Origin of the sequence: Polynucleobacter sp. IMCC30063 (assembly GCF_021395235.1) — a bacterium.
In the GTDB taxonomy this organism is placed as follows: Bacteria; Pseudomonadota; Gammaproteobacteria; order Burkholderiales; family Burkholderiaceae; genus Polynucleobacter.
The window spans coordinates 1-115,343 of the sequence record NZ_JAJVCQ010000002.1 but is presented as its reverse complement, the minus strand read 5'-3'; the positions used below and the strand labels follow the sequence as shown (position 1 = coordinate 115,343).

The 115,343-nt window shown below is 44.4% G+C and carries 115 protein-coding genes (1 of these 115 running past the window's edge); 30 read left to right on the top strand and 85 right to left on the bottom strand.

Annotation, left to right across the window (positions count from 1 at the left end; translation table 11 throughout):
- Positions 1-39, bottom strand: partial view of a tripartite tricarboxylate transporter substrate binding protein gene (locus LZG75_RS05230; protein ID WP_233923810.1) — the start only. The gene continues 930 nt to the left of window position 1, outside the view; 39 of the gene's 969 nt are visible here — the first part of the coding sequence; the start codon lies at positions 37-39; its stop codon lies beyond the left edge, outside the window.
- A gap of 182 nt (positions 40-221) precedes the next feature.
- Here LZG75_RS05230 and LZG75_RS05225 point away from each other — a divergent pair, with 182 nt between their 5' ends.
- The gene (locus tag LZG75_RS05225; RefSeq protein ID WP_233923809.1) at positions 222-1,085 is read left to right on the top strand and encodes a TauD/TfdA family dioxygenase; all 864 of its coding nucleotides are present in this window, start codon (positions 222-224) and stop codon (positions 1,083-1,085) included.
- Positions 1,086-1,181: 96 nt separating this feature from the next.
- On the opposite strand, the gene LZG75_RS05220 is transcribed toward LZG75_RS05225, so the two are convergent.
- The 4 genes from LZG75_RS05220 to LZG75_RS05205 form a co-directional block, all read right to left on the bottom strand.
- Positions 1,182-1,904, bottom strand: coding sequence for an SDR family oxidoreductase (locus LZG75_RS05220; RefSeq protein WP_233923808.1), 723 nt, complete (start codon positions 1,902-1,904; stop codon positions 1,182-1,184).
- Between the two features lie 102 nt (positions 1,905-2,006).
- Positions 2,007-2,828 carry a TatD family hydrolase gene (locus tag LZG75_RS05215; RefSeq protein ID WP_233923807.1) on the bottom strand — a complete coding sequence of 274 codons (822 nt, stop codon included), beginning with the start codon at positions 2,826-2,828 and terminating at the stop codon, positions 2,007-2,009.
- Positions 2,815-3,501, bottom strand: coding sequence for a lipoprotein-releasing ABC transporter ATP-binding protein LolD (gene lolD / locus LZG75_RS05210; protein WP_233935948.1), 687 nt, complete (start codon positions 3,499-3,501; stop codon positions 2,815-2,817). The genes LZG75_RS05215 and lolD overlap by 14 nt, the downstream gene beginning before the upstream one ends.
- Positions 3,494-4,756, bottom strand: coding sequence for a lipoprotein-releasing ABC transporter permease subunit (locus LZG75_RS05205; protein WP_233935945.1), 1,263 nt, complete (start codon positions 4,754-4,756; stop codon positions 3,494-3,496). Before LZG75_RS05205 ends, lolD begins: the two co-directional genes overlap by 8 nt.
- Before the next feature lie 112 nt (positions 4,757-4,868).
- On the opposite strand from LZG75_RS05205, the gene LZG75_RS05200 reads away from it, so the two are divergent.
- The 4 genes from LZG75_RS05200 (at position 4,869) to lysS (ending at position 10,359) form a co-directional block, all read left to right on the top strand.
- Positions 4,869-5,897 carry a hypothetical protein gene (locus LZG75_RS05200; RefSeq protein ID WP_233935940.1) on the top strand — a complete coding sequence of 343 codons (1,029 nt, stop codon included), beginning with the start codon at positions 4,869-4,871 and terminating at the stop codon, positions 5,895-5,897.
- A complete protein-coding gene (gene recJ / locus LZG75_RS05195; protein ID WP_233935937.1) occupies positions 5,897-7,636 on the top strand; it encodes a single-stranded-DNA-specific exonuclease RecJ in 1,740 nt (579 codons plus the stop codon). The genes LZG75_RS05200 and recJ overlap by 1 nt, the downstream gene beginning before the upstream one ends.
- A gap of 40 nt (positions 7,637-7,676) precedes the next feature.
- Positions 7,677-8,781 (top strand): peptide chain release factor 2 gene (gene prfB, locus LZG75_RS05190; RefSeq protein ID WP_233923802.1). Its coding sequence is split into 2 segments (ribosomal slippage): positions 7,677-7,757 and positions 7,759-8,781, totalling 1,104 coding nucleotides; the frame shifts between segments, so codons are not numbered across the junction.
- A gap of 18 nt (positions 8,782-8,799) precedes the next feature.
- Positions 8,800-10,359 carry a lysine--tRNA ligase gene (gene lysS, locus LZG75_RS05185; RefSeq protein ID WP_233935936.1) on the top strand — a complete coding sequence of 520 codons (1,560 nt, stop codon included), beginning with the start codon at positions 8,800-8,802 and terminating at the stop codon, positions 10,357-10,359.
- A 13-nt stretch (positions 10,360-10,372) separates the two neighbouring features.
- On the opposite strand, the gene cysK is transcribed toward lysS, so the two are convergent.
- From cysK to LZG75_RS05030, 31 genes are all read right to left on the bottom strand, one after another.
- The gene (cysK, locus tag LZG75_RS05180; protein WP_233923800.1) at positions 10,373-11,350 is read right to left on the bottom strand and encodes a cysteine synthase A; all 978 of its coding nucleotides are present in this window, start codon (positions 11,348-11,350) and stop codon (positions 10,373-10,375) included.
- Between the two features lie 127 nt (positions 11,351-11,477).
- The gene (locus tag LZG75_RS05175; protein WP_233923799.1) at positions 11,478-11,954 is read right to left on the bottom strand and encodes a disulfide bond formation protein B; all 477 of its coding nucleotides are present in this window, start codon (positions 11,952-11,954) and stop codon (positions 11,478-11,480) included.
- Positions 11,955-12,032: 78 nt separating this feature from the next.
- Positions 12,033-12,935: an NAD(P)-dependent oxidoreductase gene (locus tag LZG75_RS05170; protein ID WP_233935934.1), complete on the bottom strand. Its 903-nt coding sequence runs from the start codon at positions 12,933-12,935 to the stop codon at positions 12,033-12,035.
- Positions 12,936-13,007: 72 nt separating this feature from the next.
- On the bottom strand, positions 13,008-13,961 hold the full coding sequence (locus LZG75_RS05165; RefSeq protein ID WP_233935932.1) for a tripartite tricarboxylate transporter substrate binding protein: 954 nt from the start codon (positions 13,959-13,961) through the stop codon (positions 13,008-13,010).
- Positions 13,962-14,043: 82 nt separating this feature from the next.
- Positions 14,044-14,463 carry an aconitase X swivel domain-containing protein gene (locus tag LZG75_RS05160; protein WP_233923796.1) on the bottom strand — a complete coding sequence of 140 codons (420 nt, stop codon included), beginning with the start codon at positions 14,461-14,463 and terminating at the stop codon, positions 14,044-14,046.
- Positions 14,460-15,692: an aconitase X catalytic domain-containing protein gene (locus LZG75_RS05155; RefSeq protein WP_233935930.1), complete on the bottom strand. Its 1,233-nt coding sequence runs from the start codon at positions 15,690-15,692 to the stop codon at positions 14,460-14,462. Before LZG75_RS05155 ends, LZG75_RS05160 begins: the two co-directional genes overlap by 4 nt.
- Before the next feature lie 161 nt (positions 15,693-15,853).
- On the bottom strand, positions 15,854-16,486 hold the full coding sequence (locus LZG75_RS05150; protein ID WP_233923794.1) for an MIP/aquaporin family protein: 633 nt from the start codon (positions 16,484-16,486) through the stop codon (positions 15,854-15,856).
- Positions 16,483-16,962 carry an arsenate reductase ArsC gene (locus LZG75_RS05145; protein WP_233923793.1) on the bottom strand — a complete coding sequence of 160 codons (480 nt, stop codon included), beginning with the start codon at positions 16,960-16,962 and terminating at the stop codon, positions 16,483-16,485. Before LZG75_RS05145 ends, LZG75_RS05150 begins: the two co-directional genes overlap by 4 nt.
- Positions 16,959-17,288, bottom strand: coding sequence for a helix-turn-helix transcriptional regulator (locus tag LZG75_RS05140; RefSeq protein ID WP_233935927.1), 330 nt, complete (start codon positions 17,286-17,288; stop codon positions 16,959-16,961). The genes LZG75_RS05145 and LZG75_RS05140 overlap by 4 nt, the downstream gene beginning before the upstream one ends.
- Positions 17,289-17,342: 54 nt before the next feature.
- A complete protein-coding gene (locus LZG75_RS05135) occupies positions 17,343-18,311 on the bottom strand; it encodes a tripartite tricarboxylate transporter substrate binding protein (RefSeq protein ID WP_233935919.1) in 969 nt (322 codons plus the stop codon).
- Between the two features lie 21 nt (positions 18,312-18,332).
- Entirely contained in the window at positions 18,333-19,463 is a 1,131-nt protein-coding gene (locus tag LZG75_RS05130; RefSeq protein WP_233935915.1) for an iron-containing alcohol dehydrogenase, read from the bottom strand.
- A gap of 2 nt (positions 19,464-19,465) precedes the next feature.
- Positions 19,466-20,308 (bottom strand): CoA ester lyase, encoded by an 843-nt coding sequence (locus LZG75_RS05125; protein ID WP_233935913.1) that lies wholly within the window; start codon positions 20,306-20,308, stop codon positions 19,466-19,468.
- A gap of 7 nt (positions 20,309-20,315) precedes the next feature.
- A complete protein-coding gene (locus LZG75_RS05120) occupies positions 20,316-20,984 on the bottom strand; it encodes a hypothetical protein (protein WP_233935910.1) in 669 nt (222 codons plus the stop codon).
- Between the two features lie 34 nt (positions 20,985-21,018).
- The gene (locus LZG75_RS05115) at positions 21,019-22,017 is read right to left on the bottom strand and encodes a tripartite tricarboxylate transporter substrate binding protein (protein WP_233935907.1); all 999 of its coding nucleotides are present in this window, start codon (positions 22,015-22,017) and stop codon (positions 21,019-21,021) included.
- The gene (locus tag LZG75_RS05110) at positions 22,018-22,761 is read right to left on the bottom strand and encodes a sulfite exporter TauE/SafE family protein (protein WP_233935900.1); all 744 of its coding nucleotides are present in this window, start codon (positions 22,759-22,761) and stop codon (positions 22,018-22,020) included.
- Between the two features lies 1 nt (position 22,762).
- Positions 22,763-23,512: a sulfite exporter TauE/SafE family protein gene (locus LZG75_RS05105; protein ID WP_233935898.1), complete on the bottom strand. Its 750-nt coding sequence runs from the start codon at positions 23,510-23,512 to the stop codon at positions 22,763-22,765.
- Positions 23,509-24,285: an ABC transporter ATP-binding protein gene (locus LZG75_RS05100; protein ID WP_233935896.1), complete on the bottom strand. Its 777-nt coding sequence runs from the start codon at positions 24,283-24,285 to the stop codon at positions 23,509-23,511. Before LZG75_RS05100 ends, LZG75_RS05105 begins: the two co-directional genes overlap by 4 nt.
- Before the next feature lie 29 nt (positions 24,286-24,314).
- A complete protein-coding gene (locus tag LZG75_RS05095) occupies positions 24,315-25,088 on the bottom strand; it encodes an ABC transporter permease (RefSeq protein WP_233935894.1) in 774 nt (257 codons plus the stop codon).
- Entirely contained in the window at positions 25,088-26,368 is a 1,281-nt protein-coding gene (locus tag LZG75_RS05090; RefSeq protein WP_233935892.1) for an ABC transporter substrate-binding protein, read from the bottom strand. Before LZG75_RS05090 ends, LZG75_RS05095 begins: the two co-directional genes overlap by 1 nt.
- A 154-nt stretch (positions 26,369-26,522) precedes the next feature.
- Complete coding sequence (locus LZG75_RS05085) at positions 26,523-27,674, bottom strand: acyl-CoA dehydrogenase family protein (protein WP_255698784.1); 1,152 nt, start codon at positions 27,672-27,674, stop codon at positions 26,523-26,525.
- A 9-nt stretch (positions 27,675-27,683) separates the two neighbouring features.
- Positions 27,684-28,769 (bottom strand): enoyl-CoA hydratase/isomerase family protein, encoded by a 1,086-nt coding sequence (locus LZG75_RS05080; RefSeq protein ID WP_233923781.1) that lies wholly within the window; start codon positions 28,767-28,769, stop codon positions 27,684-27,686.
- The gene (gene mmsB, locus LZG75_RS05075) at positions 28,726-29,625 is read right to left on the bottom strand and encodes a 3-hydroxyisobutyrate dehydrogenase (RefSeq protein WP_233923780.1); all 900 of its coding nucleotides are present in this window, start codon (positions 29,623-29,625) and stop codon (positions 28,726-28,728) included. Before mmsB ends, LZG75_RS05080 begins: the two co-directional genes overlap by 44 nt.
- A 155-nt stretch (positions 29,626-29,780) precedes the next feature.
- Complete coding sequence (locus LZG75_RS05070; RefSeq protein WP_233923779.1) at positions 29,781-30,776, bottom strand: NADP-dependent oxidoreductase; 996 nt, start codon at positions 30,774-30,776, stop codon at positions 29,781-29,783.
- A gap of 26 nt (positions 30,777-30,802) precedes the next feature.
- Positions 30,803-31,699 carry an alpha/beta hydrolase gene (locus LZG75_RS05065; protein ID WP_233935890.1) on the bottom strand — a complete coding sequence of 299 codons (897 nt, stop codon included), beginning with the start codon at positions 31,697-31,699 and terminating at the stop codon, positions 30,803-30,805.
- Position 31,700: 1 nt separating this feature from the next.
- Positions 31,701-32,393, bottom strand: a complete 693-nt coding sequence (locus LZG75_RS05060) for a glutathione S-transferase N-terminal domain-containing protein (protein ID WP_233923777.1) — start codon at positions 32,391-32,393, stop codon at positions 31,701-31,703.
- Positions 32,394-32,412: 19 nt separating this feature from the next.
- Positions 32,413-33,189: an ABC transporter ATP-binding protein gene (locus tag LZG75_RS05055; protein WP_233923776.1), complete on the bottom strand. Its 777-nt coding sequence runs from the start codon at positions 33,187-33,189 to the stop codon at positions 32,413-32,415.
- Positions 33,190-33,201: 12 nt separating this feature from the next.
- Positions 33,202-34,017: an ABC transporter permease gene (locus LZG75_RS05050; RefSeq protein ID WP_233923775.1), complete on the bottom strand. Its 816-nt coding sequence runs from the start codon at positions 34,015-34,017 to the stop codon at positions 33,202-33,204.
- A 73-nt stretch (positions 34,018-34,090) separates the two neighbouring features.
- Positions 34,091-35,359, bottom strand: coding sequence for an ABC transporter substrate-binding protein (locus tag LZG75_RS05045; RefSeq protein WP_233923774.1), 1,269 nt, complete (start codon positions 35,357-35,359; stop codon positions 34,091-34,093).
- 47 nt (positions 35,360-35,406) lie between these two features.
- Positions 35,407-36,294: a 3-keto-5-aminohexanoate cleavage protein gene (locus LZG75_RS05040; protein ID WP_233923773.1), complete on the bottom strand. Its 888-nt coding sequence runs from the start codon at positions 36,292-36,294 to the stop codon at positions 35,407-35,409.
- Between the two features lie 31 nt (positions 36,295-36,325).
- Entirely contained in the window at positions 36,326-37,798 is a 1,473-nt protein-coding gene (locus tag LZG75_RS05035) for a pyruvate carboxylase subunit B (RefSeq protein WP_233935888.1), read from the bottom strand.
- Complete coding sequence (locus LZG75_RS05030) at positions 37,798-38,307, bottom strand: acetyl-CoA carboxylase (RefSeq protein ID WP_233935886.1); 510 nt, start codon at positions 38,305-38,307, stop codon at positions 37,798-37,800. Before LZG75_RS05030 ends, LZG75_RS05035 begins: the two co-directional genes overlap by 1 nt.
- Positions 38,308-38,512: 205 nt before the next feature.
- Here LZG75_RS05030 and LZG75_RS05025 point away from each other — a divergent pair, with 205 nt between their 5' ends.
- From LZG75_RS05025 to LZG75_RS05010, 4 genes are read left to right on the top strand one after another with little or no spacing between them, the layout of a single operon-like run.
- Entirely contained in the window at positions 38,513-39,331 is an 819-nt protein-coding gene (locus LZG75_RS05025; RefSeq protein ID WP_233935884.1) for an IclR family transcriptional regulator, read from the top strand.
- Between the two features lie 30 nt (positions 39,332-39,361).
- Positions 39,362-40,198, top strand: a complete 837-nt coding sequence (locus LZG75_RS05020) for a 3-keto-5-aminohexanoate cleavage protein (RefSeq protein ID WP_233935882.1) — start codon at positions 39,362-39,364, stop codon at positions 40,196-40,198.
- Positions 40,195-41,820 (top strand): GMC family oxidoreductase, encoded by a 1,626-nt coding sequence (locus LZG75_RS05015; RefSeq protein ID WP_233935880.1) that lies wholly within the window; start codon positions 40,195-40,197, stop codon positions 41,818-41,820. Before LZG75_RS05020 ends, LZG75_RS05015 begins: the two co-directional genes overlap by 4 nt.
- Positions 41,821-41,828: 8 nt before the next feature.
- Complete coding sequence (locus LZG75_RS05010; protein WP_233935877.1) at positions 41,829-43,109, top strand: SulP family inorganic anion transporter; 1,281 nt, start codon at positions 41,829-41,831, stop codon at positions 43,107-43,109.
- Here LZG75_RS05010 and LZG75_RS05005 read toward each other — a convergent pair.
- The 3 genes from LZG75_RS05005 to LZG75_RS04995 are packed head-to-tail and all read right to left on the bottom strand — an operon-like array spanning position 43,102 to position 47,117.
- Positions 43,102-44,673, bottom strand: coding sequence for an AMP-binding protein (locus tag LZG75_RS05005; RefSeq protein WP_233935874.1), 1,572 nt, complete (start codon positions 44,671-44,673; stop codon positions 43,102-43,104). The two genes, LZG75_RS05010 and LZG75_RS05005, sit on opposite strands and share 8 nt — an antisense overlap.
- Positions 44,674-44,727: 54 nt before the next feature.
- Complete coding sequence (locus LZG75_RS05000; protein ID WP_233935872.1) at positions 44,728-46,134, bottom strand: aldehyde dehydrogenase family protein; 1,407 nt, start codon at positions 46,132-46,134, stop codon at positions 44,728-44,730.
- Positions 46,134-47,117: a tripartite tricarboxylate transporter substrate binding protein gene (locus LZG75_RS04995; RefSeq protein WP_233935869.1), complete on the bottom strand. Its 984-nt coding sequence runs from the start codon at positions 47,115-47,117 to the stop codon at positions 46,134-46,136. The genes LZG75_RS05000 and LZG75_RS04995 overlap by 1 nt, the downstream gene beginning before the upstream one ends.
- 206 nt (positions 47,118-47,323) lie before the next feature.
- Between LZG75_RS04995 and LZG75_RS04990 the strand changes: the two genes are divergently transcribed.
- Together LZG75_RS04990 and LZG75_RS04985 are read left to right on the top strand one after the other, a co-directional pair.
- Complete coding sequence (locus LZG75_RS04990; protein WP_233923763.1) at positions 47,324-48,124, top strand: IclR family transcriptional regulator; 801 nt, start codon at positions 47,324-47,326, stop codon at positions 48,122-48,124.
- Positions 48,124-49,038 carry a bifunctional enoyl-CoA hydratase/phosphate acetyltransferase gene (locus LZG75_RS04985; protein ID WP_233935867.1) on the top strand — a complete coding sequence of 305 codons (915 nt, stop codon included), beginning with the start codon at positions 48,124-48,126 and terminating at the stop codon, positions 49,036-49,038. Before LZG75_RS04990 ends, LZG75_RS04985 begins: the two co-directional genes overlap by 1 nt.
- A gap of 43 nt (positions 49,039-49,081) precedes the next feature.
- On the opposite strand, the gene LZG75_RS04980 is transcribed toward LZG75_RS04985, so the two are convergent.
- The 15 genes from LZG75_RS04980 to LZG75_RS04910 all read right to left on the bottom strand — a co-directional run bounded on the left by LZG75_RS04980 (position 49,082) and on the right by LZG75_RS04910 (position 63,639).
- Positions 49,082-49,675, bottom strand: a complete 594-nt coding sequence (locus LZG75_RS04980; protein WP_233935859.1) for a c-type cytochrome — start codon at positions 49,673-49,675, stop codon at positions 49,082-49,084.
- Complete coding sequence (gene soxC, locus LZG75_RS04975; RefSeq protein WP_233935855.1) at positions 49,662-50,978, bottom strand: sulfite dehydrogenase; 1,317 nt, start codon at positions 50,976-50,978, stop codon at positions 49,662-49,664. The genes LZG75_RS04980 and soxC overlap by 14 nt, the downstream gene beginning before the upstream one ends.
- 152 nt (positions 50,979-51,130) lie before the next feature.
- The gene (locus LZG75_RS04970; protein WP_233936442.1) at positions 51,131-52,204 is read right to left on the bottom strand and encodes a hypothetical protein; all 1,074 of its coding nucleotides are present in this window, start codon (positions 52,202-52,204) and stop codon (positions 51,131-51,133) included.
- 4 nt (positions 52,205-52,208) lie between these two features.
- Positions 52,209-52,967, bottom strand: a complete 759-nt coding sequence (locus LZG75_RS04965) for a sulfite exporter TauE/SafE family protein (protein WP_255698810.1) — start codon at positions 52,965-52,967, stop codon at positions 52,209-52,211.
- A 73-nt stretch (positions 52,968-53,040) separates the two neighbouring features.
- Positions 53,041-53,907 carry a 3-methyl-2-oxobutanoate hydroxymethyltransferase gene (panB, locus tag LZG75_RS04960; RefSeq protein ID WP_233923757.1) on the bottom strand — a complete coding sequence of 289 codons (867 nt, stop codon included), beginning with the start codon at positions 53,905-53,907 and terminating at the stop codon, positions 53,041-53,043.
- 45 nt (positions 53,908-53,952) lie between these two features.
- Positions 53,953-54,810: an ABC transporter ATP-binding protein gene (locus LZG75_RS04955; protein WP_233935847.1), complete on the bottom strand. Its 858-nt coding sequence runs from the start codon at positions 54,808-54,810 to the stop codon at positions 53,953-53,955.
- 30 nt (positions 54,811-54,840) lie between these two features.
- Complete coding sequence (locus LZG75_RS04950) at positions 54,841-55,659, bottom strand: ABC transporter permease (RefSeq protein ID WP_233923755.1); 819 nt, start codon at positions 55,657-55,659, stop codon at positions 54,841-54,843.
- Positions 55,660-55,662: 3 nt separating this feature from the next.
- Positions 55,663-56,514, bottom strand: coding sequence for an ABC transporter ATP-binding protein (locus LZG75_RS04945; protein WP_233923754.1), 852 nt, complete (start codon positions 56,512-56,514; stop codon positions 55,663-55,665).
- A 3-nt stretch (positions 56,515-56,517) separates the two neighbouring features.
- Entirely contained in the window at positions 56,518-57,399 is an 882-nt protein-coding gene (locus LZG75_RS04940; RefSeq protein ID WP_233935844.1) for an ABC transporter permease, read from the bottom strand.
- A 90-nt stretch (positions 57,400-57,489) separates the two neighbouring features.
- Positions 57,490-58,614, bottom strand: a complete 1,125-nt coding sequence (locus LZG75_RS04935) for an ABC transporter substrate-binding protein (RefSeq protein ID WP_233935842.1) — start codon at positions 58,612-58,614, stop codon at positions 57,490-57,492.
- Between the two features lie 158 nt (positions 58,615-58,772).
- Positions 58,773-59,081: a Rieske 2Fe-2S domain-containing protein gene (locus tag LZG75_RS04930; RefSeq protein ID WP_233923751.1), complete on the bottom strand. Its 309-nt coding sequence runs from the start codon at positions 59,079-59,081 to the stop codon at positions 58,773-58,775.
- Between the two features lie 49 nt (positions 59,082-59,130).
- Positions 59,131-60,180, bottom strand: coding sequence for a 2Fe-2S iron-sulfur cluster binding domain-containing protein (locus tag LZG75_RS04925; protein WP_233935835.1), 1,050 nt, complete (start codon positions 60,178-60,180; stop codon positions 59,131-59,133).
- A gap of 18 nt (positions 60,181-60,198) precedes the next feature.
- Complete coding sequence (locus tag LZG75_RS04920) at positions 60,199-60,657, bottom strand: methanesulfonate monooxygenase (RefSeq protein ID WP_233923749.1); 459 nt, start codon at positions 60,655-60,657, stop codon at positions 60,199-60,201.
- A 33-nt stretch (positions 60,658-60,690) separates the two neighbouring features.
- Positions 60,691-61,911 (bottom strand): aromatic ring-hydroxylating dioxygenase subunit alpha, encoded by a 1,221-nt coding sequence (locus LZG75_RS04915; RefSeq protein WP_233923748.1) that lies wholly within the window; start codon positions 61,909-61,911, stop codon positions 60,691-60,693.
- Positions 61,912-61,968: 57 nt separating this feature from the next.
- Positions 61,969-63,639 carry a formate--tetrahydrofolate ligase gene (locus tag LZG75_RS04910; protein WP_233923747.1) on the bottom strand — a complete coding sequence of 557 codons (1,671 nt, stop codon included), beginning with the start codon at positions 63,637-63,639 and terminating at the stop codon, positions 61,969-61,971.
- Between the two features lie 243 nt (positions 63,640-63,882).
- Between LZG75_RS04910 and LZG75_RS04905 the strand changes: the two genes are divergently transcribed.
- The 4 genes from LZG75_RS04905 (at position 63,883) to LZG75_RS04890 (ending at position 69,163) form a co-directional block, all read left to right on the top strand.
- The gene (locus LZG75_RS04905; protein WP_233935832.1) at positions 63,883-64,572 is read left to right on the top strand and encodes a TetR/AcrR family transcriptional regulator; all 690 of its coding nucleotides are present in this window, start codon (positions 63,883-63,885) and stop codon (positions 64,570-64,572) included.
- 102 nt (positions 64,573-64,674) lie between these two features.
- Positions 64,675-67,575 (top strand): molybdopterin oxidoreductase family protein, encoded by a 2,901-nt coding sequence (locus tag LZG75_RS04900; protein WP_255698783.1) that lies wholly within the window; start codon positions 64,675-64,677, stop codon positions 67,573-67,575.
- Entirely contained in the window at positions 67,572-68,228 is a 657-nt protein-coding gene (locus tag LZG75_RS04895) for a 4Fe-4S dicluster domain-containing protein (RefSeq protein ID WP_233924368.1), read from the top strand. Before LZG75_RS04900 ends, LZG75_RS04895 begins: the two co-directional genes overlap by 4 nt.
- Positions 68,228-69,163, top strand: a complete 936-nt coding sequence (locus LZG75_RS04890; protein WP_233924367.1) for a DmsC/YnfH family molybdoenzyme membrane anchor subunit — start codon at positions 68,228-68,230, stop codon at positions 69,161-69,163. The genes LZG75_RS04895 and LZG75_RS04890 overlap by 1 nt, the downstream gene beginning before the upstream one ends.
- A 78-nt stretch (positions 69,164-69,241) precedes the next feature.
- Here LZG75_RS04890 and LZG75_RS04885 read toward each other — a convergent pair whose 3' ends face one another.
- Together LZG75_RS04885 and xsc are read right to left on the bottom strand one after the other, a co-directional pair.
- Positions 69,242-69,523 carry an HU family DNA-binding protein gene (locus tag LZG75_RS04885; RefSeq protein ID WP_233924366.1) on the bottom strand — a complete coding sequence of 94 codons (282 nt, stop codon included), beginning with the start codon at positions 69,521-69,523 and terminating at the stop codon, positions 69,242-69,244.
- Between the two features lie 149 nt (positions 69,524-69,672).
- Positions 69,673-71,481, bottom strand: a complete 1,809-nt coding sequence (gene xsc / locus LZG75_RS04880) for a sulfoacetaldehyde acetyltransferase (protein WP_233924365.1) — start codon at positions 71,479-71,481, stop codon at positions 69,673-69,675.
- A gap of 157 nt (positions 71,482-71,638) precedes the next feature.
- Here xsc and LZG75_RS04875 point away from each other — a divergent pair, with 157 nt between their 5' ends.
- Together LZG75_RS04875 and LZG75_RS04870 are read left to right on the top strand one after the other, a co-directional pair.
- On the top strand, positions 71,639-72,619 hold the full coding sequence (locus tag LZG75_RS04875; protein ID WP_233924364.1) for an AAA family ATPase: 981 nt from the start codon (positions 71,639-71,641) through the stop codon (positions 72,617-72,619).
- A 13-nt stretch (positions 72,620-72,632) separates the two neighbouring features.
- Complete coding sequence (locus tag LZG75_RS04870) at positions 72,633-74,390, top strand: hypothetical protein (protein ID WP_233935822.1); 1,758 nt, start codon at positions 72,633-72,635, stop codon at positions 74,388-74,390.
- 3 nt (positions 74,391-74,393) lie between these two features.
- Here LZG75_RS04870 and LZG75_RS04865 read toward each other — a convergent pair whose 3' ends face one another.
- The 5 genes from LZG75_RS04865 to LZG75_RS04845 are packed head-to-tail and all read right to left on the bottom strand — an operon-like array spanning position 74,394 to position 78,594.
- Complete coding sequence (locus tag LZG75_RS04865; RefSeq protein WP_233935819.1) at positions 74,394-75,113, bottom strand: GntR family transcriptional regulator; 720 nt, start codon at positions 75,111-75,113, stop codon at positions 74,394-74,396.
- An 11-nt stretch (positions 75,114-75,124) separates the two neighbouring features.
- Positions 75,125-76,294: a UxaA family hydrolase gene (locus LZG75_RS04860; protein WP_233924385.1), complete on the bottom strand. Its 1,170-nt coding sequence runs from the start codon at positions 76,292-76,294 to the stop codon at positions 75,125-75,127.
- A 43-nt stretch (positions 76,295-76,337) separates the two neighbouring features.
- Entirely contained in the window at positions 76,338-76,619 is a 282-nt protein-coding gene (locus tag LZG75_RS04855) for a UxaA family hydrolase (RefSeq protein ID WP_304610428.1), read from the bottom strand.
- 29 nt (positions 76,620-76,648) lie between these two features.
- Complete coding sequence (locus LZG75_RS04850) at positions 76,649-77,659, bottom strand: Ldh family oxidoreductase (RefSeq protein WP_233935815.1); 1,011 nt, start codon at positions 77,657-77,659, stop codon at positions 76,649-76,651.
- Positions 77,656-78,594, bottom strand: coding sequence for a hydroxyacid dehydrogenase (locus tag LZG75_RS04845; RefSeq protein WP_233935812.1), 939 nt, complete (start codon positions 78,592-78,594; stop codon positions 77,656-77,658). The genes LZG75_RS04850 and LZG75_RS04845 overlap by 4 nt, the downstream gene beginning before the upstream one ends.
- Before the next feature lie 127 nt (positions 78,595-78,721).
- Here LZG75_RS04845 and LZG75_RS04840 point away from each other — a divergent pair, with 127 nt between their 5' ends.
- Positions 78,722-79,723, top strand: a complete 1,002-nt coding sequence (locus tag LZG75_RS04840; RefSeq protein ID WP_233924358.1) for a tripartite tricarboxylate transporter substrate binding protein — start codon at positions 78,722-78,724, stop codon at positions 79,721-79,723.
- 70 nt (positions 79,724-79,793) lie between these two features.
- On the opposite strand, the gene LZG75_RS04835 is transcribed toward LZG75_RS04840, so the two are convergent.
- The 13 genes from LZG75_RS04835 to LZG75_RS04775 all read right to left on the bottom strand — a co-directional run bounded on the left by LZG75_RS04835 (position 79,794) and on the right by LZG75_RS04775 (position 91,137).
- On the bottom strand, positions 79,794-81,524 hold the full coding sequence (locus LZG75_RS04835; protein WP_233924357.1) for an L-aspartate oxidase: 1,731 nt from the start codon (positions 81,522-81,524) through the stop codon (positions 79,794-79,796).
- Positions 81,524-82,135, bottom strand: coding sequence for a fumarate hydratase C-terminal domain-containing protein (locus LZG75_RS04830; RefSeq protein WP_233935810.1), 612 nt, complete (start codon positions 82,133-82,135; stop codon positions 81,524-81,526). Before LZG75_RS04830 ends, LZG75_RS04835 begins: the two co-directional genes overlap by 1 nt.
- 21 nt (positions 82,136-82,156) lie before the next feature.
- Entirely contained in the window at positions 82,157-83,032 is an 876-nt protein-coding gene (locus tag LZG75_RS04825; protein WP_233924355.1) for a fumarate hydratase, read from the bottom strand.
- Positions 83,033-83,038: 6 nt separating this feature from the next.
- The gene (gene sdhC, locus LZG75_RS04820; protein ID WP_233924354.1) at positions 83,039-83,401 is read right to left on the bottom strand and encodes a succinate dehydrogenase, cytochrome b556 subunit; all 363 of its coding nucleotides are present in this window, start codon (positions 83,399-83,401) and stop codon (positions 83,039-83,041) included.
- Complete coding sequence (locus tag LZG75_RS04815) at positions 83,401-83,787, bottom strand: succinate dehydrogenase (RefSeq protein WP_233924353.1); 387 nt, start codon at positions 83,785-83,787, stop codon at positions 83,401-83,403. Before LZG75_RS04815 ends, sdhC begins: the two co-directional genes overlap by 1 nt.
- Positions 83,772-84,503, bottom strand: coding sequence for a succinate dehydrogenase/fumarate reductase iron-sulfur subunit (locus LZG75_RS04810; protein WP_233935808.1), 732 nt, complete (start codon positions 84,501-84,503; stop codon positions 83,772-83,774). The genes LZG75_RS04815 and LZG75_RS04810 overlap by 16 nt, the downstream gene beginning before the upstream one ends.
- 22 nt (positions 84,504-84,525) lie before the next feature.
- On the bottom strand, positions 84,526-85,533 hold the full coding sequence (locus LZG75_RS04805) for a galactitol-1-phosphate 5-dehydrogenase (protein ID WP_233935806.1): 1,008 nt from the start codon (positions 85,531-85,533) through the stop codon (positions 84,526-84,528).
- Between the two features lie 8 nt (positions 85,534-85,541).
- A complete protein-coding gene (locus LZG75_RS04800) occupies positions 85,542-86,309 on the bottom strand; it encodes an SDR family NAD(P)-dependent oxidoreductase (RefSeq protein ID WP_233924350.1) in 768 nt (255 codons plus the stop codon).
- Entirely contained in the window at positions 86,306-87,619 is a 1,314-nt protein-coding gene (gene hisD, locus LZG75_RS04795; protein WP_233924349.1) for a histidinol dehydrogenase, read from the bottom strand. The genes LZG75_RS04800 and hisD overlap by 4 nt, the downstream gene beginning before the upstream one ends.
- Positions 87,620-87,739: 120 nt before the next feature.
- On the bottom strand, positions 87,740-88,810 hold the full coding sequence (locus tag LZG75_RS04790) for an ABC transporter substrate-binding protein (protein ID WP_233924348.1): 1,071 nt from the start codon (positions 88,808-88,810) through the stop codon (positions 87,740-87,742).
- Between the two features lie 27 nt (positions 88,811-88,837).
- Positions 88,838-89,635 carry an ABC transporter ATP-binding protein gene (locus tag LZG75_RS04785; protein ID WP_233935804.1) on the bottom strand — a complete coding sequence of 266 codons (798 nt, stop codon included), beginning with the start codon at positions 89,633-89,635 and terminating at the stop codon, positions 88,838-88,840.
- A gap of 3 nt (positions 89,636-89,638) precedes the next feature.
- On the bottom strand, positions 89,639-90,424 hold the full coding sequence (locus LZG75_RS04780; protein ID WP_233924346.1) for an ABC transporter permease: 786 nt from the start codon (positions 90,422-90,424) through the stop codon (positions 89,639-89,641).
- A complete protein-coding gene (locus tag LZG75_RS04775; RefSeq protein ID WP_233924345.1) occupies positions 90,421-91,137 on the bottom strand; it encodes an ABC transporter permease in 717 nt (238 codons plus the stop codon). The genes LZG75_RS04780 and LZG75_RS04775 overlap by 4 nt, the downstream gene beginning before the upstream one ends.
- A gap of 205 nt (positions 91,138-91,342) precedes the next feature.
- Between LZG75_RS04775 and LZG75_RS04770 the strand changes: the two genes are divergently transcribed.
- On the top strand, positions 91,343-92,380 hold the full coding sequence (locus LZG75_RS04770; protein WP_233935802.1) for a LacI family DNA-binding transcriptional regulator: 1,038 nt from the start codon (positions 91,343-91,345) through the stop codon (positions 92,378-92,380).
- On the opposite strand, the gene fdx is transcribed toward LZG75_RS04770, so the two are convergent.
- From fdx to uvrB, 8 genes are all read right to left on the bottom strand, one after another.
- Positions 92,377-92,715 (bottom strand): ISC system 2Fe-2S type ferredoxin, encoded by a 339-nt coding sequence (fdx, locus tag LZG75_RS04765; RefSeq protein ID WP_233924343.1) that lies wholly within the window; start codon positions 92,713-92,715, stop codon positions 92,377-92,379. The genes LZG75_RS04770 and fdx overlap by 4 nt on opposite strands.
- A 9-nt stretch (positions 92,716-92,724) precedes the next feature.
- Entirely contained in the window at positions 92,725-94,590 is a 1,866-nt protein-coding gene (gene hscA / locus LZG75_RS04760; RefSeq protein ID WP_233935800.1) for a Fe-S protein assembly chaperone HscA, read from the bottom strand.
- 38 nt (positions 94,591-94,628) lie between these two features.
- Complete coding sequence (gene hscB / locus LZG75_RS04755; RefSeq protein ID WP_233935798.1) at positions 94,629-95,156, bottom strand: Fe-S protein assembly co-chaperone HscB; 528 nt, start codon at positions 95,154-95,156, stop codon at positions 94,629-94,631.
- Complete coding sequence (iscA, locus tag LZG75_RS04750; protein ID WP_233924340.1) at positions 95,134-95,457, bottom strand: iron-sulfur cluster assembly protein IscA; 324 nt, start codon at positions 95,455-95,457, stop codon at positions 95,134-95,136. Before iscA ends, hscB begins: the two co-directional genes overlap by 23 nt.
- Positions 95,458-95,472: 15 nt before the next feature.
- On the bottom strand, positions 95,473-95,856 hold the full coding sequence (iscU, locus tag LZG75_RS04745; RefSeq protein ID WP_233924339.1) for a Fe-S cluster assembly scaffold IscU: 384 nt from the start codon (positions 95,854-95,856) through the stop codon (positions 95,473-95,475).
- A 13-nt stretch (positions 95,857-95,869) separates the two neighbouring features.
- The gene (locus LZG75_RS04740) at positions 95,870-97,129 is read right to left on the bottom strand and encodes an IscS subfamily cysteine desulfurase (RefSeq protein WP_233924338.1); all 1,260 of its coding nucleotides are present in this window, start codon (positions 97,127-97,129) and stop codon (positions 95,870-95,872) included.
- A 61-nt stretch (positions 97,130-97,190) separates the two neighbouring features.
- Positions 97,191-97,760, bottom strand: coding sequence for a Fe-S cluster assembly transcriptional regulator IscR (gene iscR / locus LZG75_RS04735; RefSeq protein WP_233924337.1), 570 nt, complete (start codon positions 97,758-97,760; stop codon positions 97,191-97,193).
- A 165-nt stretch (positions 97,761-97,925) separates the two neighbouring features.
- The gene (gene uvrB / locus LZG75_RS04730; RefSeq protein ID WP_233924384.1) at positions 97,926-99,998 is read right to left on the bottom strand and encodes an excinuclease ABC subunit UvrB; all 2,073 of its coding nucleotides are present in this window, start codon (positions 99,996-99,998) and stop codon (positions 97,926-97,928) included.
- A gap of 233 nt (positions 99,999-100,231) precedes the next feature.
- Here uvrB and LZG75_RS04725 point away from each other — a divergent pair, with 233 nt between their 5' ends.
- The 10 genes from LZG75_RS04725 (at position 100,232) to LZG75_RS04680 (ending at position 110,095) form a co-directional block, all read left to right on the top strand.
- A complete protein-coding gene (locus LZG75_RS04725; protein WP_233935796.1) occupies positions 100,232-101,434 on the top strand; it encodes an amino acid aminotransferase in 1,203 nt (400 codons plus the stop codon).
- Between the two features lie 28 nt (positions 101,435-101,462).
- Complete coding sequence (locus LZG75_RS04720; RefSeq protein WP_233924335.1) at positions 101,463-102,758, top strand: polyhydroxyalkanoate depolymerase; 1,296 nt, start codon at positions 101,463-101,465, stop codon at positions 102,756-102,758.
- A 21-nt stretch (positions 102,759-102,779) separates the two neighbouring features.
- Positions 102,780-103,478, top strand: a complete 699-nt coding sequence (gene rsxB, locus LZG75_RS04715; RefSeq protein ID WP_233935794.1) for an electron transport complex subunit RsxB — start codon at positions 102,780-102,782, stop codon at positions 103,476-103,478.
- Positions 103,478-104,134, top strand: coding sequence for an endonuclease III (gene nth / locus LZG75_RS04710; RefSeq protein WP_233935791.1), 657 nt, complete (start codon positions 103,478-103,480; stop codon positions 104,132-104,134). Before rsxB ends, nth begins: the two co-directional genes overlap by 1 nt.
- Positions 104,121-104,552: a DUF1841 family protein gene (locus LZG75_RS04705; RefSeq protein ID WP_233935789.1), complete on the top strand. Its 432-nt coding sequence runs from the start codon at positions 104,121-104,123 to the stop codon at positions 104,550-104,552. Before nth ends, LZG75_RS04705 begins: the two co-directional genes overlap by 14 nt.
- A 113-nt stretch (positions 104,553-104,665) precedes the next feature.
- Positions 104,666-105,646, top strand: a complete 981-nt coding sequence (locus tag LZG75_RS04700) for a TRAP transporter substrate-binding protein (RefSeq protein WP_233924331.1) — start codon at positions 104,666-104,668, stop codon at positions 105,644-105,646.
- Positions 105,564-106,229, top strand: coding sequence for a TRAP transporter small permease (locus LZG75_RS04695; RefSeq protein WP_233935787.1), 666 nt, complete (start codon positions 105,564-105,566; stop codon positions 106,227-106,229). Before LZG75_RS04700 ends, LZG75_RS04695 begins: the two co-directional genes overlap by 83 nt.
- Positions 106,226-107,536 (top strand): TRAP transporter large permease subunit, encoded by a 1,311-nt coding sequence (locus LZG75_RS04690; protein ID WP_233924329.1) that lies wholly within the window; start codon positions 106,226-106,228, stop codon positions 107,534-107,536. Before LZG75_RS04695 ends, LZG75_RS04690 begins: the two co-directional genes overlap by 4 nt.
- A gap of 37 nt (positions 107,537-107,573) precedes the next feature.
- A complete protein-coding gene (locus LZG75_RS04685; RefSeq protein ID WP_233935785.1) occupies positions 107,574-109,364 on the top strand; it encodes an urea amidolyase family protein in 1,791 nt (596 codons plus the stop codon).
- The gene (locus tag LZG75_RS04680; protein ID WP_233924327.1) at positions 109,361-110,095 is read left to right on the top strand and encodes a 5-oxoprolinase subunit PxpA; all 735 of its coding nucleotides are present in this window, start codon (positions 109,361-109,363) and stop codon (positions 110,093-110,095) included. Before LZG75_RS04685 ends, LZG75_RS04680 begins: the two co-directional genes overlap by 4 nt.
- 26 nt (positions 110,096-110,121) lie before the next feature.
- Here LZG75_RS04680 and LZG75_RS04675 read toward each other — a convergent pair whose 3' ends face one another.
- The 3 genes from LZG75_RS04675 to clpB form a co-directional block, all read right to left on the bottom strand.
- Positions 110,122-110,550 (bottom strand): HIT family protein, encoded by a 429-nt coding sequence (locus tag LZG75_RS04675; RefSeq protein ID WP_233935783.1) that lies wholly within the window; start codon positions 110,548-110,550, stop codon positions 110,122-110,124.
- Positions 110,551-110,665: 115 nt separating this feature from the next.
- Entirely contained in the window at positions 110,666-111,964 is a 1,299-nt protein-coding gene (gene aceA, locus LZG75_RS04670; protein WP_233935780.1) for an isocitrate lyase, read from the bottom strand.
- 248 nt (positions 111,965-112,212) lie between these two features.
- On the bottom strand, positions 112,213-114,822 hold the full coding sequence (clpB, locus tag LZG75_RS04665; protein ID WP_233924324.1) for an ATP-dependent chaperone ClpB: 2,610 nt from the start codon (positions 114,820-114,822) through the stop codon (positions 112,213-112,215).
- A 74-nt stretch (positions 114,823-114,896) separates the two neighbouring features.
- Here clpB and LZG75_RS04660 point away from each other — a divergent pair, with 74 nt between their 5' ends.
- Positions 114,897-115,157 carry a GIY-YIG nuclease family protein gene (locus tag LZG75_RS04660; RefSeq protein ID WP_233924323.1) on the top strand — a complete coding sequence of 87 codons (261 nt, stop codon included), beginning with the start codon at positions 114,897-114,899 and terminating at the stop codon, positions 115,155-115,157.
- Positions 115,158-115,343: the final 186 nt, after the last annotated feature.

The following is a 115,343-nucleotide window of genomic DNA, read 5'->3' as shown; positions in this document are numbered from 1 at the left end:
AAGCAGGCCAATACAGAGTGTACGCATAGTGATGAACATTAAAAAATTCTCCTCGAAGACGGTGCGCGGTCTTGAATTTTCTAGACCCGTTTAACTGCATTGACAGCTTGCCGCAGAATAGTTAAGCTAATCCTAATACTATAATTGTTATAATAATTGAAAACAATTTTTTCAACAAACGCCCCGTTCCAACGGGGTGCTAAGTTCGTGGAGGCGTAAGCATGCAGATTCGGCCAATATCCCCGCTATTTGGGGCCGAGATTGTCGAGGTGGACTTGTCCGGCAAGCTCGACGACGCAACTTTTTCTGCCATCGAAGCGGCCTACAGCAAGTATTCCGTGCTGCTGTTCCGTGACCAGAAGATGACGGACGAGCAGCACGTCGATTTCAGCCGCCGCCTTGGAGAGCTCGAGGTGCACGTACTCAGGGAATTCTCCAAGCCAGAGCACCCAGAGGTATATGTGCTCTCCAACATCGTCGAGAACGGCAAGCCCATCGGTATTAAGGACGCCGGCAGTTACTGGCACACCGACTTGTCCTATACCAAGTCGCCAAGCCGCGGTTCTATCCTTTATGCGATCGAAGTACCGCACGCCGCGGACGGCACGCCGCTTGGCGACACCGAGTTTGCCAGTACTGCCGCCGCCTATGACAGCTTGTTGGAGGAAATGAAGACAAAGCTTCAGAGCCTCAAAGCAGTGCACCGTTTCTGGGATCGTTATATCAGCTCGCGCAAGGCGGCGGGCAGCGAAGTAGTGATCAGCGACGAGCGCAGGGCCGGACTTCCCGACGTAATCCAGCCGGTGATTCGCACCCATTCGGTGACCGGGCGCAAAAGCATCTACGTTAACGAAGGTTTCACCGTCAGCATCGTCGGTATGTCAGACAGCGAGTCGCGTGCGCTACTGGAAGAGCTGTATGCGCATTGCACGCAAGCCAAATTTCGCTACCGCCACAAATGGCGAGTCGGCGATGTCGTGATGTGGGACAACTGTACGACCGTTCACCGGCTAAACGTCGACTTCGCGCTGCCGCAACGCCGACTGATGCAGCGGACCACGCTAGTGGGGAGCGAAGTCCAGTAGCCAGCAGCGCTCCTCTAGGCGATAGTCTCACTCGAAATGCAATAGTAATACTTAAAAATGATGCTTTTTCAGTCTCAGAATAGCCGCAGGGCCTCTTTAAAATTGTTGCTGAGAAATGCTGGCGCCACCACAAACAAAAATCGTTTGGCCAGTTGTATATGAAGCGCTCTTTGATAAAAAGTAAATCACTGCAGAAGCTATCTCGCGCGGATCTCCAAGTCGATTCATAGGAATGGAATCCATTATTGAGTTTCTTCCAGGAGATCCTATTGGATTATTTCGATTAAACATCTCTGTTTCAGTCGACCCTGGAGCAACACAATTTACTGTGATAGATGAGGGGGCAAGTTCAATAGCCCAAGATTTCGTGAAACCCACTAGGCCTGCTTTAGCTGCAGCATAAACACTGCTATTTTTTTTACCAAGCATTGATCTACTGGAAATATTGACTATTCTGCCCTGACCTAGGGCTAGCATCGAGGGTAATACTGCCTGAGTCAATTCCAAAGCTACGGTTAAATTAAGATCAATTATCTTTTGATAATTTTGCGCAGAAATTTCGGGCAATCCCTGCAACTGATTGAACCCAATGTTATTCACTAAACGGTCAATCGGAAAAGAAGTGGTAATTTCTTTGTAAATTTGATTTCTAGATGAAATATCCGAAAGATCAGCTAAAAATAATTGCCCCTTAAAGGTGGGGTCTGGATTTCGAGCAATCCCTATGACTGATTGACCTTGCTCAATTAGTAAATCAGAAATTGCCCTACCGATTCCACTAGTTGCCCCCGTAATCAAGGCGAATGACTGATGCCCCATTATTGAAGTTTTGGGCTGATAATAGTGATTTTATTCATGGACGGTGGATGATCTTAGTGATCATTGTAAATATAATACATGATGCAGCGATTAACCCAAAAATCAATTAATCCTTTTTTCTAGTGCAGGCGCCCAGCGCGGCAATGCTTCAGCAGCATTTTGCCAAACCGCTTGAGCAAATTCGGCGGGCTCTAAATTACGTAGCTCTGCTAGTTCCTTGGCAATACGCGGCAAAAAAGCCGGTTCGTTATCATGAATCCCCTCTTCTCTTAACCATGCTGGTGGTATATCTGGGGCATCGGTTTCAATCACTATCGTACTAATAGGTAAATCACTCACTAAGCGTCGAATTTGCAATGCGCGTGGATAAGTCGCTGCACCACCAAAGCCTAACTTAAAGCCTAGCTCTAAAAACTGTTCAGCTTGTTGAAAGCTGCCATTAAAAGCATGGGCAATACCACCAGTAATTTTTCTTTGACGTAGTGCTTTCAAAATAGCATCTTGCGAGCGGCGCACATGCATGATCACAGGCAAATTCATTTGCTGCGCTAAATCGAGTTGCGCCTCAAAGAAAAAAGCTTGGCGCTTGGGATCAAGACCTTCGACAAAATAATCTAGGCCAATTTCCCCAATCCCCACAAAGCGAGGATCATCCAGCGCTTTTTCTACAGCAGTTGCCAATACTTTGAGATCGGTATCTTTCGCACGCCCTATATATAAAGGGTGGATTCCTAAGGTATAGACGAGTCCAGGAATAACTTCTGCGTACTGATGCGCTAACTCACGCACCTGCGCAAAATCAGCTACCTCTACTGCAGGAACAAGAATGGCACTTACTGAATTTTTTGCTGCCGCCTCAACTACTAAAGGCAGACGCGCTGCAAACTCAGGTGCGTCTAAATGACAATGACTATCGAGCCACATAGGGCTGCAAGATACCGTGATCTAAACGCAAAATACGATCGCACCGTTTAGCGCGCAGTGGATCATGGGTAACGATAACAAAAGCAGTATTTTGCTCGCGCGCAACATCAAGCATTAAATCAAACACAGCATCGGCTGTTTCGGTATCTAAATTCCCAGTCGGTTCATCAGCTAAAACACAAGCGGGGTTACCAACTAAAGCGCGAGCAACCGCAACGCGTTGGCGCTCACCGCCAGATAATTCACCTGGGGTATGGCGCTCGCGGGCCTTTAAACCGACTGCTTGTAAGAGTGCGCGGGCCCGATCAAGCGACTCTTCTTTAGAAAGGCCACGAATCCGTAATGGCAAAGCAACATTTTCAAGGGCGGTAAATTCATCCAGCAGATGATGAAATTGATAAATAAAACCTAAACTGCGGTTACGCAGGCGATCTAACTTTTCTGTTGAGAGCTGATTGATATTCTCACCAACTAGATTTACTTCACCCGCACTAGGCGTATCTAAGCCGCCCAATAAATGGAGTAAGGTACTTTTACCCGAACCAGAAGAGCCCACAATCGCGACTTTCTCAGCGGCATTCACTGCTAAATCAACATCCTTTAACACCTCTACAGCCGTTGGTCCCTTGCCGTAGGTTTTAGCTAGACCCTTTGCTGTAATAATTTTATTCATAGCGCAAAGCCTCAGCGGGTTGCACTTTAGCAGCGCGTCTACTGGGGTAGAGGGTTGCCAAAATCGATAAGCCAAAGGACATTAAACCGACAGTTAAGACATCACTTAAACGCACATCTGAAGGTAGCTCGCTAATGAAATACACGTCGCGCGGTAAGAAGCGTACCCGAAAGACGGCTTCAATGGCCGGTACGATCACATCGATATTAAGCGCAATTAATAAGCCTAAGCCTACTCCCGCTAAAGATCCCATTAAACCAATCGCTAAGCCTTGAATTAGAAAAATGCGCTGAATTAAACCAGGACTTGCGCCCATGGTGCGCATGATGGCAATATCAGCCTGCTTTTGATTAACCGTCATCACTAATGTAGAAACTAAATTAAAGGTTGCTACGGCAATTATCAACGTGAGAATAATGAACATCATTTTCTTTTCGGTTTGCACTGCTGCAAACCAATTGCGATTCGAGCGAGACCAATCCGTAACCCAAAGCGCCTGAGGCAAGAGTGCTGAGAGTTGTTGGGCAATTTCGGGAGCCCGTTGCATGTCATCGACCTTCACGCGTAGGCCCGAGGGATTATTTAATCGCAGCAAAGCTGCGGCATCTTGCCAATGTAGAATCGCTAAGGAACTATCGTATTCATAATGGCCGCTATCAACAATGCCCACCACTTGCAAGGAGCGCATGCGCGGCATTACACCTGCGGGTGTTAAGTCGCCTTCGGGCACAATTAAATTCACCCGATCACCCATCCGAGCACCGAGCATATTAGCTAACTCTGCACCAAGCACCACACCAAAAGAGCCTGCTTGTAAGTTATTAATACTGCCGGCAACAAATTGCTTGGGTATATCGCTTACTTGACCTTCTTCAGCAGGTAAAACCCCGCGTAAGGCTACACCGCGCATCGTGCCGCCACGACTCAGTAAACCTTGGGATGTCACCATCGGTGCTACTCCAACCACATGGGCTTGGGTCGCAACTTTTTTAGCCAAAGACTGCCAGTCACCCATGCTGTCAGCAGTCGTAATTTCAATATGGGATAAGACCGAAAGCATGCGATCACGCACGTCTTTTTGAAAACCATTCATTACTGATAAAACGACAATCAGCGACGCCACCCCTAAAGCAATACCCGCAGTGGAAATGGCCGAAATAAACGATAAAAATCCATCTTGCTTACCTACGGCCTTGCGGCGCTTAGAGCGGGTATAGCGTAAGCCAATTTCTAGCTCAATGGGAAGTGTCTTCATACCCTCAGTTTAGTGAATTCAGGCTAAGACTATGCAGGAATTACTAAATGCCCCATAAAATCAAGGAAATGATCCAATTACCAGCCACCGCGAAGCCACTGTTAGTAAGCCCTTGAGCCCCTCCTTTGAAACCCCCTTGCGGCGCTTTACCCTCATGCTAGCAGGGGAAGATGCGGTATCTGAGACAGCTTTACCGCCTCTTGGCTTACCGCACGAGCGTTTTTTACTGGCTTATCAGCATCCTAATCACGCTTTGCCACTCGCCCCAATTCTGATGTTGGGACTTGGTGTGCCATTAGAGCAAGTAAAAAATGGGGTCTTTGCTTGCCTCCAAGCAATTCATTTGCATGCGACCCGCGATCATTTAATCCTCACTAACCCAGCCCTATTAGCGCTAAGTCCGACTGATGCTACGGCATTATTTTCTGCCGCCAAACCCTTGTTAGAAGAAGATTTTGGTAATACGCCATTTTTCCCGCACCATACATATTGGTTTGTAAAGCTGGGCTTAGCTGCGGCAGATTTTGCAACACTCAATACCCATAGTACCGATCAGGCTCATGGCCGCAATATCGACTGGTGGTCGCCGCGCGACACTACTTCTGAAGGTGTGGCTAAGCGCTGGCGCAAACTGCAAAATGAAATTCAAATGCTCTGGCATATTGATTCCACAAACGATGCGCGCGAAGAACAAGGTTTACCTCGGGTCAATTCTATTTGGCTCAGTGGCATTGGCGCCTTAGCTGATATTTACGCACCACCCGAAATTGAAGGGGCAACTACACTCATTGGTGATCATCTCTTACTCGCAGGTTTGGCGCAGTATTTAAATAAACCGTATATGCATGAGATTGATGGCTTAGCGCGTGATTTTGCAAAGCCCAATAATCCACTTGTTGGGGCGTTTGCCTGGCTTAATAAACCCGCTGAGATTTGGCCTCAGTTATGTGCAGCTTTACTTGCCGGACACTTAGACGAGATCACCATTATCGATTTTCCAACTGCCGCGCCACGCGAGCGCCTCTATACCCGTAGTAATTTACTTTCCAATAAAGGACTTCTGTCAATATTACAGCCCCTTTTATTTTGGCGATCGCCTGCCCTACCAAGCTGGGAAGACTTTATGGAGAAAAACCCCTAATGCGTTTTATTCCCCGCCCTTTTTCTGAGCGCTCTGTAAATTGGTTAGCGCAAAGTGGTGTGCATCCGCTAATCGCAAAACTCTATGCAGCGCGCGGTATTGAAAATCCGCATCTACTGTCACTCGATTTAAAAGAATTGATTGCGCCAAAGGAATTAAAGAATTGCCTCAGCACTGCTTCGATATTGGCCGATATTTTGTTACAAAAGCGCCCTATTCTCGTTGTTGCTGATTACGATTGCGATGGCGCTACGGCTTGTGCTGTTGCTCTACGCGGTTTGAAAATGTTAAGTCCCGCATCACCAGTCAGTTTTTTAGTGCCCAATCGCTTTACGATGGGTTATGGACTTACCCCAGAGGTAGTGGAACTGGCTGCCCAACAAATTCCGCGTCCCGAGTTTTTAATTACAGTCGATAACGGTATCGCTAGTGAAGCTGGCGTTAATCGCGCGCGTGAGCTAGGAATGGAAGTCATCATTACCGATCACCATTTGCCAGCCGCACAAGTACCTAAAGCCTTGGCAATTGTGAATCCGAATCAAACTGGCTGTCCTTTCCCCAGTAAGGCTCTTGCCGGGGTAGGTGTGATGTTTTATCTTTTAATTGCCCTACGTGCAGAGCTACGTGCACGCGATCACTTTACCCAAGCCAATCAACCCAAAATTGAGAACCTACTCGATTTAGTTGCCCTAGGCACAGTGGCAGATGTCGCCCAACTCGATCGTAACAACCGCATCTTAGTAGCCAATGGTTTACGTCGGATGCAAAATGGCAATTGCCAACTGGGTATCACTGCTCTTTTTAATGCCGCAGCGCGCGATCCCCTGAAAGCGAGTGCTTTTGATTTAGGCTTTGCACTTGGTCCCAGGCTGAATGCCGCTGGCCGCTTAGCCGATATGACGCTAGGAATTCGCCTCTTACTCACCGATGATCCCGTAGAAGCGCAAACGATTGCTAATGAACTAGACCGTATTAACCGCGAGCGCCGCGTGATTGAAAGTGGCATGCAAGAAACCGCTCTCGCCAATTTAGCCAAGCAAGAACTACAACACGACTTTGCCACTCGTTCAAGTATTTGTTTATGGAATGAAGCTTGGCATCAAGGTGTCGTAGGCATTGTCGCTTCACGCCTTAAAGAACGTTTTAATCGACCGGCAATTGTGTTTGCGCCTGCTGAAAACGACGAGTTACGCGGCTCGGGAAGATCGCTAACGGGTTTTCATTTACGCGATGCCCTCGATTTAGTCTCTAAGCGAGAACCTGGCTTAATTCTAAAATTTGGCGGCCATGCCATGGCTGCAGGACTCACAATTAAAAGTGCAGATTTTGCGCTCTTTGATCAAACCTTTCAAACAGTTGCCGGCGAATTACTCTCTGCAGATTTGCTAGAAAAGCGTTGTATGCATGATGGCGCGCTTTTAAGCGCTGAATTAACGCCCGAAATTGGTGATTTATTAGCCAGTGAAATTTGGGGACAAGGCTTTCCTCAGCCGATCTTTTATGGCGAGTTTGAGGTATTACAACAAAGCCTCATGAAAGAAAAGCATCTGCGCTTACAGTTACGCACTATCGAAAGTGGATCGGGTACGCAAACTAGCAAACCCGTTACTGGAGTTTGGTTTAATCAAACCCAAACCCTACCCGCTAAGGTTAAGCTAGCTTATCGACTCGTAACTGATCGGTATCAAGGGCAAGCCCGAGTACAGCTCATGATCGAGGCTTACGACCTCAGCTCATAAACACCTCAGCTCCTTTTGCCGCTGCCCTTATAATCAAGTCATGGAAGCTGAACAACTTAATCTGATTAGTAATACCCTCAACGATTTGCTGGCTCGCGAGCAAGCGCTTCGGGGGTATCTTTGACTTCGACGTCAAATCACGTCGCCTAACTGAAGTTAATCAAATTCTTGAAGATCCCAAAATTTGGGACGATCAAAAGCAAGCCCAAGCACTGGGTAAAGAAAAGAAAATGCTCGAAGGGGTAGTACTCACCCTAACGCAACTCAATCACAATATTATTGGCGCGCAAGAATTATTTGAATTGGCCCGCGATGAAAATGAAGATGAAACCTTAATTGCGCTTGAGCAGGATATTAAAGCCTACGGCACGATCATTGCTGATCTTGAATTTCGCCGGATGTTTCATAATGAAATGGATCCGTGCAGCTGCTTTATTGATATTCAAGCTGGTGCAGGTGGTACTGAAGCCTGCGATTGGGCCAGCATGCTCTACCGTCAATACTTAAAATATTGCGAACGCAAAGGCTATAAAACTGAAATTCTAGAAGAGTCTGATGGTGATGTCGCTGGTATTAAAAGTGCCACTATTAAAGTTGATGGTGAATACGCCTATGGGCACTTACGTTCTGAAACCGGCGTGCATCGTTTAGTGCGCAAATCCCCTTTTGATTCCTCAAATGGTCGCCATACCTCTTTCGCTAGTATTTATGTTTATCCCGAAATTGATGACTCGATTGAAATTGATATTAACCCCGCAGATATTCGTACCGACACCTATCGGGCTTCGGGAGCGGGTGGGCAACATATTAATAAAACCGATTCGGCGGTCCGCCTAACGCACATGCCAACAGGAATCGTGGTGCAATGCCAAAATGACCGCAGCCAACACCGCAACCGGGCTGAGGCCATGAGCATGCTCAAATCCAGGCTGTACGAACATGAAATGCAAAAACGTCGGGTCGAGCAAGATAAACTAGAGGCTACCAAAACCGATGTGGGCTGGGGTCATCAAATACGCTCTTATGTACTAGACCAAAGCCGCATTAAAGACCTACGTACTAATGTTGAAATTTCCAATACACAAAAGGTATTAGATGGCGATCTCGATGCCTTTATTGAAGCCAGCCTCAAGCAAGGTGTTTAACTAAATTACTGTGCTCTTATGAACGATAAAGACCTCAAAATTAACTCGGCCCCAGCCTCCCCTGAAGTGCTAGATGAAAATCACATCATTGCCGAGCGTCGAGAAAAACTCAGTAAGCTACGCGAATCTGGCGTTGCCTTTCCCAATGATTTTGTACCAAGCCACTTATCTGCTGACTTGCATCAACATTATGATGCCATCAGCAAAGAAGATTTAGCTTCCCAAGCAATTTCTGTCAAAGTCGCTGGCCGTATGGTGTTAAAGCGCGTCATGGGTAAAGCCAGTTTTGCCACCATTCAAGATCGTAGCGGGCAGATTCAGTTTTATATTACCGATGATCACCTTGGGGCGGATAAACACAACGCCTTTAAACACTGGGATTTAGGCGACTTTATCGCTGCTGAAGGCATTCTCTTTAAAACAAATAAAGGCGAGCTTTCAGTCGAGTGTAAAAATTTGCGGCTCCTCACTAAATCTCTGCGCCCCCTGCCCGATAAATTTCATGGGCTCGCAGATCAAGAACTGAAATACCGTCAACGTTATGTCGACTTAATTGTGACCCCTGAAAGTCGAAATACTTTTTTAGCGCGCAGCAAAGTTATTGCTTCAATTCGCCAGCAGATGATTGATGCGAGTTTTATGGAAGTAGAAACTCCCATGTTGCACTCCATTCCTGGTGGCGCCACGGCAAAACCATTTATAACGCATCACAATGCGCTTGATATGCAAATGTTTTTACGTATTGCGCCTGAACTCTACTTAAAGCGCTTAGTGGTGGGTGGCTTTGAACGGGTTTTCGAAATTAATCGTAATTTTCGTAATGAAGGAGTAAGCCCGCGTCATAACCCTGAATTTACGATGATGGAATTCTACGCTGCGTATACCGACTATCTGTGGCTCATGGATTTCACTGAAAACCTGATTCGAGTTGCTGCGATCCACGCACAGGGTACTGCAGTGCTTAGCCACCAAGGCCGTGAACTCGATTTAAGTAAGCCATTTCAACGCCTCAGTATTACTGCGGCAATCTTAAAATATGCGCCCTTAGCGAATAAAAATTATGTTGCTAATCAGCTAGAAGACGCTGATTTTATTCGTGCTGAATTGAAAAAAGGCGGCATCGATCCAAACGGTCCTGCCTTAAAAAATGCTGGTCTAGGTGGCTTGCAATTAGCCTTATTTGAGCTCGTAGCAGAAGAGCATCTCTGGGAGCCCACCTATATCATCGACTACCCAATTGAGGTGAGCCCACTCGCCAGAGAATCAGATACCCGCCCAGGCATTACCGAACGCTTTGAGTTATTTATTACGGGCCGTGAAATTGCTAATGGCTTCTCTGAGCTAAATGATGCTGAAGATCAAGCTGAGCGTTTTCGTAAACAAGTCGCAGAAAAAGAAGCTGGCAATGAAGAGGCCATGTACTTTGACCACGACTTCATTCGCGCCCTTGAATATGGCATGCCCCCCACCGGTGGATGCGGTATTGGGATCGATCGTCTAGTGATGCTACTGACTGATTCTCCGAATATTCGTGACGTGATCCTCTTTCCCCACTTACGAAGAGAAGAAGAAAATTAACCGCTCCTAAAGCTTAAGCAGCAGCCAAGCCTTTTTCATCGAATACGCCCTCAAATAAAGCTGAGCTTAAATAACGCTCGGCTGTATCGGGCAATACCACCACAATCGTTTTGCCCGCATACTCTGGCAGCTTTGCTAAACGCACAGCTGCAGCCGCCGCCGCTCCACAAGAAATGCCAACTAGAATTCCTTCTTCTTTAGCTATGCGGCGCGCCATGGCAATAGCTTCTTCATTAGTTACTTGCTCTACACGATCGACCAGCGATAAATCTAAATTTTCAGGAATAAAGCCCGCGCCAATTCCTTGAATTTTATGGGGGCCTGGCTTTATTTCCTCGCCATTCAGTTTCTGGGTAATGACTGGGCTAGCAGTTGGCTCTACTGCTACGGTCTCGATTGCTTTGCCTTGGGTTTTTTTAATGTAGCGGCTGACCCCAGTTAAGGTACCGCCTGTGCCAACACCAGAGACAAAAACATCAATCTTGCCATTGGTATCAGCCCAAATTTCTGGGCCAGTTGTAGCCTCATGAATAGCAGGATTGGATGGATTACTAAATTGCTGCAATAAAACATATTTATTGGGGTCAGACGCCACAATTTCGCTGGCCTTTGCTATAGCGCCATTCATCCCTTTAGCGCCTTCAGTTAATACCAATTTGGCGCCTAGGGCAGTTAATAGTTTTCTCCGCTCAAGACTCATCGTCTCGGGCATCGTTAAGGTGAGTGGAATGCCTCGTGCAGCCGCAACAAACGCTAATGCAATACCAGTATTACCGCTAGTAGGCTCAACTAATTCTTTGCCAGGTCCTAAGATGCCACGCTTCTCAGCGTCATTAATCATCGCTACCCCAATGCGGCACTTCACTGAATAGGCAGGATTACGCCCCTCAATCTTTGCAAGTACAGTCGCTTTGGCGCCATCAGTAACCCGATTTAAGCGTACCAAGGGGGTGCCACCAATGGTTTCTGAGTTATCCGCAAAATAGGTCATTGAAATTCCTTAACATTCTTAAAATAAGAGGAATCATGATTGTATTCACATTCAGGCCTTAAAACTACCTTAGGCTAAGATGAAGTTGCTATTAGCTAAGTACTAAAAGTTAGAAGTAAGTTGTAGTTTATTTCTTTTTGAACAGGGTGATTAAGAGCACGCTGGTTAAAATGACAAACCAAATTAAAGACCAAACCGGTACTGCTAACCCAAAGATCAAGGGCAATTGCGCTGTGCAAAATCCATCGGCCTTAAAAAGCCAAGGCAAGCCATTGACGATCTGAAATTGATTAATCCAGGTTTCTAGCGGATCAATCCCGCAGGACACCTCAGGGTGATACAAAATCCATACGTGCCGACTTGCAACACCTAGACCAAAAATACTTGAGAGCAAAGCGAGGGCCTGAAACCAACGCGCAAAATAGGCAAAGCTAGCGGCCATAAAGCACATAATTGCAATCCCCAAAAAGCCAACTCGCTGCAAAATACATAAGGGGCACGGTGCATAGAAAACGCCTTGATAGCCCACTTGCTGCAAAAAGATTGCCACAATGATCAGCAAAAAAGAGACGATGGAAATATAAAGGTACTGATTAGGCTTCATAAACTAATTTTAAAGCAAACTACATTACGAGGGATTGCCCCATTCCTCAAAATGGTGCTAATCAGTTGAAATACCCCATTATTTCGATGTAGTTGGAGTGTTGCATATATCCTCTAACAGCAGCAGCATCGCCGTACAGTCTTGCTGTGCTCTACCCCACGGTTTTGCTAAGGAAAATAGCTCGCGAGAAACACCGCCCAAAAAGAGCGGCACCCCTGCAGACTTGGCAAGCTCAATTGCCAAACTAATGTCTTTCAAACCAAGCGCTAATGGGAAGTCTGGCGTAATATCACCTGCTAAAACTTTTTTCGGAAAATTCACATTAATTTGGCCCCTACCAGCAACCGTATTTTGCAAAACCTTAACTGTCGTGTCGCGATCGAGGCCAAGCTTGCTAGCAAACATGAGTGTTTCAGCAGTTAGCACCATGCTAACCATACTCATATAGTTATTGATCAGCTTTAATTTAATCGCGTTACCAACTGGGCCGATATGCATAATATCTTTGCCAAAATTTTCTAATAAAGGTCTAACCTCATTCAAGATTGCTTCATCTGCACCAACCAAAACCAATAAGTCACCTTGAGCAGCGTCTGTCGGAGTACGCCCCATTGGCACGTCAATGGCTCTTAATCCCAGCGCCTCAAGCCGTTCGACTGTTTTCATAAAACGGGTCGCATTACCAGTGCTCATTTCGATTAAGAGCGCATTTTTAGGCATACTTGTCGCAGCTCCATTCGCACCGAATAGCGCCTCATCAATAAAATCAGAGTCGGGTAGCATCGTAAATACATAACTCACATTCTGCGCAGCATCGGCTGGAGAATTGGCCATTCGGCAATTTTTATAGGCCTTAAATTCAGCCATTGCCTGAGGATTAATGTCGTAAACTGCTAATTCATGGCCAGCCTTAGCAAGTCGCAAAGCCATTGGGCGCCCCATCACTCCCAGACCAATAAAGGCAATTTTTTTAATTTCCATTACAGCCTCAAAGAAAATTACACATCATAAAGTTCATAACCACTCATGGTGTCTCATGAATGTGTTGCTTTATTAGTCTGGCTTAGCCCCAGAATCCTTAATTAATTTGCTGTATTTTTGCGCCTCAGCATTCACAAATACTGCAAACTCTTTGGGAATTAGTGGTGCAGGAACTGCGCCTTGCGCTGATAAGAGATCATAAAAATTTTTCTCTGCCGCAATTACACCAATATCAGCAGCAATCTTTTCGACAATCTGACTATTTGTTCCCTTAGGAACAAAAATGCCCTGCCAATTTTCAATATTAAAACCTGGAAAGCCTGATTCTGAAACAGTAGGCACTTGTGGTAACAATGGTGATCGCTTAAGGGTCGTGACCGCTAATGGTCGCAATTTTCCAGCAATGATATGCGGTAATGCTGGTGGAATACCGGCAAAAAATAAGTCGACCTGACCACCTAACAAATCGGTAATTGCTGGAGCTCCACCTTTATAGGGAATATGCGTCATCGATATGCCGGCCATTAATTGAAAAAGTTCACCCGCTAGATGTTGTGGTCCGCCACTTCCAGAAGAGGCGTAATTGACTTTACTGCCTTGGGTTTTAATCATTTGAAGTAATTCAGGCATATTTTTTACTGCTGACTTGCTATTCACCACTAAAACTAAAGGTGATGAGGCAACGCGAGCTACCGGAATAAAATCTCGACTGGGATCAAACGGCATCTGGGCATATAAATACGGGTTGATGGTGATTTCAGCAGGCGAAGCTAGGAGCAAGGTATAGCCATCAGCTGGAGCTTTAGCGACTAAGTCTGCGCCAATATTCCCACCTGCTCCAGGCTTGTTTTCTACAATCACTTGTTGCTTCCATAGTTGACTAAGCCTTACCGCTAGGGCTCTACCAACAACATCGGTTGCGCCGCCAGGCGGAAACGGGACAATAATCTTAACGGATTTATCTGGATAAGAGGTCTGAGCAGGAGCAGCAGTTCCATAGCTAGCAACTAAAATCAAAAGTGGCAATAAAAATTTGAATTTAATCCGCATATTATTTTCGCACTTCTTTAGATGTTAAAAAATGTCAGGCTATTAAGAATAACTTCACTTAATTATCTGCCCCATTAATCACTTCAAGCATTTTTTTGCTGGGGTCAACCCGTAAAATTTGTCCGCTCTGTAAGGCCTGAGTAATGTCTTCAGTAAAACCGCTCAGCATGCTGATATCGCCCTGCGCTGCGCCCTGCACTAAGATTGGATTTACAGAATTAAAAATAATGGCCAATGGGGCAATATTGCGTGACTTCATTTCATACAACATCCAAGCACTTGCAACACCGCCTTTAGCAGTATCGAGCACTAAAATTTTATCCTTATACGATTTACCAAATAGCTTATGACTGGGTCTAGAGAAGGTGCCATTAATTCGGTCTAGATCGTAGCGCGCCGAGAAACCATCGCTGGCACATAAACACTCGCCCTCAACAATATTGCCTAAGGCATGCTTGGCATAATAAATTGCACTCATGATAATTTTCCTGTCTCAGCTGCTCTTACACACTCTTCCATTGAAGCCAACATCGGAATGTATCCATACCCACCTAATATATTGACCATTTTTGCGCTATTGGTAGCAAGCCGCTTCCAGCCATTAGCGGTGGCAATTTCTCTGGCATACGATTGATAAAAGCACATCCCAGAAAATACGGTACCACCAGCATCTTCAATGGTTTTAGTAAGCCCCATGCGGTCTGAATCCGCTTTGACCTGCGGGCTAGTCACTGCAAGTAAAGGAATTTTAAATTGCTTGCCTGCACACAAATCAGCTACTGAACGCATTTCAATTAAGCTTAACTGTGGCGCTGAAAAAACGACTACGTCCACGTCATCAGTTACTCGATACGAGCTTTGCAAAGCCATCACATCTGAGTAAGCAATCTTGTTTGGCGATAGTTGATCAATTCCTAAATCTTGTGGTCTCAGTGCTTCAGGGGTAATCTCAGCAATATGAAATAGTGCTGTAGAACCAAAACTGGCCATCGCCGCCCCAAAGTGCTTGAGGCTATCTGAAGTGGGTACTACACTCACCCCTTCCAAAATGGGTACAGCCCAGTAATTGCCTGTTTGCTTACCAATATAAGCACCTAAAGCACCCCATTCATTTAATGAGCTTGGCATCCAGTCAATAGAAAAGCGTTGCGATGGCCGACGATAGGAATCCAGGTGATATCCATAACGCGGTGTTCTCCCCGTTAAGCCCGCTGATAATGCCGATGGACCGCCCTCAAAATTGGAGCGTGCACCACAAATTGAATTTGAATAAATGACAACACCCGTATCACCAAAAGCGACATGCTCACCATAAATCGGCGCCATGATGGTTTGGTAATTTATGCAGGTATCAGTCATCGATACGCCCATCTTGACAAAGGCGGCGATAGCACGCCGCTCGAGATCGAGCATTTTCTCGGTTTGACCTAATTGCTTGGCTTTAGTAAAGTCTGTGCCCCGTGGGTCGGTAATCGTCGGAATGCTAACCACCCGATCTTTAGAAGAGTTCTTCGCTAAGCCCTCAAGCCAAACTACCCCAGCCTCGCCAAGACTTTCTGTGTCGGCCATAATGTGCGCCTGCGCTACCTCAACAAAATCTTCAGCCTCAAAAAAATCACCGACTTTAATTTGATGCTGTATTGCCATTTGCTTTACTGGCCCAAATTCACCAGCTAGCATGGCTTGTTCTTTTTGGTTTAATTTCATTATTGTTATAGCCTTAAAAGAATAATTACAAACACTAGAAGCGCTTTTAACCCCGCAAGGTATATACCCTTAATTTATAACAGTATAAATTAATCTTTAAGGGGATCGAAGTAATTTGCCAAAGCCAGGGCTAAACAAAAAACTGAATGAAATCAAAGGGATTAACGTTTTAAGAATAGCGCTAGTAGAACTACTGCGACAATTTGAGCAGCAATAAAGCCTAAGGTATCGGCTGGAGCGATCCCGACAAAGGTGTTGGTTAGGCTTCTTGCTACTGTTACCGCTGGGTTAGCAAAGAAAGTGGAGGAAGTAAACCAATAGCCTGCAGTCACTGTTAGAGCAACTAACATGGGAATGCGGTCCTTCGCACTTCGATCGCCAAGATAAATGACGCTAAGTAAAACTAGGGTTGAAAAAAATTCACTAGCCCACATACCTAGGCCGGTTCTGACTTTGCTGGATTCTTGCAAAATAGGTAAGCTAAAGATGAAATGGGTAAACCAAATTCCGGCAATCGCACCAGTAAATTGGCAAACCCAATAGGCAAGCATTTTGCTTCTGTTGATATGACCTAATTTCCAGAACATTAAACTCACAACCGGATTAAAGTGCGCTCCTGATATTGGTCCAAGCAAGGTAATTAAGACATATAAGCCTGCTCCTGTGGCAATGCTATTACCTAGTAAAGCCACGGCATCATTACCACCACCCAGAGCTTCACCCATAATTCCAGAGCCGGCAATGATGGCTAATAGTAAAGCTGTGCCAATAAATTCGCTTGCGTAAGTTTTCATGCTTGAGTGTGAATTGCCTTCAAACTGATCGAATCAAGTTTCTCTAAAGGCATAGCAGCCATTATGTCTAAGCGCCTTTTAAGGCCATTCTTCACGTCATTAAATGCTTTACGCTTTTCTAGATCTGTACCCTGCACTTGAGATGGATCAGGAAAGCCCCAGTGCGCAGTAGCTGGCTGCCCTGGCCAAAATGGACAAACCTCACCAGCAGCGTTATCGCAAACGGTAATCACAAAATCCATCTTGGGGGCATCAGGCCCACCGTAGACATCCCAACTTTTCGATTTCAATAAAGTCCGATCCATTCCCAATTCTTCAGCAATGTCTGCAGCGATTGGGTTTACGCTGGTACCCGGTGTAGAGCCTGCAGAAAACCCTCTAAATTTCCCACTGGGATGCGTAGAGGCTAATGCCTCTCCAATTATCGAGCGGGCTGAATTATGGGTACATAAAAAAAGGATGTTGTATGGCTTCATTTACAGGCTACTTTTTTATTTACTCTTTTAATAGCGCACGTCTTGCCACTGCAGCAATTTTCCAAAAGAAATTCGCTTAGATCCGTTACTAAGGCGACATTAGGTCGATAAATTAAATTGCGACTTTGACGCTCAACCACTAATAGACTTGCCTGCACCAATTCCTTTAAGTGAAAACTTAAAGTTGCATTAGGAATGCCCAATTTTTCAATCATTTGCGTGGGCGTTAAGCCAATATCACCCCTTTGCACAATTAGGCGAAAGATATTGAGACGACTTTCTTGCCCTAGGGCGACAAATGCCTGGATAGCTTCACTATTTTTCATATTTCCATAATAATGGAAATTTATTACAGACGTATGACAGACAGCGTTTTTGGCTTACTCAGGCTTAATACCAGCATCTTTAATCGTTTTAGCCCATTTCAGCGCTTCATTCTTTTGAAAAGCACCAAAAGCTTCAGGGGTCATTGGTTTAAATTTAGCGCCCTCAGTTTCTAAACGCTTTTGCACTGCAGGCTGTTGCATGATTTTAATAATCTCCGCATTGAGCTTATTAATAATGGGTTTTGGTGTACCTGCTGGGGCAAAAATGCCAATCCAGTTACTGACATCAAACCCAGGTACTGTTTCAGCCACTGTGGGCACCTCGGGTAGTGAGCTGGCTCTGCTACTACCGATCACTGCTAAAGCCTTTAATTTATCGGTCTTAACATAAGGCAAAACTGTGGGCATCGTTGCAAACATAACTTGGGTTTGGCCGCCAATTAAATCAGTAATTGCAGGGGCATTACCTTTGTATGGAATATGCGTCATATCCACTTTTGCTAAGGACTTAAATAATTCGCCAGCCAAATGGCTTGTTGTTCCCATGCCGCCAGAGCCATAAGAAACTTGGCCTGGACGCGCTTTAACATAAGCAATTAATTCAGTGACATTTTTAACTGGAATTGTGGGATTAACAACCAATAAGCCTTCAGCATCTAAAACATAAGCAACGGGCTCAAAATCTTTTAGCGGGTCATAGGGCATATTTTTTATGAGGTATGGGTTTACCGCATGACTACCGATATTACCCATTACCAAGGTATATCCATCGGCTGGTGCTTTTGCCACAAAGTCTGCACCAATATTGCCGCCGCCGCCTGTTTTATTTTCAACCACGACCGGCTGACCCAAAGACTCGCTTAATCCCTGGCCAACTACACGAGAAAAAGTATCCGCAATTCCCCCTGTAGCAAATGGCGAAATAATCTTAATGGGTTTATTGGGATAAGGCTGGCTTTGAGCGCTTACATTAGCAATGAAAGCGATAAAAATAATAAATACGCGGATAAATAAAAATTTCATGATTGTTAACCCTTTAATCAATTAATTTAACGCTTCTTCAAATAGCATCTCAAAATCTTTTTTATTTAGCGGACGTGGATTCGATGCGCTTGAATGATCTTTCAAGGCACCCTCCACCATTGCAGGAATTATCTCGCGCGTTACCCCCATTGCACTTAACGATTTAGGTAGATTGAGTTTTTGATTTAAATTCTCAATAAATCGATCCAGTGAAGTGCCATTAGGTACACCCATAGCTATCTTTAACTCTGCAAATTTTTCCGTGCAATACGATTCATTAAAGCGTAATACTGCGGGCAGAATTACCGCATTTAAGGTGCCATGATGAAGTACCGGCGACTTAATACCACCCAATGGATGCGACATCGAATGAACTGCGCCAAGTCCTTTTTGAAACGTTAGGCCACCTTGCAGTGAAGCCATCATCATGTTCCATCTAGCCTCACGATTTGAACCATCTTTAGATGCTATCTCGACCCATGCGGTAGCTCGTTTAGCTCCATCAATTGCAATGGCATCAGCCGGCGGGTTAACGCGCGGAGAAAGATACGTTTCTATGCAATGAGTCAACGCGTCCATACCCGTTGCCGCAGTAAGACTGGGAGGCAATCCCAGTGTCAACTCGGGATCACAAAGCGCTATTTTAGGAATAAGATGGGGGCTGATAAAACCTAATTTACGACCGTCGCGAAGAGAAATTAACGCTGCCCGCCCTACTTCGCTACCCGTGCCGGCAGTTGTGGGTACTGCAATTACCGGTACAACTTTAGCGCTGATCTTTTCAAGGCCGCCCAAAATGACTGCATACTGCTCAATGGGTCCTGGGTGGGTAGCCAATAAGGCCACACCCTTAGCCAGATCAATTGATGAACCACCACCAATAGCAATGATCCCATCACATTTTTCTGCTAAATAAACTTGGACTGCTTCCTCGACTGCTTCTTCGGTAGGATTTTGTGGCGTCTTAGCAAATAAAATGGGATTAAATTGGCTAAGTAATTCTTGAATATCGCCCACTATTGCGGTTTTACTAAGAAATGGGTCTGTGACTAGCAGTGGCTTGCTAATTCCTAAACTGCTTAGTAAGCTGGCAAGCGTCTTAATCGCTCCGTAATCAAACTCGATACGAGTTAAATATTGAATCGTTGCCATAACTAAAAAAGTTGCCTTAGTTTTTTAATCATTGGCAGCTCAATTAATTTACCTTCGTAAACAATGGGCCTACTGGGATCTTTTGCAAACATTGCCAGTATTTTTTCTGCCCGCTCGATTTCTGCTGCGCTAGGAGAAAATGCCCGCTTAATCGTGCTTACCTGACTGCCATGCTTAGTCACCATCCCCATCAAGCCTAACGCTTTAGATCTCAAGCAATAGTTATATAGCTTTTCTTGGTCTGCAGATGCATCTACAAATGACGCAGGAGAATCAAATACTAAAATACCTCCTAAGGCAGCGGCATGTACCACCTTAGAGCGGCTATAGAGCAATGGCTCCCAATCCATCTCACAACCAATGGCCGTTGAAAGATCAAATCCGCCAAAATATAGTCCTTTTAACTTTGGATGTGCGCAAGCAATAAGTGAGGCATGCTCTAAGCCCTTTGCTGTTTCGATGATTCCAAATAAATTCAGTGGAGAATTTTTTTCCTCTAAAAAATGACCAACCTGGATTAACTCTTCTACTGATTCAAGTTTAGGAATTAATAAGGTAGAAATAAAGGCTGGTTGATTGACTAACATCGCTAAATCACTTTGCCCATCTGCTGAATCAAGTGAATTCATTCGCACGATATATTGCACTGACTTTGTCGGTTTATAGGTTTGTAAAAATTGTTTAAGTGCTAATCGGCCATCCTGTTTTCGGTCTAATGGTACCGAATCTTCTAAGTCGATACAAACAATATCAGCAGCACATTCAGCTTCATTATTTAATTCACTCAGGCGCAATCCACCCCAAAATAAAGAAGCTCGATGATTTTTCTTTAAATTATCGGGCATTGCAGGCTTATTTTTTTAACATATTGTCGTAATTGACTTTTAGATGCGCCTCTACGGGATCAGCACCCGCGCGAATTTCAGCAATGACACGATCTTCAGTAGCCTTCACTTTTTGGGCAAAAGCGAGCACTTCTGCAATGTGCTCCATGGGCACAACCACAGTTCCATTTTCATCTGCCAAGATAAAGTCACCAGGTCGTACTGGTACACCAGCTAGCATAACTGGTATGCCATAACCCGCACAAGAAGAGCGCCCACGAACAGATTGTTGTGCAATACCTTTGGCATAAACAGGCATGCCATAAATTTTGTATTCGTCAACATCACGTACTACGCCATCAGTGACACAGCCAACTAAACCATTATGTTTAGCAGTTGCTCCGGCAACACCACCAAAGGAATTAACAAAGGGATTTTCTGACGCATCGACTACCAAAACTGAGCCTGCTCCACCAAGAACAATTGCTTTTAGCGTACCGATAACGGTTGATTCTTCTGCCTGTCCAAATGGAAGATACTTCAAAGTAGCCGCTGGACCAGCAACTTTTGCGCATGGGTAAATTGGCAATATGCCTTGGGGGGCACCATTAATTCCAAGCCGATCTAAGGCATCAGAAACATTTGAAGCTGATACATTTAAATATTGACTTATTAACTTTGAATCTACAGTAGCCACTTAAATTCCCCCTTAAAAATGATAATGATATTAATCAATCTAACGTCGCACCCGAATCACGTACTGCCCGCGCCCACTTGCTTAGTTCCTTCGCCTGAAAATCAGCAAATGGTTCACTAAAATCGGTATTTGGCACCACGCCTAAATTACCTAGCTTTTCTTTATAGGTTGCTGAAGCGGCAATCTTCTCAGTATCGGCCTTGAGCAGGGTATAAACATTCTTGGGTAATTTTGCTGGTGCAAATACACCCCACCATGCGATCGATTCAAACTGGGGATAGCCCTGCTCTGCTACTGTTGGAATGGCTGGTAGCACTGGCGAGCGTACTTTACTGGTTACCGCTAGGGCGCGCAATTTACCCGAAACAATGTGGGGTAAAACTGATTGAATTGGGTCAAAAACCAAATCAATTTGACCACCTAACAAATCGGTAACGGCTGGAGCACTACCTTTATAGGGGATATGTTTTAAGTTTGCCTTGGTAGTAGATTCAAATAAAGCTGCAGTTAAATGCCCAGGGGTACCATTGCCCGCCGTGCCAAACTGCAGCGATTCTGGTTTTTGCTTGGCTTGTTTAATTAAATCATCTAAAGTTTTAATCGAACTATTGGCATTAACGGCAATCACAATCGGCGCACTAGCAACTAATGCAATCGGGGTGAAATCTTTAATAGCATCATAGGATAATTTTTTATACAAACTAGGATTAATCGCGTGGGTGCCAACTGTACCCATAAAAAGCGTGTAACCATCTGGCGCAGCACGGGCCACAAAATCTGCGCCAATCGTGCCGCCAGCACCACCTTTATTGTCGATAATCACCTGCTGCTTGAGCTCATCTCCTAGTAACTGCGCGAGCGGCCTAGCGACAATATCAGTTGGTCCGCCAGGGGGAAATGGCACAATTAAGCGCAGTGGTTTATCAGGAAAATTTTGCGCAAATACCGCGCTACTGATACTGCTAGTGAGGCCAATAATGATAAGAAATAGGCCTAATTGAATGCTCTTAGAAGAAAGATAATTTCTCAACATTTAAAACACCTCTCTAAATAGTAAACCACAGCCTGATAATAATAAGATCAAACCATATATTAACTTTAATGTACTTAATTGAATACCGATATGTGCCCGAGTGCCTGCCCAAACGCCGATAGCCATAAAGGGAATTAAAAATAAGGCTAATAATGCAACGTCGGCCTTAAGAAGTAAGCCAGTAATAATCATTAACGCTAAACGCAAAAATACCAATGAAAAAATAATTGCCGTCATGGTCGCTCTTAACCGCGCAGCATCATGAATGCGCATAGCCAAATACGAGGCATAAATGGGTCCGCCAGTGGCAAATAAGGCGGTAAAAATACCCCCACTTACCCCAAAGGGAATAGACCAAAACTGCGAAATCGTCTTATCTATGGCGGAATTTCGGCCCACCAAAATACGAATTCCATTCAAGCCAGCAAAAATTCCTAAGGTAATTAGCAAGGGGCTCTTAGGGGCATCTAATAATAAAGTAACACCAATTGCCATTCCTACTAAGGTAAAAGGAGCTAACCAATATAGCTCCTTAAAACTTGCTTGCTTAAATGACTTTTTACCCTGATAAAAAGAGGCACATAAATCTAAAACTACAATTAGCGGCACTACGGTTTGCAAAGGATATAGCTGGACTAATAATGGCACCGAGACAATTGAGGAACCAAAACCAGTAATACCAAAAATGAAATAGGCCAATGAAACGATCGCCGCAGCTGCTACTAAGGTAAGGATGATTTCCAATTTATATTAATGCACTGATAGCTAAATTAAAAATTGCATTCGCAACTAAAAGATAAAGACAGATTTTTTTAATCTTCGCTTGGCTAATGAGGTGCTCCTGATCAATACGGTGGGCTATATAAAAACCTAGCAAGAATGCAGGCAGACCCACTAAAAGTAAAGGGAGCCAAGTTAAATCGCTACCAATTAAGCTGGCAGTAATAATGGCAAATAGCGCCATACCTGAAGTCACTTGCGATAGTAGTGCGCGGGCGCGAGTGAACTCTAGCGTACTCGCATTTAAATATAGTGCAACTACCGGCCCACCAATACCGCATGACCCCAACAAGAGGCCAGCGCCCGAACCTACTAAGTTATCCTTGATCTTCGATAAGTTAACCTGCACATGGGGTTGTAATAATAAATAAAGCGCAAAGAATAGTACTGCGGAGCTAGCCCCAATCTTTAGCAGTTGCACTGAAAATTGCGTGCTCACTAAAATGCCAATCGGCAGGAAAATAGCTGCGCCTAAAAGTAAGCGATACATACGGGGGCGATCCTCCTTAGCAACTCGCCAATTTCGAGCTAACCAGACGCCGCCAAGAAGCTCGATGAACATCACCACAGGAATGAGTACTGCCAAGGGCAAAAAGCCCATTAGTAAAGGTGACATCACCATCGCGCCCCCAAAACCACTTAAGCGCCGAAATAATCCCCCTAAGGTAGCGGAAATTGCTAACAGGGCGATTGCAAACCAATCAAATGAATTCAACTAACATCACTTAAATCATGCTCATCAGAAATTAAGTCACGAATTTGCTTGCGCACTTCGAGATAGCTAGGGGTATCTTCTACCATGCGTCTGGGTTCTGGCACGCGAATAACTTTTTTAACACGGCCAGGCCTACGTGTCATGACGATAATCACATCTGATAAATTAATTGACTCTTCAATACTATGTGTTACTAGTACAACGGTTTTACTTTCTTCAGCCAAAATGCGAATCATCTCTTGTTGCATCATCGCCCTATTCTGGGCATCTAATGCTGCAAAAGGCTCATCCATCAACAATACCGTAGGATCAACTGCTAAGGCACGAGCAATCGATACCCGTTGTCGCATACCACCTGATAACTGATGGGGGTAGCTTTCAATAAAGGCACTAAGACCCACTAGAGCGGCAAAATGCTCGACATCTTTTTTGATTGTTGCCGCATCAATGCCCTTAATGCTAAGGCCAAACGCAATATTGTCACGCACAGTAAGCCAAGGAAATAAAGCATAGTCTTGAAAAACCATCGAACGATCTGCGCCGGGCTCTTTTACTTCTTTACCTGCGCATTCGATTCGACCGGCAGTAGGCACCTCAAAACCAGCAATTAAATTCAGGAGGGTTGTTTTGCCACAGCCGCTATGACCCAAGATCGAGACGAACTCGTTTTTATTCACCTCTAATGAGACATCTTCCAAGGCCTGAACCGCTTGGCCTTGACCATTTAGTGCGGGGTAAATTTTACTAAGGTGTTCTACTTTTAAAGCTGACATTAATTTAATTACTATCCATTAAGAAAACATTACGCATTTAAAGCACGTGACCATGGCATAAACTTTTTAGCGGCATAACGAATGAGCCGATCTAGTGTCAAGCCAATGAGACCAATCGCCAGCATGCCATCTAAAATATAGTCGGTACGCAACACTGTTCGCGCATCATTAATTAAAAAACCAAGGCCAGAATTAGCGCCAACTAGTTCAGCGGCAACCAAAGCCATCCAACCCACTCCAAGGCCAATACGGATACCAGTGACAATTTGCGGCAAGGCGGCACGTAATACCACCCGCGTGATTACATTCCATCCACGTGCACCCAAACACCGAGCTGCGCGGATTAAATTAGGTTCGATATTCTTCACAGCATCAATGGTATTTAATAGAATCGGGAAGAAAATACCTAAGAAAATAATGAATTGGTTTTGGGTATTGCCCACACCAAACCATAAAATACTCAACGGAATCCACGCAATGGGCGGAATGGGTCGCAAAATTTCAATAATGGGATCAACCTGTTCATTCACCCACTTAAAGCACCCCATCACAATACCTAGCGGAATGGCTACGCTGGCATAACAAAAAGCAATAAATTCACGCGCTAAGCTATCACGGATGTGTTTCCATAATTCACCAGAAAAACCCAATTCAATTGCGCCATTTAATACTCCAGACGGCGGTGGTAAAAGTGTGGCCTGGGTTTTATCCAAGATATACCGGCTGGCAAACTCCCAGCCAGCCAGTAATATCAAGAGCAGAATTAAACGCCGTAACTGCTTAACTGAATGAAAAAAAGGCATTATTTTTTGTATACCTTGCCATCAAACGACCAGTCTTTAGTTAAATCACCTTTTTCTGGGAATGGTTGCGGCTTAGTCGTATTAAGTGAAGTCATATAGGTTGGATACGGTGTTTTATCCATTGGCGTACTCCAATTAGCTGGCAAGAACGAAGGTTGCTTAGGAATACTCCAACCTAACTTAGAAAACGTTTTATCCATAAAGCGAGTATCTACAGCGCGCGCAAAATCGACTCCGGTGAGCTTATTTTGAATTCGTTTGCTTTCATAAAGCCAGTTATAAATTGGCTCATTGGCACGACCCCAAAATAACGGAATTGGGTATATATAGGTTGGCTTATATAACAGGTTATAAGCACTCACTTGTTGACGCAAAATTTCTGTAGAGTAATTCTTCAAATTAGGATCTTCTTGCATTGCCGTGACTGCAGCATCCGGATTTTTACGAATCCATAGAGTAGCTTCAGCAATAGCGTCAGTAAAAGCCTGTACTACGTCGGGTGCGTTATCAATCATTTCTTGACGCGCATAGAAAGTACCCTCGTAAATATTGTAAGGGAAGCTATCGCTAACGATGCGCGCATTTTTACGCTCCTGTACCATAATCGTTGGCGTTGGGTCCCAAGGAACTACGGCATCGATACCCTTAGGCATTGCCATTTGTTCGCCGGGAGGCATATTTTTCAAAATAATATCTTTACCCACTTCAAGGCCATTGGCCTTAGCGGCTGCCTGAATATAAAATTCAGCTGAGGATCCAGTCACGATGCCAATAGTTGCAGGCGGATTAGAGCCTTTAAAGTCTTTAATCGTTTTGATTTTTGAATCAGTTGGAACTAACATGGCGTGCAACAAATTCACATTAATTACGGCAATCGTTTTAACGGGAATATTTTTATCTACTAAAGTGGTGAAGGGAAAATTACCGCCATTACCAAATTGAAAACGACCTGAAATAATCACTTCATTAATCGCTGGGCCTGAAGGGAAAGCTTGCCACTTCGCCTCTACCCCACGCTTGGCTAATAAGCCTTTTTTATCCATGACTAAGTTAATCGTATTTTGACCAGACCAAGGCGGCTGAAACGCGACCTGAATTGGCCACCAGCCTTTTTCTTTAAGCCAGGCAATCGATTTAGGGGAGATTTTTTCATCCGTCCCTTCTGGCCAGCCATAATCATTAAATTGGGTGGTTTGTGCGGCAGCTGGCAAAGCTAAGCCGGCTACCATGGCAATGGCTAAAGCACTAAATACTCTACGAGAAATCGTTAAAGCTGTCATAGCTGTCTCCTGTCGTCATTTTTATAAAATACTGCTTTTGATAATAAAGTCTACCCTTATTCTATCAACTTTAGAGGCTATATTCCATTAAGACTCCCTTCCCTCAAACTCGATCCCAATTTAGCAGACTGCATAGTTCGTCATATATTTTTAGCTAAAAATTCTCATTTTTTAGGGCTCTAGCAATGACTAATCGCTGAATTTCACTAGTTCCTTCATAAATCTGGGTAATGCGAGCATCCCTATAAAATCGCTCTACAGGGTAATCCTGGAGGTATCCATATCCTCCATAAATTTGTATTGCCTTAGAGCAAACAAATTCCGCCATTTCTGAGGCAAATAATTTAGCCTGAGAAGCCTCAGATAAGCAAACTTTGCCAGCCTCTTTCATACTGGCGGCTTTTAATATTAATAGTCGAGCGGCATTAATTTGTGTTTGCATATCAGCTAAATAATTACCAATAGTTTGGAGCTCAATAATTGGAGCGCCAAATTGAATGCGCTCTTTAGAATATTTCAGGGCAGATTCAAATGCAGCACGCGCTATACCTAGCGCCTGTGCAGCAATTCCAATTCGACCACCCTCTAGATTTGATAAAGCAATTGCAAGACCTTTACCGCGCGGCCCTAGTAAATTACTCTCTGGAATTATGCAGTCATCTAAAGTAATTGAACAAGTATCCGATCCTCTAATTCCCAGTTTATTTTCAATTCTATTAACAATGAATCCAGGTGAAACAGTAGGAACAAGAAAAGCTGAAAGTCCTTTTTTTCCAAGCTCTTGGTCAGTAACAGCAAATATGATTGCTAACTTTGCACGCTTACCGTTGCTTACAAACTGCTTATGGCCATTAAGTACCCAATGACCATTCTTTAAAACTGCTGTGGTTTTTAAATTATGTGCTTCTGATCCTGCCTGAGGTTCCGTTAAACAAAAACAAGCAATTACTCTTCCAGTTGAAAGCTCAGTTAACCATTCTTGTTTTTGAGAAAAAGTACCAAACTGCATTAACGGCCCACAACCAACTGAATTATGAATACTCATTATCCCGCCAACTGAACCATCCCCAAATGAAATTTCTTCAATTGCTAGGGCGTAAGAAATAAAATCTAAGTTTGCCCCACCCCACTCCTCTGGGACCAAAACACCCATCAATCCAAGTTTTCCCATTTGCATTAATACTGATTCATCAACCCATCCCTCATGATCCCATCGAGCACTATGAGGCATTAATTCATTACGAGCAAAATTACGCGCCATATCTCGCACCATAATTTGCTCAGGAGAAAACTCTAAAAATCCCAAAAAATATCCTTAAAAAATCGACGGTAAAAGGGCTTGAAGGCGTGTACTTGTTAACTCATCAATTCGATACTTCCATTGTGGAGAGTTATCCTTATGAATAATTAACGCTCTGATACCCTCAAGAAGGTCGCCCACATCAATCCATCGCTCTACAAGGGCGATTTCCATCGCAAAACACTCATGAAGCGATAGGCCTCTTCCTAAGTGAATGGTCTGTAAAGCGCCCACTAAGGATAATGGTGAACGTTTACTCATTATATTAAGCGTATCTTCAGCCCATTTTTTATAGTCAGCATTCTTCGTCATTTTGAGCGAATGAGCGATGTCCTGAACAGTTGACAATGAAAAAATTGAGTCAATCAAATGTCTCTGTTTTGAGAGTGATGGTGAAATGGCCTTTTTTCTTCCGCCAAGCTGGGTAAGTAACTGGCTAATTGTCTTTTCATCAAATGTGTCAGAGGTAAGCAAACCCAGTCCTTGAAGAAAAATATTGAGTTGGTTTGATGGAAGATACCAATCGGCTAACTTAGCATATAAAGCATCTTCTGCCTTAATAGTGATCCCTGTTACACCAAGATAGCTGCCAATAAAACCAGGGCAACGTGATAAGAAATAGCTTGCGCCAACATCTGGAAAGTAACCAATCGATGTTTCAGGCATCGCAAGATTTGATCGCTCAGTCACAATCCTAAAATCTGCGCCCTGAACAATCCCCATTCCTCCTCCAATGACATAGCCATCCATTATTGCAATATAAGGCTTTGGGAATTGGTAAATATACTCATCAAGAAGAAATTCTTCTTTAAAAAATTTCATATGCTGATTAAAACCATTACTGATACTTTCATGTAAACATAGAATATCGCCTCCTGCACAGAACGCTTTTTCACCGGCCCCCTTTATAACTACAGCGAAAATAGTATCGTCATGCTCCCAAAGATCTAAGGTTTTGTGCATGCACCTAACCATATCTAAATTTAAGCTATTTAAGGCAGCTGGGCGATTAAGTGTAATTAAGCCAAGGTGATTTATTTTCTCAATAATTAAATCTTTAATCATTTTTTTTAAAAAGATTAATAATTGCGGAAAAATCAAAACTGCCGTTGCCCTGAGTGTTAAATGCCTGGTAAAGTTGCTGCGCTAAACCTCCCATAGGAACAGGTAGTTTTACTAACTTTGCAGCCTCAGTAGCCAAACTCAAATCCTTAAGCATTAGATCTGCGCCAAAGCCGCCACTATAACCTCTTGAAGCGGGGGTATTTTCCAACACACCAGGATATGGGTTATAGGTATCAGAACTCCAACATCTTCCACTTGAAGAATTAATAATCCCAGCTAAAACTTGAGGATCCATGCCCAAAGAAACCCCTAAGTTCATTGCTTCAGCTGTGCCAATCATAGAAATTGCAAGTAACATATTATTGGCAACTTTAGCAACCTGACCGTTGCCAGAATCGCCACAGTAAACGATATTTTTCCCCATAGCTTGAAAGAGGTATGACATCTGATTAAAAAGACTCAGTTCCCCGCCCACCATAAATGTAAGGGAGCCAGCTTCTGCACCCCCTGTTCCTCCAGAAACTGGTGCGTCTAACATTAGCGCACCTTTATCTGTTGCTCTTTTAGAAACTTCACGCGAACTCATAGGGTCAATCGTGGAAGAATCAATCAATATCAATCCATTTACATCCTGTGACAAAACTCCACTTTCATCAAGATATACCGACTTAACTTCTTTGGAAGTAGGAAGCATAGTGATAATAATTTCAACCTTTGAAGAGATCAAAGAAAATAATGAAGTGGCAATCGTAACCTTATCCTTATTGGCTTGAGCTAATTTATTCATATTAGCCTCAACCACGTCATACACCACCAAATCATGTCCCGCTTTGACTAAATTACGCGCCATAGGTGCACCCATATTACCAAGTCCGATAAATCCAATTTTCATAAAATTGCTAACTTTTAAAGTTGAACTAATAATTTATTGAATATTTTTAAAAAAATATTTTAGGCGCAAACTGATCCAGTATTTTTAACCTTCAATCAAAACTAGCGATCCTCAGCAAGGGAAAATTACCGCGAGTGAGAACTACAGCAGATTACTCACGTAAGCCTAACTAGTTGCTTACCCAAATTTGCACCTTGAAGCATGCCAATAAAAGCCTCGGGAGCGCTATCTAAGCCATTTGCGACAGTTTCATAATATTTTAATTTATCTGCAAAGAGTAATTGAGATAATTCACTAACTGCATTATCCCAGTCTGCCATATGATCAAAAACAATAAAGCCCTGCAGCCTTACTCGATTAACTAAAATATTTCTGATATTTAAGTATCTATATGCCTCAATAGCACTAGACTGAGCTACTAATCCACACAGTGCAATGCGCGCAAATGGGTTAACCAAGCTTAATACCTCATCAAATATTTGCGCTCCAACATTTTCAAAACAAACATCTATGCCATTTGGACAGGCTATTTCGAGATCTTCATGTAGATTATTGGCCTTGTAGTCAACACATGCATCAAAACCCAGCTCCTCAACTACGTGCAGACATTTTTTTTTGCCTCCTGCAATACCAACAACTCGACAACCAATCAGTTTTGCAATTTGACCAACAGTACTTCCAACCGCCCCGGCTGCTGCAGATACGATTAAAGTTTCTCCAGGCTTAGGAAAACATATTTTATTGACCCCAATCCAAGCAGTAACCCCAGGCATTCCCAAAACTCCTAAATAAGCTGAAAGAGATATTTGAGAGTCAGGAATTTTACGTAATGCATCGCCCTTCGAGGTTGCATAAAGTTGCCACCCGAGCGTACCTACAACTTTATCACCGACTTTAAAATCAGGGTGTAATGATTCAACCACTTCTCCTACCGTTGCTCCAACCATTACTTCACCAATTTCTACAGGATTTACATAAGATTTTGCATTTGATATTCTGCCTCGCATATAGGGATCTAAAGAGAGCCAAAGATTGCGGACTAATACTTCCCCCGCGTTAGGGTTGGTGACTTTCGCTGCAAATAATTCGAAATCACTAGGCTTTGGAATTCCTACTGGCCTATTCTTTAAGAGAATTTGTAGATTTTTCATTTTAGTTATAAATTTTTTAAATAATGCTAAGTTAGTTTAAAAGTTGAACTAAGCCATAGTAAAGTTTCTGCCATTACGGAATCAAATGCTGGACCTGAATAAACATCATAGTGATCCTTGCCCTCTAAAATAATCAGCTTCTTAGGCTCAAGTGCAGCATCATATAAAGCCTGCATTTCGTAGGGCGGAGCTACCTGGTCATTAGAGCAAGAGATTAAAAGTAATGGCCTAGGAGAAACCTTAGCTACAACCCACTCAGCTTTAAAAATAATGGTTTCATCCACAAACTCTAAAGGAATTTCATCGCGATTTACTCCCCCAGCTTTACGTGCTGCTTGAGACTTAGCTTGAGATGCGGCGTCAAGAAAAAGTATCCGGCCACGATCGACAAAACTTGATTTTCCAGTTCTTGCGCGTTGCAAACGATCCTCTCTAGAATCTTGCATTAGTTGCTGCCATTTATCAGCTGGCCAAACACTTTCCAACCAACGCTCCCCATCTCCAACCCCAACAACGCCAACTACTACTTTTACTCGCTGATCAATTGATGCAGTCCAAATGGCTGTTGAGCAACCAAAACTCCAGCCAAAAAGGCCAATATGAGACTGGTTAATATTTGGCTCTGCACAGAGAATGGTTAAGGCCGCCTGAACATCTGCTACACGACCATGGGGATCTAACCGGCGCACTGGCCCATCACTTTCGCCCCAACCTTTGTAATCAAAGCATAAAACTGCATAACCTGCATTGACAAGACGTTTTGCTGCATCTGGGACATATAAATGCTTCATGCCATTGTATCCATGGCACATGACAACCCCTGGTCTCCCTTCCGGTGGTGGAGCATCAGAAGGTAAATATAAGTCGGCAGCTAAGCGAACCCCCTCACTAAAAAAATGTCGTGACTCACAAATTAAACCCATATCACATCTCCTTCGAATAAATAGTTGGGGAATTTCTTGCCAATCCGCCATATAAATCAAGGATTTTTTCTAACCAAATATAAATTGGATCAGTGGGCTCAAAAAATTGGAGTGAAGAAACAAATCTTGCCATTAGCAAGGGAGACGCAGCAATAAAATCTTGATAGTCCGGAGCATTTCCACCTAAAAATGGTTGTTCTTGCAAAATAAGTCGAATAGGTTGCAGAAGCTCTTGCAACAATAAGATACCTTGCTCAGCTGGAATTTTAATTAATTCAAGTGAATTACCAAATCGAGCCTCCCGTGACGTTCTAAAATAATCCCTATCCCCCGCATCAATACAATTAAAAATATCTAAAATTACCATTTTTAGAATCAAGGGTTGTACTGAGAGTTGTATATAGTAATTGAGAAATTTAGATTTATTTCCTAAAAGTAAATTACTTTTGGTTGGATAAAATTTATCTAAATAGCAGGCAATGTCCCAGCTATCAACAATTACTTTTTCATTGTCAACTAAAACTGGTAATAGCTTTTGCCCTGAAAATGAAATTCTATTTTTTTCTACGAACCGAATAGGTATTGATTCAAATTTTAGACCCTTAAATGCTAAAGCAAGCTTTACTCGCCAGCAAAATGGACTAAACCGCACTTCAGAATTGGCTGCAGCTAAATCATAAATTTGAATAGTCACTTTTTAAGCTAGCTTATAACTAATTTTTTAATGAAGCGTTTAAGTTACCAGCGCTTTGTACATATTTTTGAATTTGTGCTTTTAATTCAACAAATCCCGGTTCCGTATTTATGCGTTTTCTATCTAGCGTATTAGAAATTTCATTATGTATGGTACCGGGTGAACCAGCCATAATAATAATTTTATCGGCCATAGTTACAGCCTCATCAACGCTATGGGTTACAAAAAGTACTGTTTTCCGTTCTTTTTCCCAAATATTTAATAATTCTTGCTGCAAATTTTCTCTAGTGTATGCATCCAATGCACCAAAGGGTTCATCCATCAATAAAATATCTGGTTGCATTGCAAGTGCGCGAGCAATCGCTACTCGCTGTTTCATTCCTCCAGATAGTTCAGAAGGATAGCTATCAACAAATTTCTCAAGCCCGACAAGTGCTACATAATATTTTGCATGTTCATAGCGTTTTGCTCGCCCCATGCCTTTCATCTCAAGTCCAAATGAAATATTATCCAATACAGATAACCATGGGAAAAGTGCAAATTCTTGAAAAACCATGATCCTACTCGGACTTGGTCCATTAATTTTTTGACCATGAGCAATAACTTGACCGCTTGTAGGCTCTTCAAAACCGGCAATGATATTTAATAAAGTTGATTTTCCTCCGCCGCTAGGTCCCAAAATACAAACGAATTCGTTCTCATTAATAGTAAATGAGGTGTTAGAAATTGCGTGAACTTTTTTTTTATTTTTTGTAATAAAAGTCTTACTAATATTATCAACAACTAGCGCATTCATTTAATGAATCCTTTACTCGCTTGAGCCGTGATACCAGGTTAAAAAAGGGCGGGCAGCCATTCTCAAAACAAAATCCATCGCGATCCCCATAATTCCAATCATGATCATGCCCATAAAAATGATGTCAGTTCGAAGAAAATTACGCGCATCTTGAATCATGAAACCCAGTCCAGATGTTGCGGCAACCAATTCAGCTGCAACTAAAACCATCCAAGCCACCCCCAAACCTACTCTTAAGCCATTAAAAATGGCTGGCATTGCTGAACGCAGTACAACTTTAAAAAGTAATTTAGCCGGCGGTGCACCAAGGTTACGGGCAGCACGAATTAAGATTGGATCAATACCCTTTACCCCATGGATAGTGCTAAGTAAAACTGGGAAAAATGTGCCAATAATAATGATAAATAAATTTTGTGTAAGTCCAATACCAAACCAAAGAATACTAATTGGTATCCATGCTATTGGTGGTATTGGTCTAAGTAATTCAATAATTTTTTCAACATAGCGATTAAAACGGGGCCACCAACCAATTGCAACTCCCAAAGGCACTGCGGTTATCATCACAAAACCCCATGCCATCAGAACACGTTTTGAGCTAGCCAAAACGTGTTCTAACAACTCTCCGGATTGTGCTGTAGTAGCTGCTGCCAAGAGAACCTTGGATGGAGGAGAAACTAAAATCGACAGCTGAGGATTTAATTGAGGAACTAAGAATTGCGCAATTAGCTCCCATATGCCAATTAAGATTAAAATAATAATAAATCCTGCATAGCGCCTCTCTAAATCATTCCAATTAAATCCCTGCTCAGATTTATCCTCTAGCTCCATGCCGTACGCCTCCACTATTATTTTGCTAGCTTAATTGAAAATACTTATTTGACTTAACTCTCATATTTTGTTTTTAGGATGGCTTAAAATTTCGGCCATTAAAGTACCACGGACTTGTTAAATCTCCTTTATCTGGAAATAATTGAGGCTCTGTCATATTATCTTCATTGGGATAGCTTGGATATGGCAATTGTCCTACCTTACCAGTCCAATTTGCAGGGATCCATGGTGGTCTTTGCGGCACTTTCCAGCCCAGTTTTTGCATGGTCCGATCGGCAAAACGTGTATCAAAATATTCCTTGTACATATCAGCGGTTACCAATGTTTTTAACCGACCTGATTTAGCTAGCCATGCTGAAACCCTAGAATTCTCGGCAGCCCAAAAATCGGTATAAGGATAAAACCAGGTAGGTTTGTAACTGTTATTAACAACACGTGTAAGTAAAGCAATTAATTCAGGCGTAAAACTTTTATACATTGGGTCTTTTTCGGTTATGGCATTTGCATCTTTTTCATCATAACGAGAATATAGAATTCCTTCTACATAAGCATCTACAAAAGCTTGAGCTACATCTGGGGCCTTATCAATAATTTCCTTAATCATCCAAACATTACCTTGGTAAAAATTGTAAGGAAAAATAGTGTCAATTTCACGGGCATTTTTTCTAACTTTAGTTTGCGTCCAAGTATATGGAGCCCATTGAACCACTCCGGCCAACCCTTCAGGCATTAAAAGCAAGTCTGGTGGGGTTAAGCTTTTTAGAATAACGTCCTTGCCAACCTCAAGGCCATTAGTCTTTAAGGCCTCTTGAAAATAAAATTCGGCAGATGATCCAGCTACGATTCCAAATGCAAGGGGTTTGTTTGGCGCCTGTTTGATATCAGCTAGGGACTTTAAGGGAGAATTTAGGGGCACCATAGTTGAATGCTTAAGCACAGGTGCCGCAATAGCCAAACACCTTACCTGAGCATTGTTAGCTATTAAACTTGTAAAGGGTAGATTCCCCTCTATACCCCCCTGGATTCGGCCAGCTGCTGCTGCTTCATTAATGGCAGGTCCACTTAAAAAAGAAATGACCTCAACTTCTAAGCCACGGGACTTAAAAAACCCTTTAGGACCTGCAACAGGGAGAGATGTAAATCCCGGTTGACTACCAATTTTAATAGGCCACCAGCCCTTCTCTTTTAAAAAAGCAATCGAACTTGCAGAGACCATTTCATAAGGCTGAGGCATTCCCCATTCGGTAAACTTTTTTTGCTGCTGTGCTACAGCAAGCATTGGATTAATAGTTAACCCTAAACCACCAACTCCAACTGCTGCAATAAAGTTGCGTCTTTTCATTTTATCTCCAATATTTTAATTTAGTTATGTTGTTTGGTTACTCCAATTCAATACATCTCCATCATCTCGCGCGCTTCTTGAGGTGTAGCAATCTCTCTTCCCAGCTCACGCGCTATTCGAACTGCTCTCTCAACCATTTGGGCATTACTAACGGCTAATGTTCCAGGAGAGTAATAGACGTTATCTTCAAATCCAACTCGAATATTTCCACCCATTGCTAAAACCATCGTTGATAGTGGTACTTGATATTTTCCAATGCACACCACTTGCCATGTAGCGCCATCTGGGAGGTTTTCAATCATAGCCATCAAATTTTGCGGCGAAGCGGGAATACCGCCATCAATTCCCATTACTAAACTGAAATGCATTGGCCCTCTTATTACTCCTAAATCTCTTAACTTGAGCATATTTGTAATATGACTAATATCATAAACTTCCAACTCGTTATGAATTTTTCGCTCATTACATCCTTTGATAAAGATAGTGTTCCACCATTTAGAATTGTCGAATAAAAACTCCGTATTTTTATGTTGAAAATGAAACGTTCCTGCATTCACAGTCAACATATCTGGGCGCGGAACAAGATCTAATAATGCCATTCTCTGATCTTGCGTAAATCCTTCAGCTGGTCTATGTAGGCCATTAATATAGCGGACACCAATTCCATTTCCCACTTGTGTAATCATTCCCTTACAGCGAGAATTAATTCCACTAAGTACTTCTCCATAAATTGCTGGATCTGCGGAAGTGAGTCCATTTTTATCTCGCACATGTAAATGCGCTATTGAGGCACCTGCATTAAATGAGTCGTGCATGGCTTGCACGATATCCTGAGGTTGCTCTGGTAAAGCAGGATTGGACTCCCTTCCATGAAGACCGCCCGTTGTTGCAACAGTGATGATGACCTTTTTTAGATCGGTTAAATTTGGCTTCATTTTGACCCTCTTTTTGGTTATTAAAAGAAATTTAAACTGAAAAACTTAAATCTACATTTCCAAATCGCGTTTTAACTCTTGAAAAATTCTTACCCTGTATTAGATACTTTATGAGCTCAGAAAAGGGCTGCAACTGCTTACCCTGCTTGAGAGCAATTAAGGTGCCATCGTGCAAACCTAAAGCTAAATTAGGGGTGTAGAAGGCATGCAGGCACAGTTGCTCACGCGAAACTGACTTACCCCACTGCTTTCTTAAGTCACTTAAAGCGGGTTTAATGAAATCACCCGGTCGCTGACTCGGGTCATACTCCACCCCAGCGCGTTCCATTACTTCTGCGCTTGCCTGACCTGCTAATTTTCCGTAATGTCCACGCAAGTAGAGCTTCACTTCATCAGGAATTGTTTTATAGCGTTCACCCTGCATCACATTGAGAACAGCCTGAGTGACAATATACTGGGCAAAAGGGCTTACCAAAATGGGATAGCCCAGATCTTTTCTCACTTGCGCAGTTTCTTCTAAAATTTCTTGTTCACGATGGGCGATGCCAAGAGTGGCTAACTGCGCCCGCAGATTAGAGATCATGCCGCCTGGTATTTGGTGTTCGTATAGTGCTGGGTCATACGCGAGCTTTTCACCCCGGGGCAAACTATCGCGAGTACAAATCCAATCAAAATAGTCATCAACCTCTTGCAAGGCAGATCGATTCATTTTGGGTGCCCTACCGAGGCGCCCTGCACTAGCCAACACTTCAGTTACCGAGGGTAATGAGGCGCCGTTGGCTAAGCAATTCGTGGCAACGTAACCATAGCTAAAGCCAGCTTTAATTGCCTCTTCATACACTAAGGGGGCTAAACCCGATTGACAATGGGAATGCAATTTCAAGGGAATACCCTTGGCTACAGCAAATAGTGCCGGAAATAAAGTAGCACCACGCTCTGGCGTTAATAATCCCGTAGGATCTTTAACAGAAATAAAATCAACTTTTAAGTCAACTAGCTCTTTAGCCCGCGCCACAAAATAAGCATCATCATGAACTGGGCTTAATGCATAAGTGAGCATCGCATTAATCAGCATGCCATTTTTTTTACCTGAGGCAATCGAAGAAGTAATGTTTCGGTTATCGTTGAGCGCATCATAAACGGTTAAGACATTCACGCCAGATTCTGCTAATAAAGCAATATTCAGATCGACTACATCATCAGGAAATAATTCAAAGGTGTAAATACTTTGTCCACGCGTCAATGCATCAGTAGGCGTTTCTAGTTCGCGACTGAGAAATGCCATGCGTTTCCAGGGGTCTTCACGCAAGAAACGTACCATCACATCAAACACGGCGCCACCCAAAATATTGATATAGCCGTAACCTGCACGGTCGATATTATCTAGGGCCGGGTACATTTGGGCTGTAGTCATGCGCGTTGACCATAGGCATTGATGCGCATCGCGCAGTGTGACATCAATCATTTGGAATGGCGCAAGTTGACTAAGTAGTTTTTTTGCCATCACAACTCGATTACCATTAAAACTTGACCTGCTTCAATCGTTTCGCCATCAGCTACAAAGATATCGATAATTTTTCCAGCGTGTTCAGCTGAAATCGTATTAAGTAACTTCATCACTTCCACAATACACACGGGAGTATCGGGGCTTACCTTTGAGCCAATCTCGACAAAAGGCGGTGAAGTAGGATTGGGTCGGCGGTAAAAAGTTCCCACCATTGGGCTTAAGACTTCGAAAAGACCCGCTTGACTCTTTGGCTTAATAGCTTCCACAGCCTTAATAGCTTCTATAGCTTTAGGGACAGTAGTTTGAGTTACCCCTCCTAGATTTGTGCTGGAGCTCACTTCAGGAGAGCGCTTATTTCCCACTTCGATTTCTATTTCAAATTCTGGTGTTTTATAAGAAAAGGTATTGAAATGACCGGCATCTTTGATAAGGCCAATCACTTCTTTCACTTGTTGCATTGAAATTGTGCCAACCTGCACAGTAGGCTCAGTTTGAGCAATAGACAAAGAACCGGGCTTAGGAATTATCTTTGAGCTTGGCTTAACCCTAGTTAGGGCTCGGTGTCCGTCCTTTGTAGCGGGTATCTTTTTACGAGTCAAAGTTACAATCCCTTAATTAGGTCTTTATTAAATGGAATATAAAGTATCATCAGATGAAATGCTTTAAGGGTAAATACCTAAATATGCCCCATAAAACCATTAATAGCTAAAAATGAAGAAATTAATTGCTGTAACTTCTAAAAATTCAGCGGATCTTACTGCTCTCACCATCCTTGAGGGAAGCAAATCCAGTATGGCTGAGAAAGTATTGCTCATCTTGGAGGTCATTGCTAACTCGGAATTTCCGCTCACACTTGAAAATATTTCTTCGAGCATTGGCTTAGCAAAGCCGACCGCTTTTCGTCTTTTAAATACCCTGGTAGCACAAGGTTTTGTTGAGCGCGACCCGAATGGGCGTCGCTTCCAGCCGAGCGCCAAATTTCGTTTAATGGGTATTAATCTACTCTCTGGTGACTCAATTCGCTCTCAACGGGTTGCGGTAATGAAACGTCTAGTTGAAACTATTGGCGAAACATGTAACTTTAATATTTTGGACGGTAATGAAGTTCTTTACTTAGATCGGATTGAAACCGCTGCGCCTATACGTTTACATATTGACTCTGGCATGCGAGTTCCACTTCACTGCACTGCAAGTGGTAAATTATTTCTTTCATATATGAATGAAACACAAATCAAGCGAATTGTTGGCTTGGAGCCATTTGATTATTACACCCCTAAGACCATGACTAGCTATAGCGACTTAATACCTGTAATAAAAAAAATAAGTGAGCAAGGTTATTCAATTGATGAGTGTGAATACTTAGAAGGTTCTATTTGTGTTGCTGTGCCTGTTCGTGACCAAAAAAATAAAGTATATGCGGCACTTGTTGCCCATGGGCCCACGCCCCGCTTTACCTTAAAACTCGCCGAGCAATCAGTGGCGATTTTGCAAGCCGCAGCCGCGGAATTAGAAAATAGCCTTACCCAATAAATTATCACAAGCCAATTTTTCGGAGCCTACATGAATCAACCCGTCATTATTACCGTTGCTATTACTGGCGCAGTACCACGCAAAAAAGATTGCGCAGGTTTACCTGTTACACCACCTGAGCAAATCGAAGAAACGCAGAAAGCTTATGAGGCTGGAGCATCTTTAGTGCATATTCATGTGCGCAATCCCGATGAAAGCCCGAGCTCTAACCCAGACCTATACGCTGCAGTACAAGAGGGTGTAAAAAAATATTGTCCCGAGATGATCGTGCAATTTTCTACCGGCGGGCGCGGTCGTGATCAAACTGCGCGGGGTGCGATGCTCTTTCATCGACCCGATATGGCTTCCTTAGCAACCGGCTCAACGAACTTTCCAGTAGGTATTTACGAAAATCCGACTGATTTTGTTGAGGGGTTGGCGAGCGAGATGTTGAAATATGAAATTAAACCGGAAATTGAAATATTTGATTTAGCGATGCTCTACAACGCTGCGAATTTAGTTAAAAAAGGTCTGCTTAACTCACCGCCTCATGTGCAATTTGTCATGGGAGTTCCGAATGCAATGCCGGTACGGCGCTCTATTTTAGAATTTTTAATAAAAGAACTAAAAGATGTGATGCCCACTGCCACTTGGACAGCAGCGGGTATTGGTAAACATCAATTAACGGTTAATGAATGGGCGCTAGAGCTGGGAGGCCATGTACGAACGGGCTTAGAAGATAATCTACGCTACGATGAAACCCGGGTTGCTAAAGATAATGCGGAACTAGTTGCGCGGGTCGCAAAAATGGCGCGCGATCGCGGTCGCCCTGTAGCAAGCGGCAAGCAAGCGCGTGAAATGTTAGGCTTAAGGCCTATCGCCGTATGACTGAAGCTACTTCCTTAACGAACCACCAGTTTGATTACATCATTATTGGCGGTGGATCTGCAGGTTGTGTTCTAGCTAATCGACTATCTGCTAATCCGCAGAATCGCGTCTGCTTACTTGAAGCCGGTCCAGAAGATAGCTTGCCTTGGATTCATTTGCCAATTGGCTACGGCAAGACCATGTGGGACGCCAGGGTTAATTGGAAATTTAATACTGCGCCTGAACCGGGCATGAATAACCGAGAAATTTATTGGCCAAGAGGCAAATGTCTTGGAGGCTCGAGTTCAATTAATGGTTTAATTTTTATTCGCGGGCAAAAGGAAGATTACGACCAATGGCGTGACTTAGGTAATGTCGGTTGGGGCTGGGATGACGTACTGCCCTACTTTAAAAAAGCTGAGGGAAATGATCGCCTAGGTGAACCACTGCACTCACAACAAGGGCCATTAAAGGCTTCGTCGATTCCCAAAAAACATCCCTTGGTGGAAGCCTTTAAGCTGGCTGCTAATGCCCTCGGCGTTCCTACTACCGAGGACTTTAACAATCTCACGCAAGAAGGTGTTGGCTACTACCAGCTATCAACCCATAAGGGTTTGCGCTGTAGCACTGCAGTCGCTTATTTGCGCCCTGCGCGTAAGCGCTCGAATCTAACGGTGCTTACCAACAGCCAGGCCACACGGATTTTATTTACAGGTCGCAAAGCCAGTGGGGTTGAACTTTTCCGCCAAGGTAAAAAAATCACGCTACAAGCGAATAAAGAAGTGCTCTTATGCGCAGGCGCAATTCAAAGCCCGCAACTATTGCAGCTCTCTGGTATTGGTCCAGCGAAGTTGCTGCAAGAATTGAGTATCCCGCTGGTTCAAGATTTACCAGGCGTGGGAGAAAATTTACAAGACCATTTGCAATACCGTTTAATTTATGAATTAAATCAACCCATCTCGACCAATGATCAGCTACGTTCGATCTTCGGTAAAGTAAAAATGGGCTTAGATTGGTTACTGTTTCGAGGTGGCCCGCTGTCGATAGGCATTAACCAAGGTGGTTTATTTACTAAAGTTATGCCCACCTCAAGTAGACCGGATATTCAATTTCATTTAGGCACGCTCTCGGCAGATATGGCTGGAGGACAAGTTCACCCTTTTTCCGGTTTTACGATGTCGGTTTGTCAGTTACGCCCAGAGTCACGAGGATATGTACACATTCAATCGGCTGACCCACTCATACCGCCACGCATCTTTGCCAACTATTTAGACACCCAATATGATCGTGATATTAGTATTGCCGCCGTCAACTTTGCTCGTAGCATTACGCAGACCCAACCGCTGAGTAATTTAATTTCCCGCGAAGTGAAGCCCAATAATCCGCAAAGCAATGAAGAAATTTTGGCGTTTTGTCGCGAAACTGGCGCAACTATTTTTCATCCCTCTGGAACCTGCAAAATGGGTACTGCTGATGATTCGATGGCGGTAGTCGATGCTGATTTACGGGTTCGCGGCGTTACTGGTTTACGGGTCATCGATTGTTCTATCATGCCACGACTAGTTTCGGGCAATACCAACTGGCCCGTAGTGATGATTGCTGAAAAAGCGGCTGATATAATTAATTATCAATCGCTAATTTAAATTCATCCATGCCTCAACTGCCCTTTTCACGCTGGCTACCGGAATACAAAACCCCTGGCACTATACGCGCTGATTTACTAGCAGGTCTAACTGGTGCAGTAGTCGTTTTGCCGCAAGGTATTGCTTTTGCCATGTTGGCTGGTATGCCACCCCAATATGGTCTTTATGCCGCGATGGTACCTTGTTTAATTGCTGCCCTATTTGGCTCAAGTCGCCTCATGGTTACGGGACCAGCAAATGCCATCTCCCTAACAACCATGGCCTTAATGGCCCCCCTCGCTACCCCAGAGTCGGCAGAATACGTTGGCTTAGTACTCACCCTGAGTTTTTTAATTGGCCTTATTCAAATTACATTAGGATTTGGCGGTGTGGGTAAATGGGTAGAAAAAGTGCCTCACTCTGTAATTGTGGGCTTTACTGTAGGCGCTGCCATCCTGATTATGAATAGTCAAATTGGCACTGTTACAGGTTTTGCTATTCCGCGGGGCATTAGCCCGCATGAAACCCTGCATGAGCTCTATTTAGCCCTCATGCAAAACCCTTGGCATCCCGCAGTGCTTGGTTTAGTGATTGCAACAATTTTAATTATTATTGTCTGGCGTCCACTCAATCGCTGGTTCCCTGGCATGCTAGTGGCGGTAATTATTGGCAGCCTTATTGCCCTCTATATCGAAAGCCTCTACCCCGAGCTCGCCCCTTTTAAGCGCGTGAGTAGCATTCCAGGAGCTTTTCCAGCTATATCCTTTCCGCAGTTAGAGATGAATACCCTGAATCAATTATTTGGTCCAACCTTAATCATGGCTTTATTAGCCTCTACTGAGGCCATGGCCATCGCCCGGGCGATTGCGCTAAAAACAAAAGACACCTTTAATGCCAATCAAGAATTTATTGGTCAAGGCTTAGCCAATATCGCCGGATCGTTTTTTTCGGCTTACCCCGCAAGTGGCTCATTTAATCGCACTGGCGTGAATTTATCTGCTGGTGCAAAAACACCCTTATCAGCTATTAGTGCGGCACTTTTTTTAATGGTTATTTTGGCCTTTGTTGGTCCGCTCGCTAAATATCTCCCTTATCCTGTTATTGGCGCCTTATTACTAGTCGTCGCTTGGAATTTAATTGATCCTAAAGAGATTCGTAAAGAATTTCGTCATGGGGCAAAAGAGTGGCTACCTATGGTCATTACATTTATTGGAACCATTACAATTTCACTAGAATGGGCAATTCTGGCGGGTATTTTTACTTCGCTACTCTCTCACCATTTATTTAAAGCCAAAACTCACCCTAAGTAGAACTGGCTACACCGGGCAAATCGAGTAACTTTAAGCGCTGAATTTTTCCTGAGGCGCCACGCGGTAACTCATTAACAAAAAGAATCACCTTAGGTGTGCGCAGTTTGCCTAAGTGCTCCAAACAAAAATTGCGCATTTCAATCTCTGTGCAATGAGCATCAGGACGCAAAACAAGGCAAGCCAAAATTTCTTGGCCATAGTTCGCATCAGGTATTCCGACTGCAGCCGCATCGAGAACGGCAGGATGTTTTAACAGGGCCTCATCGATTTCGCGTGGCGCAATATTTTCGCCGCCCTTTATAATTAACTCCTTCAAACGGCCAGTAATAAAATAAAAACCATCATCATCTCGCAGGCCTAAGTCGCCCGTTTTTAACCAGCCATCAGTAGCAAAAGCTTTTGCTGTTTCAGCTTCGCCATGGAAATAAGCTTGCATTACATTTGCGCCGCGTAAACAGACCTCACCAATTTGCTTATTAGCTAATTCAATTCCAGCGGGATCAACAACTTTAGCTTCAACCCCGCAAGGTAAGCCAGGGCTGCCGTAACGGCGAGGACCATCTTGCGGATTGCAAAATACCATCGAGGCTGATTCAGTCATGCCCATCCCCTCAATCACAGGAATGCCAAATAGACTTTCGAATTCGCGGTGATGCTCGGGTGGCAGCGGTGCTGAAGCCGAACGCCCAAAACGGATTCGTTTTAATTGCGCCGCTAAATGAGTATCCACTCCATTTGCTTTAGCTGCATTAATTAAATAAGCAATAATGGTTGGCACCATGTTTATCCAAGTACACCGATACTTGATAGCTACCTGCCACCAGTTACTCACCGAAAATTGATGTGGCGCAACAATGGCACCCCCTGAAAAGAAGGGGGAAATTGTTGCAATCACTTGCCCATTAATGTGATAAATCGGTAAAGAACTTAAAACAGTATCTGCTGGAGTAAGCCCATGCCACTCGCTTACGGTCTTGGCAGCATAGAGAACATTAGCGTGGCTTAGAAGCACACCCTTAGGCGTGCCAGTTGTGCCAGAGGTATACATTAATAAAGCGGGATCACGAGCCCTGAGCTGTGGCAAAACTCCCGCTGCTGAACTCATAAATGGGCCCTGAACCGCATCAGGGTCTAATTCAACTAGCTTAAATTTAGCTTGAATTTTTTTTAATGCATTCCATAAATGGGCTTTATTCTCAGGCGCATAAAACAATATTTCAATTTCACTGTGCTCAAACACCCAAGCAAGTTGATCTATTGGTGCCAATAAATTCATTGGCACGACAACGCGACCAGTCGCCATCGTCGCCAGAAAAACACTCGCTGTTTGGCGACCGTTATGCATAAATAAACCCACATGCCCGTGCGCACTAATACCTTGCTCATCAAACCAGGTAAAAAGATGTTGCGCCTTTTGAGCTAACTCACCATAGGTTAGCACAGCATCAGTTTCGGGAGCATATAAAAAGGGATGTTCTGCTTGCTGTTGATGCCAGTACGTCATTACGTCGCCAATGGTCAAACACGAGCTTGGCGGTAAGGTTGAATTCATGTGATCTAACATAATGATTAAGTCAAATCTAAATAATTAAATAGATTTAATTGGAAAGAAACACAATTAAGAACGTGAAAATTTGCTGAAATAATTCTCCAGCAAAGCTTCAACTGTCGGCACAATTTCAGGTATGGGCCTAACTACGCGAGAAATATTCAAATAATGACGATAATTCAGATTATCCGAAAAATTATTGCCGCCCCAAGTGCCGCAGCCCATAGATAAGGAAAAGGGCAAGCCATTATCAAAACTGCCGCCCGTGGCGATCGCATGGGCTTGATTCACAATAACTCGAGCAACAGGCAATTCATTAGCTAACTCGGCAGCGCGTTGATCCATTATTGGGCCCTGCAATTGAGTATGCAAACCCACCGAATGCCCAGAGCCCTGATACGCATAAACTTTGGCAACCATTGCTTTAGCAGCCGCAAAATCAGCAACCTGCCAAACTGTTAGTACCGGACTTAATTTTTCCCCAGAAAATGGGGCATTCGCACCAGCGCTGTCTTCTTCTACCATTAAAAAACGGGCCGTCTTAGCAAGTGGATTTTTTAATCCTGCTCGCTCAGCAATAAACTCTGCCGTTTGTGCAGTGAGCGTGGCGGTTAATTTACCGTTCTGAAACATCACTTCTTGTAAACGTTGTTTGTCGTCTGCATCAAGCATCACGCCACCTGCAAGCTCGAGAGCTTGGATAGCTTTAGCATAAACGGGCGCACAAATTACCACGCCATTTTCACTCGAGCAACTGGTGGCGTTATCAAATGTTTTTGATTGAACAATTCGTTTAGCTGACGCGGTTAAATCGGCTAATTCGTCAATGATGACTACGACATTACCAGCGCCAACGCCAAAGGCGGGTGTTCCCGAGGTATAAGCCGCTCGAATATTCGCTTGTGAACCTGTCGCCACCACTAAGTCAGCCAAGCGCATTAATTCATAGGTGGCATCTTTGGTGATGGGGCTTGGCAATACTTGTACTAAATCACGTGGCGCCTTCACTAAATCGAGCTGCTGATGCACAAATTCTAATAGACGTACGCAAGTCGTTTGGCCCTTAGGGGATGGTGCAACAATAATCGCGTTGCGACACTTTAAGGCATTCAGAATTTTATTAATCGGGGTAGCTCCAGGATTAGTCGAAGGGGTGATTGCCGCAACCACTCCGACTGGTCTGGCGTACTCCGATAATCCTGTAGCCGCATCCTCGGCAATTAAACCAACGGTCTTCGCATGCTGTAAATCACGCATCAAACCCAAAGTTTTCCGATAATTTTTCTTAAATTTATCTGCTACATTGCCAAGTCCTGTATCGAACACAGCTAACTCTGCCAACTCTTGGTTGCGTTTCGGCTCCAAAATAGCCCACGCCACAGCCTCGACGACTAAATCTACTTCACTTTGAGTTAGTTGCTCAAAGGACTTTTGTGCCACACGGGCACGCGCAACTAAATTTTCTACTGGTGACATTATTCCGCCTTAATGCTCGACTCTTTAGTGACCTTACTCCATTTAGCTAGTTCAGCTTTCACAATCGCTCCTAGTTGCGCGGGTGTGCTGCCCACAGCTTCAGCGCCCTGCGCGATTAATTTTTCTTTCGTACTCGATTGCGCTAAGACCTTGACTACCGCGTTATATAGCGCATCGACACTACCTTGAGGTGTGCCCACGGGCACAAACATAGCGTACCAAGAGTCAACCTCAAAATCTTTAAAACCCGACTCGGCCATGGTTGGCACATCGGGAAAAATCACTGAGCGTTTAGTGGTTGATACCGCTAAAGCACGCAATTTTCCGGCCTTAATATATTGGGTTGCAGCAGGTATTGAAACCCATAACAAGGGTACTTGTCCTGCCATCACATCAGTAACCGCTGGGCCGCCGCCACGATATGGAATATGGGTCATCTTCACATTCGCTGCTGTTGCCATCATCGCGCCTGCTAAATGCCCTGGTGAGCCGTTGCCGACAGATGCAAACGCAATCGTATCGGGCTTAAGGCGAGCTAACTCGATGGCTTCTTTAACAGTCTTTGCCGGAAAATCAGGATTAGCAACTAAGATTTGCGGCAAGGAAGCCACCAAAGATACAGGCAAGAAATCTTTCTCGGTATTAAAGGCAAGCTTGGGGTAAATAGCCGGGTTAATCGTGTGCGAGGATAAAGTAAATAATACGGTGTAGCCATCCGCTGGTGACTTAGCAACCGCGTCAGTACCAATCGAGCCCCCTGCGCCGCCGCGATTATCAATAATAATTTGCTGACCCAAAGCCTGACTCAAGGGCTCTTGCACAATACGCGCAATGACATCAGTTCCACCTCCAGGCGGGTAAGGCACAACAAATTTAATTGACTTCGTGGGCCATGCTTGGGCCCAAGCTCCCGCAGAAAAAATCAACCCAAAACTAGATATAAATAGGGTAATTAGTAACTTGGTAATAAATGATTTTGACATCTTGATTCCTTTATCTTCTTGTACCCGTTTTTTTATCATAAATAAGGTCGTTTAAGGTCGCACAGACCAAAGCCTATAGAATAACTAATCTTACTCAACGGAACAAGTTGTTTCGTATAAGTGCAAATACTGGTATTTTATGGGTTAATTAGTGAAACGTTCAATTAAAATCAACAAATTCACCCATTTCCTGAGATTGATTAGTCATGTTTGAAACGACCCTGACAGACCTAGTGGAGGGCATTAAAAAAGACCCCGCCAATGAAAATTCGTCCATGCTGAAGGGCGTGGTTATTTTGGAGGCACTAGCCACCCTTTCTCAACCGGCTACTTTGGCGCAACTGATGCAAATTACCGCCATGCCAAAGGCATCTTTGCACCGCACCTTAGCCATCTTTGAAGAAGCTGGCTTAGTCTCACGAGAACCTGGGGGGAAAACCTATGCCCCTGGCGAACGCCTCGCTAAATTAGCTATTGCTACGATTACGCACGATAGTGTGGCCGCAATTCGCCATAGCGTATTGAGAAAATTAGTCGCTGAAGTTGGCGAAACCTGCAACCTTGCGGTATTGCGTAGAGGTGAGTTATTTTATTTAGACCGCGTTGAGGCTGATTGGCCACTGCGCTTACATTTACCTCCCGGTACAGTGCTCCCTCCACATTGCAGTGCAAGCGGTAAATTACTGCTTGCCTTTAAAGTCGCCGAGGAGCGCCGCCAACTATTACAAAATATTCCACTACAACCTTTTACCCATCGCACGATTACCGATCGCACGCTTTTAGAGTCTGAATTAGAGCGCATTGTGACGACGGGTTATGCGGTCGATAATGAAGAATATGTGATTGGCGTATCTTGTGTTGCTGTACCCGTATACGACAGTAACCAAGACGTGGTTGCTGCAATTGCCATTCACGCAGCCACAGCTAGGCTGCCACTAAATCAAGCGATGGAATATATTCCGCAACTACAAGAGGCGGCTCAACGCGTCTCACAAACCCTGAGCTAATGAGTCGCTTTACCTATCCGCGCTTGCAGCAGCTCATTGCTTCTGCCAAAAGTCATTTGCCGCTGGGCGTGGTTTATCCCTTAAGCTTGCCAGCCCTTGAAACTGTGCGTGAGCTTCTCGCGCATCAACTATGCCTTCCCACTTTACTTGGCCCCGCACAGCGCATCACTTCATTGGCTAAAGAGGTGGGTTTAGATTTAACCCATATTCGTCTCATTGACACCCCCGACAATCCTATTGCCGCAGCACAATTAGCAGTACAAATGGTCAAGCAAGGAGAATTTGCTGCGCTGATGAAAGGCTCACAACATACCGAAGATTTAATGGGTCCCATCGTTGATCGTGACGGCTTACGTACCAAACGGCGTACCAGCCATCTTTTTCTTTTTGAGATGGCTAGCTACCCTAAATTACTGGGTATCAGCGATTGCGTCGTCAATATCGCGCCGAATGTAGCGCAAAAGCAGCAAATTTTATTGAGTAGCCTAGAGGCGCTCGACCGCCTGGGAATTCATCAGGCTAAAGTTGCAATCATTGCGGCCACTGAAGTTGTCAACCCTGCCATGCCAGCAACCCTGGATGCAAAATCCATTGTCGATGCCCATCAAATTACACCCATTTATCCTGGTGCAGTCATTGAAGGTCCACTTGGCTTTGATAATGCGCTCTCTGCCCTTTCCGCCAAAACCAAAGGAATTGAATCCATTGTGGCGGGAGAACCTGATCTCTTATTGGTGCCGGATTTACAGGTCGGCAATATTTTGTATAAGGCCTTAATTTATATGGCGGGCGCCGAATGTGCTGGCGTTATTCTGGGTGCACAAGTACCGATTATTTTGACCTCGCGCGCTGACTCTGTATTTTCTCGAGTGGCGTCTACCGCTCTGGCGCTGCGCTTAACCGCACAGCCATAAAAAAATCGCCCGCAGGCGATTTTTCATTTCCCGCATCAAGACTTCATGGCTTGCAGTTGGTCATGCAACGCACTGCATTGGTATCAGGCCGATCATCAACCATAAAGCCATCGCGATTAGGCATCTTTACTGCTGCCAAAGTCTTGCTATTCATTTCATCTGTTTTACCCACTAAGCCATTTAAATTCAGGATATAGGCTGACAGTGCATATACTTCATCATTCGTTAAGGTCTGTGGCTTATCCATCGGCATTGCTCGCCGCACGTAATCAAATAAGATCGGTGCATAGGGATACATACTGCCTGGAGTTAGAACGCGTGCATTGGTCTTAAACGAACCAATACCACCAACCATCGGGCCAAATACTGGGCCGCCCTTAGCATCAGGTCCGTGGCACGAAGCGCACTTGGCGTTATACACTTTTTCCCCCACTACAGCATTCCCTTGTCCGGCTGGCAACCCCTGACCATCTTGGGTACGAATATCAATATTCCAAGCCTGCAGATCTTTCTCTGCAATAGGCTTACCAAAAGCAGCCCCAGAGGTATTTTTAGGCGCCGTATTTTGCGCTGTTGAACAAGCCGCCAATAAAGTTAAGCCTGCTGTAATTATTATTATTTTTTTAACCAATGCCATTTGTCACCTCCCCATTTGCGCTGACATTCCATGGGAAAATGCCATTGTGATGTTGTACAAAGCCTGTAATTGCACGTACCTTTTTTATATCATCAACAGTCGGCTGCACATATCCAGTGCTATCAACCGCGCGGCTAGCAATAACCGCAGGGCCACCCTGCCAATTCCAGTTGAAGTTAAATCGCGTTAGGCACTTATCAATTACGGGCTCTTCCAAGCGAGCTTGTTGCCAATTTTTACCACCATCAACTGAAACGTCAACCGCAGCAATCTTGCCCTTACCAGACCAAGCAAAGCCGGTAATTTCGTTATATCCCGGCTTAATCTTCATACTTCCCGATGGGTTAGTGATGACTGATTTAGCTTCCATCTCAAAACTAAACTTACGCCATTTGCCATCTGGCATTGGATCGGTATAGCGAGCAGTTTCGCCGCGCACATGCCAAGGCTCTGTGCCCGCTTTAATACGGCGCAGCCATTTAATGCTGACGTTACCTTCCCAACCCGGAATCATTAAGCGCAAAGGAAATCCATTTTCACTGCGCAGCATTTCGCCATTCATGGCATAAGCCAACATGGCCTCATCAATAATGCGATCTAGGGGCAAACTACGCAAGTGGCCTGAAGCATCGGCTCCCTCTGCCACAATCCAAGTAGCCTTGGGATCAATGCCAGCCTCATCGAGCACCCACGAAAGCGGTACGCCAGTCCATTGCGCGCAAGAGAGTAAACCATGAGTTTGTTGAACTGTTTTCGAAGCGGGCTTAAGCCAATCGGTTAAGCCATTACCGGAACACTCCATAAAATAAAATTTGGTCACAGTTGGATAACGCATTAAATCAGACATGGTTAATACCAGTGGCTTGCTCACCATGCCATGTACCACTAATTTATGGGTATCTGGATTAATATCAGGCACCCCATTGTGGTGACGCTCGTAAAATAATCCGTTAGGAGTGACAATGCCTGGCGTAGATTGCAGTGGCGTCATACTCCAGTCCGACAAGGTTTGCTTATTAACCAAAACATCGGAGCGACGCCGAATCACATTCGCTTCATATTTCGATGGCATACCGTAAGCAGCTACTAAGGGTGCGCCCATAGTTTGATTGGAGGCAGGTATGGGTAATGGGTCTGCCAAGACTGCAGTGCTGGCCATTCCTAGGGTTCCTGCTCCCCCAGCCAGCGCAACCGTTTGGCGTAAAAATGATCGTCGTGTAACTTCCTGCGACATTGAGGTAGAGGCTTGGAGTTCTTTTTGCGAAGCCGCCACTATGGCCTGCATCTTTTCCGATTCTTTCAATCTACGCTCCTCTTTAATTTTATTTAAATACACTTATTTGTGTAGATTAGGATAGCCCGATTAGGCTTATTTATACATAGATAAATCCCTTAAGTATTTACCCTTATCTATCAAACGATAAAGAAATAGATAAATTAGCTGAAGGGCTTATTTTAGGTCTTTGCACACAGGCCAGAAAAGGGTAATTTTTCTATATAAACAGGGCCTAAATTGCTGCCCCCAGGGAGCACTGCAACATGGCGTGCTTGAGGGTTCAGGGGCCCATCTACTAAGACTGCTTGAGAGCTAAAACCGAGCCCAATTTCATATCCCAATTGAGGGGAAAAAGCGTGACTAGTCAGCTCGATTTTTTGACCTAAATCACGGTCGAAATTTACCTCACTATTTATCGCCTTAGCGCTCTGCGGAAAATGCAAACCCACGAGTTTGGTTTGCAAGCCTGCTGCCCCACTCTCGCTTGCGGCGCCAAATAATTTTCCGAGGGCTGCAAGTGTGCGTGGCTTAGTTAATTCATTGCTAAATAAAATAAAGCCCGCTTCAATACGCAAGATATTAGCGGCTAGAAAACCACATTCTAAGGCAGGTAAAGTAGCTATAGCCTGTAATTGCTGCCACAGAGTAATAGCCTCTGCGCGAGGCACTAATAACTCATAACCTAGTTCACCGGTATACCCTAGACGCGCAATCAATAACGAGGGGTAGCGAAGTGGCCGATTAAAAGCAAAATATTGTGGTAAATCACTAGCCTTAAGCCCCAAAACAGTCTCCAATAAGGCGCTACTATGCCGTCCTTGCACGGCAATGACTTGATATTGTTCTGAAATTTCTAGCAAGCGCAAATTGCTATAAGGTCTTGCGGCAGCCAACAAAAAAGACAAAATGGCACTGCCGGTAATTAAATAAAAATGTTCAGGGCCCAGTCGCCAAACAGTGGCATCTAACCAAACTTCACCATTTTCATTTAACAACATGCTGTAGGCAATTTTACCAATCGCCAATTTCTCGCAATCACGGTTTTGAATTAGCTTAAGCAAGGCAAGAGCATCACTACCCACTAACTCAACTGTACTCATAAAAGAAAAATCAAAAATACCAACTGATCTTCTTACTGCCCAGTATTCTTGCTCAACCGATGAAAATTCAGCTGGCAAAAGAAGACTAGGGCCGAGTGCCAATAAAGGAATTTTTCGCTGCGCAAAATAATCACTTAGCGCTGATGACTGCATCACACTAAACCAAGGAGTTGACTGTCATATAAATGCCTACCAAAATACATAACCAAGCTGCCACCTTCTTTAAGCGATCAACGCGAACACGATGAGCAATGATGACGCCAATCCAGATTCCAATTAATTCAAACGGCAAGATAAAGGCGACAATTTTAAAATCAACCGCACTATTAAGAATGTTCGCCACCGATCCTGAGCTTGAACCAATAATCTGAATCACTTGGGCAATACCAATAATCAGCAGCGGACTAAATTTTAAGACTAGCATCAAGGGTACAAAAAATAGTGGGCCGCCAGCCCCAGAAAGACCTGAACCAAATCCGGCAATTAAACCAACTAGTATTAGTACAACTGTTTTTTTAATTGTCAATACCTGAGAAGCCGAGTTGCCTGTAAGGTCTGATGAAATGGGTGCCGTTAATGCCCAGACACCGGCCGCAATAACCAACAAACCAATAATGCCAATTAGTAAATGATCGCCTGTAATAGCATTCACTTCGGCACCCAAATAACTAGCTATTAATGTACCGAGGCACACTGGTACCGACATCCGCCAATTAATTGAACCCCGTCTTTGAAATAAATAAGTACCTAAAGCGCCGGTAAAGATAAAGGTGATAAGCGCTGAAGCGCTAGCCTGATGAATATCTAAGCCAGCAAATGCAATTAGGGCTGGAATCAAAAGTACCCCACCCACACCCACCGCACCAATAAATGTTCCCGCCAATAATGCAGTTGTGGCTAATAAAAATAATCCCAGTTCGATCTCCTTAAATAAATAGAGGGCCTTACAGCCCTCTATTTATAGCATCTCAAAATTCTGAGTAAAACGCTTACCAATTAACCAGTTTTTTAAATTTATCCAACTCTTCTGGACTCATAAAAACGGTATGCTCTTTACCGGGATATTGACGAGTTTTAACGTCATGCATATATTCGGTATAGCCTTTTTCTAAAATAGGCACTAAATCACAATAAATTTTAGAATGGCGTGGTACATGCTTTTCATATAGATGGAATAAATCAGAACCAATAATATGCACGCCGTCCGAGGTGCTTCCGGAACCCAGACTAATGACTGGCACATCTAACGTTTCAGCCAAATACTGACTTACTTCTGAAGTACAAACTTCCGTCATGATTGAGAAGCAACCGGCGTCGACGAATGCCTGTGCATCTTCAACCAATTCCTTAGCGCGTTGTGCTGTTTTACCTTGGGCAACGAAACCGCCTAATTGAGGCATTCTCATTGGGCAAATACCGATATGGCCTTGCACAGGGATACCAGCTTTAATAATTGCTTCAATATTGCGGGCGTGATGAATATTGCCTTCGCACTTCATCACTTCGGCACCAGCTTTTGCAACATATTGAGCAGCATTATCAACAGCCTGTTGCTCGGAAAGATGAAAACTCATGTAGGGCATATCAACCATGCGTAAACCATATTGCGAGCCACGCTTTACTGCTTGAGCCATAAACATGACTTCTTCAAATGACACTGAAGTGGTTGATTCATGGCCAAATAGCACCATGCCACCAGTATCACTAACACAAAGAATATCAATACCTAAACGATCGGCAATGATGGCATTCTCATAGTCATAAACTGCAAGCTGAACGATCGGCTCTTTATTCTTTTTCTTCGCATTCAACATCGGAATGGTCATTTTTTTTCTTTTTACTGGTGTATCAGACATTTCTAAATCTCCTCATTAACATAAATTACAAACCACACTATAAAATTAAGACGCAAGCGGCTCAACCCGTTTTGAATAGGCGTCAATAAAATCTGCAGCCGCCTTACTTCCACTCTTAAATGATTTCATTGCCTCAGTATGCAAAATCTTTAAGGCTTCCATTTTTATTTCATTTGCACGGTCTAGCTCAAATAAGCTTTTTAGCCTTCTAGGCCTAGGAATATCAACCTCGATAACGTGCGCTACTTGAGTAGGAATATTTGTCATAATGATTAAGCGATCAGCCAAAAAAATTGCCTCATCAATATCAGTGGTCACAAAAAAATTAGTATGTCGATTTTCTTCATACAAATTTGCATAGTATTCCCACATTAACTCTTTACTCATTTCATCTAAACCACGAAATGGTTCGTCGAGCACCATCACCTCGGGTAAATTAACCAAAGCCCGCGCTAATTCACAACGCCTTTGCATGCCACCCGATAATTGATTTGGAAATTTTGCTTTAAATTGACTTAAGCCTACTTTATTTAACAAAAAGCCGGCCAAATCGCGCGATTCTTTGGTATTTTCACCCCGCGCAATCGGACCAAACATAATATTATCTGCGGTAGTTTGCCAAGGAAATAAAGCCGATTCTTGAAATACCACTAAGCGATCTTTGCCTGGCCCAGTAATCGACTTGCCATCTATAGTTAAAGCGCCGCTAGTTGGTTTTTCAAAGCCCGCTAACAAACGAATTAGGGTACTTTTACCGCATCCTGAAGGGCCAATCATGACCGTTAACTTTCCAGACTCAATAGTGAGCGAGCAATCTTTAATCACTTCTTTAAGGCTGTCACCGTAGCCATAAGATTTACTCACTGACTTGAGCACAATTTCGCCTGTAGCTTTATTTTTCATATTGATATTTGTCATAGCGTTAGCACCGAATTACCTGCGAGTCCATTTTGAGAAATGATCACCTAAGACGCGAATCAGTGAGCTTGATAAATATCCCGCAATACCAATCGAAATCATTCCCACTACAATTTGTTGGTACGAGCCCCCTAAATAAGAGTCCCAAATAAAGAAGCCAAGCCCACCGCCCTTACCACCGCCGTCTGAACCGCCGCCAGAAATCATTTCAGCTGCAACTACTACTTCCCAGGTAATACCCATTCCCACTGAAGCACCAACCGCAATGGAGGGTACCGTAGCTGGCAAGACAATCCGTTTAAAAATATCCCATTGTGATGAACCCATTGAGCGGGCAGCCTGGAAAAAACGCTGGTCAATCGATTGCGCTCCACCAAGCACATTAATCACAATCGTATAAAAGGCGCCTAAAAAGGTGACGAATGCAATTGACATTTCGGCAGTGGGCCAGAAAATAATCGCTGCAGGCACCCATGCCAAAGGTGGTATGGGACGTAATACCTCAAAAGTTGGAAACATGATTCCATAGGCCGTCCGATTAATCGCTAACAATAATCCGAAAGGAATACCGAGAATCATGGCCATTAAGAAACCGGTGAAGACGCGTTTAGAACTTAAGTACCAACTCGTCCAATAGCCGCTATCGGTAAGCAATGGAATCCAGGCTGTAATAACAGCAGAGGGAGCGGGAATTTTGCCAATCCACGGCACTTGAAAACCGAACCAGCCCATTGAACGTGAACAGGTTTCCCAAAACAACAGAAAGACAATGATTGCAATCGTGGCTCGACGGGAAGAGCGATTAAAAAAGAATTTTTGCACTGAGCGAATCATCAACTAGCCCTCCCTTTCGCCAGCAGCGAATGATTTTTTCGCCTCTTCATGCACTAAATCACTAGTCTCTTCCATTAAATCTCTAAAGCGTTGATCGGTTACTACGCTATAACTTCTTGGATACGGAATATCAACGGTTAATACCTTTTTTGGCTTACAAGGGCGACTTGTCATAATCGCTACTTTATTACCCAAAAATAAAGCCTCTTGTAAATCATGAGTAATAAAAAATATAGTAACTTTATTTTTATAATAAATATCTAACAGAGCTTCATGCATTACCGATTTTGTTAATGAATCTAGCGCGCGATAGGGTTCATCTAACAACAACACACTCGGGTCGTTCATTAACGCGCGCACTATTTCAACGCGGCGCCGAACGCCTGAGGAAAGCTCACCAGGAAAATTATTTTCAGTACCCGAGAGCCCTGCATCAGCCATCATCGAAAAGGCTTTTTCTTTAATTTCTTTGATACCCATTTTGCCGGCCATTACAGGCCCAAACATCATGTTATCCAGCACATTTTTCCAGGGAAATAAAGCGCCGTTTTGAAAGACTACGATGCGATCAGAGCCGGGTGTTGCTTGGGGCTTACCGGGGCCACAGAGAAGTTTTCCATCCAGCGTAATGCTGCCACTATTAATACTATGAAAGCCTGCTATCGCATTCAATAGAGTAGTTTTACCGCAACCTGATGGGCCAACAATCATGCAAATTTCACCAGCTGCGATTTCCAGCGAGCAATGATCGACTGCCATCACTGCAGCACCTTCAGGATCATAAATTTTGACGACGTTATCAATTGAAATTTGACCACGACCCATATGTTGGCTTGTTTTTACAGATTCATTCATTGCTTAATTTCCAGATAGCGCTAACTCACGCATACGCCATTGCATCAATCGCTTACCAACCGCACGCACCATTGCGCTCGTTAAGTAACCGATAAACCCTAAAGTCACCATCCCAATAATGATGGTTGGATAACGTACATTGGTATATGAAGTATTAATAATGTAGCCAAGTCCAAACTGCCCCGAGACCATTTCAGCTGCCACTAGAGAAAACCAACAAACGCCAATCGAAATTTGTAAGCCCGTAAAAATAAACGGCGTAGCCCCTGGAATCACCACATTTAAAAAGACTTGGTAGTCCTTAGCACCTAAACACTTTGCAGCTCTGAAATAAGACTCATCAATCGATTCGACACCGAGCATGGTATTTAGGGCGGTCACAAAAAATGAAGCTAGAAAAGCCAAGAAAATGACTGGCGCCTCTAGGCTAGTAAACATAATGATGGCCAGTGGCACCCAAGCTAAGATCGGTATGGGTCGCAACATTTCAAACACCGGAAAGACATATTCCCTAAATTTCGTCGACCAACCTAAGAAAAGCCCAAGCGGCACACCTAAAATTGTCGCCAACGCAAAAGCAATGAAAACACGCAGGCAACTGGCAAGAATATGTTGATAGTATTCGCCGACAAAAATAGAAATGCCATAAGTGGGATTGGGGCTGAGTATCTCGGTAACAACGGTGCGCAAAGCTGGCATTTGTGCAAAACGTGGTAACCGCCAAACCTCAACGGATAAGTGCCAAAAACCTAAAAAAATAATGAAACCTACCAGCATCAAAAAAAGGCGTGGGCTTAAAATTTTCGCCAACAACGAGCCTTCGCGAATTTCGAAATTCAGCCGCTGCTGCTTTACTGTTGGATTTGAATCATTTGAATTCGTCATGAAATAGCAATAATCGGTAAACTAAAAATCATTTGATAAATTAATACTCGAAAAAAACCCCCTTTAATTACAAAGGGGGTCGCATAAAAATTAAATTGGTGCCGGATTAATTACTGCTACATCACCAATTGGCGCTTTTAAATTTCTCGCCTTCAAAGCTTCGTCAGCAAACTTGGAAACGATCGCATCACTGCGTAATTCAGAAACATTAATTGCCTTCATATCTTTTAAAAACGTTGTGGCCCCCGTAAGTAGTGAGCGAACATCAGGAGTAAAGGTAAATGGCAAATTAAAACGTACTTTACTACCCAGTTGATCTGGGCTTTGACCATACACCGATTTAGAAATAGATGAACGGGTAAAGCCAGTAAGTTGGGCCATAGCAATATCAATTACCTCTTTAGCATTTTTCTCATCAGCCAAAAAGAGTTGCGCATCTAGCTCAGCGTTCAACCAAGCTTGGGCAACGTCAGGCCTAGCTTTAATTAAATCGTCACGCATGGTTAAAAAACCGCCGTCGCTTAAGCCAACCGTAAAACCCGAGGCAACCCGCTTCGCCAAACCTTCTTCAACTAATTTAGAGGCGGTTGGCTCCCAAATTGCAGCGCCATCAATTTTTTTCGCTCTAAAGTTACTGGTAATTACTTCAATATTTTGGTTCAGGTAATTTTCAGGTTTAACATTTTCTTTTTTGAAAGCATCTTGCACAAACCTGTCGGTACAAGAGCCCTTCGGTGAGGCCATAATTTTACCGTTTAACCATTGAAAGGCATCTTTGGGCGTTTTAAAATCTGGCGCATCAGGCCTTACTAAAACAATATTGCACATATCCTTGCCCATACCCAACACACCAACAAGACGAATATCGGCAACCTCTGGCTTGGTAGTGGAAACAATCGCAGGCATATCGCCAACGTAACCAATTTGTTGTTTACCCGCCAACATATTATTTACAATAATAGCGCCCTGCAAGCCGACTTGAAACTCAACTGTGGAGCCTTTGGGTAAATATTTTTCGTAAAACTTTTTACCGCGCATAATCACGCCCGACCAAGCCTCTGTGTAATAGGGTTGATAGCCCACCACTAAATTAACTGGCGAGCCCACTTTTCCATAATCAATTGTTTGGGCTAAACCAGGCGAAATACAGCCAGCACTTACAAGCCCAGCCAACAAATATTTCAAGCTATATTTTTTAATTGATGCAAATTTCATTCGTGTCTCCCAATTTATTACCCAGTTTGATTAACTGGTCGTTATTTAAATTCCTATAAATAAGCCTACCATTGGAAAATATAGGAATTTATAAAATTCTGAATCGGTGTTATCCCTTAGTTCTGCAAGAGTTCTTTTAAATACGTAAAAATAGGTGATTATGCGGCGTCTAGCAAGTGAATTTCATCATTAATTTGCTCAATTGGCTTTGTAACTAAAGGCCCTTCAGCCAAGCCCTGCGGCTCGCCAGAAACAATGTCCCACTGCCACAAGTGCTCATGACAAGTTAAAACCTTACCGTCATAAAGGGCTTCCGCAAGGCAAACTTCTTGGTGTGGGCAATAGCCGTTGTAGCCATAGTAGCCATCATCTGAATTGGCAATCAGTAATTTGCCATCAGCAACATCAAAAACCTTAAATCCATCTTGCGGAATATCCGATTTTTTACAGATAAAAGTTGAAGCCATGCTATTTCCAATAAATGTAGAGAATTATTTTCATAAAATTTGACAGATATTAACCAAATTTGTCGTATAAAATTTCTGTTGCTGGTATGCGCGCTTTTAATAACAGCATTCTTAGGGCACCATCTACTAAGGGAGGCGGTCCTGCCAAATAGGCTCTTGTTTTGGGGGTAAATTGTCCTTCCATCACGCGCATGGCCACTTCATGTACAAAACCCTGATCGAAGGTTAGCAGTGGGTTTGCTGCGATTAATGCAGCGCTCGCAGGGCCATCTGAAAAGGCTACCAAGACCTTTAGAGCGCCTTTTGACTGCTCGACAAATTGTCTTAGCTCGCTGACAAAAAATAAATCGGCGGGAGTGCGGACACCAAAAAATACATCAGCACGATTACGCAGGTATGCCCCAGAGGCGATGAAGGCTGCCAAAATCGACATCATTCCAGCCATGCCAGTCCCGCCTGCTATACAGACTAAATCTCGATCTAACTCACCCTCGTAAACTGCTTTGCCAATGGGGCCAAATAAATTAGCCTTCAGCCCAATTACATTTTCTTGCTCAAATAAGTAATCAGATAAGAGTCCTTGGGGTTTCTTTTTAATGACAAAATCTAGCGTATCCGTGAATTTGGCCTGATTGGTCATTGACCATGCTCTTCCACCTTGTATCCCTGCAAACTCTAAGACCATAAATTGCCCTGGCATAAAAGAGATTGGCTGTGAAAGTTTTACCGAAAAAGTCATTACGCCTGGGGCAACCGTAGCCGCAGCATAAATTTCACCGGTTAACCATTGTGGCCTTTGGTCGACTGCCTTAAGCGGCTTTAATTTTGAACGAACCTCGATTTTTAAATCAGTTGAGGCCGCACACTGGCATAATAAAAAATCATCCGTCGATTTCAGCAGAGCACGTGCCGGAGCTTCAGCCCATAACCAACTAAATTCTCCAGAAATGCGCTTGACCTTACAAGTACCACAGGTTCCTGTCGCACACTCATAGGGCACATCCGCGCCCTCTTTTAACCCAGAATATAAAAGGCGGCTGCTCGCTTTAGACTCATAAACTTGGGTAGTTTCGCCCGCGCCGATTAATTCAACTTTCATCGTGGTACTTATCAAGCCTTAAAAAGGAATATGGTGACCAAAGCCAAACATGCGGGTCTCCATCTTAATTTCACGACTCAGTAATTTAAATTCTTTGTTGGCTTCAGTAATCTTGTCATACACCTTAGCCACCGCAAATAATTCGGTTGCACCCCCATCTAGGGTGGTTCTAAAAACTTCTAGAAAAGTGACTGCATCCCACTCATGGGCGCCTGCTTTACTGACTAAGTACACATTCCCTAAGCGAGAGAGGCGTGAGTGATCGCTATTATGTTTTGGTAGGTTATCAAATAACAACTTGAGAGAATCGCGCGACTCCTCTAGCCAAATCATCTCTTTACGTATTTCAGGGCTATAAGCCGTAATTTTGTAGTGGTACTGAGGATCACATAAGGCTATAAAACCGGCAAAATTCAAATCGTCTAAAGTCAAAAAACTTTTATAAATAAGCTCTGAAATTTGTATACGATCATCCATTATTACTCTCTCAAAAATAAAGCAGTCTGTAAGTTAAGCAACTTCTTTCACAGCATTTAACTTGTTATCGCCAAGCGGATTAAAAGCGGGCCGTTGCATTTTTTTGCTCCACTCTGCATAAAAATGACGCATACCAACTTCATCATGAATCGTCGAATTTTCCTCGCGACCATGAATCACCCACTTGCTATCAGTCCCATCGCGCATCGCTCTGCCTTGACCATGAACGCCAAGCAAATCTTCATGCAGATTACGGCCAAATGGACCCCAAATGACATTGTGATCATGAATACGTTCAGCACGCTGCTCTGGAGTATCGCTTTTCGGTGCAAGACCCCTAAATTCAATAATCAATTTATTAGGGCCGAGTGGAATAGCGGTATCCATGCGTAAAACCGACGTGCGTAAATTAAATGTCATCCCAGGAAAGATATCAATCAAGATCCAGCCCCCTGGCGCAAGCCCAGGCCAACCTACAGCACGTTCTTTGCTACCTTTGGTATAGGCGTCATACTTTACTTCCATTGAACCTACCGTTGCGTGACCATTGGGATAACCGGTATATTTGCGATCAAAATAACCAGGCTGCATCATGCCTGTAGCTTTATTGAAGTAGTGCATGTAATCGTGATAAAACTCACTGTTAGTGTCGTGCCACAATTTATAGTTCGTATCGACGATAGCCTTGTGGTAGTGGAATACTTCTAATGGCATCGATAAATTATCATCCAGCATATTCATCGAATCGCCGATATATTCTTTTAGTGTTGGCGCTTGATCATCAACGTTAACCCAAACGAAGCCACCGTAACCAATTTCAGTTCTAACTTCTCTCAAGCCAGCATTTTCACAGGTATAACGATCTTGGTAGCCCTGTGTGCCACGTGAAATTTCTATACACTTACCTTTGGTATCAAACATCCAAGCATGGAAAATACAAGTGATGCGCTTCGCATTGCCCACCGGATCGTACAACAACGTGTTGCCACGGTGTGGGCAAATATTGTAAAAAGAGCGGACCTGCATATCTTCACCGCGCACAATAATTAAGGGCGCTCCGCCTGGATGGCTAAAGGTACGATAATCGAAAGCATTAACTAACTCGCTCTCATGGCAAGCAATAATCCAGCTTTTGTTAAAGATTTTTTCTTGCTCTTCTTTAAATAAACCTTCATCGGTGTAAATGCGGCTGTCGACAAAATGTGAGTTCGGAAAACTTGGGGTTTGCAGCCATTCGGCAGAATTACGAGACATATTTCGCTCCCTAATTAAAATAAATTGATTGAAGTTACGCTGATAAAAGATTGCTGATTAAAAAAGGCCTGTTACTTTGCCGTCAATATAGTCAATTTTTTCTGCCGAAGGTACCTTAGGTAAACCAGGCATGGTCATGATGTCACCACAAACCATGACGATAAATTCAGCGCCAGCAGCCAAGCGAACTTCACGCACAGTAATGGTGTGTCCCTCTGGAGCGCCACGTAATTTTGCATCGGTTGAAAAAGAACTTTGAGTTTTGGCTACACATACTGGGTAATGCCCATAACCCTGCTCCTGCAGACTGGCAATTTGCGCACGGACTTTTGAATCCGCATTTACTTCCCCAGCACGGTAAACCCGTTTTGCGATTTTATTAATTTTTTCCCAAAGCGTATCTTCTTCTTCGTAAACAAACTGCATTTTTTTATCAGATTCGCAAAGGTCAACAACAATCTTGGCTAGATCTGCCGCACCTTTACCGCCATGGGCCCAATGCGAAGCCACTACTACTTTTGCTCCAAAACGATCCATCCGCTTACGAATCAAATCGATTTCTGCATCGGTATCACTCAAGAATTGATTGATCGAAACAACGCAGGGTAAGTTATAGACCTGAGTAATGTTTTCAACGTGACGCTCCAAATTGACCAAACCCTTATCTAAGGCAATTAAGTCTTCTTTAGTTAAATTGGCAACATCAACTCCACCGTGATACTTCATCGCGCGCACTGTTACTACGATCACGACAGCCGCAGGACGCAAACCTGACTTACGGCATTTAATATCAATAAACTTTTCAGCGCCCAAGTCCGCACCAAACCCTGCTTCTGTCACTACATAATCCGCTAACTTCAATGCGGCTTGAGTGGCAATAACTGAATTACAACCATGGGCAATATTGGCAAAGGGGCCACCATGAACAAAGGCTGGATTATTTTCTAAGGTTTGCACCAAATTAGGTGCCAGCGCATCTTTAAGCAATACCGTCATGGCACCATGCGCATTCAGATCTTTTGCTAAAACGGGCTTTAAATCGCGGGTATAGCCAACCACAATTTTTGACAAACGCTCTTTTAAATCCTCGATTGACGTGGCCAAACAGAAAATTGCCATGATCTCTGAGGCAACCACAATATCAAAGCCATCTTCACGGGGGTAGCCATTACCAGGGCCTCCCAAGCCAGCAGTAATGGAGCGTAGAGCGCGGTCATTCATATCCACTACCCGCTTCCATTGAATACGACGCACATCAATACCCAAGGTATTGCCATGATAAATATGGTTATCAATTAAAGCCGCTAGCAAGTTATTAGCCAAGGCAATCGCCGAAAAATCGCCCGTGAAATGCAAATTAATATCTTCCATGGGCACGATTTGGGCGTAGCCTCCCCCGGCTGCCCCGCCCTTTACGCCAAACACTGGGCCAAGAGAGGGTTCACGCAAACAAATCATGGCTTTTTTGCCGATATGGTTCAGCGCATCGCCCAAGCCAACCGTAGTGGTGGTTTTACCTTCGCCTGCGGGGGTTGGACTAATTGCTGTTACTAAGATAAGTTTGCCGTCTTTTTTGTTTTTTAAGGTATCTAAATAAGCTAATGAGACCTTGGCCTTGTAATGCCCAAATGGCTCTAGCGAGTCTTCAGGAATGCCTAAGCGCTCCTTGGCAATTCCGGCGATCTTTTTCATGGTCGCTTTTTGAGCTATTTCGATATCACTTGGCATTTGAACCTCTGTAAAATTAACGGTTATCTGAAGACGGCCTAAAGCTTAATTAATCTATTGATAATTAGAACTATACAACATTAATGCAAAAATTTCACAGTATTTATCAACGATTAATTAGGGAAACTACTTAGACGACCTGCAACGCTAAGGGGCATCCAAGTAAATACAATAGCTTATCAAGCTTTTTACGATTTTTGGGTATTTCAATATTGCAGCATTTACTAGGTTTTATAACACCATATGCCCCTTAAAGTTGCTAAACGCAAACCAGCCAAAAAGGCGCCACAAAAATCGCGCATCAGAATGGCGCCGAGTCAGCGGCGCGAGCTCATTTTGGCGGGGGCTATCGATTACTTTGCTGAACTAGGCTTTACTGGCAAAACTAGGGAACTGTCTGAGCGCCTAGGCATTACCCAGCCCCTACTCTACCGCTACTTCCCTTCAAAACAGGTCTTGATGGAAGAAGTGTTCGAAATCATCTTCTTAGACTCTTGGCAAAAAGAGTGGGATGCGTTACTAGAAAACCAAACTATTCCCCTAAAAAAGCGCCTCGTAACCTTTTATCAACAATATTTTGAGGATAGCTTCTCGCGCCGGTGGATTCGGGTGTATTTATATTCAGGTTTAGCGGGCACTGGCATGAATCAGAAATACCTCAAGATGATTCGTCAACGGCTGATTGATCCAGTTTGCATGGCCTTAAGAGCCCTCTGCGGTGATGATAAAAGCTGGGGGCCAATCTCCGATGATGAGCGAGAATTTGTTTGGGTCTTACATGGTAGTTTCTTTGCTTATGCTACCCGTAAATATATTTTTAACCACGAGACTAAAATTAATTTTGAAGGCTACTTAACCCGATCAATTGAAAATTTCCTTGATGGCGCTAAAGCGAATTATCCTAAGTTACGCTTAGTTAAAGCCTCTAGCTAGCTTTTTTAACGCATTTATTGCCCGACTTTTTTTAAAGCCACATTCTTCGCCAATTTTGTGTATCCTACCTCTTAGATTTTAATTTATCAAAAGCTAAACAATATGTTCAAACTCTTTTCCAGTGCCCCCGTTCACGATCCCATTGGTCAGCAACAGCCAATCGATGAAATTAAGAAAACCACTTGCTATATGTGCGCCTGCCGTTGCGGCATTCGCGCCCACCTGCGCGAGGGCGAACTCGTCTACATCGATGGTAATCCTGATCACCCCTTAAACAAGGGCGTGATCTGCGCCAAGGGCTCAGCAGGAATCATGAAGCAAAAATCACCTGCTCGCATTACTCAGCCCCTCTTACGTAAAGCCGGTAGTGCTAGGGGTGAAGGTGCTTTTGAACCGATTAGTTGGGAGCAAGTATTTGAAATCTTAAGCGAGCGCTTAGCAAAAATTCGTGCTTCCGATCCAAAGAAATTTGCTCTGTTTACTGGCCGCGATCAGATGCAAGCCTTAACCGGTTTGTTTGCGCGTCAATTTGGTACGCCAAATTATGCCGCCCATGGTGGCTTTTGTTCTGTCAATATGGCTGCAGGCATGATCTACACCATCGGTGGTAGCTTTTGGGAATTTGGTGGTCCTGATTTAGATCGAGCTAAATTATTTATTATGATTGGTACCGCTGAAGATCATCACAGCAACCCGATGAAAATTGCTTTATCCAAATTTAAGCGTGCCGGCGGCCGCTTTATTTCTATTAATCCAGTGCGCACAGGTTACTCAGCAATTGCCGATGAATGGATACCCATTAAACCTGGTACGGATGGCGCCTTATTTATGGCGTTGATGCATGAGCTCATTCGTGAGGAGAAGTTCGATGCCCCATTTTTGCAGCGCTATAGTAATTCAGGGCAATTGGTTTGTTTAGATTCTGGCCCAGAAGAGGGGCTATTTTTGTATGATCCCGATAGCGAGCAAATTAACCTGGATCTACCGCACAATAAATATGTGTGGGATGAAAAAACCAATAGTGCTCGTCCTTGCTTTGAGGCTGGAGTATCGCCTGCCCTCAGCGGTGAATACATCATGGGCGCAGGCCCTCATGCCGGTAAAAAAGTTGCGCCTGCATTTGAGTTACTGCGTCGTCAAGTTGCTGATACCACGCCAGAGTGGGCTGCCTCGATTACGGGTATTGCGGCTGAGCGGATTCGGCAGCTCGCTAAAGAAATGGCGCATGCCGCTTTCGAACAAGCCTTCGAGTTACCGATTCAGTGGACTGACGTATGGGGTGTTGAGCACGATAAAGTGATTGGCCGCCCTGTTGCATTTCATGCAATGCGCGGTCTTTCGGCTCATTCAAATGGTTTTCAAACGACCCGGGGGCTAGCCGTCTTAATGTCATTGCTAGGCACCATCGATCGCCCAGGTGGCTTTCGCCATAAGGCGCCCTATCCAAGACAGGTACCGCCCAATGTCAAACCACCCTCTTCTGAGGCTGATGTCAAACCTAATACCCCGCTTGGTAAAGCGCCGCTTGGTTGGCCCACTCAACCTGAAGACCTCGCGCTGGATAATAATGAGCAACCCCTACGCATAGATAAGGCCTATTCTTGGGAGCACCCCTTAGCAGCACATGGCTTAATGCACAACGTGATTACCAATGCAGTTAAAGGTGATCCCTACACCATCGATACGCTGATGATTTTCATGGCTAATATGTCGTGGAATTCCACCATGAATACCATGCAAGTGCGTGAGTTATTAAATTCGAAAAATGCTGATGGTGAATTTAAAATTCCTTTCTTAGTGGTGTGTGATGCCTTCCAGTCGGAGATGGTTGATTTTGCAGATCTAGTTTTGCCCGATACAACTTATTTAGAGCGTCACGACGTGATGAGCATGCTCGATCGTCCGATCTCGGAATTTGATGGGCCTGTAGATTCAGTCCGTATTCCGGTATTGGCGCCGATGGGAGAATGCAAGCCCTTTCAAGAGGTGCTTGTTGAATTGGCTTCCCGCCTGAAATTACCTGCGTTTACAACCGCAGATGGCCAACGTAAATTTACTGGCTATACCGATTTCATTACCCGCTTTGAAACCGCGCCTGATTCTGGCATTGGATTTTTAGCGGGCTGGCGCGGCAAAGAAGGAGATAAAAGTTTGCGCGGCGAGCCGAATGCAAATCAATGGCAACAATACGCCGATAACAATTGTGTATTTCAATATCACATGCCCGAAGAACATCATTACATGCGCAATTGGAATCGTAGCTACCTCGATTTTGCTAAAGCCAATGCGATCCGGCAAAAAAATGATCCGATTATGATTGCGGTGTATTCCGATATCTTGCAAAAATTTCGTTTAGCAGCGCAAGGTAAGCGCCCAGGTCGCAAACCCCCCGAGCATCTAAAAAAACGGATTGAAAAATATTTTGATCCCTTACCATTTTGGTATCCCCCACTCGAAGAAGAAGTGACGGACTTAGCGACTTTTAATTTAAACGCAATTACCCAACGGCCCATGGCGATGTATCACTCTTGGGATTCCCAAAATGCATGGCTGAGGCAAATTCATAGCCATAATTATTTATTTGTGAATACCAAGACGGCTACCGATCAAGGCATTGCTGATGGCGCCTGGATTTGGATTGAATCGCAATGGGGCAAAGTGAAATGCATGGCACGCCATTCCGAAGCAGTTGACCCAGGCACAGTTTGGACTTGGAATGCGATTGGCAAAGCAGAGTCGGCTTGGAGCTTAGCTGCTAATGCCGACGAGTCAAAAAAAGGGTTCCTACTGAACCATCTTATTACCGAAGAATTGGCCTTAGGCGGCTTTACTGTCAGCAATTCCGATCCCATTACAGGTCAAGCAGGTTGGTATGACGTGCGGGTCAAATTAGCTTTAGCCGATGCTAGTGAACCTGCAGAAACTTGGCCACAAGTGAAAGCCTTCACAGTACCTGGTATGCCCTTAGGTAAGAATGCAAAAAATGCTGGGGAGTTTCAATGAAAACCAATAAACAACTTGCCCTCGTCATCGATTTAAATGTTTGCGTTGGTTGTCATGCTTGCGTTACCTCTTGCAAGGAGTGGAATACCCAAGGCTCAGCTGGTCCGTTAACCGATTTGCATGCATACGGTGAAAATCCGACTGGCACTTTTTTTAACCGCGTACAAACCTATGAAGCGGGTTCATTTCCAAAAATGGAAACCGTGCATTTTCCTAAGTCGTGTTTGCATTGTGAAGATCCCCCTTGTGTGCCTGTATGCCCTACTGGGGCAAGTTATAAACGGGCTGAAGATGGCATTGTTTTAGTTGATTACGATAAATGCATTGGCTGTAAATATTGTGCTTGGGCCTGCCCATATGGCGCACGCGAGCTCGACGAAGAACGTCAGGTAATGACTAAATGTACTTTATGCGTTGATCGCATCTATAGCAAAACTTTGCCCGAAAGTGAACGTAAACCTGCCTGTGTATTAGCCTGCCCCACCAGTGCGCGTATTTTTGGTGACGTGCATGATCCCCTATCAGAAGCCAGTATCGCCATTAAAGAACGCGGTGGATATTCGCTAATGCCCGAATGGGAAACACAACCAGCCAATCAATATTTACCCCGCTCAATTATGGACACCATTCAAGCTGTAATGGATGAAAACTAATGCAACCTAATTTTTCTCTCATTTTTTTTACTACCTTAGCGGGAATGGCTCAAGGTTTAATTATTTCTATTGCCCTTATCAATTTGCGCACTGTAATATTGCCGAGTGAATTTCTTGCTTGGCTTGCTTTGCCAGTAGCCTTAGCACTACTATTGATTAGCTTACTAGCCTCATTTTTTCACTTGGGTCACCCCGAGCGCGCTTGGCGGGCTATGCTAATGTGGCGTACTTCATGGCTTTCTCGTGAGGTGCTAGTTTTACCCTTATTCATTGCCGTTACCGGCTTAGCTTGGCTCTTTACAATTAACCAGCAACAACCAACTTGGTTATGGCTTGCTCTAATTATTCTGGCTATTGCTTTGTGGGTTTGTACTGCACAAATTTATCAATGCATTCGCTTTATTCAAGAGTGGGCCAGCCCCCTAACCTTGGTTAATTTCATGGCGCTAGGCCTCACATCGGGCTGGCTCTTATTCGCCAGCTTAATTGCTATTTGGCCCTCTGTCATTCCAGCAATCGAGCCATCACTTCTAGCGGGCTTTGGTTTCATTTTACTTTTCGCCTGTCTCAACATTAAGTTATGGATTTGGCGCCGGAATCAACGCCTAAAGCCTATTTCGAATTTAAATTCTGCTACAGGAATTAAAAATCCTCAACTTCGGCAAACTTCCATGGGCTTAATGGGTGGCAGCTTTAATACCCGCGAATTTTTTCATCAGCAAAGTAATTTAGTAATCAGTAATTTACGAAAAATTATTTTCTTTAATGCCTACTTTGTCCCGATGATCGCCTTAGCATATGCTATTTCCGCACAAAGCTATAGCTGGATCATGGTCGCTTTTATCATTCACTGTAGCGGTTTAATTGCGGAGCGTTGGATGTTTTTTGCTGAAGCAAACCATCCGCAAAATTTATATTATCAACGGGTTTCATAAAAATAATTAACGCTGTCATTAAAACAAAGCTTAAAAAAACCGCCAGCAGATGGCGGTTTTTTTATTAAGAATTTAAATTTACTTACGCTTATTAACCGCATCTTTAAATGCTTTACCTGCTGAAAATTTGGCGGTCTTCGCAGCGGGAATCTTAATTTCTGCACCAGTAGCAGGGTTACGCCCTAGTCGAGCCGCTCTTTTACCCGATTTAAAGGTGCCAAAACCAATCAGTTGCACTACGCCACCTTTAGTAACCGCTTTAATAATATTGTCGATAACCGAACTTAGAACACGGTCGGCAGATGCTTTAGATAATTCGGCATCTGCGGCAATTTTTTCCACTAATTCTGATTTATTCAATTGAAACTCCTTTATTTAATTTATGGCGCGCTGAAACAGTAAATATCGTATCACTAGCTAGGGTTATTAACCCTAGGGAATATCCCTAGGCGATAACTCTCTAGAAAGCTTAGCTTTTAAGGGCTAAGCCTGCATCGATCCCGCTAAACTTACACGTAATCTTGGTATTTTTCCAATAAACGGACCGGTTTTGATAAAGCATCGCGACGGAATGGATCACCTAATTCACGGGTGCACATAATTTCTATTACGCAGGTTTTGCCTTCCTTCATTTGCATCTCAATTGCTTGCTTTAGGGCCGGCCCTACTTGATCTAAGCGATCGACCACAATACCTTCGGCGCCCATCGACTTAGCGATTTCAGCAAAACTGGGGCTCTCCAACTCACCCGCAACAAAACGCCGATTATAGAAATCGACTTGATTTTTCTTTTCAGCTCCCCACTGGCGATTATGAAAGACGATTGCTGTTACAGGTATGTTGTGCCTAACCGCTGTTAAGATTTCGACCATACTCATCGCCCAGGCACCATCGCCAGCATAGGCAATTGCGGGGCGATTGGGCGCAGCAGTTTTGGCGCCCATAATAGTTGGCAGAGCGTAGCCGCAGTTACCAAAACTCATTGGCGCGAAAAAACTGCGTGGCTTTTCAAAGCGTAAATAGCTGTTGGCAACCGAATTAATATTACCAATATCGGTTGAAACCATCACATCTGCGGGCATTGCTTTCTCTAATTCACGCAGTACCTCACGTGGATGTAAATATTCCCCACCCAGCGGTGTCTTTTCTTTTTTCTGCTCTTCAATCATGTCAAGGCTAAAGGCATCTTTTTCATGAGTCCATGCGTCTAATTCTTTTTCCCACGCAGCCTTTTCGGCCGCAATGATTTTCGCCCGCTCTGCTTTATTGGCATCAGCTACTAAGGTTTTCTTTTCTAAACGCTTACTTAAGGCAATCGCTGCCGCTTTGGCATCGCCACAAATACCTACGGAAATTTTCTTCACTAAACCCAGCATCTTATTGTCTGCATCGATCTGAATAATCTTGGCATGCTTGGGCCAGTAATCCATGCCATGCTGGGGCAAAGTGCCAAAGGGGCCCAAGCGTGAACCTAAAGCCACCACCACATCAGCCTGAGAAATTAATTTCATCGCCGCCTTAGAACCTTGATATCCCAAAGGACCACACCACAGCGGATGACTAGCAGGAAAGGAGTCATTGTGTAAATAGCTATTCACCACCGGCGCACCAAGGCGCTCAGCTAAGGCTTTACATTCTTCAACGCCATCGGCCATAACCACACCACCACCCGAAATAATCACGGGAAACTTGGCATTTGCTAAAAGCTCGGCGGCAGCATCTAAGCTAGTCTCTCCACCGGGCCCACGATCTAAGCGATTGGGCTGAGGAATCTCGACTTCAATTTCACCATAAAAATAATCACGGGGAATGTTGAGTTGAGTTGGCCCCATTTCCGACATGGCCCGATCAAAACAGCGCCCAGTAAATTCAGCCATCCGCTTGGGATTATTCACATGCCCTTGATATTTGGTGAACTCTTCAAACATCGGTAATTGGTTCGCTTCCTGAAAGCCACCTAAGCCCATTCCCATCGTGCCGGTCTCAGGGGTAATAATCACTACTGGGCTGTGTGCCCAATAAGCTGCTGCAATTGCAGTAACGCAATTACTAATGCCTGGGCCATTTTGACCAATGACTACCCCATGCCTGCCGCTGACTCGCGCATAGCCATCTGCCATATGCGCAGCACCCTGCTCATGCACTACCGGAATTAAACGAATACCTGCAGGCGCAAAGATATCCATCGCATCCATAAATGCCGAGCCCATAATGCCAAAAATATCCTTGACATCATTGGCAGCCAGCGTCTCGACAAAGGCCTCTGAGGGCGTCATTTTGTGGGGGCCACTACTTAAATTGGGCATATTTTTAGACATGGGGATGATTTCCTATTCGATTAAATGGAACAATTTGTTCTATAATTTGCATAATAATCAGGGATTTTAGCTTAAGTCAAGCGATTAAACCATTATATGGAATATATTGGAGTAGAAATTTGGATCGATTCGATGATGGTCTTTTGGAGAAGGAAGCATGTCCAGCCCCAGTGTTTTAGCAGATTTAAGTCTACTGCAACCCGATCGGCAAGTGGAAGCAAAAGAGGCCTTTCCTGAATGCGCATTGCGGGCTAATTTTGTCGTCCCCGCTTTCAGTCAGCCGAATGAATTCGTGCCCCCAATTGATCCAGCCTACTGCCTGAATGCAGACGTCACACTGGCGGTGCTGGCGGGATTTGCTTTTAATCGGCGGGTTTTATTGCAGGGGATGCATGGCACGGGGAAATCAACCCATATTGAACAAATTGCTGCGCGACTCAATTGGCCTTGTTTACGAATTAATCTCGATGGCCAAATTAGCCGCATGGATTTAATTGGCAAAGATGTGATTGCTCTCCGTGAGGGTAAACAAGTAACCGAGTTTCAGGAGGGCTTAATCCCTTGGTCCTTACAGCGCCCTATGGCGTTGGTGCTAGATGAATACGATGCGGGGCAGCCCGAGGTTATGTTTGTAATTCAGCGCATGTTAGAGCGCGAAGGGCGGCTGACTTTATTAGATCAAAATCGGGTCATTGCACCCCACCCCGCGTTTCGTATTTTTGCGACGAGCAATACTGTTGGCTTAGGTAATTGGAATGGCTTATATCATGGCACGCAATTGCTCAACCATGGCCAAATGGACCGCTGGGATATTGTTGCTGCACTCAATTATCTTTCGCCTGATCAAGAGGCTAAAATTGTCTTAGCTCGCGTACCAGAAATGGCTTCTCACCCCATGCAAAATGTAGTCGACTCAATGGTGCACCTAGCAAGTCTCACGCGTAACGGTTTTGCGGCAGGCGATTTATCAACCCTCATGTCTACCCGTACATTAATTACGTGGGCTGAAAATTGGCGCATTTTTAACGATTTGTCGATGGCTTTTCGTTTAGCATTTTTGAATAAATGCGCTGCTGAAGAACAATCTCTAGTAGCCGAGTACTATCAACGTTGTTTTGATGCTGAGTTACACAGTTAAATAAATTTAAATTGTGCAAAATCAATCGCATCATGATTTTCAGCGCCAAGACCAATTCGCGGCAGTTATCCGCTCCTTATCTGGCGATTTAAGTACAGAAATACGTAATTGGCAGCTGTATCAAGCCGCCAAACCTTTTGGCCAGTTAGCGCCCCATCTGCTCTTAGAGCATCAGCAGCCATCGTGGTTTCAGGCGCGCGGCATACTCGATGGAATTGCCTTGCGTTTACGGTATTCCGATCATGCTTTACATCGGTCCCTGAGCCCAGAAGATCAATTGGGATCTTTTATTTTCGAAGTTTTAGAACAAATACGGGTAGAAAGTATTTGTCCTAATTACTTAGTTGGCAGTAAAAAAAATTTACGTCAACAATTTATTGCTTGGCTTACCCAATGGATGACATCGGGCCAAGCTGAAGGCAGCATTGGCTTACTCTTACTGGCTATTTTTAGTATGGTCTGGATGCGGCTGAATAATCAAGAGTTACCGCAACTGATGCAAGATACGGTAGAGGCAACCCGTGCCGGCTTATCTACAGATACTGGCCCCATTCTTAAACAACTTAAAGCCTGTCGAACCCAACAGGAAGCTTATGCAGAGCAGGCCCTCTTATTAGTAGCTATGGTCTGCACGCTCGTACGTAACGAATATCAAAGTCAACCTAGCTTGCGGTCAAAACGCAAACAGGCCAATACGACTGCTTTATTAATTGATTGGCTACCACCGCAGGAAACTAACACTAGCATCACCGAGAAACCGCATACTAGCAGTAGTAAACAAGCCCAATTCAGAGAAACTCAGGCAATACTCAATCAGTATCACATTTATAACTCTGCTTATGATCTTGAAATAAAGGCAGAAACTGCGGTGCGGATAGAGCAATTACACAGTTATCGCGCTGAAATAGATCAGTGTATTCAGGCTTGGCAAATTCCTTGGGGGAAATTTATGCGGATCTACACTGCCCTCCTAGCTCAGCCCCAATTGAGTCAGTGGCAAAATACAGCCAATGAAGGATTGCTCGATCGTCGCCATCTCATTCGCGTCATTTCTTCACCTTTGCAAGCGCCCATCCAAAAGCAACAGATTACAAAACCGCTGGCGCGCACTCAAATTACCTTTCTATTGGATTGCTCAGGCTCAATGAAAGCACAGCGTCTCGCACTGGCTAGTTTTATCGATGTCATGGTGCGAATACTAGAGTCTGCCGGTGTAGCTACAGAAGTCTTAGGCTATAGCACACTGGCCTGGCAAGGTGGCAGGCCTTTTAAAGAATGGCAAAAAGCAGGCTCTGGCGCAAACCCAGGGCGCCTCAATGAACGTGCGCATTGGATTTTTAAAGATCATCAAACCAGTTGGCGTAAGGCCCGTTTAGGCATGGCCGCCCTATTAAAGCCCGACCTCTATCGCGAGAGCTTAGATGGCGAAGCTTTGCTCTGGGCTACAAATCGCATAGCTAAGAGCGGCTCAGCTATTCACGATAAAAAAATAATTCTGCTATCAGATGGTTGTCCAATGGATCGCGCAACCCAGCAGGCTAACGGTGAAGCATTTTTGCTCGACCACTTACTTCATGTCTTGGCGTGGACCCAGCAAACAAAAATTCAAGTCTGGGGCTGTGGTATCGGTGAAGAAATGCGTAGCGCATTTAAACAACGCTTAAGTTGGGAACTTCATACAAGCAAAGACAGTCAGCTCCCTGCAGCTGCGCTAGTCGTTACTGCAATTAGTAATTGGGCTCAAGAGTTAGCAGATCAAACTAAACGGTAGACCCTAAACTACTAGCTCATTAAAGTATTCATGCTGCGTGGTATTTACGGTTGAAATACGCCACTCAATCGGCTCATCTTGTAAATTAAAAGCGACTCGACGAATCGTAATTACAGGCGATTGGGGTTTTAACTCTAGCCAACTTGCAAATTGCTTGCCTGCTAACCCAGCCCTTAAGCGTTCACGCGTGCGCGCTACCGACTGGCCATACTTCACTTGGTATAACTGATAAATACTGCCTTGGCGATTTTCAAAGATCGTTCGGGTTAAATTTTTAAAGCGTTTTTTATCAAGCGTAATTTGATCAATCATCACGCACTGCTCTTCTAGGTAAAGTCGATTGACAATACGCCAAACGGGTGATCCCTCTTTAATGTCCAGCTTCATTGCCTCCTCACGACTTGCTAAGGCGCTATTTAATGAGGCCAGCTCAACGCGCGGAGTAATTTTTTTATCGGCATCATGCCGCACAACATGAAAGAAGTAATACAGCTGACGCTTCGAGTCATGCTCGGCCTGAAAAGTACCCTTCCCTTGCCGCCGAATAACAATTCCTTCGGCTACTAACTCATCGACTGCCTTGCGTAATGTTCCAATCGAAACATCAAACTCTTGAGACAAATCTTTTTCTGCCGGCAAGGCCTGCCCAATAGGAAAACGGCCCCTGACCAAATCAGCGGTGATTTTTTGCTTCACCTCTTGATAGGCGGTCAGGGACTTCATACCGTTATAGCTTAAGCAGATTCATACAAACGCGTCATCACAAATTCACGGTGACCTAAAATTTCTGCTGCCGTTAATTCGCCATTAGCTGTACGCATTAAAGCATCTAATAATTTATCACCCGCAGAATCTAAGGTTTCTTCACGCCGCAATATTCCCGACACATCAACATCAATATGCTCTGACATGGTACGTACTGTCATTGGATTAGCGCAAAGTTTAATCACCGGTAGAATTGGATTACCAATTACATTACCTTGGCCAGTAGGAAACAAGTGGGCTGCAAAACCAGAAGCGGCACATAAAGTGACCATTTCGGCAGCGGCTGAAGAAGAGTCCATAAAATGCAAGCCCTTCATTGCTGGAACTTCAGCTTTATCCAATACGCCATCTACAATGCATTTCTTACCGATTTTCTGAATATTGCCTAAGGCTTTTTCTTCAATCGTGGTTAAGCCGCCAGCAATATTGCCTTTGGTTGGTTGTGAATCCGATAAATCGCTGGTTTTATTCCGCTCAATCACATCTTGATAGCGATCGAACATAGCGCGAAATTGTTTTTTAACTTCTGGTGTGCGGCAACGTGCCTCAACCAAGTGCTCACCACCAGTTAATTCAGTAGTTTCACCAAACACAAGCGTTGAGCCAATTTCATATAATTTATCGAAAGCATTGCCTACTGCTGGGTTTGAAGCGCAACCTGAAGTGGTATCAGATTCGCCGCATTTGGTTGAAACCCATAACTCCGATAATGGCGCTGAGACACGCTGTTGCTTAGAAGCATGCTTCATCATCGCATAGGCGGCTTTACTCGCACTAGCAATGGTAGCCGTATCGCCATTACGCTCGATCCAAAACCCTTCAACTGGTTTGCCCGATTTTTTAATACCCTCAACTACTTTGCCAGTCCATTGGGGCTCGATACCAATTACCACCACGCCTGCTACATTCGGATTACAGCCTGCGCCAATTAGGGTACGGAAATGCAATTCCAAATCGGCACCAAACTGCAAGCGACCATAAGGATGGGGAATGGCAATCGTCCCTTTAATATTGTTAGCCACCGCTTCGCAGGCAGCATTCGACAAATCATCCAAAGGCAGGATGATGACATGATTACGAATACCCATGCGGCCATTTTCACGACGATAACCCATGAAACTTGCGTCTTTTAAATTCATCATTTTTTATCTCTTTCTTTTACTCTGATCAGGCGTTTATCAATTACCAGCGCTTGGTCTTTACATTTTGAACATGGGTATGCTCGCCTTTTTTAATCGGCGCAACCACCTTACCAATATCAACCCCATATTTAATAATGGTGTCACCGGTCTTTAAATCTTGGAGGGCAATTTTGTGCCCAATAGGAATATCGCTCTCAGATTTAATTGTGACAGTGCTGTCCCCATCCATCACCCAACCAGTTAAGTCGGTACCTGCTTTAACACCCTCAACCACCACTACGCCAACGACGTCTCCTGGCTCATGCACGACGAAATGTATCATCAACTTCTCCTTTAAAAATCATTTAATTATTAAATCTTCCACGACTGCTGAATGCCAGCCTGAATTTCCTCCAGTAAAGCATCGGGTACTTCGGTTCCAACTAAAAATGCTGCTGCACGTAAATTAAAACGGCGCTGCCCTGGCAAGCGCACGGCACGATCTTGTGCTACTTGCGCAAGAAAATTGTTCATGCGGCTTTGAAAAATACCTTTGCCAGAAAGGCCGGGATCAATCGTAATCAGTAGCTGACCAAGGCGCGGACGATTGCCTTTAGCGTTAAAAAAGGAATCAGCCTCGTATGAAAATTGACTGCCAGATAAGCCAACTACTAGTAACTCAATGACAAGTGCTAATAAAGCGCCTTTGTCTCCACCTAAAGGCACCATTAAACCTTGTAAACCAGCCTGCGGATCCGTCGTTGGCTTGCCATCAGCAGTGAGCGCCCAACCTGCGGGTATCGCTTCGCCTTTTTTGGCTGCAAGCAGCAATTTACCCCGCGCCACTGCTGAGAGCGACATATCGATGACCAATGGATTGCTGTTGAGTACAGGAAAAGCAGCGGCCAAGGGATTAGTACCAAAAATGGCCTTACTTCCACCAGCCATCGGCATCGCTGCAGGGGTGTTGCCAAATAATAATGAAATATAACCAGCTCGTGCCGCAGCCTCGGTGTAATGCCCTGCCACGCCAAAATGATGGCTATTTGTTACAGCAACTATACCAATACCAAAGTTTGCAGCCAAGTTAACCGATAGGTCAGTGGCAAAGCGTAAGGCAGGAAAAGCTAAGCCATCGCGTGCATCAACTAAAGCTGCCGCCGATTTGAACATTTGTACTCGGGGACTTGCCTTGAGTGCAATCCGCCCACTCTTCGCATGCCCCGCATATTGCGCTACGCGCGCTAGGCCATGGGACGCTAGACCATCGGCTTCAGCTAGAGCTAAAAATTGCGCAGTTTCATATGCTGATTTAGCATCAATCCCCGCCGCTTGCAAACCTGAAGAGGCTAAATCAACGATTTGCTGAAAAGTAAGTTTCATATCGCCGAAGACCGAAAAAATTGGTTAACTTCTGTAGCAATCAATTGGCTCACCCGCTCATTACTTTCCACTGTCACTCCAGCAATATGCGGGCTTAAAATGAGATTTTCTAGGCCGGAAAAATGGCTTAAATTTTTGGCAGGCTCGCCCTCAAAGACATCGAGCGCAGCGCCGCCTAATTTTCCTGAGCGCAAATGTTCGGCCAAAGCGAGTTCATCGACAATACCGCCGCGCGCAGTATTAATGAGTAAAGCGCCTTGCTTCATCAAGCCCAAGGTTGCATGAGAAAACAAATTTTTGGTAGCGGGCAAAAGTGGTAAATGCAAACTAATGACATCACTACTAGCAAGCAAATCATTCAGGGGCAACAAAGGGATAGCCTGCTGCCCAATTTCAACCGCAGCCCCCGTTAACATCGGATCGTACGCCACACATTGCAAGCCAAAGGCATGCGCCTTATGAAATACCACCCTACCAATACTGCCAAATCCCACAATACCTAGCGTTTTGCCTGCCAATTCGTGGCAAATAGAAAAACGTGGCCGCGGCCACTTCCCTGCAAGGGTTTGCTCGGTAGCTGGTAAAAAACCACGACCCAAAGCAATAGCTGCCCCCAGCACGTATTCAGCAACCGATTCAGCATTTGCTCCAGTTGCAGGTATGACCTTGATATTGCGCGCAGCGCAAGCAGGTAAATCAATGTTTTCTAGACCCACCCCTAAGCGCCCTACCACCTTTAAGTTTGGTGCAGCAGCTAATAATTCAGCATTCACTTGAGTCAGATTACGCACAATTAATCCCTCAACATGCTGCAGTGAAGCAATTAAAGTAGCGGGCTGTTGATAGCTCTCCGGCTCGTAATGGACTTGATGGTGGGTTTTCAGGGCTGCCAAGGCTTGGCTAGAAATAAACTCGGAGATAAAAATAATTGACATATCTAAATCATATAGATGATTTAGATCACTTGCAATACCTAAGGATATAGTTCATAGTTACTGCAAGTGCTAAAAAGTAAGAAAATTAAAAAGTATCAATATAATTTATCCTCTTGGAGACATCAAAATGCTGTTAAATCAACTACTTAGCAAACTTCGTACACAGCTTGCTTTTATCTTTACGCTGTTTGGCGGAATTTTTTTACTCAGCTATGGGCCTTTAGGCCAAGCGCAAAGTTGGCCCGATAAGCCGATCAAGTTAATTATTCCATTCGCCCCAGGGGGAACGACAGATATTTTGGGTAGGGCTTTGGCGCAACAACTCTCCATCGTCCTGAAACAAAATGTCATTATTGAGAATCGGGCTGGCGCGGGCGGTAATATTGGCGCTGAAGCAGCAGCAAAAGCTCCGGCCGATGGCTATACCCTGATTTTGGCTTCAGGCAGCATGATGACTGTTAATCCATTTTTATATAAAAAAATGCCAGTTGACTATGCGAAAGACTTAACTTACATCACGACGGTTGCTGGCGGCCCCATGGTCTTGGCCGTCAATCCCAAATTACCAGTCAATAATGTCAAAGAATTAATTGCGCTAGCTAAAACGAAGAACTTAAATTTTGGTTCAGCAGGAATTGGCAGCCAAGTACATATGGCAGGTGAAAATTTTATTTATGCTGCCGGCATTCCTGCTACGCATATTCCTTACAAGGGTGAAGCGTTAGCAATGAACGACCTCATTGCTGGGCAAATTGATTTTATGCTGGGAAATTTTCCAGCAACCAATGGTTTTGTTAAATCCGGACAAGTTAAAGCATTTGGTGTCACTAGCAAAGCGCGCATGAAACAATTGCCTAATGTGCCTACCGTTGCAGAGGCTGGTGTACCTGGATTTGAAAATAATGGTTGGTTTGCCTTAGCTGCACCCATGGGCACACCGAATGTAATTCTTGAAAAGATTTACAACGCCACCGGCAAGGCCCTAGAGTCTGAAGCAATGCAGGCTAGCCTAGAGCAAAATGGTTATGTTGGTTTTCTAACTAAGCCAAAAGAACTTGAGGCGCTAATTAAGGCCGAGTCGGCTACTTGGGATAAGGTAATTAAAGCCCGCAATATTCAGGCGCAATAATTTTGATTAACCCTTTCAGCTAAGCTGATTCATTTATTTGTATAAAGCTTAGCTGAATTACGCCTCTAAATTAAGCTTCTAATAAGATAGTTTCGCCAGGTTGAACACGCGTAAACATTACCTGGCGATTTTCAATATTGAGTTGGCCCTGGCGTAGATTAACTACAGTGTAATAAGAGCCTGCTAAATCACCCGCTTCTGGGAAGTCTTCACGATAATGCGAGCCTCGGGAATTTTCACGAGCGATCGCAGCTTCATTAATAGTGCGACTCACTAAAATTAAATTGCGTAAATTTAGCCAATCTTGCCAAGTCAAATTGAACTCGCGAGAATCGTTACCTACCCCAATGTCATTTAATTCTGCAGCTAATTGATCTAATCGCGTACGCGCCTGCAATAGACTTTCTTTGCTGCGCGAAATACCCACATCATTCCACATACAATCTGCCAAGGCATCGCGCACTGATTCAATATTGCCCTGTACTGGCCTTAAAGGGGCTTCGTGTTCTTTCATACTGGTGATTACTGCATTCATATCGCAAGGTAATAATGATTTACCCAGTACATATTGCGCCATCGTCTCGCCAGCAATACCGCCAAAGACAGTGGAATTAGCCACCCCATTGCCGCCCAAGCGATTGGCACCGTGAACACCGCCAGTATCTTCACCTGCCGCAAATAAGCCTGGCAAAGCAGTGCTGCAATCGGCGTTAAAGACTAAACCGCCCATCATGTAATGTGCAGTTGGTACGACCTCAACTAAGTCACCCGCTAAATCAAAACCACTATCAGCGCAACGCTCTACCATGCCTTTAAATAGTTTGCGTACATTCTCCGGCCCTAAGTGGCTCATTTGTATATAGACCCCGCCGTGCGGAGTGGCGCGCCCTGAACGAATTTCAGTATTAATGGCCCGTGACACAATATCCCGCGTGGCCCGTTCATTGCGAGAGTCGTAATTACTCATAAAGCGCTCTTGCTTGCCATTTAACAAATATCCGCCTGCGCCTCTTAAACCTTCTTCTAAGACCGTCCCCGTCATTCGTGTTCCTGGGCCAGCTAACAAGCCGGTAGGATGAAATTGCACCATTTCCATATCGCGCAATTCAAGGCCAGCACGTAATGCCATAGCTAAACCATCGCAACTCTTGTCACCAGAAGGTGTGTGGTATTTATACATAGTAGGACCGCCACCAGTGGCTAACAAAACTGCCTTCGCGCGCACCAAGATAAATTCACCAGTACGCATATCGAGCATCAATACACCCGCTAACGATGTCCCATCGGCACTACGAATTAACTCGATAGCCCGATATTCTTCGAGGCGGTGAATGCCGCGCTGCCACACCTGCTCAGCTAAACGATTAATAATTTCAATACCCGTTAAGTCACCTTTATGTACCGTACGATCAAAAGTTTGGCCAGCAAAGGCTTTTTGATGAATCGTCCCGTCGGGGTTGCGATCAAAGAAACATCCCAGCTCATTTTCTAACTCATGAATACGTTCAACCGCAGTACTGACTAAAGTCCACGCTAAATCTTGGTCTGAGAGCCATTTACCACCCTCGATCGTATCCATAAAATGCCGCTCTACCGAATCACCTTCGGCTAGCGCAACGTTATAGCCGCCTTGAACCATGCGGGTACAGCCGGATTTTCCCAATAAGCCCTTCACGGCAATCGTAATTTGTAAATTCGGATTTGCTTGATGGGCATGCAAAGCGGCAAATAAACCAGCACCACCTGACCCTAAGATGAGAATATCGGTTTCAATTATTTTCAATGGAAGAGTGGCATTCATCAAGAATCAATTCCCAAACTTTTCAATACTGCTAGCTTATTAATATTTACTTCGCTTTGAACATTTTGATAGATGCTGCCACCATAACTATCCATCGCAACTAATAAAGGGCCAAAATCACGAATCTTAAAGCGCCACAAGGACTCAGGATTTAAGTCATCAAGATCGACATCTTCAATTTGCTCAATCCAGGTCGTTTCTAGCGCAGCGGTGCCCCCAATAATGGCAAGATAAACGCCGCCAAATTCAATAAAGGCTTTTGCTGAGCTTTCACGCAAACCGCCTTTCCCAATGATGATGCGCACGCCATTTTCTGCCATTAATGGTTGGGTGAAGCGCTCCATCCGATCTGAAGTTGTGGTGCCAATGCAAACAGGTTCATAGCCTACGGGAAACTCTGTGCTAACTGCTACCTTACGAACATTGGGTGCAGTATGAATAACTGCATGACCATGTAAATCAAAACGGGTTTTTCGGCCCCGATCAAATAAATGAATTTGCGTAGCATCGCGAATACCGAAGAGCGTATTTTGCAGCGTCACCGTATCATTAATTCGTAGCTGACGAATCGCGGTTTCACTAACGGGAGTAGCTAGTTCGTAATGGGCCATTATAAACTAACCTGCGAGTGTTTAATACCCATATACAAGACCAGCTGGCGTAAAAGTAGCCCGCGCACGACGGGCTGAATGACATTGCATATTTACAGCTACAGGATTCATCGTAATATGGGTTGCAGCTACTTCAACCTGCACTGCAAATGCCGTCGCATCCCCCCCTAAGCCTTGCGGTCCAACTCCCAAATGATTCACCGCAGCGCTTAATTCAGTTTCCAATAAAGCGCCGTCAGTATCACTACAGGCTGTTCCCAATGGCCGAGTCGCAGCTTTTTTTGCCAATGCTACACATTGGTCTGAAGTTCCACCAACCCCTACACCCACAATGGTTGGTGGGCAAGTTTTACCACCAGCGGCTACCACACACTCGATCACAAACGCTTTAACACCTTTCATGCCCTCAGCTGGAATCGCCATTTTCAAGAAGGAATTATTTTCTGACCCGCTTCCCTTGGGAATCATTTCAATCACCAATTTTTCCGCATCCGCCATAAAATCAAGATGAATTGCTGGCATTTCAATACCGCAAGAGGTATGGTTGTTTTTACGAGTGATTGGATGAACCACTGAAGATCGCAGTGGATATTCACGGGTGGCACGTTCACAACCTTGTCGAATTGCCGCTTTTAAAGCCATGCCATCAACCTGTACGTTACTGCCAATCTTCACATTATAGATTGGTAAACCGGTATCTTGACAGAGCAAATTATCGTCGCGCTCGGCAATTTGAATATTGGTAACCATCGTTTGTAAAACGACTTGTGCGCGGGCATCGGTCTCGATCGCTTTTAGTTGTGCTATGCCCTGCTTAATATCATCGGGCAGCATCTTGAGCGCGCGAATATATAGCTGCTTACAGGCTTCTTCAACTTCCTTAAGATCAACTTGCATAAAAGACTATTCGCTTCCAAGATATAAAAATAATAAGCCACAGGCGATCGCCAAAATAATGCCCAACTGAATAGAGCCTTTACGTAAGCCCCGCCAGGGACCAAACTCAATCATTAATAAACGAATACCGCCAGTTAAATGTAAAGTTAAAAACATCACTAAAATCCATTCGCCAATTTTAAAGATAGGCATCTCTGTCAGACGTAAATATTGCTCAAGACCAGCCTGGCCTCGCAAGGACTGAGATAAAACAAAAAAATGGAGAGGAATAAACAAAGCTAAAGCTAAGCCAGATAAGCGATGTAATAAATACGCCCAATACGAAAGATGCGTTTTAGAGCGGAAGGAAACAACTGGCCGACTTTGCATTAGCTTGCGCCTCCTACTGCCAAACCCCATACTGCTGCGCTACCTAAAACAAGAATTAATCCGGCTAATAACCAAGCAAAAAAAATACTCCATTTCGACTGCGGAAAATGTTCTTGCAGAATATTAGCTAGACCAATGGGCGCATGAATAAAGCATGCTAAAACGAAAATTTCATAAAAGATGGCGAACAACCAGTTCCCTTGAGTGCGCCCTAAAATTTCACCTGCCGTAAGACCGCCTCGAATAGCATAAAAAATAATCGCTAGGTGAATTGCAACGCAGATACCTAAAACCATCGCGCTAATACGTTGCAGGTACCAGAGCTTAGCTTGCCTTACCCCGCCAGCTATCGATAACTCCTTACTTAAGTTTAGAGCTTGCCCCACTGGCTTCCCTTCATCGCCGCACGGCCAACTAATTTCTTTAAGCCAGCAATGCCAGCAGTAGGCTCTAGGGCCTTCGGGCAGCGCTCTGAACATTCTCCTTGGGTATGGCAGACATGACAACCCGCATCCCCAGCTACCGCTCTTAAGCGCTCGAGCTGCGAAGTATCACGCACATCATTGACTAATGTCCAAGCCCGATTCAATGCTGCAGGCCCTAAATAGGCTGGACGCAAGGCAACCACATCGCAAGAGGCGTAACATACTCCACAGCCAATACATTCAATACCGGCATTCGCTAACTGGCGCTCAGGGGAATCAGGTACCACAGTCGCAAAATCATCAAAACGGGTTTTATTACCTTTAAAAAATCCGCGCGCATCAGTCCATTTAGTAAAAAACTCGCGCATATCGGTAGCAAGGTCTTTAATCACTGGCAAGTTATTGAGGGGGGCAATTTCTAGGCTATCGCCATCGACGATATGCGAGACATGGGTACGACAGGTCCAACGCGCTTTACCGTTAACTGTCATAGCACACGAACCACACATTCCTACTCGACAAGCAAAGCGATAGCTCAATGTAGGATCGAGTTTACGTTGAATATAGGTAACCACATCCAAAACGGTTTGATTGGGGTTACGCGGCACTAAATACTCGACAAATTCGCCAGTTTCAGCACCACGCCAAACTTTAACTTTCAAGGCTTGCTCAGACATAAAGCAGATTATCGCAAATTAATTACAAAAATGGTTTAAGCAATACCTTTGCAGCGGCAGTTTTACCGGCATGAAGGTCAGCAAAGGCTTGGGGGCCCTCTTGTAAACCCCGTTTTTCTAGCCAACTAAGGTCGCCAAACACCCCATCATGGAGGAATTGCACCGTGGCCTGTAAATCAACGGTGGAATAGGTATAGGTTCCTAGTAAAGTAATTTCTGCGAGCGTGAGTTTACGCATATCGATTTCACTAGCCCAATCTTGTAGACCGACATGCATGACCACTCCACCTGGCTTCACACTGGCAAGAGCCAACTTGCGTGTTGCTGCACTACCAACACAGTCCATCACAAAATGATAATAATTTTCTTGCGCTGGTACTTCGAGTGGATTAAAAGTATTGCATGCCACTTGTTTAGTAATTGAGGCTCTGCGCAAAGCATTCACTTCAGCTAAATCTAAATGCAACACACCATCATGTTTTAGAAGCAGTGCTACTAACATCCCAATAGCACCACCACCGATAATCAGTACGCGCCCCTCTTGAATCGGTCGCTGTAAGGCCTTCACCGATAAATTGATAGCATGTACTGCCGTTGCAGCTGGTTCAGTTAACGCTGCCGCATCAATATTCATATCCACCGGCAAAGAAATTAAAGAGCTTGCGGGAATACTCATAAATTCAGCAAACGCGCCCGGTCTGGTCATACCCACCATCGTACGATTGGCGCATAAATTATTTCTGCCCTGCAAGCAATATTCACAAGTGCCACAGGTAATCAGGGGATTTCCTGTTACGCGTTTTCCCACAGGAAAAGCGGCAGCAAGACTCTCGACTACCGTTCCAGCAAATTCATGGCCCATCACTAATCCAGGATTTCGCCGCGGGTCGTGGCCATGAAAGGCATGCATATCACTGCCACAAATCCCAACAGATTCAATTTTTAATACCACTTCATGCGGCACTAATTCTGGATAAGGGCGCTCTAGAAATTGAATTTCATTTGGCTGGGTATAAACCAAGGCTTTCATGGGAAATCCTAACTTGAGGTATAGCCACCATCGAGCATGATGGTTTGACCAGTTAAATAGGCAGAAGCATCGCTAGCAAGAAAAATGGCTAGGCCATATAAATCTTCTAATTTGCCATTTCTACCGACTGCAGTGCGGCTAGCGTGTAATTGGACTAATTCAGGATTAGCAAATACAGGTGCGGTTAAGGCTGTCGGAAAGAATCCTGGGCCTATGGCATTGCAAGTAATGCCATGCTTAGACCATTCTTGCGCAATGGCACGCGTTAATTGCAAAATACCACCCTTAGCAGCGCCATAGGGAGCGCTATTTGGAAATGCCCGATAGCTTTGCAAGGAAGCAATATTAATAATACGGCCCCAATGTTGCGCTTTCATACTTGGAGCAAAAGCTTGAGTGAGAAAAAATGGTGCCGAAAGCTGGAGATGAATTTGTCTTTCCCAGGTAGATGCTGAAACCTGCTCAAAAGATTCCCGTAAATTAATGCCAGCTGCATTCACCACAATATCAACTGTTGGATGTTGAGCCAAAACTGTACGACCTAATTTTTCAGCAGCAGCAATGGTTTCTAAATCGGCCACATAATATGAGGCCTTAATACCCGCTTGAGTTAATTTAGCGACCGCCTCAACTAATAATGACTCGCGCCGCGCTACCAAGATCACTTCTGCGCCCGCTAGGCCAAATGCTTGCGCCATTGCCTCACCAATTCCACTGCTACCACCAGTAATCAGCGCAGTACGATTTTTTAAAGAAAAGAGATCGAGGGGATTCATAATTCGACAGGCACCCCTAAATCATGTTGTTCGCCCGGAAAATATTTCGCCAAGCGGTCATCGGCTGTTCTGGCATGGGCTTCCATGCCTTCTAAGCGACTAATACGTGCAGTTACTAAGGCCATCTCTTTACTTGCGGCACGTGTCATTGTTTGCCAAGTCAAGGTTTTCATAAACTTATGTACCGACAAGCCACCCGAATATCGTGCCGCTCCTTTCGTCGGTAAAACATGATTGGGGCCGCTCGTTTTATCGCCGAAAGCAACCGTCGTTTCTTCACCAAGAAAAAGCGATCCATAGCAAGTTAAATGCTCTAGCCACCAATCAAGCTCTTGAGCGTGCACCTCAAGGTGTTCACTCGCATAGCGATCAGAGATGGAAACCATCTCATCTTTAGAGTCACACAAAATGACTTCACCGTAATCGCGCCATGCGCAAGATGCCGCATCTTTAGCAATGGGAGGCAAGGTATTAATCATTTGTGGCACCAACTCCATGACCTGCTTGGCTAAGACCGCTGAAGTGGTAAAAAGCCAAGCGGGTGACTCATGTCCATGTTCTGCTTGACCAACCAGATCACTCGCAACAATGTTTGGATCCGCAGTTTCGTCGGCAATGATGGCGATCTCCGATGGCCCTGCAAACACGTCAATTCCGACTTTGCCAAACAAAGCGCGTTTGGCTTCCGCCACAAATTTATTGCCAGGTCCCACCACTACATCTGCCGGCTTTCCAGTAAAAAGTCCAAAGGCTAATGAGGCAATGGCCTGCACACCGCCCAAAGTCATGATGACATCAGCACCAGCGGCTTTAAATGCATACAAGACATAGGGATGAATTCCGCCGCCACGAAATGGACTCGAACACGCAATAATATTTTTAACTCCCGCCGCCTTTGCAGTCGCTACAGTCATATAAGCTGAGGCAATATGAGCGTAACGTCCAGCAGGCGCATAGCAACCAACTACATTTACTGGCATTACCTTTTGGCCGGCAGTAACACCTGGATGTAATTGGGTTGAAAAATCTTGAATACTTTTTCTTTGGGCCACGGCAAAATCATGCACCTGCTTCACCGCAAAGTCGATGTCGCGCTTAACCTCAGCAGGCACAGTCTGAATAATGGCCGCAATGGCCGCTTCACTCATTACAATCTCACCAGTCCAATGATCTAGCTTCTCTGCATACTCTCTTACCGCCGCTTCGCCCTCCCGCTCAATGCGCGTCAGCATGGCATGAGCCACTTCTTGAGCTGTGGATGTTTCGGTCTCTGGAGTTTTGCTCGCTTTTTTTAAAAACTGGATTGCCATTTCTAAACCCTTAAAAATCAATATAAGACTAATCTCAAAACTAGGGCAAACAACACCCTAGCTTCAAAATTAGCAAATTCAGCGTTTCACCATATTGATCTGGTGAAGATAAAAGATAAATTATTTCGCGTTATTGGCAAACTCACGTAATTTTTTATCTGCATTAACCATCTTCATATACTCATCGGTTATGTATTCACTAGCAGGCGGAACTGCTTGAATTGCACCAGTGGCAAGCATGAAAGCGCCAATTGCTGTGAACCAATCATCCATTAATGAAGGCCCTTTAGCACGATCCATCACCTTAAGCTCACCAGCCAGATCAAAAGTCGGACGTGTATCAAATTCTTTACGCATCGAGGCTTCCGAAATTGTTACACCGCCCTGCTCATAAAATTTCTTCATCAAAGCAATGGCTTGAGGTTTATTGGCATTCATCCATTTCCAAGTGTGCAAATATACTGCTAAAAATTTTGCAACCATTTGGGGATTTTCTTTAGCGTAATCGCCGCGTGCAATTAAAGCCCCGGGAACCACTACGCCCCCCTCTTTACCGCTACAAAGAACTTTACCGCCAGCCTTTTCTTCTAGGGTATAAATATTTGGTGCCCATAAGCCGCCAAATTCAGCATTTCCAGAAGACATGGCAGAAATAATTTCCGCCTGACCCATATTCTTAATAGTGACATCAGTTTTACTTAAGCCGTATTTCTTTAAGCAAGATTGCACCGCATAGTCACCGGTGGAGTTACCAGTTAAGACAATTGCTTGACCCTTAAGTGCTTGCTGGGGATTTTTTGCAAAAGCCTCAGCCCCTTTAGCGGTTGCTACTAACGCATTACCCGCAGACTCATCATTCGAGATACCAATGGTTTTAATGCCGAAGCGAACAAAGCCAAGGACAGCTGGAACGGATCCTGTAGCGCCAACATCCCACGATTTCGATGCCGAAGCAGCAATTTGCGGAACACCAGCTGGAAAGGTACTAAATTCGGGCTTAAGGCCCATTTCTGCCCACCAATTTTTTTCGCTGGCAATATAAAAAGGTAAGGCCCAATAAACCGCAGGCTGATAACTCACTTTAATTTCAGTTAGTTTTGGTGTCTGCGCTTGCGATAAGGTACTCACCGTCAGCAAGGTGCTCCCAATAATGCTCACTGTAAAGCCTAATGCAATTTTCTTCAACTTCATTTTGTCTTCCTCCGTTTACTTTTTAAATTAATGATCACTGCCTAAATTATGTTCCCGCAACAACCTCCAAATCGAACTACGTAATTTCACAAAAGAGGGTAAATCCATCACATCTTCAATCCGTGAATGACTATCCCAATTTTCAGCATCACGTATCGATTTAATGTCGATAATCTCTCGAATTAATCCTGGATGCCTTGACATAACAACGACCCGGTCAGCCAAATATACTGCTTCCTCAACCGCATGAGTAATAAATAAAACCGTTTTGGGATTTTTACGGGCCAGCCGAATTAATTCTTCTTGCATCACTACCCGGGTCTGTGCATCTAACGCCCCGAAAGGCTCATCCATCAACAATACCTCAGGATTTAAAACATAGGCTCGGGCAATGGCGACTCGCTGTTGCATGCCACCAGATAATTGATGTGGATAAGCGAGCTCATAGCCATCTAGGCCCATTAATTTAATTGCATCAGCAGTTCTGATGACTCTTTCGGCTGAATCGACGCCATTTGCTCTAAGGCCAAATTGAATATTTTCTGCTACTGTTTTCCAAGGAAATAATGCAAATTGCTGAAACACCACAGCGCGATCTGGTCCAGGGCCTTTTACTTCCTTGCCTCCTACCAAGACTTTGCCTTTAGTAGGCATATCCAGTCCCGCTACCATGCGCAAACAGGTGGTCTTACCGCAACCAGACGGTCCCACTATGGCAACAAACTCTTTATCGGCTACGGTTAAATTAATTCCACCAACGGCTAATACTTCTTTACCGCTTTGCTTGAAACTGCGTTGGGTGTCTTCAAAAACAATATTTGCCATAACTCAAATCTCTTGGTAACGGGTCGAAAATTTTTCAGCCTGACGTAACAAAATATCAATCACCAGACCTACTAAACCAATCGCAATCATGCCACTCATCACAATATCGGTACGAATATTCGATTGGCCATTGACCATCATGTAGCCTACGCCACTAGAGGCGACAATTAACTCAGCGCCTACCATTGCCTGCCAGCCCGTTCCCGTCGAAATACGTAAACCAGCCACAATCGCTGGAATGGCTGCAGGAAAAAGGACCTGCGTCATCAGTCTAATTTTGCCCGAGCCCAACATTCGGGCTGCTTCAATATATTTTGGCTCAACATAGAGGGCGCCGCGATATGTATTAATTAAGACCGGTGGGAATGCGCCCATAAAAATAATTAGGATCGGTCCACCTATACCAGTTCCAAACCATAAAGCAGCAAATGGGATCCAGGCAATCGGTGCAACGAAGCGGATGCTTTCAAAAAATGGCGTAATGATGCGATCAGCCCATTTAGACAGCGCCATTAATAAACCCAGTGGAATGCCAATCGCCACCGCTAATAAAAAACCATATAAAAACCGCTTAAAACTAGAAACAATATGGGTTAAAAGTGTGTAGCCAGAAAAGGGCTCATGAAGTAGCTTAATAAAAGTCAGTAAAACCTCATGAGGGGCAGGCAAAAATTGCCGAGGAGTTACATTGGCTGCCACTACTCCATACCAAAAACCAAAAAAACAGAGCAGGCCGACAATGGTATAAAACCACCACTCGCCTCGCCCTAGGTACTGAGTCATTTTCATACGGGCTTCCAAGGCATCGCCCACCGCTCTGCTTTAGCTAAGATCAGGGTCATTAACCAGCCACATAGTGCCACAGTAAACATGCCTACTAAGATCATGCCCGGATAAATATCTTGCGCAGCTTGGTGCAAAATCGAACCCAGACCAAAAGTGGCGCCAATTAATTCAGCAGCTACTAAGGTTGTCCAGGAGGCTTGCAACGATAAGCGCAGTCCTGTAAAAATCATGGGGAGCGCCCCTGGTAATATCACTTCGCGGTAATAGGTTAATTGCTTGATGCCTAACATTGCGGCTGCTTCACGCTGCGGCACCTCAATTGAGCGAACCCCAGTATAGGTATTAATCACTGCAGGAATAAAAGCGGCAATAAAAATCACCATTATTTTGGCCGCATCGCCTAAGCCTAACCAAACAATTGCCAAAGGAATCCAAGCCAATGGCGGGACGGGTCGTAGAGTTAAAAAAATCGGATTGACGAAAGCTTCAATGCGCTTATTAGCTCCCATCAAAATCCCCAACAAAACACCTAAAGATGATGACACTAAAAAACCTAAGGTTACCAAGAGGACACTCTGCAATATATGCTGATAAAGCAAGCCATCGCCATACCCCTTAAAGGTAATAATATTTAAAGAGTTCCAAGTTTCAGTGGGCGATGGAAAACGAAACGGCGCGATCAAGCCAGACCATTCAGTCAAAGCGAACCAAGCCACTAAGACACCCGCTATAAATAAAATAGGCCTAAGCAACTTTTTATAAATTTTGCCAACCCCCAAAAACAGAAAAATAGAAAATAAATGTAAGCGCTTTCATTTTAAGCATAAAAATGCTATAAATTAGCTCTATTCCTTAATAAATTACTTAGTATTTTCCCTAATACTCGTTTTCACTTGTACTTTCTAATAGCGTACGTCTGGCATGAAAAAACTGGCTAAGTCGATCACCATAAACCATGTGGCTAAAGCTGCGGGGGTCTCTACCGCAACTATTTCGCGTGCCTTAAATCAGCCCGAAGCTGTACGTCCAGCGCTGAAAGAACATATAGAAAAAACAATTAAAAAACTAGGCTATATACCCAATGCAAGCGCCCGCTCTTTAATGTTGCGCCGCTCAGGCACGATTGGCATGATCGTTCCAACTTTAGATAATGCAATTTTTGCCCAAGGTCTAGCTGCCTTCCAAGAACAACTGCTAGAGTCGCACTACCAGTTACTAGTGGCGAGCAGCAACTACGACCCTTATATTGAAGCCAATCAAATTAATAATTTATTGCTACGTGGTGTTGAAGGCATGGCTTTTTTTGGCATTAGTCAGCAACTCGAAACACTGCGGCTATTACAAAATCGGGGGGTGCCCTATATTCATATTGGCGCTTTAAAGGCGCCAATTTCAGGATTTTGTTCGGGCTTTGATAATCAGCAAGCGATTCAACTCGGTATCCAGCATTTATTGGACTTAGGACATATCAAATTTGGCATGATAGCGGGAATTACCGCAAATAATGATCGCGCCCGCGATCGCGTAAAAGGGAGCATCAGTCTTTTAAAGAAAAATAAAATTGATTTATTGCCTAGCTTAATTATTGAATGCCCGTACACCATTGAAGCAGCACGCGATGCATTAAAGCAATTGCTACGGATTGAGCCAAAATTGACTGCCATTATTTGTGGTAACGACGTTTTAGCCCTCGGCGCCTTACTAGAGGCAAGTAAACAAGGGATCGCTGTCCCTAAAAAATTATCTATCATGGGCTTTGATGATCTCGAGCTTTCGTGTCACCTCATGCCCAGCCTAACCACTATGCATGTAAATGCAAATTCAATGTGGCGAGAAGCAGCAAAGCATTTAGTTGCACAAATTAATGGCGTTCATGGCCTACCAAAAGAAATTAAAACGCCAGTTAACTTAGTCATTCGTGAATCGACTGGCAAAAGCCCAAAAAGCTATAAAAATTAGTGGTTTTCTTTAGCGTGATTAATAGAGTATTTAGGTATCTCAATCACTAAATCTTTTTGCCCCACAATGGCCTGACACGATAAACGGGACTGACTACTTAAACCCCACGCCCGATCTAACATATCGTCTTCATTATCATCAGGTGGATTCAAGCTATCAAGACCTTCACGTACGATCACATGGCATGTAGTACAAGCACAAACCATGTCACAAGCATGCTCAATTTCTACGCCGTTTTCCAATAGCGCTTCACAAATACTCGTACCAGGAACAGTTTCGATCACTGTACCAGCTGGGCAATATTCACTATGCGGTAAAACCACAATTTGCGTCATCGCGACCTTTTAAATTTCAGTAACATTTTTGCCTTTAAGGGCTTTTTGAATGCTCGCATTCATTCGCTTTTCTGCGAAGCCATCACTAGCCTTTGCTGCTCGATCAATGGCTTTACGCAAAATATCGCTATTCAGCTCTTGGCTTGCTGTTATTTTTAAGAGTTGCAATTCCACTTCCAGAGCAGCTCGCTCAGTCGAAGATAATAAATCCCCATCGCTTATCAGCGCAGCTTCAATTGCCTCAAACAGGCGTTGCGCACTAACCTGCTCTTCACGTAAAGCGCGGGCTTGAACGTCAATTTTGGCTGAAGAAAAGCCATCTTGTAGCATCCGCGTAATTTCACTGTCTGTTAGACCATATGAGGGTTTGATATCAATCGCCGCATGAGCGCCTGAGCCCTGCTCAACCGCCCTCACAGCTAAAAGACCGTCGGCATCAACCTGAAAGGTTACCCGAATACGTGCTGCCCCCGCGACCATCGGCGGAATGCCACGCAATTCAAAGCGACCTAAGGAGCGGCAATCTTGCACCAAATCACGCTCACCCTGGACGATATGTAAAGATAGGGCAGTTTGACCATCTTTAAAAGTTGTAAAGTCTTGGGCGCGCGCAACGGGTATTGGCGTATTACGGGGAATAATTTTCTCTACTAAGCCCCCCATGGTTTCAATCCCTAAAGATAAGGGAATGACATCCAACAATAACCATTCGTTATTTTTCGTTTGATTGCCTGCTAATAAATCCGCTTGCATCGCAGCACCTAGCGCTACGACTTGATCTGGATTTAAATTATTTAATGGCGCGGTACCAAATAGCTCGCCCACGGCGCGTTGCACATTGGGCATCCTAGTGGCTCCACCTACCATGACCACGCCTTTAACTTCATCTACTTTTAAGCAAGCGTCACGCAATGCTTTGCGTACAGCAACTAAGGTTTTACTCACTAAATTTTGGGTCATTTCAAAAAATTGGGCTTGGCTCACACCCACATTTACCACCGCGCCATCACTTAAGCTCAGATGTACTCTGGTTAGAGCCGCATGACTCAAATGCTCTTTTGCTGCTTTACAAGCCAATAAGAGTGCCCGTTGATCATGCAAAGATAATGGTGGTAATTTAGCCTGTTCAATAACCCAACAAAATAAGCGCTGATCAAAATCATCTCCACCCAAGGCGGTATCACCACCAGTCGAAAGCACCTCAAAGACTCCTTTACTCATGCGCAAAATCGAGATGTCAAAAGTACCGCCACCTAAATCGTAGACCGCATAAACACCTTCCGCACCATTATCTAAACCATAAGCAATCGCTGCTGCAGTAGGCTCATTCAGTAAGCGCAACACCTCAAGCCCAGCCAATTTAGCGGCATCCTTGGTAGCTTGGCGTTGTGCCTCGTCAAAATAGGCGGGTACCGTAATGACAGCACCCACAATGGGCTCAGCAACAGAATCTTCTGCTAATTGCCGTAACCTTGCCAAAATTTCTGCCGATACTTCAATCGGGCTTTTATCACCTGCAATGGTTCTCAACTTGAGCATGCCAGGTTGATCGACAAAGTCGTAAGGAGCATTTTCTAAATGAGCTATATCAGTCAAACCTCGCCCCATATAGCGCTTAACCGACACGATGGTATTTTTAGGATCTGTAATCAAGTGCTCTAAGGCCTCGAAACCCGCTTGAGTTTGCCCATTCGGCAAATAACGCACAACTGATGGCAATAATTCACGCCCTTGTGCATCGACTAAAATTTGTGGCAAAGCATTTCGCACCAAAGCCACTAAGGAATTAGTAGTACCCAAATCGATGCCAATGGCAATGCGCCGCTGATGCGGTGCAAGCGACATCCCAGGTTCAGCGATTTGTAAAAGTGCCATAATTGATTGTCAATAGACTGAATTAAAAATATGCTCGCTTATGCTAAATCAGCAGTTGCATCATCGAGCTCGGTGGCAAATTTATCGATAAATAATAATCCACGCAATAGCTCAGCTGCGCGTACAAAATTACCTGCCCGATCAATTGCCTCAGTAAGCTCAGCGATCGTGTCTTGATACGATAAACGCACTTCTTGACTCAAAATAGCTAATGCAGCTAAATTGTCTTCGTGCTCTTCTAAATTTTCTCGCCAAGCAATTTGTTGTAATAAAAAAGCTGCTGGCATTGCGGTATTGGTTTCAAGCTGAGCATTTACTCCATGTAATTCGCATAAGTAAAGTCCCCGCTGAATTGGATTTTTTAAAGTTTGATATGCCGTATTGGCTAAGGTGGCTAACTGCATGGCAAGCCGTTGCTCACTTTCGGTACCGCGGGCATGCCGATCAGGGTGAACCTCTTTTTGCACAGCTAAATAGGCGCGATCAAGCTCAGCCACATTCACTTGGAATTGCGGATTTAGCCCAAAAAACTGGAAGTAATCTTCAGACGCGGAAAGATTCGCCACAACCACACTCGTCTTTTACGTTTGGATTTTGGAACTTAAACCCCTCGTTCAAACCCTCACGCACAAAATCAAGCTGGGTACCATCGATATAAGCCAAACTCTTCGGATCTACAAATACCTTCACGCCATTCGATTCAAACATCTGATCTTCTGGCGCTGCTTCGTCTACGTACTCCAACTCATAAGCCAAACCCGAACAACCCGTAGTACGCACACCTAAACGCAAGCCGCAGCCTTTACCGCGCTTTTCAATATTATGAGCGACGTGAGCTGCTGCTTTTTCAGTGAGAGTGATTGCCATTTACTTTTACCTTGCTTATGCGGGATGTTTATCTTTGTAATCTTTAACAGCCGCTTTAATCGCATCTTCAGCTAAGATCGAGCAATGAATTTTAACGGGAGGTAAAGCCAATTCTTCAGCAATCAAGGAATTTTTAATTTCAAGCGCTTGGTCTAAAGTCTTTCCCTTAACCCATTCGGTTACCAAAGATGAAGAGGCGATAGCCGAGCCACAGCCATAAGTCTTAAACTTCGCATCTTCGATGATGCCCTGCTTATTTACACGAATTTGTAGCTTCATCACATCGCCGCATGCTGGCGCGCCAACCATCCCTGTGCCCACTTGATCATCGCCCTTGGTAAACGAGCCCACATTGCGTGGATTTTCATAATGATCAATTACTTTATCGCTATATGCCATGATATTTCCTTTATTAGTGAGCAGCCCATTGAATGGTGCTGATATCAATACCGTCTTTAAACATTTCCCATAAGGGCGAAAGCTCGCGTAAACGGGCAATTTTTTCTTTCACTAATTGAATCGTGAAATCAACTTCTTCTGCAGTGGTAAAACGACCAATCGTAAAACGTATTGAGCTATGGGCTAATTCATCATTACGACCAAGAGCACGTAAGACATAGGAAGGCTCAAGCGAAGCTGAAGTACAAGCTGAGCCCGAAGAAATGGCAATATCTTTTAAGGCCATCAACATCGATTCCCCTTCAACATAATTAAAGCTAATATTTAAATTATGGGCAACTCGTTGATCCATATCGCCATTCACATACACTTCCTCAATATCTTTCAGCCCTGCTAATAAACGATCGCGTAAAGCCCGAATGCGTTTATTTTCTGCCACCATTTCAATACGCGCAATTCGAAAGGCCTCGCCCATGCCTACAATTTGATGCACGGGTAAAGTGCCAGAGCGCATGCCACGCTCGTGTCCACCGCCATGAATTTGTGCCTCGATTCGCACGCGGGGCTTACGCCGCACAAATAAGGCTCCCATTCCTTTAGGTCCATAGGTTTTATGGGCTGAGAAACTCATTAAATCAACCTTTAATTTCTCTAGATCAATTTCAACCTTACCAGTTGCCTGTGCCGCATCGACATGCAAAATAATGCCGCGTGAACGCGTTAAGTCGCCAATGCGGGGAATGTCTTGCACCACCCCAATTTCATTATTAACAAACATCACCGAAACCAAAATCGTATCAGGACGCATGGCTGCTTCTAATTGGGCAAAATCAATTAACCCGCTGGGCAGAACATCTAAATAGGTAACATCAAAGCCTTCGCGCTCAAGCTCACGGCAGGTATCTAAAGTGGCCTTATGCTCCGTTTTCACCGTAATGATGTGCTTGCCTTTTTCTTGATAGAAATGGGCTGCACCTTTTAGGGCTAAGTTAATACTTTCGGTTGCGCCACTAGTCCAGACAATTTCACGCGGATCGGCATGAACCAACTTAGCTACCTCAGCACGCGCCTCTTCAACCGCCTCTTCAGCAGCCCATCCAAATGCATGGCTACGCGACGCGGCATTCCCAAATTGCTCCCGCAAATAGGGCAGCATCTTGTCAACCACACGGGGATCAATCGGCGTAGTTGCTGAGTAATCCATATAGACTGGGAAGTGCTTTGGACTAAACAAAGAAACGGGTTGTAAAACTCGACTTTCTGGGGCATTCATGGCGTTTATATGTTCTAAAAATAGTATGCGTTAGATAAATTGAATGTGAGTTATGGGTTTATTAATTTTGTCCTGCTAAATTAAAAACGGAATTCACAATATGTCGCTTGGGGGCAACCTCGGTTTTAAGTGCTTGCGCAGGAGCTAGCTTGGTGGGCTTAGTCACGTTAAGCTTGATTTTCTTATCACGCAAATCGTGCAAGACAACTCCGCGACCTTCTTGTTGCTGCATCAGATCACGCAAGCTAACCGAATTCAGGTACTCAACCATTTTGGCATTCAGGTTAGTCCATAGATCGTGCGTCATGCAACGGCCCAGATGGTCCTCTTCATTATGGCAATTGCCCTTGCCACCGCATTGCGTTGCATCTAGAGGCTCATCAACTGCAACAATAATATCGGCGACACTAATTTGTTCGGCCTTCAGCGCCAAGGTATAGCCGCCACCGGGTCCACGCGTACTTTCAACAATGTTGAAGCGACGCAACTTACCAAATAGTTGCTCTAAATAAGAAAGCGAAATTTTCTGTCGTTGACTGATGCCAGCCAAAGTCACAGGGCCGTGCGCTTCACGCAAAGCCAAATCAATCATCGCGGTTACTGCAAAACGACCTTTAGTTGTAAGTCTCATAAATCACCTATGTTGTGGGTTGCTATGGACAGCTCATAGCCGGACGGATAATATCCGACTAATCCACTCAAGTTTAGCAGATACCCGACTAATTTGCTCAAGCTTTGCCTTCTCACTGAAAGGGTTATTTTACTAGGGCGTTCTTACTAAGACAGGGCTAGAGAGTTAAAGCCTATCATGAGAAAAGGCGCCAAAGGCCATTTCTTTCACTTTAGTTAAGCGATCGCGGGTGGCGGCGGCCTTTTCAAACTCTAGATTTTTGGCTTCTGCATTCATTTGCTTCTCTAAGCTCTTGATTTCTAAGGATAATTGCTTTTCACTCAAGCTTTCATAGCGGGCTCGCTCTTCCGCGACCAAATATTCACTACGCTTTTCACTCACGTCATAAACCCCATCAATAATATCTTTAATGCGCTTGCTCACGCCCTTGGGTTCAATCCCATGAAGGGCATTAAAGGCCACCTGCTTTTCACGGCGACGATTGGTTTCGCCAATAGCTCGACGCATCGAATCGGTCATTTTGTCGGCGTACAAAATGGCCTTTCCCCGAATATTGCGGGCTGCTCGGCCAATTGTTTGTATCAAGCTACGCTCAGAACGCAAAAAACCTTCTTTATCGGCATCCAAAATGGCTACCAATGACACCTCAGGAATGTCTAAGCCTTCGCGTAATAAATTAATCCCCACCAACACATCAAAAGCTCCTAAGCGCAAATCACGAATAATTTCTACCCGCTCTACCGTATCAATATCCGAATGCACATACCGCACCTTGACCCCGTTATCCCCCAAATAATCGGTTAACTGCTCAGCCATGCGCTTCGTTAATACCGTAACTAAAACTCGCTCGCCGACTTTAACGCGCGCCGAAATTTGCATTAATAAATCATCTACTTGTGTGCTAGCTGGTAAAACTTCTATCTCGGGATCAACCAATCCTGTTGGTCTAGCAACCTGCTCAACCACTTGTCCAGTTTTGCCTTTTTCGTAATCAGCTGGGGTTGCCGAAACAAAAATGGCTTGCCGCATCTTGGTTTCAAACTCAGGAAATTTCAACGGTCGGTTATCTAGCGCTGAAGGCAAACGAAAGCCAAACTCCACTAAAGTTTGTTTGCGTGAGCGATCACCGTTATACATACCATTAAATTGGCCAATAAGTACATGGCTCTCATCTAAAAACATGAGTGCATCAGGCGGCAAATAATCTACCAAGGTAGGTGGGGCTTCGCCCGGGGCAGCGCCAGATAGATGGCGCGAATAGTTTTCAATACCTTTGCAAAATCCCAACTCGCTTAGCATTTCTAAGTCAAAACGCGTGCGCTGCTCAAGTCTTTGGGTCTCAACCAACTTACCTGCCTGCACAAATTCTTCAAGACGCTCACGTAGCTCGACTTTAATTGTCTCAATGGCTTTCAAAATAGTCGCTCGCGGCGTCACATAATGAGAACTTGGATAAACCGTAAAGCGCGGAATTTTTTGCTTTATGCGCCCGGTTAAAGGGTCAAAAAACTGCAAGCTTTCAACCACATCATCAAAGAGCTCAATGCGCACGGCTAGTTCATTATGTTCGGCCGGGAAGATATCAATCGTGTCGCCACGGACCCGAAATACGCCCCGCTGAAAATCCACCTCATTACGCTCATACTGCATCGCAATTAAGCGGGTGACGATATCGCGTTGACTCATTTTGTCGCCAGGCCGCAAAGTCATGACCATGCTGTGATAATCGCCTGGGTTACCAATGCCATAAATTGCCGAGACTGTTGCCACAATGATGACATCACGTCGCTCTAATAAACTCTTGGTTGCCGACAAACGCATCTGCTCAATATGTTCATTTATTGAAGAATCTTTTTCAATAAATAAATCACGCTGGGGAACATAGGCTTCAGGCTGGTAGTAATCGTAATAACTAACAAAGTATTCCACCGCGTTGCGGGGGAAAAATTCGCGGAATTCACTATACAGTTGCGCCGCTAAGGTTTTATTGGGTGCAAACACAATGGCTGGGCGCCCCATTCTGGCAATGACATTGGCCATCGTAAAAGTTTTACCCGAACCAGTAACGCCCAATAAGGTTTGAAATGACAAGCCATCCTCGATACCACTCACGAGCGCCTCAATTGCTTGAGGCTGATCGCCGGCAGGAGGAAAAGGTTGATACAACTGATAGGGAGAATTGGGGAAAGTCACAAACTTGGCGGGATCTAGCTCATGGCTGGCATCGACAAATGCCATACTTTTGCCTTTTTCCAGCAACAAGGCGCTCTCAGGCTCTGGCTTGGCTAATTTAGGCGGTTTAGGGAACTTGGGGGGCATCTCAGCTATCATTTCATTTGTGAAGCGTTTCAACACAAATTTTGCACAAACGGTGATTTTGCCGTTTTTATTTCAATTTGGGCGAAATGCTTTGAAAACTTGTTTTTGTTGCCCCCTTACCCAGAGCCCTTAACCCGAACTATAGCGATCCAATGACCCTGTTTTCCTCTGTTGAGTTAGCCCCAAAAGACCCTGTTTTTGGCACAACCGAAGCCTATACGGCCGATAAAAATCCCACTAAAGTCAATTTAGGCGTCGGTGTTTACTACACTGATGAGGGGAAAGTACCTGTCCTTAAAGCAGTCGTTGAGGCAGAAGCCACTCACGTAGCCAAACGCACCCCCCGGAGTTATGTTCCTATCGAGGGTCCGCTAGCTTACAACTCCGAAGTGCAAAAATTACTCTTTGGCGCAGATTCCCCTCTCCTTAAAGAAGGTCGAGTGGTCACCGCAGCATGTTTAGGCGGTACGGGCGCCCTCCGAGTGGGAGCTGAATTTATTAAGCGTTTAGAACCCAACGTACCAGCGGCAATTAGTGCCCCGACTTGGGAAAATCATCGCGGTATTTTTGAGTCGGCTAACTTTAAAGTGCTGGAGTACACCTACTTCGATAGCAAAACCCGTGGTGTTGATTTTGCCGGCATGGTGCAATCCCTTGAATCTTTCCCACCACGCACTGCAGTCGTCTTGCATGCCTGCTGTCATAACCCTACTGGTGCCGATCTGACGCTTGAGCAGTGGCAACAACTGGTCACCATTTTTAAAACACGAGACTTAATTCCATTTTTAGATATTGCCTATCAGGGTTTTGCAGCCAGCATCGAAGAAGATGGGCTGGCGGTACGATTATTTGCTGATTCAGGCATGTCATTTTTTGTATCGAGTTCCTTTTCAAAATCATTTTCCTTGTATGGCGAACGAGTTGGAGCAATCTCAATCGTCACCCAAAGTCGCGATGAAGCGGCACGCGTACTCTCCCAACTAAAACGGGTCATTCGGACGAATTATTCAAACCCGCCAACCCATGGTGGCGCAGTCGTTGCGACCATTTTAAGCTCACCAGAGTTAAGAAAAATGTGGGAAGATGAGCTGGCGGAAATGCGTCTGCGCATCAAGGCCATGCGTACTCAACTTGTTACCAAACTCAAGGCAGCTGGAGTAAAACAAAACTTTGATTTCATTCAAACGCAACGGGGTATGTTCTCGTACTCAGGGCTTACCCCTGAACAAGTTCATCGCCTGCAAGTAGAAGATAGTATTTATGCTTTATCCACTGGCCGTATTTGCGTCGCCGCCCTCAATACAAAAAATATTGACAAAGTAGCGCAAGCCATTGCTAAAGTTTTAGCAGCCTAAGCCTTAATATTAGTCGCCAGGAGGCCCTATGCTCTATCAAATGTACGAATTTCAAAAAGCGCTTTTACTACCGATGAGCTCTTGGGCCAAAGCGGCCGCCGATACTTTCATGAATGTATCGAACCCCTTATCAAAAATCCCTGGATCTGAACGTTTAGCAGCCAGCTATGAATTGCTTTATCGACTTGGTAAAGAATATAAAAAGCCCGAATTTGGTATCCGCTCCGTGCATGCTTATGGTAGCGAAGTGGTCATTCATGAAGTCACTAAAGTTGCTAAACCATTTTGCAAATTAATTCAATTCAAACGCTATTCAGATGATGCGCAAGTAATTAATCAGATGAAGCATGATCCGACGATTTTATTGGTTGCACCGCTATCGGGCCATCACTCCACCCTTTTACGTGACACCGTGCGTACTTTATTGCAAGATCACCAGGTCTTTATCACCGACTGGGTCGATGCTCGCCAAGTTCCCTTGAGTGAAGGGGAGTTTGGTTTAGATGACTATGTTCATTACATCCAAGACTTTATGCGTGATATTGGCGTTGCAAACCTACACGTCATTTCAGTTTGCCAACCAACCGTACCCACCTTAGCAGCAGTTGCTTTAATGGCTTCTCAAGGTGAGCCATTGCCGCTGTCAATGATTATGATGGGCGGACCAATTGATGCACGTAAATCGCCTACCGCGGTGAACTCATTGGCTGATAAAAAATCGTATGAATGGTTTAAGAGTCATGTCATATATAAAGTACCCCCACCCAATCCGGGGGTTGGACGTAGTGTCTATCCTGGTTTCCTACAGCACTCTGGCTTTATTGCGATGAATCCACAGAATCATCTGCAATCCCATTGGGATTACTTCCAAAATTTGGTGCGTGGTGACGAATTAGATGCTAAGCAACACATTCATTTCTATGATGAATATAACGCGGTCTTAGATATGGATGCCAAGTATTACCTCGACACAATTAAGACAGTTTTTCAAGACTTTGCTTTACCTAATGGGACGTGGGAAGTGGCCGGAAAACGCGTTAAGCCAGAAGACATTAAAACTACAGCCCTTCTCACGATTGAGGGCGAGTTAGATGACATATCTGGAAGCGGCCAAACTCGAGCAGCACATAAATTATGTAAAGGCATTCCACTGGAGCAAAAAGATCACTATGAAGTATCGGGGGCGGGTCATTATGGTATTTTTTCTGGCCGCCGTTGGCGCGAAAAAGTCTATCCACGCATCCAAGCCTTTATTCGAGCACATGAAGATACCCGTCGTACGACACCTCCACGTGCTAGCAAAGCGCCTGCTAAATTGGCTTAACTTGCCCTCCCTTGTCTCACTATGAATGCAGTGGAGTTGGCAGCGCTTTTAGAAAACGCCTTGCCACAAACCCAATGCACTAAATGCAGTTATCCAAATTGTCGTGGCTATGCAGAAGCGATGTCTACAGGGGCTGCTCCCCCCAATCAATGCCCGCCAGGGGGTGCTGAAGGTATTACTCGCTTAACTCGTATTTTAGAAATCAATCTTCCTCAAGCCCACTTTCCGCAGCTCGAACTAAATCCAGTCAATGGCAAAGAACGTCCGCGTGCCGTGGCATACATTCATCCCGAACAATGTATTGGCTGTACCTTATGCATTCAAGCCTGTCCTGTCGATGCGATTGTTGGCGCATCAAAACAAATGCACGTGGTACTTACCGAATGGTGTACTGGCTGTGATTTATGCATTCCACCTTGCCCAGTCGATTGCATCAGCATGGTAGACGTGACTGGCGAAAGGACAGGTTGGGACGCCTGGTCACAACCCCTCGCTGATTTAGCCCACAGCCGCTATTACCAAAGGGAAACACGCTTAGACCGCGAGCAAAAAGATAATCAAGTGCGCCTCAGCTTAAAGGCGCAAGCAAAGTTGGCTGAATTAGATTTAACTAAGGCACAGTCTAGCGCTGAGCTCACTGAAATTGAACGTAAACGCGCCATCATTGCTGCTGCTATTGCACGTGCCCAAGAACAAACGAAGGCCGCTGGCAACCCATGATGAATCGAACGCAACGCGAAACATTTTTTCAGCAATTAAAAAACAACAATCCACATCCAGAAACTGAGCTTGAATATAGCTCGCCTTTTGAACTGCTTGTAGCCGTATTGTTGTCAGCACAGGCTACTGATATTTCCGTTAATAAAGGTACACGCCAACTCTTTAAGGTCGCTAATACACCCCAAGCCATACTAGCCTTGGGTGAGGCCGGCGTTCAGCCCTACATACAACATATCGGCTTATTTCGCACTAAAGAAAAACACTTGCAAGCGACCTGCCAACTACTGCTTGATCGGCATGCTGGGGAAGTGCCACGTGTTCGCGCAGATCTTGAAGCTTTACCTGGGGTGGGTAGAAAAACGGCTAATGTCATTCTCAATACGGCGTTTGGCGAACCCACTATTGCAGTTGATACCCATATTTTTCGAGTCTCGAATCGTACTGGCTTAGCTCCTGGCAAAGATGTGCAAGCCGTTGAACAACAATTACTCAAGCGTGTACCAAAAGAATTTTTACGCGATGCGCATCACTGGCTCATTCTGCATGGTCGTTATATTTGTAAAGCCCGTAATCCCGATTGCGCGCATTGTCTGGTAGAGCCACTCTGCCAATATCCCCATAAAACGAGTCAAGGAAAAATCCGTGGCGCTCTTTAATCCAAGCCGAGAAGAAGTACGGCGCTTCTTTTGCGAAACGTGGCAAAAACAAACTCAAAGCCAAATCTTGACGCCCTTGGAGACGCTGGCTACTCAATGGATTGCACAACATCCTGAATACCACTCCCTCTTGAGTAATACAGAAGCAGCACTCCAGAAAGACTACACACCTGAAGGTGGGGTTACTAATCCTTTTTTGCATCTTTCCATGCATTTATCGATTAGCGAGCAAATTTCCATCGATCAGCCGCCAGGGATTCGCGACATTCAACAACGCTTAGTGCAAAAATTGGGCTCAGAACATGAAGCCCAACACCAAATCATGGAGTGCCTTGGTCAAGTGATGTGGGAGGCCCAGCGTCTTGGTGGAAACCCTGATGCGCAAGCATATTCATTAGCCTTGCAGCGCTTACTTTAAACAATTTCTCGCAAACCCTAATTTGGTGCACTTCATTTAGCCAAATGGCTCAGTGAAAATGTTACTATTTTGAATCGCGGCTTAATATAGGCGCCCTAGAGGAGACTTTAATCATGAAATCGTTGCAATGGTTTTTTAAAATTAGCTTAGCAGCATTACTTATTGCGCCGTTGGGCTTAACCCAAGCGCAAACTAAATGGGATTTAGCTAGCGCTTACCCAGTGAGTAATTTCCACACCCAAAATTTACAAGCATTAGCAGCTGATATTGAAAAAGCGACTAATGGCAAACTCAAAATTGTGGTTCATCCTAACGGCTCACTCTTTCCTGCCAATGGCATCAAGCGCGCAGTTCAAACGGGTCAAGCGCAGATGGGTGAAGTTCTCATTTCTTCTTTAGCAAATGAAAATCCCATTTTTGGAGTCGACTCCATTCCGTTTTTAGCGACAAGTTATAAAGAGGCAGCCAAGCTTTGGGCTTTATCAAAAGAACCTACTGAAAAAGCTTTACAAAAACAAGGTATCAAAGTTCTTTATGCAGTTCCTTGGCCACCCCAAGGTCTTTACTCTAAAAATCCTATCACTACGGGTGCTGATCTCAAAGGCTTAAAATGGCGCGCCTATAACCCTGCTACTTCAAAGATCGCTGAATTAGTCGGTGCCCAACCCATTACTGTGCAAGTTGCAGATTTAGCCCAAGCATTAGCAACAGGTACCGTCAATGCCATGATGACTTCTGGCGCAACGGGCGTGGATATTAAGGTTTGGGAAAGCTTAAAGTATTACTATGAAGTAGATGCATGGCTGCCAAACAATATCCTTATGGTTAATCAAAAAGATTTTGATTCTTTAGATAAACCCACTCAAGCGATTCTGGTTAAATTAAGTGCAGAGGCACAAAAACGGGGCTGGGATGTATCAGAAAAGAAGAATAAGAGCGATAAAGAAATCTTGGCTAAAAATGGCATGATCGTTGGTCCACCCTCTCCTGCACTCAAAAATGATTTAGATCGTGTTGGTCGCATTATGGTGGCCGAATGGATTAGAGCTGCAGGCGAAGAAGGGCAAAAAATTATTACTGCCTTTAAAAAATAATGCGCCCAAGCCAACCCAATTGAGTATGACGGAGACTAGACGAACTCGATTGGGTCGCTTACTTGATGTCATTATTAACGGAGCCGCCATACTGGCGGCTTTGTGTATTTTGACCGTTGGCGCATTAATGATGGCGATGTCACTATCACGTGAATTTGGTATCAATTTACGTGGCGCCGATGATCTGATCGCTTGGCTCTGTGCTGCCTCAGCCTTTCTCATTTTGGCGCAAACCTTTCAGCATGGCGGTATTGTGCGTGTCGAAATTATGTTGAATCGCCTTAACCCCTTGTGGCGTTGGCGTATGGAGTGGATCTCGTTGCTCTTCTTATTAGGATTTTGTCTTTTTGCGCTCAGCGCATTTACTTTATTTACGTATCAAAGCTGGGCATTTGACGATGTCTCACAAGGTCAAATTGTGGTGCCTTTGTGGATCCCGCAAATTTTTGTCGCAATCGGTAGTCTTATTTTTACACTTGCCGTAATAGATGAGCTAATCCGCGTTCTCCGACATCAGAAACCACGTTATCAAGCGCTCCAAGAAGAGCGTTTAGCAGCTGGTGATTTTGGAGAAACCTTGTGAGCATTGTCACTATCGCGCTTTTGCTGTTGGTGCTGATGACCGTGTTATTGATGATGGGTATTTGGATTCCGGCTGGCGTAGCCATTACCGCCTGGATTGGTTTGGGGCTTTTTTCCAACAAAGACACCATGATTAATTTAGCCAATGCTTGGTGGAATTCGAGCTCCTCCTATACTCTGGCCGCTTTACCCTTATTTGTATGGATGGGCGAAATTTTATTTCGCACCAAGCTCTCAGAGCAAATGTTCACTGGTTTGGCGCCTTGGCTTAATTGGCTACCTGGCAGACTTATGCATGTGAATATTTTAGGCTGCGGTATTTTTGGCTCAGTCTCAGGCTCATCTGCAGCAACATGCGCCACGATTGCTAAATCGGCCTTACCTGAATTAACCAAGCGCGGATATGACCCAAAAATTACTTTGGGCTCATTATCCTGTGCGGGCACACTCGGTATTTTGATTCCACCCTCAATCATCATGGTGGTCTATGCTGTCGCAGCCGATCAATCCATCATCCGAATTTTTTTAGCGGGCTTTATTCCTGCGGCGATTTTGATGCTTTTGTTCTCTGGCTACATTGTCGTTTGGGCACTGCTCAACCCGACTAAAACACCAAAGGCTGAAAAATATTCTCTGCGCCAACGCATCCATTCAATTGGTCAGCTGTTGCCGTGTACAGCACTAATTGTTTTCATTACTTGGGTCATGTTAAAGGGCTACGCAACAGCCACAGAAGCTGCAGCCTACGGAGTCGTTGGCTCGCTAATTTTAGCTGCGCTGGGTAAAAGCCTCACCTGGAAAAACTTTTGGGAGAGCCTTTTGTCGGCAACCCGCTTAACCGCAATGATTATGTTTGTGTTGGGTGCAACCTCATTTTTATCGATCGTCATGAGTTATACCGGCATCCCACGCGGCCTAGCTGAATGGGTGGCGAGCTTACATTTAAGTCCTTGGGCGCTGATTGCAGTATTAACTGTGATTTATATTTTATTGGGCACTGCGCTGGATGGCATTTCAATGATTGCACTGACTACAGTAACGGTATTACCAATGGTGCAACTTGCTGGCTTTGATTTAGTCTGGTTTGGGATTTTTATTGTGCTCTTAGTGGAAATTGCCGAAGTAACCCCACCAGTCGGTTTTAATCTTTTTGTGCTGCAAAGTATGACAGGCAAAGATAGTAACTATATTGCTAAGGTATCCTTTCCTTTTTTCATGATGATGGTCATTGCAGTGGGCTTAATTACGATTTGGCCTGAATTGGTTACTTGGTTGCCAGATCAAGTGATGCAAAAAGAAATAAAGTAGCGCAATTAGCCACTAATTTTTTTCCTGAGTTTAGATAATGGTCTCGGTAAATAAAAACCAAGTCAATCATACTGCTGCATCGATTCCCTATTTTAATCTGGGAGATAGCTGTCTTTTGCTGGATTGTTCACAGACCAGCTCACCCATTAAAGCGGTGCATGCACTCACCCAGACGCTCTTTAAAAATCATCCTGAGTGGGCACTTGATATTATTCCAGGTATCGAAACTCTACTCATTCGCTATCACTTTAAGCAGCGCGCTCCCGAGGAGGTGCGAGCCCTTGCCAAACTCGAAATGGATCTTTTATTGCAAAATTTTTTGCCCACACTGGAAAATAAACCACCCACAAACAATCAAGTACATACCATTCGAATTTGTTATGACGAGCGCGTAGCGCCTGATTTAGTAACCAGTGCAGCGCAATGCAAATTAACTACGCGTGAGTTCATTGAATTACATCAGCAGTCTAATTTTACGGTTGATATTGTCGGATTTATGCCTGGCTTTGCATATTGCAGTGGCTTAAATCCGCAACTTAAATTACCACGGCTGAAGTCGCCTCGTGCTGCAGTTCCTGCTGGTTCAATCGCTATTGCCGGCTTGCAAACAGCAATTTATCCCCAAGCTACACCAGGTGGTTGGAATTTAATTGGTAAGTGCCCCGAGACCTTATTTGATGTCAATCGTAATCCTCCCGGGCTCTTCATGCCTGGCGATCAGATCCAGATTGAAGAAATTACCTTTGCTGAGCTGCTGGAAATTGAGGCGGTAGAGGCGACTGCTAACAAACACAACATTGCCCTTGTGCAAAGTCATGAACCCAAGCCAATTGATCTTGAAATCATGAATTCCGGCACGCTCACCACGATTCAAGATGCTCCTCGATATGGTTTGATGCATTGGGCTGTAAGTCCTGGTGGTTCTGTAGATCAAGCCGCCCTGCAGTTGGCGAATGCTTTGGTTGGCAATGCTCCCGATACTGCTGCACTGGAAATTACTTCCATTGGACCCCGCCTTATTTTTCACAACGCAGCCATCATCGCTTGGATTGGTGGTATCTGTGAGGTAAAAATTAATGGACAACTCACTCCCGGTAACCGTCCCATTTCGATCAAGGCGGGCTCAAGAGTCGAATTTGCTGAAATTGCATCAGGCTACCGGCTGATCTTGGCTATTCGTGGCGGCATCGATACGCCAACAATTCTCGGTCGTAAGGGCTCCTACTTAAGTGCCAATATTGGCCCTAAAAGACTGCAGAAAGGCGACGTTCTGAGCTTAATACAGTCGTCTCAAGTTGATATGGAGCCTGCGCTGCAGGCCTTAGTTGATCAATCCAAGCCGCAGCACTATCCCAAATGGTCGATCCAATCACCCTATATCGCTAATCAAAAAATTGCTGTAATTGATGCTTTACCAGGGCTACATTTGCAACAACTGAGTAAAAAGGAGCAAGCGCTATTCTGGCAGACAGTCTGGACTATTTCCCCCCAAAGTAACCGAATGGGGATGCGCCTACAAGGTGACTTTGCTTTGAAAATACCTTTTCCTGAAATTGCTTCGCAAGGCATGATGCTAGGCACCGTGCAACTACCTGCATCTGGTGAGCCCATTATCATGATGGCTGAGCACCAAACGACTGGGGGTTATCCCCGTCTTGCTGAAGTTATTCGTAGTGCCCAAACTAAATTAGCTCAGTTAAAGCCTGGGCAGCAGATTCGCTTGAACCCAGTTACCTTAAATGAAGCAGATGCAATAAACTTACATGCTGATGAAGAGCTACAAACGACGCTTGCAGCAATTAAAATAGCTCTTGGAGGCAAACCATGAATAAAAAAATTGATCTGAATAGTGACATGGGCGAAGGCTATGGCGTATGGAATATGGGCCATGACCTAGAATTGCTGAACTATATTAGCTCGACCAACATTGCCTGTGGCTGGCATGCTGGTGATGCGCGGCGAATGCGTAATTTAGTGACGGCAGCAGTCGAAAAAAATGTGCGCATTGGCGCTCATCCTGGTCTACCAGATTTAAATGGTTTTGGGCGACGCGAAATGGCCATTACAGCTGAAGATGCCTACGATTTTGTGATGTACCAAACCGGGGCGTTGCAGGCATTTGTGCTCGCTGCTGGGGCTAAGTTGCATCATGTTAAGCCGCATGGTGCTTTGTATACTCAAGCAGCTAAAGATCTCGAACTAGCGCGTGGTATTGCTAGAGCTGTCCATGATCTTGGTGACGACATCATCTTGTATGGCCTAGCATCAAGTTGTTTTGTACAAGCAGCCGCAGAATTTAAAGTGCCCTTGTGGCAAGAAGTCTTTGCCGATCGACGTTACTTAGCTAGCGGCTTATTAGTTCCTCGTAGTAATCCTCGCGCGGTACTATCGGATGAAGCTGAAGCGCTAGCACAGGCTATCGCGATGGCCCACCAAGGAACCGTGCAAACGATCGATGGTACTACTATTCAATTGCAGGCAGATACGCTGTGTATTCATGGCGATAACCCGCATGCATTGGTATTTGCCAAGGCCATCGCTAAACAATTACTCGCATAGAGAGGGGTAGTATCGGGATTGCTTAACTAGTGCAAATTAGCGATCGTTTCGCGAATCATTTTAGGTAGTTGTAAAGCCAATTGCTGTCTAACTAAAAGCGGATTAATTTTTTCACCCCGCTTACGCTGCGACCAAACAGAGTCAGGGAAAAATGGATCATCCTCATAACGCGGAATAATATGCCAGTGCAAATGAGGCACTTGATTGCCTAATGATGCTAAATTAACTTTGTTTGGTTGCATCACCTGACGCATTGCTTCTTCAACGGCAAATACAATGGTCATCAAAATTTCCCGTTCGGAATAACTTAAGTCGGTCATTTCAGCGACGTGGCGATTCCAAATCACACGGCATAAACCGGGCAAATCAGGGTCTGCCACCTGCACTACGCGGCAATCATCACCACTCCAGATGACGATACCGCCGTCTTGTTCACATAAGTTGCAATTAGCCATAACTAAGAATGTAATAGAAAAAGGCGCTCAAGTCACCCTTGTAAGGTTTCTTGAGCGCCATCACAACAACTTTAGGCGCTTTTACGGTATTTGCGCTTACTTTAGGAAGCTAAATTTAGTGAAATTGCTCTTCTTCGGTTGAGCCTGTTAAAGCGGTTACCGAAGACTTTCCACCCTGAATGACCGTTGTTACATCATCGAAATAGCCTGTACCCACTTCTTGCTGATGTGAGACGAAGGTATAACCCCGCTCACGCGCAGCAAATTCTGGTTCTTGTACTTTTTCTACATACGCTGTCATGCCGCGGGTTGCGTAGTCTTGTGCTAAATCAAACATGTTGTACCACATCGAATGAATGCCAGCTAAGGTTATAAATTGGTACTTATAACCCATTGCACCCAACTCGCGTTGGAACTTGGCAATTGTCGCGTCATCTAAATTCTTTTTCCAGTTAAATGAAGGTGAACAGTTGTAGGCCAACATTTTTCCGGGGAATTTAGCCCGCACCGCTTCAGCAAACTTACGGGCAAAATCCAAATCGGGCGTACCTGTTTCACACCACACCATATCGGCATAGGCAGCGTAAGCTAAACCTCGGGATATTGCTTGATCTAAGCCTTTGCGGGTTTTATAAAAGCCTTCAGGCGTACGTTCACCAGTTAGGAAGGGTTGATCATTTTCATCGTAGTCAGAAGTAATTAAATCGGCTGCTTCAGCATCAGTACGCGCCAAAATAATTGTTGGCGTACCCATCACATCGGCTGCCAAGCGCGCTGAAATCAGTTTTTGAACTGATTCTTGAGTGGGCAATAAAACTTTGCCACCTAAGTGTCCGCACTTCTTCACTGACGATAATTGATCTTCAAAATGGACAGCGGCTGCACCACTTTTAATTAAGGCCTTACTTAATTCATAAGCATTTAACACGCCACCAAAACCAGCTTCAGCGTCGGCAACAATCGGCGCATAGTAATCGATATAACCCGGATCGCCAGGATTAATTCCCTTTGACCACTGAATCTGATCAGCCCGCTCAAAGGCGTTATTAATGCGTTCTACGACTTTGGGTACCGAATCAACTGGGTATAAAGACTGGTCTGGATACATCGCTGCATACGAATTATTATCGGCAGCTACTTGCCAACCTGATAGGTAAATGGCTTTAATGCCTGCCTTCACTTGTTGCATGGCCTGGCCGCCAGTTAATGCCCCCAAAGTACTGACATAGGCTTCGTTATTAACTAGATTCCATAATTTCTCAGCACCAGTCTTCGCGAGGGTGTGTTCAATTTTGAGTGAGCCACGTAAACGCACGACATCATCAGCGGTATAGCCACGCTTAATACCCTGCCAACGAGGGTTGGTATCCCAATCCTTTTGAATTGCTGCTGCCTCTGCTTTGCGTGTACTCATCATGCTCTCCTTGGATAAATAAAATCAGTCTTATGTCTTATATAAGAGTGTAGAGATTACAAGCTAAGTTGCAAGCCTTATAACAACAGAATATAAAAATATTTAAGCTAACATTATCAACAACTTACAGTTATTAATTCACTATATGAAATGATAATTCAGTGCTTGAAATAAATTCGAGCAAGTTTGTTGCGCTGCATTTTAGCCAGGGAAATGCCATTCCATATGATGAAATGGCACCATCAAGCTTAATGCACTTGCCGCTTAAAGCTAAATTCACCTTTTTTATCGACATCCACTGGCACTACGTCCTTCGGTCCAAAGGTGCCTTCCAAAATCATTTTTGAAACAGGGTTCTCAATGTATTGTTGAATGGCCCGCTTTAATGGTCGCGCACCATAGACTGGGTCAAAACCTACTTCAGCAATCTTATCTAAGGCGGCGTCACTCACCTCTAGTTGCATATCAACCTTTGCCAAGCGATCAGCTAAGTTTTTCAAGAGAATCTTGGCAATGGAAGCAATGTTCTTTTTATCAAGTCCATGGAACACCACAATTTCATCGATGCGATTCAGAAACTCAGGGCGGAAATGATTTTTCAATTCACCAAAGACAGCTTCTTTGATGGCTGCTTGTTTTTTACCTTCGCTGGACATCGATTGAATTAAATGCGAGCCAATATTACTTGTCATCACAATCACGGTATTTTTAAAGTCAACCGTTCTGCCTTGCCCATCAGTTAAGCGACCATCATCCAATACCTGTAACAGTACATTGAATACATCAGGGTGGGCTTTCTCAATTTCATCAAACAAAATCACGCTATAGGGCTTGCGTCTTACTTGCTCGGTAAGGTAGCCGCCCTCTTCGTAACCCACATAGCCAGGGGGCGCACCAATTAAGCGGGCCACACTGTGTTTTTCCATGAACTCACTCATATCAATCCGAATTAAATGATCTTCACTATCAAACAAGAAACCCGCTAGTGCTTTACAGAGCTCGGTTTTGCCTACGCCGGTGGGGCCTAAAAATAAGAATGACCCATAGGGCCTATTCTCTTCTGATAAACCTGCACGTGAACGACGAATGGCATCAGAGACAGCCCGAATCGCTTCTTCCTGGCCCACGACGCGATTGTGTAATAACTCTTCCATTTTTAATAATTTATCGCGTTCACCTTGCATCATCTTCGATACCGGAATGCCAGTAGCGCGCGAGACAACTTCAGCAATTTCTTCAGCGCCAACCTGTGTACGTAGGAGTTTATTTTTAACTACGCCGTCTTTATCGCCCTTTGCCTCTGCTGCTGCGGCGGACTTTAGCTTTAGCTCTAACTCGGGCAATTTGCCATACTGCAGCTCGGCCACTTGCTCTAATTTACCTTCACGCTGCAGTTTCGTAATTTCCGCTTTAATCTTTTCAATTTCCTCTTTCAGGGTAGCGGCGCCTAAAACTGCACCCTTTTCGGCTTTCCAAATCTCTTCTAAATCGGCATATTCAGCGCCCAAACGTTTGATTTCTTCTTCAATCAAATCTAGGCGCTTTTTGGATGCCTCATCTTTTTCCTTCTTCACCGCTTCGCGTTCAATTTTGAGCTGAATGAGGCGGCGCTCTAATTTATCCATCACCTCAGGCTTAGAGTCGATTTCCATACGAATGCGTGAGCCTGCCTCATCGATTAAATCGATGGCCTTGTCTGGCAAGAAACGGTCGGTAATATACCGATGTGACAACTCAGCCGCAGCAACAATGGCGGGATCGGTAATTTCAATACCATGATGCAATTCATAACGCTCTTGTAAGCCGCGCAAAATTGCAATCGTTGCCTCAACACTTGGCTCATCCACCATCACTTTTTGGAAGCGACGCTCTAATGCAGCATCTTTCTCAATGTATTTACGGTATTCATCGAGGGTAGTTGCGCCAATGCAATGCAATTCACCGCGCGCTAAAGCCGGTTTAAGCATATTGCCTGCGTCCATTGCCCCATCGGCCTTGCCTGCTCCTACCATCGTATGAATTTCGTCGATGAAGATAATGGTATTACCTTCATCCTTGGCAACATCATTTAGCACAGCCTTCAAACGTTCTTCAAATTCACCACGATATTTAGCGCCAGCTAATAACAAAGCCATATCTAACACTAATACGCGTTTATTTTTTAAAGTTTCTGGAACTTCACCATTGACAATACGCTGTGCCAAGCCCTCAACAATGGCAGTCTTACCTACGCCTGGCTCGCCTATTAAGACGGGATTATTTTTGCCGCGGCGTTGCAAAATTTGAATCGTGCGACGAATCTCATCATCGCGCCCAATTACTGGGTCGAGTTTGCCAAGACGAGCTCGCTCAGTTAAATCTAAGGTATATTTTTTTAAGGCTTCACGTTGACCTTCAGCATCGGCACTATTCACAGACTCTCCTCCTCGGACTACATCAATTGCGGCTTCTAAGGCTTTACGGGTTAAACCATTTTCGCGAGCAGCTTTGCCTAACGGACCCTTATCATCAGCAATCACCAATAAAAAAAGTTCGCCAGCAATAAATTGATCGCCGCGCTTATTCGCTTCTTTTTCAGTGAGATTGAGCCAGCCCGATAAATCACGGCCAACCTGCACTTCTCCATTGGTTCCCTGTACCTCAGGAAAACCATCAATGATTTTTTGAGTCGCTTTTTCTAATCCGGCAACATTGACTCCAGCGCGGGTTAATAAGCTTCTTGCTGCGCCATCTCGCTCGCGTAACATGGCCATGAGCAAATGCGCTGGCTCAATGTATTGATTATCTTTAGATAAAGCAATGCTTTGCGCCTCGTTGAGCGCCTCCTGAAATTTACTAGTTAATTTATCGATTCTCATGATTTACCTTAAAGCGACAAAAATTAATATCATATGAGAATATAAGGGCAAATCCCCTAATTGCAAGCTGAAATATGCCTAAAACTACCCATTTTTCTTGGTATGTCTACCTCTTAGAGTGTAGCGATGAAACCTACTATGCCGGCATCACCAATCGCCTTGAGCATCGCTTAGAGGCCCATAATTTAGGACTTGGTGCTCGGTATACCCGCTCCCGCAGACCAGTGATTTTGCTCGCCAGTCAACCCCATCCTGACCGCTCCAGCGCCTCAAAAGCAGAAATAGCCCTCAAGCGCTTACCTCGGTCAAAAAAAATAGCGTTTTTTAAGCTTTAATCTACGCCCTACTATAAATCCTACAGGTGGAATGTTGATAATATTATCTAATGTAATTGAGGCACGTCAAAAATAACTGGCAAGCTTACTGTAGCACCTGTAAGCTTAGTTGCTAATTCGTTTCTCGCATTTGCAGCTTCAGCTAAATTAGAAAATGTGGCTGAGACAATCTTTAAGTTGTCATAG

Bases quoted from the DNA above. Each gene is read 5' to 3' on its own strand.
- LZG75_RS05020 (WP_233935882.1), top strand. From the start codon at position 39,362: ATGAATCAACCCGTCATTATTACCGTTGCTATTACTGGCGCAGTACCA.
- LZG75_RS04830 (WP_233935810.1), bottom strand. From the start codon at position 82,135: ATGGCCCATTACGAACTAGCTACTCCCGTTAGTGAAACCGCGATTCGT.
- LZG75_RS05095 (WP_233935894.1), bottom strand. From the start codon at position 25,088: ATGCCTTTTTTTCATTCAGTTAAGCAGTTACGGCGTTTAATTCTGCTC.
- LZG75_RS04780 (WP_233924346.1), bottom strand. From the start codon at position 90,424: ATGAAAATGACTCAGTACCTAGGGCGAGGCGAGTGGTGGTTTTATACC.
- uvrB (WP_233924384.1), bottom strand. From the start codon at position 99,998: ATGGCATTTGTCGATGCCAGCCATGAGCTAGATCCCGCCAAGTTTGTG.
- LZG75_RS04980 (WP_233935859.1), bottom strand. From the start codon at position 49,675: ATGGCATTGGTTAAAAAAATAATAATAATTACAGCAGGCTTAACTTTA.
- hscA (WP_233935800.1), bottom strand. From the start codon at position 94,590: ATGGCACTTTTACAAATCGCTGAACCTGGGATGTCGCTTGCACCGCAT.
- LZG75_RS04675 (WP_233935783.1), bottom strand. From the start codon at position 110,550: ATGGCTAATTGCAACTTATGTGAACAAGACGGCGGTATCGTCATCTGG.
- LZG75_RS04850 (WP_233935815.1), bottom strand. From the start codon at position 77,659: ATGAAACTTACTTTTCAGCAAATCGTTGATTTAGCCTCTTCAGGTTTG.
- LZG75_RS05010 (WP_233935877.1), top strand. From the start codon at position 41,829: ATGCCTCAACTGCCCTTTTCACGCTGGCTACCGGAATACAAAACCCCT.
- recJ (WP_233935937.1), top strand. From the start codon at position 5,897: ATGCGTTTTATTCCCCGCCCTTTTTCTGAGCGCTCTGTAAATTGGTTA.
- LZG75_RS04900 (WP_255698783.1), top strand. From the start codon at position 64,675: ATGTTCAAACTCTTTTCCAGTGCCCCCGTTCACGATCCCATTGGTCAG.
- panB (WP_233923757.1), bottom strand. From the start codon at position 53,907: ATGTCTGATACACCAGTAAAAAGAAAAAAAATGACCATTCCGATGTTG.
- LZG75_RS05160 (WP_233923796.1), bottom strand. From the start codon at position 14,463: ATGAGTGCAATTTATTATGCCAAGCATGCCTTAGGCAATATTGTTGAG.
- LZG75_RS05220 (WP_233923808.1), bottom strand. From the start codon at position 1,904: ATGGGGCATCAGTCATTCGCCTTGATTACGGGGGCAACTAGTGGAATC.
- aceA (WP_233935780.1), bottom strand. From the start codon at position 111,964: ATGAGTACACGCAAAGCAGAGGCAGCAGCAATTCAAAAGGATTGGGAT.
- LZG75_RS04725 (WP_233935796.1), top strand. From the start codon at position 100,232: ATGACCCTGTTTTCCTCTGTTGAGTTAGCCCCAAAAGACCCTGTTTTT.
- LZG75_RS05150 (WP_233923794.1), bottom strand. From the start codon at position 16,486: ATGAAAACTTACGCAAGCGAATTTATTGGCACAGCTTTACTATTAGCC.
- LZG75_RS05155 (WP_233935930.1), bottom strand. From the start codon at position 15,692: ATGAAATTAAACCAAAAAGAACAAGCCATGCTAGCTGGTGAATTTGGG.
- LZG75_RS04955 (WP_233935847.1), bottom strand. From the start codon at position 54,810: ATGAAAAATAAAGCTACAGGCGAAATTGTGCTCAAGTCAGTGAGTAAA.
- LZG75_RS05040 (WP_233923773.1), bottom strand. From the start codon at position 36,294: ATGAAGCCAAATTTAACCGATCTAAAAAAGGTCATCATCACTGTTGCA.
- LZG75_RS04805 (WP_233935806.1), bottom strand. From the start codon at position 85,533: ATGAAAGCCTTGGTTTATACCCAGCCAAATGAAATTCAATTTCTAGAG.
- fdx (WP_233924343.1), bottom strand. From the start codon at position 92,715: ATGACGCAAATTGTGGTTTTACCGCATAGTGAATATTGCCCAGCTGGT.
- LZG75_RS04825 (WP_233924355.1), bottom strand. From the start codon at position 83,032: ATGCAAGTTGATCTTAAGGAAGTTGAAGAAGCCTGTAAGCAGCTATAT.
- LZG75_RS04970 (WP_233936442.1), bottom strand. From the start codon at position 52,204: ATGCAGTCATCAGCGCTAAGTGATTATTTTGCGCAGCGAAAAATTCCT.
- LZG75_RS05100 (WP_233935896.1), bottom strand. From the start codon at position 24,285: ATGTCAGCTTTAAAAGTAGAACACCTTAGTAAAATTTACCCCGCACTA.
- LZG75_RS05050 (WP_233923775.1), bottom strand. From the start codon at position 34,017: ATGGAGCTAGAGGATAAATCTGAGCAGGGATTTAATTGGAATGATTTA.
- LZG75_RS04945 (WP_233923754.1), bottom strand. From the start codon at position 56,514: ATGAATGAATCTGTAAAAACAAGCCAACATATGGGTCGTGGTCAAATT.
- LZG75_RS04840 (WP_233924358.1), top strand. From the start codon at position 78,722: ATGCTGTTAAATCAACTACTTAGCAAACTTCGTACACAGCTTGCTTTT.
- LZG75_RS04800 (WP_233924350.1), bottom strand. From the start codon at position 86,309: ATGAATCCCCTCGATCTCTTTTCTTTAAAAAATCGTACTGCGCTGATT.
- mmsB (WP_233923780.1), bottom strand. From the start codon at position 29,625: ATGAAAATTGGATTTATCGGACTTGGTAATATGGGTGCACCTATGGCG.
- LZG75_RS04790 (WP_233924348.1), bottom strand. From the start codon at position 88,810: ATGAAGTTGAAGAAAATTGCATTAGGCTTTACAGTGAGCATTATTGGG.
- LZG75_RS05045 (WP_233923774.1), bottom strand. From the start codon at position 35,359: ATGAAAAGACGCAACTTTATTGCAGCAGTTGGAGTTGGTGGTTTAGGG.
- LZG75_RS05070 (WP_233923779.1), bottom strand. From the start codon at position 30,776: ATGAAAAATCTACAAATTCTCTTAAAGAATAGGCCAGTAGGAATTCCA.
- LZG75_RS04865 (WP_233935819.1), bottom strand. From the start codon at position 75,113: ATGAAGTCCCTGACCGCCTATCAAGAGGTGAAGCAAAAAATCACCGCT.
- LZG75_RS05130 (WP_233935915.1), bottom strand. From the start codon at position 19,463: ATGGCAACGATTCAATATTTAACTCGTATCGAGTTTGATTACGGAGCG.
- LZG75_RS05125 (WP_233935913.1), bottom strand. From the start codon at position 20,308: ATGCCCGATAATTTAAAGAAAAATCATCGAGCTTCTTTATTTTGGGGT.
- LZG75_RS04905 (WP_233935832.1), top strand. From the start codon at position 63,883: ATGCCCCTTAAAGTTGCTAAACGCAAACCAGCCAAAAAGGCGCCACAA.
- LZG75_RS04835 (WP_233924357.1), bottom strand. From the start codon at position 81,524: ATGAATGCCACTCTTCCATTGAAAATAATTGAAACCGATATTCTCATC.
- LZG75_RS05055 (WP_233923776.1), bottom strand. From the start codon at position 33,189: ATGAATGCGCTAGTTGTTGATAATATTAGTAAGACTTTTATTACAAAA.
- clpB (WP_233924324.1), bottom strand. From the start codon at position 114,822: ATGAGAATCGATAAATTAACTAGTAAATTTCAGGAGGCGCTCAACGAG.
- lolD (WP_233935948.1), bottom strand. From the start codon at position 3,501: ATGAATAAAATTATTACAGCAAAGGGTCTAGCTAAAACCTACGGCAAG.
- LZG75_RS04925 (WP_233935835.1), bottom strand. From the start codon at position 60,180: ATGAAAGTTGAATTAATCGGCGCGGGCGAAACTACCCAAGTTTATGAG.
- LZG75_RS05215 (WP_233923807.1), bottom strand. From the start codon at position 2,828: ATGTGGCTCGATAGTCATTGTCATTTAGACGCACCTGAGTTTGCAGCG.
- sdhC (WP_233924354.1), bottom strand. From the start codon at position 83,401: ATGCAAAGTCGGCCAGTTGTTTCCTTCCGCTCTAAAACGCATCTTTCG.
- LZG75_RS04855 (WP_304610428.1), bottom strand. From the start codon at position 76,619: ATGATACATTTCGTCGTGCATGAGCCAGGAGACGTCGTTGGCGTAGTG.
- iscA (WP_233924340.1), bottom strand. From the start codon at position 95,457: ATGGCAATCACTCTCACTGAAAAAGCAGCAGCTCACGTCGCTCATAAT.
- lysS (WP_233935936.1), top strand. From the start codon at position 8,800: ATGAACGATAAAGACCTCAAAATTAACTCGGCCCCAGCCTCCCCTGAA.
- LZG75_RS04785 (WP_233935804.1), bottom strand. From the start codon at position 89,635: ATGGCAAATATTGTTTTTGAAGACACCCAACGCAGTTTCAAGCAAAGC.
- LZG75_RS04930 (WP_233923751.1), bottom strand. From the start codon at position 59,081: ATGGCTTCAACTTTTATCTGTAAAAAATCGGATATTCCGCAAGATGGA.
- LZG75_RS05205 (WP_233935945.1), bottom strand. From the start codon at position 4,756: ATGAAGACACTTCCCATTGAGCTAGAAATTGGCTTACGCTATACCCGC.
- LZG75_RS05025 (WP_233935884.1), top strand. From the start codon at position 38,513: ATGAAGAAATTAATTGCTGTAACTTCTAAAAATTCAGCGGATCTTACT.
- LZG75_RS05000 (WP_233935872.1), bottom strand. From the start codon at position 46,134: ATGTCACCAGTAGAAAATTTAGTTGCGCGTGCCCGTGTGGCACAAAAG.
- LZG75_RS05015 (WP_233935880.1), top strand. From the start codon at position 40,195: ATGACTGAAGCTACTTCCTTAACGAACCACCAGTTTGATTACATCATT.
- LZG75_RS04940 (WP_233935844.1), bottom strand. From the start codon at position 57,399: ATGACGAATTCAAATGATTCAAATCCAACAGTAAAGCAGCAGCGGCTG.
- LZG75_RS04985 (WP_233935867.1), top strand. From the start codon at position 48,124: ATGAGTCGCTTTACCTATCCGCGCTTGCAGCAGCTCATTGCTTCTGCC.
- rsxB (WP_233935794.1), top strand. From the start codon at position 102,780: ATGAATGCAGTGGAGTTGGCAGCGCTTTTAGAAAACGCCTTGCCACAA.
- LZG75_RS05175 (WP_233923799.1), bottom strand. From the start codon at position 11,954: ATGAAGCCTAATCAGTACCTTTATATTTCCATCGTCTCTTTTTTGCTG.
- LZG75_RS04845 (WP_233935812.1), bottom strand. From the start codon at position 78,594: ATGTCAATTATTTTTATCTCCGAGTTTATTTCTAGCCAAGCCTTGGCA.
- iscR (WP_233924337.1), bottom strand. From the start codon at position 97,760: ATGAGACTTACAACTAAAGGTCGTTTTGCAGTAACCGCGATGATTGAT.
- LZG75_RS04770 (WP_233935802.1), top strand. From the start codon at position 91,343: ATGAAAAAACTGGCTAAGTCGATCACCATAAACCATGTGGCTAAAGCT.
- LZG75_RS04860 (WP_233924385.1), bottom strand. From the start codon at position 76,294: ATGAATTTAAAAGACGCAAGTTTCATGGGTTATCGTCGTGAAAATGGC.
- nth (WP_233935791.1), top strand. From the start codon at position 103,478: ATGAATCGAACGCAACGCGAAACATTTTTTCAGCAATTAAAAAACAAC.
- cysK (WP_233923800.1), bottom strand. From the start codon at position 11,350: ATGACCTATTTTGCGGATAACTCAGAAACCATTGGTGGCACCCCCTTG.
- xsc (WP_233924365.1), bottom strand. From the start codon at position 71,481: ATGTCTAAAAATATGCCCAATTTAAGTAGTGGCCCCCACAAAATGACG.
- LZG75_RS05170 (WP_233935934.1), bottom strand. From the start codon at position 12,935: ATGGAAATTAAAAAAATTGCCTTTATTGGTCTGGGAGTGATGGGGCGC.
- iscU (WP_233924339.1), bottom strand. From the start codon at position 95,856: ATGGCATATAGCGATAAAGTAATTGATCATTATGAAAATCCACGCAAT.
- LZG75_RS04910 (WP_233923747.1), bottom strand. From the start codon at position 63,639: ATGCCAAGTGATATCGAAATAGCTCAAAAAGCGACCATGAAAAAGATC.
- LZG75_RS05115 (WP_233935907.1), bottom strand. From the start codon at position 22,017: ATGTTGAGAAATTATCTTTCTTCTAAGAGCATTCAATTAGGCCTATTT.
- LZG75_RS04935 (WP_233935842.1), bottom strand. From the start codon at position 58,614: ATGAAATTTGCATCAATTAAAAAATATAGCTTGAAATATTTGTTGGCT.
- LZG75_RS04920 (WP_233923749.1), bottom strand. From the start codon at position 60,657: ATGGATGATCGTATACAAATTTCAGAGCTTATTTATAAAAGTTTTTTG.
- hisD (WP_233924349.1), bottom strand. From the start codon at position 87,619: ATGGCAATCCAGTTTTTAAAAAAAGCGAGCAAAACTCCAGAGACCGAA.
- LZG75_RS04890 (WP_233924367.1), top strand. From the start codon at position 68,228: ATGCAACCTAATTTTTCTCTCATTTTTTTTACTACCTTAGCGGGAATG.
- LZG75_RS04700 (WP_233924331.1), top strand. From the start codon at position 104,666: ATGAAATCGTTGCAATGGTTTTTTAAAATTAGCTTAGCAGCATTACTT.
- LZG75_RS05090 (WP_233935892.1), bottom strand. From the start codon at position 26,368: ATGACAGCTTTAACGATTTCTCGTAGAGTATTTAGTGCTTTAGCCATT.
- LZG75_RS05225 (WP_233923809.1), top strand. From the start codon at position 222: ATGCAGATTCGGCCAATATCCCCGCTATTTGGGGCCGAGATTGTCGAG.
- LZG75_RS04990 (WP_233923763.1), top strand. From the start codon at position 47,324: ATGTTTGAAACGACCCTGACAGACCTAGTGGAGGGCATTAAAAAAGAC.
- LZG75_RS05065 (WP_233935890.1), bottom strand. From the start codon at position 31,699: ATGGGTTTAATTTGTGAGTCACGACATTTTTTTAGTGAGGGGGTTCGC.
- LZG75_RS04875 (WP_233924364.1), top strand. From the start codon at position 71,639: ATGTCCAGCCCCAGTGTTTTAGCAGATTTAAGTCTACTGCAACCCGAT.
- LZG75_RS04995 (WP_233935869.1), bottom strand. From the start codon at position 47,117: ATGTCAAAATCATTTATTACCAAGTTACTAATTACCCTATTTATATCT.
- LZG75_RS05145 (WP_233923793.1), bottom strand. From the start codon at position 16,962: ATGAAGCCATACAACATCCTTTTTTTATGTACCCATAATTCAGCCCGC.
- LZG75_RS05135 (WP_233935919.1), bottom strand. From the start codon at position 18,311: ATGAAATTTTTATTTATCCGCGTATTTATTATTTTTATCGCTTTCATT.
- LZG75_RS05140 (WP_233935927.1), bottom strand. From the start codon at position 17,288: ATGAAAAATAGTGAAGCTATCCAGGCATTTGTCGCCCTAGGGCAAGAA.
- LZG75_RS04660 (WP_233924323.1), top strand. From the start codon at position 114,897: ATGCCTAAAACTACCCATTTTTCTTGGTATGTCTACCTCTTAGAGTGT.
- LZG75_RS04915 (WP_233923748.1), bottom strand. From the start codon at position 61,911: ATGTCTCGTAATTCTGCCGAATGGCTGCAAACCCCAAGTTTTCCGAAC.
- LZG75_RS04680 (WP_233924327.1), top strand. From the start codon at position 109,361: ATGAATAAAAAAATTGATCTGAATAGTGACATGGGCGAAGGCTATGGC.
- LZG75_RS04685 (WP_233935785.1), top strand. From the start codon at position 107,574: ATGGTCTCGGTAAATAAAAACCAAGTCAATCATACTGCTGCATCGATT.
- LZG75_RS04810 (WP_233935808.1), bottom strand. From the start codon at position 84,503: ATGTCTGAGCAAGCCTTGAAAGTTAAAGTTTGGCGTGGTGCTGAAACT.
- LZG75_RS05005 (WP_233935874.1), bottom strand. From the start codon at position 44,673: ATGTTAGATCACATGAATTCAACCTTACCGCCAAGCTCGTGTTTGACC.
- LZG75_RS04720 (WP_233924335.1), top strand. From the start codon at position 101,463: ATGCTCTATCAAATGTACGAATTTCAAAAAGCGCTTTTACTACCGATG.
- LZG75_RS04740 (WP_233924338.1), bottom strand. From the start codon at position 97,129: ATGAATGCCCCAGAAAGTCGAGTTTTACAACCCGTTTCTTTGTTTAGT.
- LZG75_RS04950 (WP_233923755.1), bottom strand. From the start codon at position 55,659: ATGATTCGCTCAGTGCAAAAATTCTTTTTTAATCGCTCTTCCCGTCGA.
- LZG75_RS04895 (WP_233924368.1), top strand. From the start codon at position 67,572: ATGAAAACCAATAAACAACTTGCCCTCGTCATCGATTTAAATGTTTGC.
- LZG75_RS05035 (WP_233935888.1), bottom strand. From the start codon at position 37,798: ATGGCAAAAAAACTACTTAGTCAACTTGCGCCATTCCAAATGATTGAT.